This is a genomic window from Streptacidiphilus albus JL83 (assembly GCF_000744705.1).
Lineage (GTDB): Bacteria > Actinomycetota > Actinomycetes > Streptomycetales > Streptomycetaceae > Streptacidiphilus > Streptacidiphilus albus.
Map to the genome: position 1 here is coordinate 7,838,673 of NZ_JQML01000001.1, position 112,886 is coordinate 7,951,558.

General features: G+C 72.2%; 106 protein-coding genes and 1 pseudogene (1 of these 107 only partly in view). 60 read left to right on the forward strand and 47 right to left on the reverse strand.

Annotated elements, in window-relative coordinates; genetic code table 11:
• Positions 1–56 precede the first annotated feature (56 nt).
• The 6 genes from BS75_RS33985 to BS75_RS34010 all read left to right on the forward strand — a co-directional run bounded on the left by BS75_RS33985 (position 57) and on the right by BS75_RS34010 (position 6,745).
• On the forward strand, positions 57–1,724 hold the full coding sequence (locus BS75_RS33985; RefSeq protein WP_042440856.1) for an ABC transporter substrate-binding protein: 1,668 nt from the start codon (positions 57–59) through the stop codon (positions 1,722–1,724).
• Complete coding sequence (locus tag BS75_RS33990) at positions 1,721–2,680, forward strand: ABC transporter permease (protein WP_042440854.1); 960 nt, start codon at positions 1,721–1,723, stop codon at positions 2,678–2,680. The genes BS75_RS33985 and BS75_RS33990 overlap by 4 nt, the downstream gene beginning before the upstream one ends.
• Positions 2,677–3,531 (forward strand): ABC transporter permease, encoded by an 855-nt coding sequence (locus BS75_RS33995; protein WP_034090966.1) that lies wholly within the window; start codon positions 2,677–2,679, stop codon positions 3,529–3,531. Before BS75_RS33990 ends, BS75_RS33995 begins: the two co-directional genes overlap by 4 nt.
• A 56-nt stretch (positions 3,532–3,587) precedes the next feature.
• On the forward strand, positions 3,588–4,595 hold the full coding sequence (locus tag BS75_RS34000) for an ABC transporter ATP-binding protein (RefSeq protein ID WP_034090967.1): 1,008 nt from the start codon (positions 3,588–3,590) through the stop codon (positions 4,593–4,595).
• On the forward strand, positions 4,588–5,436 hold the full coding sequence (locus tag BS75_RS34005) for an ABC transporter ATP-binding protein (RefSeq protein ID WP_042440851.1): 849 nt from the start codon (positions 4,588–4,590) through the stop codon (positions 5,434–5,436). The genes BS75_RS34000 and BS75_RS34005 overlap by 8 nt, the downstream gene beginning before the upstream one ends.
• 121 nt (positions 5,437–5,557) lie before the next feature.
• A complete protein-coding gene (locus tag BS75_RS34010) occupies positions 5,558–6,745 on the forward strand; it encodes an agmatine deiminase family protein (protein WP_034094335.1) in 1,188 nt (395 codons plus the stop codon).
• A gap of 34 nt (positions 6,746–6,779) precedes the next feature.
• Here BS75_RS34010 and BS75_RS45150 read toward each other — a convergent pair whose 3' ends face one another.
• Complete coding sequence (locus tag BS75_RS45150; protein WP_152646352.1) at positions 6,780–7,442, reverse strand: TetR/AcrR family transcriptional regulator; 663 nt, start codon at positions 7,440–7,442, stop codon at positions 6,780–6,782.
• A 10-nt stretch (positions 7,443–7,452) separates the two neighbouring features.
• On the reverse strand, positions 7,453–8,637 hold the full coding sequence (locus tag BS75_RS34020; RefSeq protein ID WP_034090968.1) for a GDSL-type esterase/lipase family protein: 1,185 nt from the start codon (positions 8,635–8,637) through the stop codon (positions 7,453–7,455).
• Between the two features lie 186 nt (positions 8,638–8,823).
• Here BS75_RS34020 and BS75_RS34025 point away from each other — a divergent pair, with 186 nt between their 5' ends.
• Entirely contained in the window at positions 8,824–10,068 is a 1,245-nt protein-coding gene (locus tag BS75_RS34025) for an agmatine deiminase family protein (RefSeq protein WP_081982901.1), read from the forward strand.
• 40 nt (positions 10,069–10,108) lie between these two features.
• On the opposite strand, the gene BS75_RS34030 is transcribed toward BS75_RS34025, so the two are convergent.
• Positions 10,109–11,455 (reverse strand): hypothetical protein, encoded by a 1,347-nt coding sequence (locus BS75_RS34030; protein ID WP_052070056.1) that lies wholly within the window; start codon positions 11,453–11,455, stop codon positions 10,109–10,111.
• A 55-nt stretch (positions 11,456–11,510) separates the two neighbouring features.
• Complete coding sequence (locus BS75_RS34035) at positions 11,511–12,371, reverse strand: acyl-CoA thioesterase (RefSeq protein WP_034090969.1); 861 nt, start codon at positions 12,369–12,371, stop codon at positions 11,511–11,513.
• A gap of 346 nt (positions 12,372–12,717) precedes the next feature.
• Between BS75_RS34035 and BS75_RS34040 the strand changes: the two genes are divergently transcribed.
• Positions 12,718–14,769: a hypothetical protein gene (locus BS75_RS34040; RefSeq protein WP_156164321.1), complete on the forward strand. Its 2,052-nt coding sequence runs from the start codon at positions 12,718–12,720 to the stop codon at positions 14,767–14,769.
• 80 nt (positions 14,770–14,849) lie between these two features.
• Here the strand turns inward: BS75_RS34040 and BS75_RS34045 are convergent, their stop codons facing one another.
• The gene (locus BS75_RS34045) at positions 14,850–16,250 is read right to left on the reverse strand and encodes an ABC transporter substrate-binding protein (RefSeq protein ID WP_081982903.1); all 1,401 of its coding nucleotides are present in this window, start codon (positions 16,248–16,250) and stop codon (positions 14,850–14,852) included.
• Entirely contained in the window at positions 16,241–16,849 is a 609-nt protein-coding gene (locus BS75_RS34050) for a hypothetical protein (RefSeq protein WP_152646350.1), read from the reverse strand. Before BS75_RS34050 ends, BS75_RS34045 begins: the two co-directional genes overlap by 10 nt.
• Before the next feature lie 255 nt (positions 16,850–17,104).
• Between BS75_RS34050 and BS75_RS34055 the strand changes: the two genes are divergently transcribed.
• The 4 genes from BS75_RS34055 to BS75_RS34065 are packed head-to-tail and all read left to right on the forward strand — an operon-like array spanning position 17,105 to position 21,009.
• A complete protein-coding gene (locus BS75_RS34055) occupies positions 17,105–17,701 on the forward strand; it encodes a hypothetical protein (protein WP_042440847.1) in 597 nt (198 codons plus the stop codon).
• Entirely contained in the window at positions 17,698–19,638 is a 1,941-nt protein-coding gene (locus BS75_RS43625) for an ABC transporter permease subunit (protein WP_331281456.1), read from the forward strand. Before BS75_RS34055 ends, BS75_RS43625 begins: the two co-directional genes overlap by 4 nt.
• Positions 19,635–20,345 (forward strand): ABC transporter ATP-binding protein, encoded by a 711-nt coding sequence (locus BS75_RS52000; protein WP_331281457.1) that lies wholly within the window; start codon positions 19,635–19,637, stop codon positions 20,343–20,345. The genes BS75_RS43625 and BS75_RS52000 overlap by 4 nt, the downstream gene beginning before the upstream one ends.
• A complete protein-coding gene (locus BS75_RS34065; RefSeq protein WP_034090971.1) occupies positions 20,335–21,009 on the forward strand; it encodes an ATP-binding cassette domain-containing protein in 675 nt (224 codons plus the stop codon). The genes BS75_RS52000 and BS75_RS34065 overlap by 11 nt, the downstream gene beginning before the upstream one ends.
• 78 nt (positions 21,010–21,087) lie before the next feature.
• Here BS75_RS34065 and BS75_RS49630 read toward each other — a convergent pair whose 3' ends face one another.
• The gene (locus tag BS75_RS49630) at positions 21,088–21,225 is read right to left on the reverse strand and encodes a LysM peptidoglycan-binding domain-containing protein (RefSeq protein WP_197091987.1); all 138 of its coding nucleotides are present in this window, start codon (positions 21,223–21,225) and stop codon (positions 21,088–21,090) included.
• On the reverse strand, positions 21,212–21,880 hold the full coding sequence (locus BS75_RS51700; RefSeq protein WP_052070059.1) for a transglycosylase family protein: 669 nt from the start codon (positions 21,878–21,880) through the stop codon (positions 21,212–21,214). Before BS75_RS51700 ends, BS75_RS49630 begins: the two co-directional genes overlap by 14 nt.
• Before the next feature lie 591 nt (positions 21,881–22,471).
• Here BS75_RS51700 and BS75_RS34080 point away from each other — a divergent pair.
• Positions 22,472–23,293 carry a hypothetical protein gene (locus tag BS75_RS34080; protein ID WP_034090973.1) on the forward strand — a complete coding sequence of 274 codons (822 nt, stop codon included), beginning with the start codon at positions 22,472–22,474 and terminating at the stop codon, positions 23,291–23,293.
• Positions 23,294–23,378: 85 nt separating this feature from the next.
• Complete coding sequence (locus BS75_RS34085; protein WP_408022570.1) at positions 23,379–23,786, forward strand: hypothetical protein; 408 nt, start codon at positions 23,379–23,381, stop codon at positions 23,784–23,786.
• A 78-nt stretch (positions 23,787–23,864) separates the two neighbouring features.
• Here BS75_RS34085 and der read toward each other — a convergent pair whose 3' ends face one another.
• The 3 genes from der to BS75_RS34100 form a co-directional block, all read right to left on the reverse strand.
• Entirely contained in the window at positions 23,865–25,322 is a 1,458-nt protein-coding gene (der, locus tag BS75_RS34090; RefSeq protein WP_034090974.1) for a ribosome biogenesis GTPase Der, read from the reverse strand.
• Positions 25,323–25,415: 93 nt separating this feature from the next.
• Entirely contained in the window at positions 25,416–26,171 is a 756-nt protein-coding gene (gene cmk, locus BS75_RS34095) for a (d)CMP kinase (protein WP_231607974.1), read from the reverse strand.
• 60 nt (positions 26,172–26,231) lie between these two features.
• Positions 26,232–27,323: a prephenate dehydrogenase gene (locus BS75_RS34100; protein WP_034090975.1), complete on the reverse strand. Its 1,092-nt coding sequence runs from the start codon at positions 27,321–27,323 to the stop codon at positions 26,232–26,234.
• 316 nt (positions 27,324–27,639) lie between these two features.
• Here BS75_RS34100 and BS75_RS34105 point away from each other — a divergent pair, with 316 nt between their 5' ends.
• A complete protein-coding gene (locus BS75_RS34105) occupies positions 27,640–28,002 on the forward strand; it encodes a cupin domain-containing protein (protein WP_034094345.1) in 363 nt (120 codons plus the stop codon).
• Between the two features lie 36 nt (positions 28,003–28,038).
• Here BS75_RS34105 and BS75_RS34110 read toward each other — a convergent pair whose 3' ends face one another.
• From BS75_RS34110 to BS75_RS34130, 6 genes and pseudogenes are all read right to left on the reverse strand, one after another.
• Positions 28,039–29,589: an LCP family protein gene (locus BS75_RS34110; RefSeq protein ID WP_231607975.1), complete on the reverse strand. Its 1,551-nt coding sequence runs from the start codon at positions 29,587–29,589 to the stop codon at positions 28,039–28,041.
• 860 nt (positions 29,590–30,449) lie between these two features.
• A pseudogene (locus BS75_RS50960) lies at positions 30,450–30,707 on the reverse strand (type B 50S ribosomal protein L31); the annotation flags it as partial.
• Positions 30,708–30,736: 29 nt separating this feature from the next.
• Positions 30,737–31,222, reverse strand: a complete 486-nt coding sequence (locus tag BS75_RS34120) for a (4Fe-4S)-binding protein (RefSeq protein WP_063771621.1) — start codon at positions 31,220–31,222, stop codon at positions 30,737–30,739.
• Between the two features lie 24 nt (positions 31,223–31,246).
• Positions 31,247–31,618 (reverse strand): GNAT family N-acetyltransferase, encoded by a 372-nt coding sequence (locus tag BS75_RS34125; protein WP_081983432.1) that lies wholly within the window; start codon positions 31,616–31,618, stop codon positions 31,247–31,249.
• A 57-nt stretch (positions 31,619–31,675) separates the two neighbouring features.
• On the reverse strand, positions 31,676–31,822 hold the full coding sequence (locus BS75_RS50965; RefSeq protein ID WP_231607976.1) for an MFS transporter: 147 nt from the start codon (positions 31,820–31,822) through the stop codon (positions 31,676–31,678).
• A gap of 260 nt (positions 31,823–32,082) precedes the next feature.
• Positions 32,083–32,706, reverse strand: a complete 624-nt coding sequence (locus BS75_RS34130) for a VOC family protein (RefSeq protein WP_034090978.1) — start codon at positions 32,704–32,706, stop codon at positions 32,083–32,085.
• A 104-nt stretch (positions 32,707–32,810) separates the two neighbouring features.
• Here BS75_RS34130 and BS75_RS34135 point away from each other — a divergent pair, with 104 nt between their 5' ends.
• From BS75_RS34135 to BS75_RS34150, 4 genes are all read left to right on the forward strand, one after another.
• On the forward strand, positions 32,811–33,995 hold the full coding sequence (locus BS75_RS34135) for an alpha-hydroxy-acid oxidizing protein (RefSeq protein WP_034090979.1): 1,185 nt from the start codon (positions 32,811–32,813) through the stop codon (positions 33,993–33,995).
• A 44-nt stretch (positions 33,996–34,039) separates the two neighbouring features.
• Positions 34,040–35,434 (forward strand): MFS transporter, encoded by a 1,395-nt coding sequence (locus BS75_RS34140; protein WP_052070061.1) that lies wholly within the window; start codon positions 34,040–34,042, stop codon positions 35,432–35,434.
• 41 nt (positions 35,435–35,475) lie between these two features.
• Positions 35,476–36,660, forward strand: coding sequence for a glycosyltransferase family 39 protein (locus BS75_RS34145; RefSeq protein WP_034094349.1), 1,185 nt, complete (start codon positions 35,476–35,478; stop codon positions 36,658–36,660).
• 152 nt (positions 36,661–36,812) lie between these two features.
• Entirely contained in the window at positions 36,813–37,361 is a 549-nt protein-coding gene (locus BS75_RS34150) for a hypothetical protein (RefSeq protein ID WP_034090980.1), read from the forward strand.
• Here the strand turns inward: BS75_RS34150 and BS75_RS34155 are convergent.
• Positions 37,350–38,357: an EamA family transporter gene (locus BS75_RS34155; RefSeq protein WP_042440713.1), complete on the reverse strand. Its 1,008-nt coding sequence runs from the start codon at positions 38,355–38,357 to the stop codon at positions 37,350–37,352. The genes BS75_RS34150 and BS75_RS34155 overlap by 12 nt on opposite strands.
• A gap of 518 nt (positions 38,358–38,875) precedes the next feature.
• On the opposite strand from BS75_RS34155, the gene BS75_RS51705 reads away from it, so the two are divergent.
• A complete protein-coding gene (locus BS75_RS51705) occupies positions 38,876–42,322 on the forward strand; it encodes a glycoside hydrolase family 15 protein (protein WP_152646318.1) in 3,447 nt (1,148 codons plus the stop codon).
• Between the two features lie 69 nt (positions 42,323–42,391).
• Here BS75_RS51705 and BS75_RS45160 read toward each other — a convergent pair whose 3' ends face one another.
• Positions 42,392–42,868 carry a hypothetical protein gene (locus tag BS75_RS45160; protein ID WP_152646319.1) on the reverse strand — a complete coding sequence of 159 codons (477 nt, stop codon included), beginning with the start codon at positions 42,866–42,868 and terminating at the stop codon, positions 42,392–42,394.
• A 257-nt stretch (positions 42,869–43,125) separates the two neighbouring features.
• Between BS75_RS45160 and BS75_RS34175 the strand changes: the two genes are divergently transcribed.
• Positions 43,126–43,329, forward strand: coding sequence for a hypothetical protein (locus tag BS75_RS34175; RefSeq protein WP_034090981.1), 204 nt, complete (start codon positions 43,126–43,128; stop codon positions 43,327–43,329).
• Between the two features lie 74 nt (positions 43,330–43,403).
• On the opposite strand, the gene BS75_RS34180 is transcribed toward BS75_RS34175, so the two are convergent.
• From BS75_RS34180 to BS75_RS34190, 3 genes are all read right to left on the reverse strand, one after another.
• Positions 43,404–44,174 (reverse strand): MIP/aquaporin family protein, encoded by a 771-nt coding sequence (locus tag BS75_RS34180; RefSeq protein WP_042440714.1) that lies wholly within the window; start codon positions 44,172–44,174, stop codon positions 43,404–43,406.
• Between the two features lie 144 nt (positions 44,175–44,318).
• A complete protein-coding gene (locus tag BS75_RS34185) occupies positions 44,319–45,362 on the reverse strand; it encodes an NAD(P)-dependent alcohol dehydrogenase (RefSeq protein ID WP_034090982.1) in 1,044 nt (347 codons plus the stop codon).
• A gap of 100 nt (positions 45,363–45,462) precedes the next feature.
• A complete protein-coding gene (locus tag BS75_RS34190) occupies positions 45,463–45,819 on the reverse strand; it encodes an ArsR/SmtB family transcription factor (protein ID WP_034090983.1) in 357 nt (118 codons plus the stop codon).
• A gap of 59 nt (positions 45,820–45,878) precedes the next feature.
• Here BS75_RS34190 and BS75_RS34195 point away from each other — a divergent pair, with 59 nt between their 5' ends.
• From BS75_RS34195 to BS75_RS34235, 9 genes are all read left to right on the forward strand, one after another.
• Positions 45,879–47,003, forward strand: coding sequence for a cation diffusion facilitator family transporter (locus BS75_RS34195; RefSeq protein WP_042440715.1), 1,125 nt, complete (start codon positions 45,879–45,881; stop codon positions 47,001–47,003).
• Between the two features lie 161 nt (positions 47,004–47,164).
• On the forward strand, positions 47,165–47,944 hold the full coding sequence (locus BS75_RS34200; protein ID WP_034090984.1) for a ferritin-like domain-containing protein: 780 nt from the start codon (positions 47,165–47,167) through the stop codon (positions 47,942–47,944).
• Positions 47,941–48,756: a ferritin-like domain-containing protein gene (locus tag BS75_RS34205; protein WP_034090985.1), complete on the forward strand. Its 816-nt coding sequence runs from the start codon at positions 47,941–47,943 to the stop codon at positions 48,754–48,756. Before BS75_RS34200 ends, BS75_RS34205 begins: the two co-directional genes overlap by 4 nt.
• A 101-nt stretch (positions 48,757–48,857) precedes the next feature.
• Complete coding sequence (locus tag BS75_RS45680; protein ID WP_081982913.1) at positions 48,858–49,316, forward strand: cupredoxin domain-containing protein; 459 nt, start codon at positions 48,858–48,860, stop codon at positions 49,314–49,316.
• Positions 49,317–49,325: 9 nt separating this feature from the next.
• A complete protein-coding gene (locus BS75_RS34215) occupies positions 49,326–49,745 on the forward strand; it encodes a hypothetical protein (protein WP_034090986.1) in 420 nt (139 codons plus the stop codon).
• A gap of 197 nt (positions 49,746–49,942) precedes the next feature.
• Positions 49,943–51,274, forward strand: coding sequence for an enolase C-terminal domain-like protein (locus BS75_RS34220; protein ID WP_034090987.1), 1,332 nt, complete (start codon positions 49,943–49,945; stop codon positions 51,272–51,274).
• A gap of 20 nt (positions 51,275–51,294) precedes the next feature.
• The gene (locus BS75_RS34225) at positions 51,295–52,083 is read left to right on the forward strand and encodes an SDR family NAD(P)-dependent oxidoreductase (protein WP_034090988.1); all 789 of its coding nucleotides are present in this window, start codon (positions 51,295–51,297) and stop codon (positions 52,081–52,083) included.
• Between the two features lie 35 nt (positions 52,084–52,118).
• Positions 52,119–53,117, forward strand: a complete 999-nt coding sequence (locus BS75_RS34230) for an aldo/keto reductase (RefSeq protein ID WP_034090989.1) — start codon at positions 52,119–52,121, stop codon at positions 53,115–53,117.
• Complete coding sequence (locus BS75_RS34235) at positions 53,114–53,977, forward strand: amidohydrolase family protein (protein WP_034090990.1); 864 nt, start codon at positions 53,114–53,116, stop codon at positions 53,975–53,977. The genes BS75_RS34230 and BS75_RS34235 overlap by 4 nt, the downstream gene beginning before the upstream one ends.
• Before the next feature lie 714 nt (positions 53,978–54,691).
• Here BS75_RS34235 and BS75_RS34245 read toward each other — a convergent pair.
• Positions 54,692–55,909, reverse strand: coding sequence for an ABC transporter permease (locus BS75_RS34245; RefSeq protein ID WP_063771407.1), 1,218 nt, complete (start codon positions 55,907–55,909; stop codon positions 54,692–54,694).
• Positions 55,910–55,987: 78 nt separating this feature from the next.
• Here BS75_RS34245 and BS75_RS34250 point away from each other — a divergent pair, with 78 nt between their 5' ends.
• The 4 genes from BS75_RS34250 (at position 55,988) to BS75_RS50985 (ending at position 60,356) form a co-directional block, all read left to right on the forward strand.
• Positions 55,988–56,518, forward strand: coding sequence for a MarR family winged helix-turn-helix transcriptional regulator (locus BS75_RS34250; RefSeq protein ID WP_052070069.1), 531 nt, complete (start codon positions 55,988–55,990; stop codon positions 56,516–56,518).
• A gap of 140 nt (positions 56,519–56,658) precedes the next feature.
• Positions 56,659–58,479: a cholesterol oxidase substrate-binding domain-containing protein gene (locus BS75_RS34255; RefSeq protein ID WP_081982914.1), complete on the forward strand. Its 1,821-nt coding sequence runs from the start codon at positions 56,659–56,661 to the stop codon at positions 58,477–58,479.
• 183 nt (positions 58,480–58,662) lie between these two features.
• The gene (tmpA, locus tag BS75_RS34260) at positions 58,663–59,790 is read left to right on the forward strand and encodes a 2-trimethylaminoethylphosphonate dioxygenase (RefSeq protein WP_052070071.1); all 1,128 of its coding nucleotides are present in this window, start codon (positions 58,663–58,665) and stop codon (positions 59,788–59,790) included.
• The gene (locus BS75_RS50985; RefSeq protein ID WP_034090992.1) at positions 59,787–60,356 is read left to right on the forward strand and encodes a phosphonate degradation HD-domain oxygenase; all 570 of its coding nucleotides are present in this window, start codon (positions 59,787–59,789) and stop codon (positions 60,354–60,356) included. The genes tmpA and BS75_RS50985 overlap by 4 nt, the downstream gene beginning before the upstream one ends.
• A gap of 57 nt (positions 60,357–60,413) precedes the next feature.
• On the opposite strand, the gene BS75_RS34270 is transcribed toward BS75_RS50985, so the two are convergent.
• The 4 genes from BS75_RS34270 to BS75_RS34285 all read right to left on the reverse strand — a co-directional run bounded on the left by BS75_RS34270 (position 60,414) and on the right by BS75_RS34285 (position 65,923).
• Positions 60,414–61,673 (reverse strand): nucleotide sugar dehydrogenase, encoded by a 1,260-nt coding sequence (locus BS75_RS34270; protein ID WP_034090993.1) that lies wholly within the window; start codon positions 61,671–61,673, stop codon positions 60,414–60,416.
• Positions 61,674–61,740: 67 nt separating this feature from the next.
• Positions 61,741–63,150 (reverse strand): MFS transporter, encoded by a 1,410-nt coding sequence (locus tag BS75_RS34275; RefSeq protein ID WP_042437100.1) that lies wholly within the window; start codon positions 63,148–63,150, stop codon positions 61,741–61,743.
• Positions 63,143–64,798, reverse strand: a complete 1,656-nt coding sequence (locus BS75_RS34280) for an NAD-dependent epimerase/dehydratase family protein (protein WP_231607977.1) — start codon at positions 64,796–64,798, stop codon at positions 63,143–63,145. The genes BS75_RS34275 and BS75_RS34280 overlap by 8 nt, the downstream gene beginning before the upstream one ends.
• A gap of 357 nt (positions 64,799–65,155) precedes the next feature.
• Complete coding sequence (locus tag BS75_RS34285; RefSeq protein WP_081982916.1) at positions 65,156–65,923, reverse strand: phytanoyl-CoA dioxygenase family protein; 768 nt, start codon at positions 65,921–65,923, stop codon at positions 65,156–65,158.
• A 576-nt stretch (positions 65,924–66,499) separates the two neighbouring features.
• On the opposite strand from BS75_RS34285, the gene BS75_RS34290 reads away from it, so the two are divergent.
• Positions 66,500–67,060 carry a hypothetical protein gene (locus BS75_RS34290; RefSeq protein WP_231607978.1) on the forward strand — a complete coding sequence of 187 codons (561 nt, stop codon included), beginning with the start codon at positions 66,500–66,502 and terminating at the stop codon, positions 67,058–67,060.
• A 428-nt stretch (positions 67,061–67,488) separates the two neighbouring features.
• Here the strand turns inward: BS75_RS34290 and BS75_RS34295 are convergent, their stop codons facing one another.
• Complete coding sequence (locus BS75_RS34295) at positions 67,489–68,067, reverse strand: HD domain-containing protein (RefSeq protein WP_034090996.1); 579 nt, start codon at positions 68,065–68,067, stop codon at positions 67,489–67,491.
• Between the two features lie 22 nt (positions 68,068–68,089).
• Entirely contained in the window at positions 68,090–69,205 is a 1,116-nt protein-coding gene (locus BS75_RS34300; RefSeq protein ID WP_034090997.1) for a helix-turn-helix domain-containing protein, read from the reverse strand.
• Between the two features lie 1,408 nt (positions 69,206–70,613).
• Here BS75_RS34300 and BS75_RS34310 point away from each other — a divergent pair.
• The 3 genes from BS75_RS34310 to BS75_RS34320 all read left to right on the forward strand — a co-directional run bounded on the left by BS75_RS34310 (position 70,614) and on the right by BS75_RS34320 (position 73,322).
• Complete coding sequence (locus BS75_RS34310; protein ID WP_034090999.1) at positions 70,614–71,159, forward strand: hypothetical protein; 546 nt, start codon at positions 70,614–70,616, stop codon at positions 71,157–71,159.
• A 75-nt stretch (positions 71,160–71,234) separates the two neighbouring features.
• A complete protein-coding gene (locus BS75_RS34315; RefSeq protein ID WP_034091000.1) occupies positions 71,235–71,798 on the forward strand; it encodes a hypothetical protein in 564 nt (187 codons plus the stop codon).
• 303 nt (positions 71,799–72,101) lie between these two features.
• Entirely contained in the window at positions 72,102–73,322 is a 1,221-nt protein-coding gene (locus BS75_RS34320; protein ID WP_034091001.1) for an FAD-dependent oxidoreductase, read from the forward strand.
• A 29-nt stretch (positions 73,323–73,351) separates the two neighbouring features.
• On the opposite strand, the gene BS75_RS34325 is transcribed toward BS75_RS34320, so the two are convergent.
• Together BS75_RS34325 and BS75_RS34330 are read right to left on the reverse strand one after the other, a co-directional pair.
• Complete coding sequence (locus BS75_RS34325) at positions 73,352–74,113, reverse strand: GntR family transcriptional regulator (RefSeq protein ID WP_034091002.1); 762 nt, start codon at positions 74,111–74,113, stop codon at positions 73,352–73,354.
• Entirely contained in the window at positions 74,113–74,859 is a 747-nt protein-coding gene (locus BS75_RS34330) for an ArsR/SmtB family transcription factor (RefSeq protein WP_034091003.1), read from the reverse strand. The genes BS75_RS34325 and BS75_RS34330 overlap by 1 nt, the downstream gene beginning before the upstream one ends.
• Positions 74,860–75,042: 183 nt before the next feature.
• Between BS75_RS34330 and BS75_RS34335 the strand changes: the two genes are divergently transcribed.
• The 4 genes from BS75_RS34335 to BS75_RS47235 all read left to right on the forward strand — a co-directional run bounded on the left by BS75_RS34335 (position 75,043) and on the right by BS75_RS47235 (position 78,084).
• Positions 75,043–75,543, forward strand: a complete 501-nt coding sequence (locus BS75_RS34335; protein WP_034091004.1) for a hypothetical protein — start codon at positions 75,043–75,045, stop codon at positions 75,541–75,543.
• 245 nt (positions 75,544–75,788) lie between these two features.
• Positions 75,789–76,307: a hypothetical protein gene (locus tag BS75_RS34340; RefSeq protein ID WP_034091005.1), complete on the forward strand. Its 519-nt coding sequence runs from the start codon at positions 75,789–75,791 to the stop codon at positions 76,305–76,307.
• A gap of 102 nt (positions 76,308–76,409) precedes the next feature.
• A complete protein-coding gene (locus BS75_RS34345; protein WP_174515027.1) occupies positions 76,410–76,901 on the forward strand; it encodes a nucleotidyltransferase domain-containing protein in 492 nt (163 codons plus the stop codon).
• Positions 76,902–77,361: 460 nt separating this feature from the next.
• Positions 77,362–78,084, forward strand: a complete 723-nt coding sequence (locus BS75_RS47235) for a DUF4232 domain-containing protein (RefSeq protein WP_160312222.1) — start codon at positions 77,362–77,364, stop codon at positions 78,082–78,084.
• Between the two features lie 10 nt (positions 78,085–78,094).
• Here the strand turns inward: BS75_RS47235 and BS75_RS34355 are convergent, their stop codons facing one another.
• Entirely contained in the window at positions 78,095–78,799 is a 705-nt protein-coding gene (locus BS75_RS34355) for an N-acyl homoserine lactonase family protein (RefSeq protein WP_034091008.1), read from the reverse strand.
• Positions 78,800–78,953: 154 nt separating this feature from the next.
• Between BS75_RS34355 and BS75_RS34360 the strand changes: the two genes are divergently transcribed.
• On the forward strand, positions 78,954–79,880 hold the full coding sequence (locus tag BS75_RS34360; protein WP_034091009.1) for an NADP-dependent oxidoreductase: 927 nt from the start codon (positions 78,954–78,956) through the stop codon (positions 79,878–79,880).
• A gap of 50 nt (positions 79,881–79,930) precedes the next feature.
• Here BS75_RS34360 and BS75_RS34365 read toward each other — a convergent pair whose 3' ends face one another.
• Both BS75_RS34365 and eda read right to left on the reverse strand, forming a co-directional pair.
• Positions 79,931–80,899 carry a sugar kinase gene (locus BS75_RS34365; protein WP_034091010.1) on the reverse strand — a complete coding sequence of 323 codons (969 nt, stop codon included), beginning with the start codon at positions 80,897–80,899 and terminating at the stop codon, positions 79,931–79,933.
• Positions 80,896–81,531 carry a bifunctional 4-hydroxy-2-oxoglutarate aldolase/2-dehydro-3-deoxy-phosphogluconate aldolase gene (eda, locus tag BS75_RS52340; protein WP_231607979.1) on the reverse strand — a complete coding sequence of 212 codons (636 nt, stop codon included), beginning with the start codon at positions 81,529–81,531 and terminating at the stop codon, positions 80,896–80,898. Before eda ends, BS75_RS34365 begins: the two co-directional genes overlap by 4 nt.
• Before the next feature lie 355 nt (positions 81,532–81,886).
• Here eda and BS75_RS34375 point away from each other — a divergent pair, with 355 nt between their 5' ends.
• Positions 81,887–82,669, forward strand: a complete 783-nt coding sequence (locus BS75_RS34375) for a VOC family protein (protein WP_034091011.1) — start codon at positions 81,887–81,889, stop codon at positions 82,667–82,669.
• A gap of 92 nt (positions 82,670–82,761) precedes the next feature.
• Here BS75_RS34375 and BS75_RS34380 read toward each other — a convergent pair whose 3' ends face one another.
• The 3 genes from BS75_RS34380 to BS75_RS34390 all read right to left on the reverse strand — a co-directional run bounded on the left by BS75_RS34380 (position 82,762) and on the right by BS75_RS34390 (position 85,276).
• Positions 82,762–83,343 (reverse strand): hydrolase, encoded by a 582-nt coding sequence (locus tag BS75_RS34380; protein WP_034091012.1) that lies wholly within the window; start codon positions 83,341–83,343, stop codon positions 82,762–82,764.
• Positions 83,344–83,408: 65 nt separating this feature from the next.
• Positions 83,409–84,830 carry an MFS transporter gene (locus tag BS75_RS34385; RefSeq protein ID WP_034091013.1) on the reverse strand — a complete coding sequence of 474 codons (1,422 nt, stop codon included), beginning with the start codon at positions 84,828–84,830 and terminating at the stop codon, positions 83,409–83,411.
• A complete protein-coding gene (locus BS75_RS34390; RefSeq protein ID WP_034091014.1) occupies positions 84,827–85,276 on the reverse strand; it encodes a MarR family winged helix-turn-helix transcriptional regulator in 450 nt (149 codons plus the stop codon). Before BS75_RS34390 ends, BS75_RS34385 begins: the two co-directional genes overlap by 4 nt.
• A gap of 163 nt (positions 85,277–85,439) precedes the next feature.
• On the opposite strand from BS75_RS34390, the gene BS75_RS34395 reads away from it, so the two are divergent.
• A complete protein-coding gene (locus BS75_RS34395; RefSeq protein ID WP_152645641.1) occupies positions 85,440–85,787 on the forward strand; it encodes a hypothetical protein in 348 nt (115 codons plus the stop codon).
• A 126-nt stretch (positions 85,788–85,913) separates the two neighbouring features.
• Here BS75_RS34395 and BS75_RS34400 read toward each other — a convergent pair whose 3' ends face one another.
• On the reverse strand, positions 85,914–87,092 hold the full coding sequence (locus BS75_RS34400; protein WP_052070073.1) for a 5'-methylthioadenosine/S-adenosylhomocysteine nucleosidase family protein: 1,179 nt from the start codon (positions 87,090–87,092) through the stop codon (positions 85,914–85,916).
• A gap of 368 nt (positions 87,093–87,460) precedes the next feature.
• Between BS75_RS34400 and BS75_RS34405 the strand changes: the two genes are divergently transcribed.
• A complete protein-coding gene (locus BS75_RS34405) occupies positions 87,461–89,791 on the forward strand; it encodes a lysylphosphatidylglycerol synthase transmembrane domain-containing protein (protein WP_034091016.1) in 2,331 nt (776 codons plus the stop codon).
• Between the two features lie 16 nt (positions 89,792–89,807).
• Here BS75_RS34405 and BS75_RS34410 read toward each other — a convergent pair whose 3' ends face one another.
• Positions 89,808–90,320 carry a glycoside hydrolase family 16 protein gene (locus BS75_RS34410; protein ID WP_052070074.1) on the reverse strand — a complete coding sequence of 171 codons (513 nt, stop codon included), beginning with the start codon at positions 90,318–90,320 and terminating at the stop codon, positions 89,808–89,810.
• Between the two features lie 237 nt (positions 90,321–90,557).
• On the opposite strand from BS75_RS34410, the gene BS75_RS34415 reads away from it, so the two are divergent.
• Together BS75_RS34415 and BS75_RS34420 are read left to right on the forward strand one after the other, a co-directional pair.
• Entirely contained in the window at positions 90,558–90,746 is a 189-nt protein-coding gene (locus tag BS75_RS34415) for a hypothetical protein (protein ID WP_034091017.1), read from the forward strand.
• Between the two features lie 45 nt (positions 90,747–90,791).
• The gene (locus BS75_RS34420) at positions 90,792–91,010 is read left to right on the forward strand and encodes a hypothetical protein (protein WP_156164322.1); all 219 of its coding nucleotides are present in this window, start codon (positions 90,792–90,794) and stop codon (positions 91,008–91,010) included.
• 220 nt (positions 91,011–91,230) lie between these two features.
• Here the strand turns inward: BS75_RS34420 and htpX are convergent, their stop codons facing one another.
• Complete coding sequence (gene htpX, locus BS75_RS34425; protein ID WP_034094366.1) at positions 91,231–92,139, reverse strand: zinc metalloprotease HtpX; 909 nt, start codon at positions 92,137–92,139, stop codon at positions 91,231–91,233.
• A 211-nt stretch (positions 92,140–92,350) separates the two neighbouring features.
• On the opposite strand from htpX, the gene BS75_RS34430 reads away from it, so the two are divergent.
• The 6 genes from BS75_RS34430 to BS75_RS34455 all read left to right on the forward strand — a co-directional run bounded on the left by BS75_RS34430 (position 92,351) and on the right by BS75_RS34455 (position 98,822).
• Positions 92,351–93,592, forward strand: coding sequence for a sensor histidine kinase (locus BS75_RS34430; protein ID WP_034091019.1), 1,242 nt, complete (start codon positions 92,351–92,353; stop codon positions 93,590–93,592).
• On the forward strand, positions 93,589–94,086 hold the full coding sequence (locus BS75_RS34435; RefSeq protein ID WP_052070076.1) for a roadblock/LC7 domain-containing protein: 498 nt from the start codon (positions 93,589–93,591) through the stop codon (positions 94,084–94,086). The genes BS75_RS34430 and BS75_RS34435 overlap by 4 nt, the downstream gene beginning before the upstream one ends.
• Complete coding sequence (locus tag BS75_RS34440; RefSeq protein ID WP_034091020.1) at positions 94,086–94,508, forward strand: DUF742 domain-containing protein; 423 nt, start codon at positions 94,086–94,088, stop codon at positions 94,506–94,508. The genes BS75_RS34435 and BS75_RS34440 overlap by 1 nt, the downstream gene beginning before the upstream one ends.
• A 25-nt stretch (positions 94,509–94,533) precedes the next feature.
• Entirely contained in the window at positions 94,534–95,109 is a 576-nt protein-coding gene (locus BS75_RS34445; protein ID WP_034094368.1) for a GTP-binding protein, read from the forward strand.
• A 74-nt stretch (positions 95,110–95,183) separates the two neighbouring features.
• Positions 95,184–96,422 carry a styrene monooxygenase/indole monooxygenase family protein gene (locus BS75_RS34450; RefSeq protein WP_034091021.1) on the forward strand — a complete coding sequence of 413 codons (1,239 nt, stop codon included), beginning with the start codon at positions 95,184–95,186 and terminating at the stop codon, positions 96,420–96,422.
• A 99-nt stretch (positions 96,423–96,521) separates the two neighbouring features.
• Positions 96,522–98,822: a molybdopterin-dependent oxidoreductase gene (locus tag BS75_RS34455; RefSeq protein WP_231607980.1), complete on the forward strand. Its 2,301-nt coding sequence runs from the start codon at positions 96,522–96,524 to the stop codon at positions 98,820–98,822.
• Between the two features lie 7 nt (positions 98,823–98,829).
• Here BS75_RS34455 and BS75_RS34460 read toward each other — a convergent pair whose 3' ends face one another.
• The 6 genes from BS75_RS34460 to BS75_RS34485 all read right to left on the reverse strand — a co-directional run bounded on the left by BS75_RS34460 (position 98,830) and on the right by BS75_RS34485 (position 105,268).
• A complete protein-coding gene (locus BS75_RS34460; RefSeq protein ID WP_034091023.1) occupies positions 98,830–99,789 on the reverse strand; it encodes a cation diffusion facilitator family transporter in 960 nt (319 codons plus the stop codon).
• Positions 99,786–101,132, reverse strand: coding sequence for a dipeptidase (locus BS75_RS34465; protein WP_034091024.1), 1,347 nt, complete (start codon positions 101,130–101,132; stop codon positions 99,786–99,788). Before BS75_RS34465 ends, BS75_RS34460 begins: the two co-directional genes overlap by 4 nt.
• A 40-nt stretch (positions 101,133–101,172) precedes the next feature.
• Positions 101,173–101,610 (reverse strand): hypothetical protein, encoded by a 438-nt coding sequence (locus tag BS75_RS34470; RefSeq protein ID WP_034091025.1) that lies wholly within the window; start codon positions 101,608–101,610, stop codon positions 101,173–101,175.
• The gene (locus BS75_RS34475; RefSeq protein WP_042437103.1) at positions 101,607–103,106 is read right to left on the reverse strand and encodes an APC family permease; all 1,500 of its coding nucleotides are present in this window, start codon (positions 103,104–103,106) and stop codon (positions 101,607–101,609) included. The genes BS75_RS34470 and BS75_RS34475 overlap by 4 nt, the downstream gene beginning before the upstream one ends.
• A gap of 127 nt (positions 103,107–103,233) precedes the next feature.
• A complete protein-coding gene (locus BS75_RS34480) occupies positions 103,234–104,097 on the reverse strand; it encodes a phosphatase PAP2 family protein (RefSeq protein WP_052070077.1) in 864 nt (287 codons plus the stop codon).
• A 355-nt stretch (positions 104,098–104,452) separates the two neighbouring features.
• The gene (locus BS75_RS34485; protein ID WP_034091026.1) at positions 104,453–105,268 is read right to left on the reverse strand and encodes an SAM-dependent methyltransferase; all 816 of its coding nucleotides are present in this window, start codon (positions 105,266–105,268) and stop codon (positions 104,453–104,455) included.
• Positions 105,269–105,631: 363 nt separating this feature from the next.
• Between BS75_RS34485 and BS75_RS45690 the strand changes: the two genes are divergently transcribed.
• The 3 genes from BS75_RS45690 (at position 105,632) to BS75_RS34500 (ending at position 109,770) form a co-directional block, all read left to right on the forward strand.
• Complete coding sequence (locus tag BS75_RS45690; RefSeq protein ID WP_063771408.1) at positions 105,632–107,845, forward strand: alpha-galactosidase; 2,214 nt, start codon at positions 105,632–105,634, stop codon at positions 107,843–107,845.
• A 65-nt stretch (positions 107,846–107,910) separates the two neighbouring features.
• Positions 107,911–108,840, forward strand: a complete 930-nt coding sequence (locus BS75_RS34495) for an amidohydrolase family protein (RefSeq protein WP_042437104.1) — start codon at positions 107,911–107,913, stop codon at positions 108,838–108,840.
• 108 nt (positions 108,841–108,948) lie between these two features.
• Entirely contained in the window at positions 108,949–109,770 is an 822-nt protein-coding gene (locus BS75_RS34500; RefSeq protein WP_034091027.1) for an alpha/beta hydrolase, read from the forward strand.
• Here the strand turns inward: BS75_RS34500 and BS75_RS34505 are convergent.
• Positions 109,767–110,885, reverse strand: a complete 1,119-nt coding sequence (locus BS75_RS34505; RefSeq protein ID WP_231607981.1) for an XRE family transcriptional regulator — start codon at positions 110,883–110,885, stop codon at positions 109,767–109,769. The genes BS75_RS34500 and BS75_RS34505 overlap by 4 nt on opposite strands.
• A 487-nt stretch (positions 110,886–111,372) precedes the next feature.
• Between BS75_RS34505 and BS75_RS34510 the strand changes: the two genes are divergently transcribed.
• The 3 genes from BS75_RS34510 to BS75_RS34520 all read left to right on the forward strand — a co-directional run.
• Positions 111,373–111,861 (forward strand): hypothetical protein, encoded by a 489-nt coding sequence (locus BS75_RS34510; protein WP_408022604.1) that lies wholly within the window; start codon positions 111,373–111,375, stop codon positions 111,859–111,861.
• 87 nt (positions 111,862–111,948) lie between these two features.
• On the forward strand, positions 111,949–112,617 hold the full coding sequence (locus tag BS75_RS34515; protein ID WP_034091029.1) for a class I SAM-dependent methyltransferase: 669 nt from the start codon (positions 111,949–111,951) through the stop codon (positions 112,615–112,617).
• A gap of 150 nt (positions 112,618–112,767) precedes the next feature.
• Positions 112,768–112,886, forward strand: the 5' end (the start) of a protein-coding gene (locus BS75_RS34520) for a YciI family protein (RefSeq protein ID WP_034091030.1). It continues 241 nt past the right edge of the window; only the first 119 of its 360 coding nucleotides appear in the window; its start codon is at positions 112,768–112,770; its stop codon lies beyond the right edge, outside the window.

The following is a 112,886-nucleotide window of genomic DNA, read 5'->3' on the forward strand; positions in this document are numbered from 1 at the left end:
GCACCTCCGTCCCGTCCGTCGTCCGTCGTCCGTCGCGCGTGAGAGCGAGAGCACCGATGCCAAGAATCCTGCCCCGGCCCGTACCGGGGCACCGGTCCCATGGATCCCGTCGCCGTCTCGGCGCCGCCTGCGCGGCGGCGGCCGCTCTCGGGCTGGTGGCCGCCTGCGCCGGGCCGCCCGCCGGCACCGCCGCCGGGAACGCCGAGGCCTTCAAGCTGTCGGCGTCCACCCCCGTCCCCAAGGGCGACCTGGCCTCGTTCAGCTGGGCCATGTACGCGGAGCCGCTGACCCTGGACTACGCGATGGCCTTCGACTACCCGTCGAACACCATCCTGGCCAATGTCTGCGAGAGCCTGATGAAGTGGACGCCGCAGCTCAAGGAGGTGCCGGGGCTCGCCGAGAGCGAGGTCAACCCGAACCCGCTCACCTACGTCTACAACCTGCGCCCCGGCGTCCACTTCGACGACGGCAGCGTGATGACCTCCGCCGACGCGGTCTACAGCCTCGACCGGCAGCTGAACCCCAAGATCGGGGCGGCCTGGGCGGGCGTCTTCCAGAACGTCGCCTCGATCACCGCCACCGGTCCGCTCCAGGTCACGGTGAAGCTGAAGTCCCCGGACGGGCTGTTCCCGCAGTACATGGCCACCGCCGCCGGGGTGGTGGCGAGCGAGAAGGGGATCGAGGCGGCCGGCGCCAACTGGGGCAGCTCCGCCCTGGACTGCACCGGCCCCTACAAGCTGGGCGCCTGGAACAAGGGCCAGTCGATCGAGCTCGACCGCTTCGCCGACTACTGGGGGACCCCGGCCAAGTCCGCGAAGGTGGTCTTCGACTTCCTCACCGACCCCTCCGCGCGCACCAACGCGATGCTCACCGGCGCGGTCGACGGCGGCTACCTGATCCCGACCGAGAGCTACCAGCGGCTGCGCGACAGCGGTGTCGGCACCCTCTACTTCGGCGAGAGCCTGAGCACCGACAACGTCAACATCACCAATATGAAGGGCGTGCTCGGCGACCCCCGGGTGCGGCAGGCGCTGTCGCTGGCGCTGGACCGCGCCGGTTTCGTCAAGCAGGGCCTGGCCGGCAACGGCACCGTCACCGACGCCCTCACCGACCGGGCGGCCTGGGCGGGCGCCGACCCGGCCACGCTGAAGGCCGCCTTCGACGACCTGCCGTCGACCACGCCGGACCTGGCCAGGGCCAAGCAGCTGATCAAGGAGGCCGGCGCCACCGGCAAGACGGTCACCGTCGCCACCAGCCCGGTCGGCCAGGACGTCTCGCTGCTGGCCACCGCCGTCCAGGCGGCGGGCACCGAGATCGGCCTCAACGTCCAGGTGAAGACCATCGCCCCGGACGCCTTCTCGGCGCTGTTCACCGATCCCAACGCCCGGGTGGGGATCGACATGTTCCCCGAGACCTACTACCTGTCCATCACCGACCCGATGGACCTGCTGGTCAACTTCGAGACCGGCAACTACCAGAACTTCGCCGGCTACAGCAATCCCGGCTACGACAAGCTGGTCGAGCAGGCCACCGCGACCGAGAACGCGACCCAGCGGCTCGCCATCGAGGCCAAGCTCCAGCAGATCGCCTCCGAGCAGAACCTCTGGATCCCGGTCGCCAACTGGCCCGACGCGCTGTTCATGAACAAGCGGATCACCGGCGCGCCGACCACCATCGCCTACCTCTACTACCCGTGGGCCGCCGATGTCGGGGCCGCGAGATGACCTTCCTGCGCTTCGCCGCCCGAAGGCTGGCGGAGATGGCCGCGACCCTGCTGGCCGCCTCCTTCGTGATCTTCGGCGCGATGTACCTGGCCCCGGGCAACCCGGCGAGCTTCCTGCTCTCCGGCCACTCGGACAACGCCTCGGCGCTCCAGGCCATCGACGCCGAGTACCACCTCGACCAGCCGTTCTGGGAGCAGTACCTGCGCTGGCTCGGCCAGATCCTGCACGGCGACTTCGGCCGCTCCATCGACTACCGCACCCCGGTCTCCACCCTGCTCGCCGCCCGACTGCCGAGCACCCTGCTGCTGGTCGGCATGGCGCTGGTGCTGGTCGTGGTCATCGGCCTGGCGCTCGGCTGGATCAGCGCCGTGCGCGGCGGCCGCACCGACGCCACCGTCCTGGTCACCACCACCTTCGCGGTCGGCACCCCCTCCTTCGTCGCCGCCGTGCTGCTCCAGGGCCTGTTCGCGGTGAAGCTGGGCTGGTTCCCCAGCGGCGGCAGCGGCACCGGATTCGTGCAGATGGTCTGGCACCTCACCCTCCCCGCCATCGCCCTCGCGCTCTACCTGATCGGGATGCTGGCCCGGGTCACCCGCAGCGCCATGCTCGAAGCCCTCGGCCACGAGCACGTCACCGTGGCCCGCAGCCGGGGCGTCCCCGAACGGCAGGTGATCCGTCGTCATGTCTTCCGCAACTCGCTCGGCACCGTGCTCACCATGGGTGGGCTGATCATCTCCACCCTGCTGATCTGCACCGTCCTGGTCGAGACGGCGTTCAGCGTCAACGGCATCGGACAGCTGCTCGACCTGTCCACGACCACCAAGGACTTCCCCGTGGTGCAGGCCATCTCCCTGATCATCGTCGCCATCTTCATGAGCGTGAACCTGGTCGTCGACCTGCTCTACCCGCTGGTCGACCCCCGGGTCGCGCTCGGCGCACGGAGGGCGGACGGATGACCACCGCACTCCTGCACCGACCGGGCCTGGCCCGGATCCGGACCAGCCGCTCCTGGCTCTACCTGCTCTGCCTCGGCTTCGTGGGCGTGATCGTCCTGGTCGCGCTGCTCGCCCCGTGGCTCTCGCCGCACGACCCCAACGCGGTCGACCTGGGCAACGCCCTCGCCGGGCCGTCCGGCTCCCACCCGCTCGGCGTCGACGGCTCCGGCCGGGACACCCTCTCCCGGCTGATGACCGGGGCCAGGACCTCGCTGCTCGGCCCGCTGGGGGTGGTGGTCTTCTCCACCGTCGCCGGTGTGGCCGTGGGGTTGGCGGCAGGCTGGCGCGGCGGCTGGCTGGACTCGGTGCTCTCCCGGAGCACCGAGCTGGTCTTCGCCTTCCCCGGGCTGCTGCTGGCGATCCTGATCGTCTCCATCTACGGCGAGGGCCTGTTCGCGCCGGTGGTCGCCCTCGGCGTCGCCTACCTGCCCTATGTCAGTCGGCTCACGCGCTCGCTGGTGCTCGCCGAGCGCGAGCGCCCCTACATCGAGGCGTACCGGGTCCAGGGGCACTCCGCCCTGCAGATCTGCCTGCGCCACGTCCTGCCCAACATCGCACCGGTGGTGCTGGCCCAGTCCACGATCAACTTCGGCTACGCCCTGATCGACCTGGCCGGCCTCTCCTTCCTCGGCCTCGGGGTCCCCGCACTGACCCCCGACTGGGGGCGGATGGTCTTCGACGGGGAGACCGCGATCCAGAGCGGCTACCCGCTCTCCGCGATCCTGCCCTGCGTGGCGATCGTGCTCACGGTCGTCGCCTTCAACGTCGTCGGCGAACACTGGGCCGACCAGGTCGCCCGGAGGGACAGATGAACGAGGGACCGATGAGGGAGGGACAGATGAACGAGGGACCGATGAGGGAGGGACCGATGAGCGAGGGACCGATGAACCCCGTGCTGGACATCCGAGGGCTGCGGCTGCACCTGCCGAAGACCGCCCGCCCGGTCCTGGACGGCGTCGACCTCACCGTCGCCGAACGGGAGACGGTCGCCCTGGTGGGGGAGTCGGGCTCCGGCAAGACCCTCACCTCGCGCAGCGTGCTGCGGCTGCTGCCGCCCGGCGCCACCACCGAGGGCGTGGTCGACGTCCAGGGCGAGTCCGTCCTCACCATGGACCCGGCCGGGCTCCGGCGGCTGCGCACCCACACCGCCGCCATGGTCTTCCAGGACCCCAGGGCCGCGATCAACCCGCTGCGCCGGATCGGCGACTTCCTCACCGAGAGCCTGCGGCTCAACGCCGACCTACCGGCCGCCGACGCCGACCGGCGGGCCGGTGAACTGCTGGAGGCCGTCGGTCTCAGCGGCCGGGCGCTGCGGCAGTACCCGGGCCAGCTCTCCGGCGGCATGCTGCAGCGGGTGATGATCGCGGCGGCGCTGATGGGCGACCCGGTGCTGATCCTGGCCGACGAGCCCACCACCGCGCTGGACGTCACCACCCAGGCCGAGGTGGTCGCGCTCCTCGGCGACCTGCGCGAGCGCTTCGGGACCGGGCTGCTCTTCGTCACCCACGACCTGGGCCTGGCCGCCGCCATCAGCGACCGGGTGTACGTCATGTACGCCGGCCGGATCGCCGAGACCGGACCGGCCGAGGCGCTGTTCAACCGGCCGCGCCACCCCTACACCGCCGCGCTGCTGGCCTCGACCCCGCGGCTGGACGCGCCGCCCGGGCGGCTGGCCGCCATCGACGGCCGACCGCCCAGCCTGCAGGAGGAGCTGACGGGGTGTCCGTTCGCCCCGCGCTGCGCCTTCGCCACCCAGGTGTGCACCGAGGAGATGCCGCCCCCGCTGCCGGTGCGGGGCGAGCCGAACCGGCTCGTCGCCTGCCACCACAGCGACCGGCTCGCCGACCAGCTCGCAGGGAGAACCGTCCATGAGTGAACCAGCCGTGCAGGACGCGCTGTCCGCCGCCGAACCCGTCCTGGAGGTGACCGGGCTGCACCGGGCCTTCGGCAGCGTCCGGGCGGTCGACGACGTCTCGTTCACCCTGGCCAGGGGCGGTTCACTGGGCATCGTGGGCGAGTCGGGCTCCGGCAAGACCACCACCGCCCGGATCGTCGTCGGTCTGGAGCGGGCCGACTCCGGCCGGGTCCTGGTCTGCGGCCGGGACCGGGCCGGACACGGCGGCCGGGCCGGCCACGGCCGGGCCGAGCGGCTGCGCCGGGCCCGCGAGGTGCAGATGGTCTTCCAGGACCCCTTCCTCTCGCTGGACCCGCGCACCACCGTGGGCGGCGTGCTGCGGGAGACACTGCGGCTGCACTTCCCGGGGGACCGGGCCGGCCACGAGCGGCGCACCGGCGAGCTGCTGGACCAGGTCGGCCTGGGCAGCCGGGAGGCCGGCGCGCTGCCCCGGCAGCTCTCCGGCGGCCAGCGCCAGCGGGTCGCCATCGCCCGTGCGCTCGCGGTCGAGCCCGCCGTCCTGGTCCTGGACGAGGCGGTGGCCGCGCTCGACGTCTCGGTGCAGGCGCAGATCCTCAACCTGCTGGCCGACATCCGCGAGCAGACCGGCATCGGCTACCTGTTCATCACCCACGACCTGGGGGTGGTGCGCTGCGTCACCGACGACGTGATCGTGATGCGGAACGGCCGGATCGTCGAGGCCGGTCCCACCGTCGGCGTCCTCGCCGACCCGCAGCACCCCTATACCCGGCTGCTGCTGGACTCCGTCCCGCGCCCGGGCTGGGACCCCCGGCAGATCGCCGAGGCCCGCCGCGCGCTGTAGCGGCGCGGGGCGCTGCGGCCGTACCGCCGGACGGCGGCACGCGGCGCGCCGCCGCCGGGCCCGCTCGGCATAGTGGGAGGCGCACTGTGATCATCCCCAGCGCCGGATGCCGGAGGCCGCCGTGAGTCAGGACCACCCGTCCCGCCGTACCGTGCTGCGCTCCGGGACGGGCCTGGCCGCCGCCGTGCTGCTGGCCGGCTGCAGCTCCTCGTCCGACTCGACGGATCAGCCGACGGACCGGGCCGCAACCGCCCCGGCCTCGGCGAGCCCGGCGGCCGGGACCGGGTACGCGATGCCCGCCGAGTGGCTGCCGCACGAGCGGACCTTCATGGCCTGGCCGGCCCTGACCGAGGTCTGGGGCGACCAGCTCCCGGCCGTGCGGCAGGACATCGTCCATGTCGCCCAGGCCATCGCCCAGTACGAGCCGGTGGTGCTGATGGCGCGTCCGGACCAGAGCGACGACGCGCAGCAGCAGCTCGGCGACACGGTCGAGGTGATCCCGCTGCCGGTGGACGACCTGTGGGCCCGGGACACCGGGCCGACCTTCGTCACCGGCCCGCAGGGGCTGGCCGGGGTCGACTTCAACTTCAACGGCTGGGGCAATAAGCAGACCCATGCCAATGACAGCCTGGTCGCCCGGAACCTGCTGGCCAAGTACGGGATCCGCCGCTTCCCGGCGTCGATCGTGACCGAGGGCGGGGCGATCGAGGTCGACGGCCAGGGCACGCTGATGGCCACCGAGAGCTCGATGGTCAACCCCAACCGCAACCCCGGCAAGAGCCGCGACCAGATCGAGTCCGAGCTCAGGGCCAGGCTCGGGGTGACCAAGGTGATCTGGTTCCAGGGCGTCATCGGCCAGGACATCACCGACTGCCACATCGACGCCCTGGCCCGGTTCGTCGAGCCGGGAGTGGTCGCCCTGCACCGGCCAGGACCCGGCACGCCCCCGGACATCTGGTCCCGGGCGTCCGACCAGGCCCTGCAGGTCCTCTCCACGGCCACCGACGCGCACGGCCGGAGCCTGCGGGTGGTCGACCTGATCGAGCCCGACTTCGACAAGATCACCGGAACCGGCTCGGACTTCCTGGCGACCTACCTCAACTACTACGTCTGCAACGGGGCGGTGATCATGCCCGTCTTCGGCGACCAGTCGGCCGACGACGCGGCCGCCGGCACCCTGGGCGACCTGCACCCGGGCCGCGACATCGTGCGGGTCACCATCAACGCCATCGCGGCCGGCGGGGGCGGCATCCACTGCTCCACCCAGCAGCAGCCGCAGCTCGCGGGCGCGTCGGCCGCCCCCTCCTGAGGCCGGTCCGACGGCTGCTCAGGAAGGTGCCGGTTCAGGAGGCAGCCGGGTACTCGGCGCCCCGGGCGAGTCCGTGGATCAGCGCGCGGACCACCGAGGGGGTGTCGATCTCCGCGTTCAGCGAGCGGATCGCCGCCATCCCGTCCACCGCCGAGGCCGCCGCGTCGCCCAGCGGCTGCGGGTCGACGCCGTTGCCCAGCTCCTCGGCCAGCACCCGGAACAGGGCGACGAACGCGGCCCGCCAGCGCCGGTACTCGGCCTCCCAGCTCTCGCGCACCCGGGCGTCGTTCTGGGCGAACCAGTGCACCGAGGTGTAGAGCGGCGCCAGGTCGTCGCCCTCGGGCTCGCTGAAGAACTCGATCACCCGATCGGCCCGCTGCGCGAAGCTGCCGGGCAGCGCCACCGCCTCCTCCAGCGGGAGGATCCACTCCGGCCTGATGTCCTCGACCACGGCCAGGATCAGGTCGGTCCGGTCGGCGAAGTGGTAGTGGCACATCCCGTGAGTCACCCCGGCCCGCGCGGCGACATTGCGGGTGGTGAACGGGACCTCCTGGTCGGCCATCAGCAGCCGGGCCGCCGCGATCAGCCGGGCCCGGGTCTGCTCGCCCTTCGCCGAGGTACGCGGCTTCGCGGCGCGGACGGTGCCGTCCACGGCCGGGGGGTTGACGGGTCGAGCTTCCTTCGCCTGCGTAGCCACGGCCCCAACTCTAGTCAGCCGTCGGCCGGGCGCGCGCGAACGGGCCGCCGGGACCGAACGCCAGCCGGGCGAAGTTCTCGCCGATCCGGCGGTGCGCCGCAGGGTCGGGGTGGACCTCGTCGGGCAGCGGCAGTTCGCGGTAGTCCGCCTCGCCGTAGAGCTCGCGGCCGTCGAGGTGGTGCAGGTTCGGGTCCTCGGACGACCGCTGTTCGACGATCCGGGCGAGCTCGTCGCGGATGACGTTGAGCGTCAGCCGCCCGGCGGCGCGCTCGGCCGGGTCGCCGGTGGCCTTGAACCGCACGGTCCCGCCGTCGAAGTCGGGTGCGAGCGGGCCCGGGGTGTCCTCGTGCACCGGGCACAGGACGGCGGAGACCACCAGCAGCGGCGCGGTGGGATGTCCCTCGCGGATGGTGTCGAGGAAACCGTGGACGGCGGGGGAGAAGGCACGCAGCCGCATCGCGTCGGCGTTCACGGTATTGATGCCGATCTTGACGCTGATCAGGTCCGCCGGAGTGTCCCGCATGGCGCGGGCGGTGAACGGGTCGAGCAGTGCGCCGCCGCCGAAGCCCAGGTTGACCAGCTCCACCGCGCCCCGGGCAGCGGCCAGCGCGGGCCAGGTGCCGGTCGGGTGGGCGGCGTTCGAACCGTGGCTGATCGAGCTGCCGTGGTGCAGCCACACCGGGCGCCCGCTCGCCGGCGCCGGCTCGACCGGGGCGTCGGTGCGCAGTGCGACCAGCTCGGTGATCTCGGTGTGGGGGAGCCAGATCTCGACGTCCTTGTCACCGGTCGGCAGCCCGGTGAACCGGGCGGTACCGGGCGGCCCCTGGTGCAGTTCGACGGCGCCGGTGGCCAGGTCGACGGTGCGGAGCCGGCCGCCGTCCACCGTTGTCTGGGCGGTGAGCCGACCGTCGACCAGCAGGTCGTAGACGCCGTCCGCCGGGGTCGGCAGACCGAGGTAGGCCCGCTTGGTGGGCAGGGTGTCCAGTTCGACGGCGGTGGCCCTGGTGCGGAAGACCAGCCGCACGCCGGACGGCTGGGCCTCGGCCATGGCCAGCTGCTCGTCCGGGATCTGCCGCCGGGCCCGGGCCGGCAGCCGGTGCGGCAGCAGGCCGTGCGCGGTGCGCTCCAGGTCGAGGGCGCCGCGCAGGAGGTCCGCGGTGACGGGGGTGGTGATCCAGTCGTGCTCGGTGCTCATTGCCTCACCCGGTACTCGAAACATCGTCATCATGCTTTTCAGCTAAAGACATCATGTACTTGCCTAAGGGATTTAGGCAAATGGACTGTCATGCTCGGGCTGTGAAAACTATTGACCGAGCGCATGGTCAGTTATAACTTCGCGGAGCCGGGGGAGAACCCGCCGGCACGTGACGGGAGGCCAGAGATGACCGAAGAGCGACACCCTGACGAGACGTCGGCGGCGACAGGCGGCGAGGGCCGGGTCCGGCCCGTGGACCGGAGGCGGTTCCTGACGCTCGCCGGGCTGACCACCGCCGGGGCGGCCTGGGCGGTGAGCGGCGGGCTCCAGGCCGCGCAGGCCGCCGCGGTCGGCCGGCGCGCCGCGACGGGTGCGACGGGTGCGACGGGTGCGAGCGGCGCGAGCGCCGCCACTGCCGGGGGGTACGCGGTGCCGCTCGACAGCACGCCGCACACCCGGACCTGGATGGCCTGGCCCGACAGCAAGGCCATCTACGGCCGCAAGCTGGCCGGGATGCAGGCCGACATCGCCCTGATCGCCAACACCATCGCCGACTACGAGCCGGTCTACCTGCTCGCCAACGCGGCCAGCGTCACCACCGCCAAGCGGGCCTGCACCAACCCCAATGTCACCGTGATCGGGTCCATCCCGATCGACGACTGCTGGATGCGCGACTCGGGCCCGATCTTCCGCACCAACGGCTCCGGCGGCCTGAACGCGGTCGGCCTCAACTTCAACGGCTGGGGCAACAAGCAGACGCACGCCAACGACGCCCTGGTCGCCGGCCGGGTCGCCGCCTACGTCGGGGTGGGCTTCACCGCCGCCGGCTTCGTCAGCGAGGGCGGGGCGATCGAGACCGACGGCGCCGGCACCCTGATGGCCACCAAGAGCAGCATCATCAACTCCAACCGCAACCCGAACATGACCCAGGCCCAGATCGAGGCCGCGATGGAGGCGGCCTACGGCGCCTCCGAGGTGATCTGGTTCACCGGCATCGTCGGCCAGGACATCACCGACGACCACGTGGACGCGACCTCGCGCTTCCTCGCGCCGGGGGCCGGGCTGGTGCAGACGCCGAACCCGGCCGACCCGGCGGACATCTGGTCCAAGGACGAGCAGCAGCAGTACAACACCCTGTCCGCCGCCGACGACGCCGCCGGGGACCGGATCGAGGTCACCGCCCTGAAGTCGCCCGACTACAACCTGATCCGCGCCACCAGCGTGAACTTCGTCGACTCCTACGCCAACTACTACGTCTGCAACGGCGCCGTGATCTCCGCGCAGTTCGGCGACGCCACCGCCGACGCCAATGCCGCGGCGGTGCTCACCTCGCTCTTCCCGGACCGCGACATCATCCAGCTCAACATCGACAACCTGGGCAACCAGGGCGGCGGCATCCACTGCGTCACCCAGCCGCAGCCCATCGCGTAGCCGGTCCGCCCGCCCGTCGTGCCGGCCGCCCGACCCTCGGTCAAGGCTCCCGGAGCCGGACCGGGGGGACGGCGCCGACCGCTGCCCGCTCACCGGCCGCGCCCGGCTCTCCTGCCGGTGCGCCGCCGAGCCGGGCGGTGGCGGCGGCGCGGACCTCCGCGTCCTCCAGCGGGTCCTCCCGCAGCTCGGCCAGCCGTCGGCGGGTGGGCGGGACCAGCGGCACCTGCTGGACGGCGATCAGGCGGACGTCGCTCTCGCAGTCCCACAGCCCCTGCCAGAGCGTCCGTTCGCTGTCGCGGCGGTCGATGGCCAGCCAGGCCCGGAGCGCGTGGGCGCGTTCGTAGGAGTGCGGGGTCCAGCGCAGCAGCCCGCGCAGCGCCGGGAGCGCACAGCTCGCCGCGGCGCCCTGCCGGGCCAGGCCGTCGGCGAGGTGGGTGTAGCCGCACCAGGCGTCGGCGCGCTGCAACCGCCGCCAGCCGGCCATCAGCAGCGGGACGTCCTGCTCCGTGCCCCGGTCGGCGACGACCGAGAGGCCCAGACCCCGGAGCGGGGACCCGGGGTCGGCGGACCAGAGCCGGGCCTGCGGCAGGGCGAGCGCGCCCTGGGCGAAGATCGCCCGGCGCAGGCCGGTGAGCGGCCGGGGCGGCTTCCCGGTGGTCAGGGAGGGGGCGAGCTCCAGCAGTTCCGGCCGCGGCGGCCGGCGAGCGAGCTCGAACAGTGCCTCGCCCTTGGACGCGGGTGACAGGGCCGGGTCGGTCAGCGCAGCCAGCAGCCCGGGATCCTCGGTCTCCCGGTAGGGGCGCGGCCGAGGACGGGGGCCTGCCCACGGCGGGATGCCCTCCGGCTGCCAGCGCTGCCAGGGCTCCCGCCAGGCGAAGAGGTCCTCCCGCTCGGCCGCCGGTCGGGCCAGGCGTGCCAGGGCCGGGTCGCGCAGGCCGTCCCAGCGTTCGACCGGCCAGCCTGCGGCGAGCGCCTCGATCACGTAGGTCCAGCGCTCGCCCTCGCGCAGGTAGCGGAGCAGCTCCGCCTCGGCCCCGCCGTACCCGACCCGGGCCAGCCGGGTGAGGACGCCGACGGTGAGTTCGAAGGCGTGGTCGTCCTCCTCGGGGGCGACCCGGTCGGTGCTCCACAGCTGCGCCGTGATCGGCGCGGTGTCCAGGCCCAGGTCCCGGACCAGCCGGGCCAGGTAGGTCCCGCGCTCGTCGATCTGCCAGTCCCAGCGGTGGTCGCGGCGGATACAGGCGTACACCGCCTCGGCGGCCTGCTGCGGGTCCTTCAGCGCGCGCAGCGCCCCCACGCCGCGCCCGCGCTGGAGGGCGCCCTCCAGGGTGCGGGTGTCCGCGTAGAACCAGCGGTGGGCCGGGACGTCCTCGTCTTCGTTGCTCATCGGGCCCCACCCTGGGTCACGGCGGGCTCCCGGCCAAGCGGTTTTCCGCCGGGGCTCAGTCGGGGAGCCTGCGGAAGAGGCCCTCCTGCATCACCGAGACCACCAGCCGCCCCTGACGGTCGAACAGCTGGCCGCGCGCCAGGCCGCGTCCGCCGACGGCGACCGGCGACTCCTGCTGGTAGAGCAGCCACTCGTCGGCCCGGAACGGGCGGTGGAACCACATCGCGTGGTCCAGCGAGGCCATGTCGAAGTGGCGCTTGCCCCACAGCGGCTCGACCGGCACCCGGACCGCGTCGAGCAGGGTCATGTCGCTGGCGTAGGTGACCGCGCAGGCGTGGATCAGCGGGTCGTCGCCGAGCGTGCCGTTGGTCCGCAGCCACACCGCGACCCGGGGTTCGACGCCCGCCAGCTCCTCCTCGCGCCAGCGCAGCCGCTCCACGTAGCGGAGGTCGAACGGCTGGCGGCGGCTGATGAAGGGCGGGATCTCGCCGAGGACGGCGCCGACCTCGTCCAGCGCACTGGGGAGGTCCTCGGGACCGGGGACCGGGGGCGCAGGAATCTGGTGTTCGAAAGGTGTGGGTTCGGGAAGATGGAAATCGGCGGTGAGTGCGAAGATTGTCCGGCCCTGCTGGACACCCAGTACTCTGCGCGTCGTGAATGACCGGCCGTCCCTGATCCGGTCCACCTGGTAGACGATCGGAACCCCCGGAATCCCCGGCCGCAGGAAGTAGGCGTGCAGCGAATGCACCGGGCGGTGGGCGTCCACGGTGCGCCCCGCGGCGATCAGCGCCTGCCCCGCGACCTGCCCTCCGAAGACCCGCTGCAGCGACTCCTCCGGGCTGCGGCCACGGAAGATGTTGGTGTCGATCCGTTCCAGGTCCAGCAGGTCGACCAGGTTGTCCACGGGATTGCCCATAGCAATGACGCCTCTCGATTGTTCGCTCTCCCGTTCCATTCTTCACTCACGCGCCCCCTTCACGCCGGGCGGGGCGTTTACCGCGAGCCCCGTACCGTCCATCCGAGTGACAGCTCGCGGACACGTTCATGTCGGTATCGGCGCTGGTCAACCGGTTGAGAGCGAAGTATGAACATTTGGTGTTGCTCACGGTCCGGATCGCTCGACGTGTCAAAATGCGCCAGTGCCTCCAGTTTCTGCCGCCGATTCGGCCGACCCGACAATGACCGATACGGCGAATTCCGCAGCTGATGCTGCCCCAGGGGTGTCGGACTCCTCGGGGGCCGCCGGTTCCGCAGCCGTACCCGTGACTCCGGACGTGCCGGAGGAGCCGGTCGAGCCCGCCGGATCGTCCTCGGCCACGTCCTCGGCCACGGCTGCGGCTGCGGCCACGGCCACGCCGTTGGCCATGCCCAAGCCCTTGCTGACCCGCAACCGGATCCGGCTGCGCAAGGCCGTCCGGCTGATCGGCGCGGGCGAGACCACGCCGGGCAGCCTGCGCCGGCCGCCGGCCCAGATGAACCGGATGCTGACCGTGCTGGCCTGTTCCAGCATGCTGATCGGCGCCCAGGACATGTGGAACCGGACCGTCATCAACGAGCACGCCCACGCCATCGTGGTCATGCTCTACTTCGGCTCGATCGTCGTCCTCGGCGTCCTCGGCCTGTCGGTGCGCACCCGACGGGCGATGACCCTGGTCGACGGCGCGGTCCTGGCGGTCGCCGCGTTGGAGTGCGTCAACCGCTTCTACACCCTCACCGCGGCCACCCCGCCGACCACGGTCTCGTCCTCGCACGTCTACTACGGCACCGACGAGGGCTCGCTCGTCCACATGGCGGCCAGGACGCTGCTGCACGGCGGCAGGATCTACGGCACCCAGTGGCCGCAGATCTTCCAGATGTTCCACGTGGGCACCACCCCGCTGATGAACGGCGGCTCCGCCACCGGACTCGACTACCCGCCGCTGGGCGCCATCTTCACCGCCGTGCCGATGGGCCTCGGGCTGTCCCACCCCCCGGCCGGCATCGCCGCCACGGCGATGCTGCTGCTCGCCTCGCTGGTGATGTTCCTGCTGCTGCCGGTCGCCTGGCGGCCGGTCGCGGTGATCGTCTGCTACGGCTTCGGCTGGCTGCCCAACTACGCCGAGATGGGCTACCCGGGCTGCATGGAGCTGCCGTTCCTGCTGGTCACGGTGGCCTACTGGCAGCGGACCGGGCGCAACGGCAAGCTCGGCCGGTGGGGGGTCCTGCAGGCCGTCTGCCTGGGCATCGCCGCCTGCCTGCACCAGCTGACCTGGTTCCTCGCCCCGTTCCTGGTGATCGGCCTCTACCTGATCCGGCGCGGCGAGATGCCGGCCCGGGACGCCTCCCGGGTGGTCGGACGCTACGTCGCCATCGCCTTCGGCGTGGCCTTCGCGATCAACCTGCCGTTCATCCTCCAGGGACCGGTGCCCTGGCTGCGCGGCGTGCTCGCCCCGATACTGCAGAAGGCCATCCCCAGCGGCCAGGGGCTGGTGGGCATCTCGTACTACTTCCGCTCGGGCAGCGGCGACCTCAGCCTCTACAGCGACGCCGGACTGCTGGCCGGGGCGGCGATACTGGTGCTGCTGGTGGTCTTCCCCCGGCGGCTCGGACTGGCCGTCACCGTCATGCCCTGGCTGGTCTTCTACCTGTCGACCCGCTCGCAGGAGGACTACTTCGACCTGACCGTCCCGCTCTGGGTGATGGCGGCGGCGACCGTCAGCGCGGTCGACTTCGACCGGGCCTGGCACCCCCGTCCCGGCCTGCTGCGGACCCGGACGGCGCGGTTCCTGCTGGTGCCGATCGTGTTGGCGCCGGCCGTCCTCGCGCTGGTCGGCGCGGTGGCGACGCCGCCGCCGCTGCGGATGCAGATCACCTCGATGTCCGGCAACGCCGGTCCCGGTGCGCTGGCCATCAGCGACCTGCTGCAGCGGCTCACGGTCCGGGTGACCAACAGCAGCGGCAACACCCTCAGCCCGCACTTCGCCAGCAGTACCGGCTCCACCACCTCGGCCTACTGGCAGGTCCTCTCCGGGCCGGCCGAGCTCTCCCCGGGGGAGAGCGCGACCTACGTCCTGCTGGCGCCCGAGGGCGGCGTCGGCGCCCCGGGCATCTCCGACCGGATCCTGCTGCGCGCGGTCACCCCGGTGCCGATGACCATGAGCACCCAGCTGATCGGCTTCGGCCCGTCCCAGACCACGGTCACCGCGCTGCAGCAGGCGGAGGCGGCGGCCCAGGCGAAGGCCCAGGCGGACGCTGCGGCCCGGGCGAAGGCGCAGCGGCACAAGCACGGGCAGTCGAAGCCGCACACGGGCACCGCCCTCGCCGCACTGCGGTAGCGGACCGGCGGGGGAGCGGTGAGGGGGAGCGGCAGGGGGCGGGGACGGGCCGCAGACCGTCCCCGCCCCCTGCCGGGGTGTCAGGGCCGGAACGGCAGGGCCGGGACCTCGAAGCAGTCGGTGTCCATGTTCGGCACCTGGGTGACCCAGCCGCCCCTGACGCCGCCCGGAAAGGTCGCCGAGTCCTCCCAGCGGGCCACGTCCAGGCAGGCCCGCTGCTCGCCGGTGGGCGGCGGCTTCGCGGTGAAGTCGGTCGGGATCAGCAGCCCGTGGGCGTCATAGGGCTGGGGGCGCTCCATGAAGGCGTTCACGCAGGCCCGGTCCACCTGGCCGGCCCCGCAGGACAGGGCCGCGTCGGCGAACCACTGGGCCGCCGCCCAGCCCTCCAGCTCCCACTGCGACATCAGCGCGGCCCGCTCCGGGTAGTAGCGCTGCATCGCCGCCCGGAAGGCCGCCACCGCCGGGTACTGGACGTCCTCGTAGTTGCGGCTGTCCGAGGTCACCCACAGCACGTTGCGGCAGCCGGGGACGGCGGCGTAGTCCTGCCGGACCTGTTCGGACCAGTTCTGGTCGTTGGTCACCTTCGCCGCCACGGTCACCCCGTCGGCGGCCATGGCCTGGCACAGCGCGATGTTGCCGGGCGTGTCCAGGGCGTCCATCAGCAGCTGGGCGCCCTGGGACTTCATGTCGGCCGCGACCGCGGCGAAGTCCGGCAGCTCGAAGTCGACCGTCTGGCTCATCACCTGGTAGCCCTCGGCCTTCAGGCCCTGGACCAGCTCGGCCGCGTAGCGGGTGGAGTCCACCTGGTTGTACGAGACGACGGTGGCCCGGCGGAGCCCCAGCTTCTGCCGGAAGTACTGGTAGACCTCGGTGGTCTGGTACTCGGTGCCGTTCCAGCCGACCGAGCCGCCGTCGCGCGGCTCCGAGCTGCCGTAGATCTGGTAGAGGTACGGGTACTGGTCGTAGGCGGTGCTGATCGGCTCGCCGCCGATGTCGGGCACGTGCTGGGCGGCCACGTAGGGCGCGCCGGCGTAGTCCAGCTCGCTGCCGGCCACCAGCGCCACCACGTGGTCCTGGTCGACCAGCTGGTGGACGCAGGTCTGGTTCTCCCCGCCGTCACCGCTGTCGTCGCAGGTGATGACGTGCACCTGGTGGCCGTCCAGGCCGCCGGCGGCGTCCAGGGCGCGGAAGAACGCCTGCGCGCCGTAGAGCGGGCCGCTGAACTCGTTCACGCCCAGCGGGCTGGTCACGGAGGTGATGATGCCGACCGTGACCGGCGCGGCGGCGGGTGCGGCCGGGCCGGTCGTGGAGGCGCTGGAGCCGCCGGAGAAGTCCCGCTCCGGCAGCCTGCTGCCGCAGGCCGCCAGCGGCAGGGCGGCGGCCAGCACCAGCGCGAGCACGGCGACCGGCCCCGCCGCCGGCCCGCGGCGGGGACGGCGACGGCTGCCCGGCTCCGGGAGGCTGCGGCTGCTCAGGAGCATCCGGGGACTGCCGCGCCGCCGCTGTTCAGCTTGACCAGCCCGCACAGGGTCGCGTCGGCGACCTGCCAGACCCCCTTGACCAGCACGGACTTGCCCGCCGAGGCCGGCATCACGATGGATCCGCTCTCGCAGAGGTTGAAGGTGACGTTCGCGGTGGCGGCACCGGTGAAGTCGACCGCGGTCACGCTCACCGTGGCCTTGCTCGCCAGCGGGGTGCTGGCCAGGCTCTGCATCACCGGGACGAAGGCCGTGCCGTTCTGCAGCAGCCCGATCTTGGTGGTGGCGGGCGTGGCCGGGTCGAAGAACTGCTGGTAGGACGTGGACACGGCGGTGGCTGCGCCGAGGGTGTCGGCCGGACCGAGGCCGCTGATCGTCGCGCCGAAGGTGCTGGGACAGCCCGCAGCCACTGCCGTGGTCGCCGGCGCGCCCGACGGGGAGGGCGCCGCGCTGGTCGCGCTCGGCGTGGGGCTGCTGGACGACGGGCTGCTACTGCCGCCGCTGCTGCCGCAGGCCGCGAGCAGCAGCACCGCCGTGACCGCCCCCAGCCCCGCGCCGTGCCGTCGAAGGGTCGAACTCCGCGCTATGGAACCTCTGGCCATGAATCCCGCACCTGCCCTCTCGGAATCAAATCTGACTCACCGTCAGTTCTCACCACGCTAGCGGGTCAACTCCGCTGCGTAACCCGTCCGGTCGGCAATCGATGGCGGAACGTGACCCTCCGCCGGCTCCGGCGGAATCTCCGGCACCATTCGCGGCAGCACCATGGAGCCCGCGCGGCCCCTGTGCTTTGCTGGTGACGACCGCTGCGGCGGCCCGGTCGGCGAGGCCCCTCGGGGTCGGGGAGGCGGGGGACCATGGTGCGGTTACCGCAGGGCTCCGCCCGTCCGGCCGACCTGCTGCGGTCGCTGCGGCCCCGGCTCGGCTGGATCGCCCTGGTCCTCGGCATCGGCCTGCTCTTCCTCGGCTGGTACGGCGTCTCCGGCGAGCGCTACACCGCCCGGCAGCTTCCCTACCTGGCCTCGGCCACGGCGCCCGGCGCCGCCCTGCTGCTGGCCGGCACGGTGCTGCTGGCCCTGGGCCGCCGGACCGGCGGGCCCGACGCCGACCAGCAGCAGATACTCCGTCAACTGGAGATCCTGTACCGGCTGCTGACCGAGGAGGCGGCCCGCGAACCGCTCGCCGCGAAGGAGGGGTCGGGCCTCGGTACGACGGCTGCCCCGGCCCGGGGGCGGCTGCTGGTCGTGCCCGGTGGCGGCACCTACCACCGTCCCGACTGCCTGCTGGTCCAGGGCCGGGACGACCCGCAGCCGGTCGGCCGCACCGCCGTCGCCGCGCGCGGCCTCCGGCCCTGCCCGCTCTGCGACCCCGACCCGGTCGGCCCGGCCGACGCCGACCTCAAGCCCGATCCCGATCCTGATCCCGTCGGTGCGCCCGGGGCCGATCCGGGGTGAGCGCGCCCCTCGCCCTGGAGCTGGTGCCGGCCGGGGTCGCCGTCGGCTCCGCCGCCGCGCTGGCCGGCCTCGGGCTGGTCGTCTGCCACCGGGCGACCGGGGTGCTCAACGTCGCCCAGGGCGCCATCGCCATGGTCACCGCCTACCTGCTCCGGCAGACCGTCGTGGTCTGGCACTGGCCGCGCGCCCTCGCCGCCTGCTGCTGCCTGCTGCTGTTCGCGCCCGGCCTCGGCGTCCTGCTCGACGTCCTGGTCTTCCGCCGGCTGCAACGCCGCCGGGCCGGGCCTGGGGAGGGCCTGGTCGCCGGGATCGGCGTGTTCGTGCTGCTCACCGGCGGCGCGTACCTGCTCTGGGGGCCGGCCGCGCGGACCGACGCCCCCTCCCTGCTGCCGCAGCAGCGGCTCGCCACCGTGGCCGGGATCGACCTGCGCCTCGACACCGTGCTGGAGTTGGGCGCGGTGCTGCTGCTCGCCGCAGGCTGGGGCGCGGTCACCCGCTGGACCGCCTTCGGGACCAGCCTGCGCGCCGTCGTCGACGATCGCCGACTCGCCGAACTCGGCGGTCTGGACGCCGACATGGTCTCCTCGGTCGGCTGGGCCTTCAGCTCCTTCACCGCCGGGGCGGCCGGGGTGCTGCTCGCCCCGAGTCTCCAACTCGACCCCTACGGGCTGCCGTTGCTGGTCATGGAGACGATGGCGGTGGCGATCCTGGCCCGGCTGCGCAGCGTTCCGGTCGCCATCGCCGCCGCGCTGCTGCTCGGCGTGGCCCAGAGCGAACTGACGCAGTTCCACTTCCGGGGCGCGGCCCAGTCCCTGCTCCAGGCCGGGGACGCCGACCTGTTCGTGCTGGCGCTGCTGGCCGCCGTGCTGCTGCCCCGGCTGCTGCCCCCGGCCACCCGCGGCGGCTACGAGCCGGCTCTGGCCTCGGCCCGGCCCCCCGGTCGCGGGCCGCTCCCGGCCGGGCTGCTCGCCCCGCTCCTGCTGTTGCCGCTGGCCTTCCGTGCCGACGACCTGCGCGCGGCGCTCCAGGTCCCGGCGCTGGCCCTGGTGCTGCTCTCGATCGTGGTGGTCACCGGCTACGCCGGACAGATCTCGCTCGGCCAGGCCGGGTACGCCGGCCTGGGCGCGCTGGCCACCGGGCTGTTCGCGGGCGGCGGGATCCCCGGCCTGCCCCGGCTGCCGGTCGCGGCGGCACTGGCCGCCGCCGTCGCGGTGGCCGCCCTGCTCGGCCTGCTGGTCGGCCGCCCCACCGTCCACCGCCGGGGGCTGGCGCTGGCCCTGGCCACCCTGGCCGTCGGCACCGCGCTCAGCCGACTGGTCTTCCAACAGCCCTACGCGGCAAGCGGACTGCTGCTCGACCGGACCGGGCTGCTGGGCGACGACCGGGTCTTCTACGGCCTGGAGCTGCTGCTGCTCGGCGGCTCGCTGCTGCTGGTGCGGGCGCTGCACCGGGGGCGCACCGGACGGGCGTTGGGGGCGGTGCGCGACCACGAGCCCGCCGCCGCGGCCTCCGGCGTGGCCGTCGCCCGGGTCAAGCTGCTGGCCTTCACCGTCGGCGCGGCCCTCGCCGCCCTGGGCGGGGGACTGCTCGGGCTGGGCGTCCAGGCCTTCGACCCGGACAGCTTCGACCCGGTCTACGGCCTGGTCTGGTTCGCCGCCGTGGTGGTGGCGGGGGTCGACAGCGCCCTCGGCGCGGTGCTCGCCGCCGCCGTGCTCACCGCCCTGGACGCCGGCACGCTGCCCGGGGTGTCCACCGCCGTGGTCGGCGCGCTGGCGCTGCTCCAGGGCCGGCTGCCGCAGGCCCTGGGCGTCGAGCCGGAGCTGCCGCCGGAGCCGCGCCCGGCCCCGGCGGTCCGGCTCGGCCCGCTGGGCCGCCGGGTGGCCGGGCGGGTGGCGCGGGCCGCGCAGGCGGCGCGGGCCGAGGGCGGCGGGCCGTGAGCCGCCCGCCGGGGGACCGGCTGACCGCCCGGCGGATCGTCCGCCGCTTCGGCGGCGTCACCGCCGTGGACGAGGCCGACCTGGTCGTCCCGGCCGGGCGGATCACCGCGCTGACCGGCCCCAACGGAGCTGGCAAGAGCACCCTCTTCGACTGCCTCAGCGGCGCGCAGCGCCCCGACTCCGGCCGGATCCTGCTCTCCGGGCGCGACATCACCCGGCTGCCCGAGCACGACCGCGCGCGGCTCGGCCTGGCCCGCACCTTCCAGCAGATCGCCGTGTTCCCCCGGCTCACCGTCGGCGAGAACGTCCGGATCGGCGCCGAGCAGGCCGGACGCCGGGCGCCGGCCGAGGCGGCGCGGGCGACCGGGCGCACCCTCGCCCTGCTCGGCCTGGCCGGGCTGCGCGACCGGCCCGCCGCCGCCCTGCCCGGCGGCGTCCTGCGCCTGGTCGAGCTGGGCCGTGCCCTCGCCGCCGACCCCGGCGTGCTGCTGCTGGACGAACCCGCCGCCGGACTCGACCGGGCCGAGACCGAGCGGCTGGCCCTGCTGCTGCGGGCGCTGGCCGGGAACGGACTGGCGGTGCTGCTGGTCGAGCACGACCGCGAACTGGTCGACCGGATCGCCGACACCGTCTACACCATGGACCGGGGCCGGACCGGCGCGGTCCGGGCCACCGCCGTCGGCGGAGGGCGGTCCGGTGCCGCTTGAGATCAGCCTGGACCGGGCCCGGGCCCGCTACGGACCGCTGGAGGCCCTGCACGGCGTCGACCTGCGCATCCCCTCGGGCCGGCTGACGCTGCTGCTGGGCCGCAACGGCGCCGGGCGCAGCACCGCCCTCCAGGCGCTGGCCGGGACGGTCCCGCTGTCGTCCGGCCGGGTGCTCTGGCACGCCGGGGCGGGCGGTCCGCGCGACATCACCCGGCTGGAGACCTACCGCCGGGCCCGGTTGGGCATCTGCCTGGTCCCGTCCGAGCGGGCGGTCTTCCCCTCGCTCTCGGCGGCGGAGCACCTGTCGCTGCTGGGGCCGCGCGGCCGGGCGGCGGCGGAGGCGCTCTTTCCGGAACTGCTCCCGCTGCTGGACCGCCCGGCCGGCCGGCTCTCCGGCGGTGAGCAGCAACTGCTGGCGCTGGCACGGGCGTTGGCCGGGCCCTCGCGACTGCTGCTGCTGGACGAGCCGGGGCGCGGACTGGCCGGGCCGGTGCTGGACCGGGTCAGGACCGCGCTGGCGGCGGCGGTGGCGGCGGGCCGGACGGTGGTGCTGGCCGAGCAGACGCCGCCGCCCGCGCCGCTGCGCCCGGACCTGGTCTACCGGATCCACCGGGGCGCGGTGGCCTTCGCCGGCGAGCCCGGCACGGAACCGCCGGGGCCGTGACCGGCCCCGCGCACGACAGCGGCGCGGCCGCCCGGATGACCGGGTTGCCGCGCCGCAGTGTCAGTGATCGCCCCGGTGTCAGCCGAGGGTGATGACCTGGCCCGGGAAGATCAGGTCCGGGTTGCCGCCGATGACGGACGAGTTGTCCTGGTACAGGTGCTGCCAGGTGGTGCCGTGGGCGGCCGCGATGGCGCTCAGGGTGTCACCGGACTGCACGGTGTAGCTGCCGGAGGCGGTGGAGCCGGAGACCGGGGCGGAGCCGGTCACGGCCGGGCCGAGGCCGGGGCGCTGGGGGCGGGGTGCTGGGGGCGGCCACCGGGGCGCTGCTGGCGACCGGGGCCGCGTCCGAGCTGCTGTTGCTGCTGTAGCTGTTCGAGCTGTTGCTGCTGCTGTCGCTGCTGCTCGACGAGGAGGACGAGCTGGAGCTGCTGCCCGCGGTGCTCACCTGGGCGGCGGCGCCACCGGCGGTGAGGCCGGCCTGGGGGCCGCAGACCGGCCAGGCGCCGGGGCCCTGGGAGGCGAGGACGGCCTCGGCGACGGTGATCTGCTGGCCCTGGGTGGCCTGGTCCGCCGAGGAGGCGTACGCGGTGCCACCGAAGGCGGCCCAGGTGGACGGGGTGAACTGCAGGCCACCGTAGAAGCCGTTGCCGGTGTTGGCCGCCCAGTTGCCACTGCTCTCGCACTGCGCGACGGCGTCCCAGGTGGAGACCGAGGCGGCGGAGGCGGTGGTGGCGGTGACCAGACCGGCCACGGGGGCGGCGACGACCACACCGGCGATGACGGCCGCACGGATGCGGCTGTTGCGCTTGGCCTTGCCCTCAACGGCAGCGGCGGCGGTGATGGCAGCGTCGTTCTCACGGCGGAAGATCATGAAGTCCCTCTCGACAGCCCCGGCGGGACGTGCGGAAGACGTGCCGGGGCACGTGTCGATCCGCTCGGTCCCGTCTCGTAGGACGGCCGGATCGCGCAGGTGGCGCGGACCGGTCGTCCCGACACCCACCACGCGCCGCCGACCTGTCTGTGACGGCGGCGGGCAGGTGCTCCCGATGCGAACCAGGAGGAGACCTGCGGAGGTGGGCGAACCCGGGTGGTGCTCGTTGCACCGGATGCCGTTGAACGTAGGCAACCTGGGGTGAGCATTCAAATGAATCGGTTTAGCCCCAGCTCAGGCCGCCGTTACCGGTGGTATCGATCACGGATAACAGCCACATAAGGGACATTTACCGGCTATTGCCGATCTTTGAGGCCCCTCCGAGTGTCCTGTGCCACACGGATGTGCTGGTGAGCCCCGCCACACGGTCGACCGGGAGTCACCGGTGACGCACCGCAGGTAGCAAAGGATCAAGCCTTTCCCCGACTGGATCGAGCCCAACCGTGACCCGGACCACACCTGGTCCGTTTGTCATCACGGCTGAGGCAGTCCCGCCCCCGGCCCTCCGCTCCCGCAAACCAAGGAGTCTTCGTGCCGCGCTTGATCGACGTCAGCGACGAGGTACGTGCCGAGATCGGTGACGACGAGGCCGATCGGCTGCTCGCCGGGGCCACCGCTCCCGACCGCTACGACTGCACCTCCTGCCGCGCCCCCGGCGACGTCGGCCTCGACCCGACGGCGACCGTGCTGTTCGTCGGCGAGGAGACCGCCGTGCTGGCCTTCGCCCACTCCCGCTGCATCCCCTCGCAGGTGATCCCGGTCGCCGAGGAACAGCTGCTCGGCGCGGTGGCCAGCATCAACCAGCCCCGCGCCGAGTCCTACGAGCCGCTCGCCCCGGCCCCGGCCGCGGTGCCCGGCCAGGAGCCCGCCGCGGCGGTCCTCGGCGTCACCTGCGGCCTGGTGCTGTGCAAGTACGGGCCGCACGCCGGTGCGCCCCGGGCCGCGCTGGTGGTCGAGCCGACCGGACCGGTGGGCCGTCCCGGCAGCAGCTTCGGCCAGGACCACTTCGTCGAGCTGCTCCGCGAGCACGGCTTCGACCAGGTCGCCGACGTCGACCAGCCGCCGGCCGAGCTGCGCGGCTGGTCCGTGCTGATGGCGATGGGCCAGCTGCACGCGGTGCTCCAGCCGGCACAGGGCGGCGGAACCGTCGCCTGGTGGCAGGCGCACCAGCCGCTGCAGGTCACCGACGCCTGGCGGTCCGCCGCCAACCAGCAGGGCGAGGTGGTGATGTACGCGGCTCCGGCCGGCAGCATCGGCCGCCAGCCCCGGGAGGACCTGATGCGGCTGGCGATGGACAGCGCCGCGCAGCGCGGGCTGCTGCTCGGGGCGGTCCTCCCGCTCGCGGGCACCTGAGTCGACCTGGGAATTCGCCCCGGCCGGCCCCGGACCGAAGCGTCCGGGGCCGCATCCCGGCGGGCGGCCGGTCGTTGGCCATGGTGTGCAGACCTACAACTCCTTCCTCCCACCGCGCCGCCCCGTCGAGCAGGAGGTCCCGTACCCGCCGCCGGGTCCGGGCTCCCTCCCCGCGCTCTCGCAGCAGTCCGTGCCGCAGCCGCGGGTGCCCGGCGGACCGGGCCCCTGGGCGGCCGAGGCCGGGGAACCCTCCGCGACGCCGATCTTCGACGCGCTGTACTCCGAGTTCCGGCGGCTGTTCCGGGCCCTGCCCGGGGACCGCAGCGACGAGGAGGACCTCACCTTCACCGGCTTCGGCTACTACGGCAGCGCGACCGGCTACGCCCCCTGGGAGCAGCCCGCCCCGCAGGGCCACGGGTCGTTCTTCGGCGGCGGCTACGGCCGGAGCGGCCGGCACCGGGGCTACCTCTCGCTGCCACCCGGCCAGGGCTGACCGGGCCCCGGCCCCGGGAACGCCGACGGCCCCCGGACACCGTCAGGTCCGAGGGCCGAGCTTCCCGCTGCTTGCTGCCTACTTGCGTCCGCGCTTCTCGCGCACCCGGACGCTGATGGAGATCGGCGTGCCGACGAAGCCGAACTCCTCGCGCAGCCGGCGCTCGATGAAGCGCCGGTAGCCGGCCTCGATGAAGCCCGAGGCGAAGAGCACGAAGCGCGGGGGCTTCACCCCGGCCTGGGTGCCGAACAGGATGCGGGGCTGCTTGCCGCCGCGCACCGGGTGCGGGTGGGCGGCGACGAGCTCGCCGAGGAAGGCGTTCAGCCGCGCGGTCGGGATCCGGGTCTCCCAGCCCTCCAGCGCGGTCTCGATGGCCGGCACCAGCTTCTCCATGTGGCGGCCGGTGAGCGCGGAGACGTTGACCCGGGGCGCCCACTGCACCTGGACCAGGTCCTGCTCGATCTCCCGCTCCAGGTAGTAACGGCGCTCCTCGTCGAGCTGGTCCCACTTGTTGTAGGCCACGACGACGGCGCGGCCGGAGTCCACGGCCATGCTGATGATGCGGGTGTCCTGCTCGGCGAGCGTCTCGCTGGCGTCGATCAGGACGACCGCCACCTCCGCCTTCTCCAGCGCGGCGGAGGTGCGCAGCGAGGCGTAGAAGTCGGCGCCGGCGGTCTGGTGCACCCGGCGGCGGATGCCTGCGGTGTCGATGAACTTCCAGGTCTTGCCACCGAGCTCGATCAGCTCGTCGACCGGGTCGCGGGTGGTCCCGGCCAGCTCGTTGACGACGACCCGGTCCTCCTTGGCCACCTTGTTCAGCAGGCTGGACTTGCCGACGTTGGGACGGCCGATCAGCGCCACCCGGCGCGGGCCGCCCTCCGGGATGCCGCCGAAGACCTGCTCGGGCGCGGGCGGCAGCTTGTCCAGGATGGCGTCCAGCAGGTCGCCGGAGCCGCGGCCGTGCAGCGCGGAGACGCAGTAGGGCTCGCCGAGGCCGAGCGACCACAGCATCGCCGCGTCGGCCTCGCCGGACAGGCCGTCGACCTTGTTGGCGCAGAGCACGACCGGCTTGCCGGACTTGCGGATCAGCTTGACCAGCGCCTCGTCGGTGTCGGTCGAGCCGACGGTGGCGTCCACCACGAACAGCACCGCGTCGGAGTTCTGGATGCCCAGCTCGGCCTGGGCGGCGACCATGGCGTCGAGCCCGAAGACGTCGATCTCCCAGCCGCCGGTGTCGACCAGCTTGAAGCGGCGGCCGTTCCAGGTCGCCTCGTACTCGACCCGGTCGCGGGTGACCCCGGGACGGTCCTCGACGACCGCCTCGCGGCGGCCGATGATCCGGTTCACCAGGGTCGACTTGCCGACGTTGGGGCGTCCGACCACGGCGAGGACCGGCATCGGGCCCTCCAGGGCCAGACTGCCGATCTCCTCCGGGTCGAAGCCCTCCTCGGCCGCGAGCGCCATGAACTCGGCGTAGTCCGCCGCGTCCAGCGCGTCCTCGCCGCCGCTGTTGCCGACGATCTCCTCGTTGCTCATGTGCCCGTGCCAACTCTCGTTCGTGGTCGCCCCGGTGGGGCGCTCAAAGCTCAATGGGGTGGGTCTGCGTCCGCGCCCTGGGGCGCCGGGCGCTCAGGACCGCCGGGACCGGTCCACCGGGACGGCGACCCGACCGTGCACCAGCGCGATGATCCGGTCGACGACCTGCTCCGGCGTCATCTCGCCGGTGTCGACCTCGACCGCGTCGGCGGCCTTGGCCAGCGGCGAGGTCGCCCGCCCGGAGTCGGCGGCGTCGCGGCGCTCGATGTCGAGCAGGATCGCGGTGATCCCCGCCGCGTCGGTGACGCCCAGCTGGGCGGCCCGGCGGGTGGCCCGGATCTCCGCCGAGGCGGTCAGGTAGACCTTGAGGTCCGCCCGCGGGAAGACCACCGTGCCCAGGTCCCGGCCCTCGGCGACGATGCCGACCGGCGCGGCGGCGGCGGAGCCGCGCTGCAGCTCGACCATCCGGGTGCGGACCTCGGGGACGGCCGAGACGGCGCTGACGGCGGCGGTGACCTCGGGGCCCCGGATCGGGCCGGAGACGTCCACCCCGTCCACGGTTATCGTCGGTCCCGCCGCGTCGGTGCCGGAGCGCACCACCGGCTTGCCGGAGGCCACCGCCACCGCGTCGGCGTCCTCGACGTCCACGCCGTTCTCCAGCAGCCAGTAGGTCATCGCCCGGTACATCGCGCCGGTGTCCAGGAAGCTCAGGCCCAGCCGTGCCGCGATCTCCCGGGAGACGGTGGACTTGCCGGTGCCGGCCGGGCCGTCGAGGACGACGACCACGGGGCCGGCCGGCGCCAGGTCGTCGGCGATCGCCGGGGCGTCCGAGCGGTCGGCTGTTTCCACGGTGAACGTCCTTCTCTACGGCTTCTGCACGGCGCGGCGGACATGGGGTCTCCCCCAAGGTTACCGGTCCGAGCGCACCCGCCAGCCCCGGTCGGTCAGGGCGACGGCCAGCGAGGGCGCGGCCGAGGGCGCGACCATCAGCTGGACCAGGCCGGCCTGCTGGCCGGTGGAGTGCTCGATCAGCACGTCCTCGATGTTGACCCCGGCCCTTCCGGCCTCGGCGAACAGCCTGGCCAGCTCGCCCGGCTGGTCGCCGATGAGCACCGCGACCGTCTCGTAGCGGGTCGGCGGAGCCCCGTGCTTGCCGGGGATCCGGGCCCGGCCGGCGTTGCCGCGCCGCAGCACGTCCTCGACGGCGTGGGCGCCCTCGCCGCGCTTGGCCTCGTCGGCGGCCTCCAGCGAGCGCAGCCCGGCGACCGCGCCGCCGAGGTCGGCGGCCAGCTCCTCCAGCACGTCGGCGACCATCCCGGCGTTGGCGCTGAGGATCTCCACCCACATCGCCGGGTTGGAGGCGGCGATCCGGGTGGTGTCGCGGATGCCGGGACCGGCCAGCCGCACCGCGTTCTCCTCCGCCTGCTCCAGCCGGGCGGCGACCAGGCTGGCCAGCACCTGCGGAGTGTGCGAGACCAGGGCCACCGCGCGGTCGTGCGCCCCCGCCTCCATCACCACCGGCACCGCCCCGCAGAGGGCGACCAGCTCCAGCGCGGCGTTGAGGGTGTCGGTGTCGGTCTCCGGCATCGGGGTCAGCACCCAGGTCCGGCCCTCGAACAGGTCGGCCCGCGCGGCCAGCGGCCCGTTGCGCTCCGCCCCGGCCATCGGATGGCTGCCGATGTAGTGGACGGTGTCGCAGCCCAGCGCGGCGATGTCACGGCGCGGTCCGGCCTTGACGCTGGCCACGTCGGTGTACCAGCGGGCCAGGCCCTCCCGCTGGCAGTCGGCCAGGACGGAGGCGATCAGGGCCGGCGGGACGGCGATGATCGCCAGGTCGACCGGGGCGGCCGGCGCGTCCAGGGTGCCGGCCCCGAGCGAGGCGGCCGTCCTGGCGGCGTCCGGGTCCGCGTCCCGCAGATGGACCGTTATTCCGCGCGCGCTGAGCGCGAGCGCGGCGGAGGTACCGATCAGTCCGGTGCCGATGACGGCGGCTGTGCGCATGGCGGCTACGCCCTTCGAAGAGCCTGCGGGTCGGGGTGTGCGGGACCATGATTCCCTATCCGGGCGAACTCCCGGGGTGGTGGCGCGATCCGGCGGTCGCCCGCTGCGGCGGCCGATCGGGTCGGGGCGCAGGCCGACCCGATCAGCGCGGCGGTGCGGAGCCCCCCACGCGCCGCCACAGTAGCCAGCACGACCAGCATGCGGAATCGCCGGTCCATGAACTGAGACGCCCGGGGGCCGGGAGCACGGTCGTGTAGCGTCCCTGGGCGTGAGCGAGAACAGGGCCCCGCAGGGCAGCAGTGCAGAGCAGAACGCCGTGCAGGACCGGGTCTACGTCGGCAAGGCCGGTCCGGACGCCGCGCTGGACCGGGGCTGGCTGCTGGGCCACTTCAAGCCGGAGGGCGACGCCCGGCACAGCGAGGACGTCGAGATCAAGTGGGGCGTCCACCCGCCCGGCGACACCCGCGCCCAGTGGGTCAGCGGCGAGCAGCGGACCGCTCTGCTGGTCCTGATCAGCGGCCGGTTCCGGGTCGAACTCCCGGGCCGCAGCGTGCTGCTGGCCGAGCAGGGCGACTACGTCGTCTGGGGCCGCGGCGTCGACCACTCCTGGATTGCCGAGGAGGAGTCGGTGGTGCTCACCGTCCGCTGGCCCTCCGTCGCGGGCTACGCCGTCCCCTGAGGCGCGGGCCGACCGGGCCCGCGCCGACCGGAGCGGCTACGGGGCGGAGTCGGGGACGTTCGGGTAGAGGTTGTACATCTGCAGCGGGCTCTCCGGCGGACTCTCCCAGTCGGCGCCGCCGGCCAGCCCGAGCTTGTTCTCGGTCTGGTCGGGGCTCACCGTGGCGCAGGTGCCGTTGTTGTTGGCGTACTGGACGCCGGTGCTGGCCAGCGCCGAGGCGGTGTTGACCGGCGGGGCCGAGGGCGTCGAGTGCGGGAAGGCGTCGCCGCTGGTCCAGTCCGCCCCGATGACCAGCGACAGTCCGGCGGAGCCGCCCTGCTTCAGCTCGCCGGAGGGCAGGCCGAGGACCTTCGCCACGGCCTGCGCCTGGGCGGCCTGGCCCGGACCGTAGGTCAGCGAGCTGGTCGGGACGTCGGCGTGCGGATGGCCGGCCGTGCCGGAGCTGAAGCCGTCGCTGATCAGCTCGGCGGCGATGGTGTTCTGCCGGCCGTCGACCTCGGTGCCGTTGTAGACGTCGACGGCGATCGAGGAGAGGGACACCTGCGGGGCCGTGGCGGCCGCGGCGGTGGCCGTCGACGTGGCCCTGCCGGCGCCGCTGGCCGAACCGTTGGCGGCGGTCAGCGACTGGTCGCTCTTGATCGCGTCGAAGAGGTTCTGCGCAGCCGGGTCCACCACCACCGAGGACGAGTCGTCGGGATCCTGGTCGTTCTGCATGGTGGTGAAGGTGATCCGGTCGGTCGGCACCTTGTTCAGGTCGTCGGCCAGATTGATCAGCTTGAGGGGGCTGCCGAGGTCGGGACTGACCGTCAGCGCCTTGGTGGCCGCGTTGGCGATGCTGTACATCGCCCCGACATTGGTGACCGTGCCCGCGCTCTTCAGCTTGTTGGTCATGTCGGTGAAGAAGATGTGGGTCCCGGCGGTACGGCCCTGGTTGTCGCTGCCGTCGCCGAAGCCGTGCCGGGTGCGCAGGAACTCCAGTGCGGACACGCCCTTGAGCTGGTGGTAGCCCTTGGTCAGCTTCAGCCCGGAGTCGATGTCGTACATATTGCTGCTGACGCAGACATTGACGCCGCCCAGCGCGTTGGAGATGGCGACGACCCCGCCGAAGTCGACCACCGCGAAGTCGTCGATGGTGATCCCGGTCAGCTTGTGCACCGCCATCGCGGTGCAGCTGGGACCCCACTGGAGACTGTTCGTGATCTTGCGGTCGAGCCCCGACTCGCTCGCCCCGGTCTTGCTGTCGGTGCAGGCCGGGAGCTGCATCATGGTGTCGCGCGGGATGCTCATCACGGTGATGTTGCTGCGGTCCGCGGAGAGGTGGACGATCATCTCCACGTCCGCGTTGGCGCCGGCGCCGCCGTCGCCGCCGAGCTTGGCGTCCGCGGCGGTGCCCCGGGTGTCCGAGCCGATCAGCAGGACGTTGAGCGGGTACCGGCCGAAGGGGTCCGCCTTCTCCACGCCCACGGCCTTGGCCCGGTTGGCGCCGCTGTACAGCTGCGCGGTGTGGATGTTGCCGTTCAGCTGGAAGTACAGGTAGGTCGCCCCGCCCCCGGCCACCGCCACCACGCCGGCGGTGGCCGCGCCCACGATGGTCAGCACCTTCCGCCGGCGCCGCCGCCGCAGCAGCCGCTCCGCGCTGCGCGGGCCCTCCGCCTCCGGCAGGCGGGGCCGGCCCCGCGCCGTCCGCCGGAGCCGGCCTGCCCCGTCCCGCTGCCCGCCGCCCGCTCATCCGCTCACCTGCGCCCCGGGTATGGACGGCAGCCATTTTCGGTACGACGAACGACGAACGAGGCACAGCATGGGCGACACCCTCCAGGATGCGTCGGCCGCCCGGCCACCGGGCCGGGCGCATACGACCGCGCAACCTCAGCGGACGCGAGCCGATGGCCAAAGGTTGCACCGGGGAAGGACTTTGACTGTCCGTGGAGCAACGGGAACGCGCTGCTCACAGCGGTTGGGCCGGCTTGTCCGCTGATATCCCGGTAGATCGCCACGATTCGGCCGGGTCGGTCCGGGTCGGTCCGGGGCAGTGCGGGGACGGCTCAGCGCAGCAGGAAGCCCCGGATCCGGCGCAGCCCCCAGATCGTGGCCAGGCCGCCCGGGAACGTAGCAGCGGGGACAGATCGCAGCAATGAATCAACAGCCTTGCACAAAATGTTGACCTTGGTGGATTCCCCGGATGCCGGGGGCAGACGGTCCGGAACGACCGGAGGCCCGGTGACGTGGTGTCACCGGGCCTCCGCGGACGTCGTGTCGGATCAGGGCAGCTGCTTCTCCATGGCGGCCCGCCCCTCCTCCGCCAGCCGCCGACGGGCCCACTCCAGGCTGGCCGGGGTCAGGTCGCGTCCGCTCGCCAGCACCAGGTCCTCGGCCGAGACCTCCCCCTCGCTCCCGGTGTGCAGCAGCCGGTCCGGGGTGACCTCGTCCGGCGTGGGCCGGCGCACGGTCTCGCCGTCCGCGCTGCTCGCGCCGTAGCGGCGCTGGAACTTCGCGATCTCGCCCTGGGGGTCGACGGTGCGGGCCCGTCCGGTGTGGAACGGGTGGCTCTCGGCGGAGATCTCCACGTCCACCACCGGGTACGTGTTGCCGTCGTCCCACTCGATGGTCTGCTCGCTGGTCGCGGTGGACCGGGTGAGGAAGGCGTAGCCGGCCGAGCGGTCCCGGAAGACGACCGGGTGGTAGTCGGGATGGCTGTCCTGCTTCATGGCTGGCTCCTCGTCTCGTGCCTGCTGTCTCAAGCCTGCTCGCTGGTGCTGCCTTTGTCGTGCTCGGCGGAGTCGTGCCCGGGGGAGTCGTGCCCGGCGGGGTCGTGCTCGGCGCAGCGGCCGCTGTGGTCGCAGTAGGGCGGGTTCGCGGTCCGGTCGCAGCCGCAGAGCATCGCCCTGGTCGCGCTCTCCGGCCCGTCCGGGGTCTCGATCCGCAGGTCGCCGTGCAGGTGGAGCACGCCGTCCGGGCGCCGGGTGACCCGGGTCGGGACCGGTGGCCGCTCGTCCGGGCCGCCGTCGGTGCGGCGGTAGCGGAGGGCCCCGCTGGGGCAGCGCCGGATCACCTCGGCGACGGCGTCCGGCGGGGCCCCGTCCGGGTCGATCCATGGTCGGCGCTCCGTGTCGAACACCCCGGGCAGTCCGCGGACGCACTCGGCGGCGTGCAGGCACCGGCCGACCTCGTACTCGACGGTGATGCCCCGGCCCGGGTAGCTCCTGGTTCGTTGGTCTGCCATCACGGCCTCCGCTCCTCCGCCCGCTCAGTCCGTGACCTGGCTGCGGTTGGTGTGGAGCAGGTCCTGGTAGTCGGGATGGCGCGCGATCCACGCGGCGTAGAAGGGGCAGACGGCGAGCACCCGGTCCCCGTCGGCACGGGCCCGGTCGAGCGAGGTCCGCACCAGCGCCGAGCCGACGCCCCGGCCCTCGTAGCGCGGGTCGACCTCGGTGTGGACGAAGGCGATCAGCCCGGGGGAGCGGAGGTACTGGGCCAGACCGGCCAGCGCCTCCCCGTAGCGGGCCTGGTACTGGTGGGCGCCGGGGACGTCGGTGACGTCGGGGGGTGCTGCGGTCAACGGTTCCGGCTTTCGCTTCGTCGGGCGGCGGAGTCTGCTCCGCCTCGGTCGCTCCAGCATCTGCCGCACGGCGGCCCGGCGCTACCCCACGGGAACCGGGCGGGTGACGGCGGCCGGTCACGGCGGGGGCAGCAGGTGCCGGGCGGTGGGCTCCTGGTCGGCCAGCCTCCGCGCCCGCTCCAGCAGTTCGACGTCGTAGCCGGTCAACCGCCCGTCGTGCTGCCGCAGATGCTCGGACCAGGAGGCGACCTCGAAGACCTCCACCCAGAGCTCCGGGTCGGCCGAGTCCTGGTACAGCGCCCACCGGTACGCTCTCGGGGGCCAGGTCCAGCGCGAGGGCCGGCTCGGGCCAGGGCGCGACGATGCTGCGGTCCAGAGTGGCGCCCAGGGTCCGCAGCGGCGAGCGGTCGGCGAGTCCGCCATCGGTCGTCCCCCAGGGTGCCGCAGCCCGGTCGCACGGTCGTCCGTGCACCGGAGACGACAGTACGACGGATCGGCGGCTCCGGCCCTGCGAAACGGATCGCTCAGGGGGCCGGCGTCGGCTGCGCGGCCTCCCAGACGAACCCGTCCGGGTCGGTGAAGGGACCGGCGTCGCTGCCGAGCACCAGCCGGTGCGAACCGGTGCCGTCGATCGGGACGCCGGCGTCCTTGGCCAGCGCCTTGCGCCCGTAGAGCGCCAGCTTGACCGCGCTCGACGGGGTGGCGAACTCGACGTACTTGCGGCCGAAGCTCTTGCCGACGGCGAGGCCGCGGTCGACGTAGAACTGCTTGCTCGCGGCCACGTCCGCCGCTCCGATCAGCAGCACGATCTCGTCGAACGCCAGCGAGGCGGGGGCGGTGTCCTTCTTCTTCGACGTCGCGACCTTCCAGATCGCCCCGTCCGGGGCCCGGACCACGCCGCCGTAGCCCCAGAGGGACTTCGCGGCCGGCTTCAGGGCGGTGGCGCCGGCGTCGAGGGCGGCTCCGACCAGGCGGTCGACGTTGCCCGGCTGGGACACCGTGAGCGAGAGCGTGTAGCCGCGGAAGCCGGAGGTCGGCGCCTCCGAGGCCCGCAGGTGCACCCGGTCGCCCAGGCCGAGGGCGGCGTAGAAGTGGGCGGCGGCCGTGGGGTCGGCCACCTCAAGGGTGAGGGTTTCGATGGATGCCATGACGACGACGCTAGGTGCGGTCCGCTGACCGCGCTTCTCCGATCCTGACCGGTTCCGCCCGACCGGTCTTGCGGCGACCCGTCGGTTCGGACAGGCTCGTGCCCATGAGCGCTCAGTTCGGGGACTTCCAGAACGAGATCTACTTCAGTGCCCTGTTCGGCACGCTGCCCACGCTGCCGATGGCCTTCGCCGAACTGGAGCGAAGGGCCGAGTCCGCGCTGCCGCCCTCCGTGTGGTCCTACGTCGCGGGCGGCGCGGGGGACGAGTTCACCCAACGGGCCAATGTCCGGGCGTTCGCGCAGTGGGGGCTGGTGCCCCGGATGCTGGTCGGGGCCGCGCAGCGGGACCTGACCGTGGAGCTGTTCGGGCTGACCCTGCCCTCGCCGCTGTTCCTGTCCCCGATCGGGGTGATCGGGCTGTGCGCCCAGGACGGCCACGGCGATCTCGCCACGGCCAGGGCCGCCGCCCGGCTGGGCGTGCCGATGGTGGCGTCCACGCTCTCGGTCGACCCGCTGGAGGAGGTCGCCAAGGGGTTCGGCGACACCCCCGGCTTCTTCCAGCTCTACACCCCGACCGACCGCGAACTGGCCGAGAGCCTGGTCCGGCGTGCGGAGGCGGCAGGTTTCAAGGGCATCGTGGTCACCCTGGACACCTGGGTCACCGGCTGGCGTCCGCGCGACCTGTCCACCGGCAACTTCCCGCAGCTGCGCGGGCACTGCCTGGCCAACTACTTCACCGACCCGGTGTTCCGCTCGCGGCTGGCGAAGACCCCGGAGGAGGACCAGGGCGCGGCCGTGACGGCCTGGACCCGGATCTTCGGCAACCCGCTGACCTGGGCCGACCTGGACTGGCTGCGCTCGCTGACCAGCCTGCCGCTGATCCTCAAGGGGCTCTGCCACCCGGAGGACGTCCGCCGGGCCAGGGACGGCGGCATCGACGCCGTCTACTGCTCCAACCACGGCGGCCGGCAGGCCAACGGCGGGCTGCCCGCGCTCGACGCCCTGCCCGAGGTGGTGGCCGCCGCCGAGGGCCTGCCGGTGCTCTTCGACTCCGGCGTGCGCTCCGGCGCGGACGCCGCCAAGGCGCTGGCGCTCGGTGCCACCGCCGTCGGCGTCGGCCGCCCCTACGCCTACGGGCTGGCCCTCGGCGGCACTGACGGGCTCGTCCACGTGCTGCGCTCGCTGCTGGCCGAGCTCGACCTGATCATGGCGGTGGACGGCTACCCGACCCTGGCCGACCTCGTCCCGGACGCGCTGCGACGGCTGTCGCCGACGGTCGGCGAGAGCTAGCCGACCCTTCCCCCGAACGGGGGGCTGAGCGAGGAGCACGGGCGATGGGCGGTTCGGTGCCGGGCGAGGTCGCACTGGCGAGCGCGAAGGGGCGCTGGGTACTGGCCACCACCGTGCTCGGTTCGGCGATGGCGATGCTCGACGGCTCGGCCGTCAACATCGCCCTGCCCCGGATCGGGGAGGACCTGCACGCCCCGCTCTCCGCCCTGCAGTGGGCCGTCGACGCCTACCTGCTCACGCTCGCCGGGCTGATCCTGCTCGGCGGCGCGCTCGGCGACCGCTACGGGCGGCGCCGGGTGTTCCTGACCGGCGTGGTCTGGTTCGCCCTGGCCTCGGCGGCCTGCGGGCTCGCGCCCGACGTCGAGGTGCTGGTCGCGGCGCGGGCGCTGCAGGGGGTGGGCGGGGCGCTGCTCGCCCCGGGCTCACTGGCGCTGATCCAGGCGATCTTCCGGGAACAGGACCGCCCGGCGGCGGTCGGGCTGTGGTCCGGGCTCGGCGGCGTGGCCGGGGCGCTCGGCCCGCTGGCCGGGGGCTGGCTGGTCGGCGGCCCCGGCTGGCGCTGGGTCTTCCTGATCAATCTGCCGCTGGCGGCGGTCGTGCTGGCGATCGCCCTGCGCCAGGTGCCGGAGAACCGGGACGAGTCCGCCTCCGGCCGGTTCGACCTGGGCGGCGCGGGGCTGGCCGCGCTGGCGCTCGGCTCGCTGACCGCCGCGCTGACGGCGGCCCCGACCGCGCCGACGCTCGCGGCCTGGGCGGGCGCGGCGGCGGTCGCCGCCGGCGCGGCCTTCGTCCTGACGGAGCGCCGGTCCGCCCGGCCGATGCTGCCGCTGGACCTGTTCGCCTCCCGGCTGTTCACCGTGGTGAACGTGGCCACCGTGCTGATCTACGCGGCCCTGGGCGGCGTGCTCTTCTTCCTGGTGCTGGAACTCCAGGTGGCGGCCGGCTTCCCGCCGCTGGAGGCCGGCCTCAGCACCCTGCCGGTCACCCTGCTGATGCTGCTCTTCTCCCCGGCCGCGGCCCGGCTCGGCCAGCGGATCGGCCCCCGGCTGCCGCTGACGCTGGGCCCGCTGCTGGCCGGGGCCGGGATCCTGCTGATGCTGCGGATCGGTGCCGACGCCTCCTACGCCGCCGACGTCCTGCCGGCCGCGGTGGTGCTGGGCGCCGGGATGACGCTGCTGGTCGCGCCGCTGACCGCGACCGCGCTGGCCGCCGCCGAGGACCGGCGCGCGGGCATCGCCAGCGGCGTCAACAACGCGGCGGCGCGCACCGGCAGCCTGCTCGCGGTGGCGGCGCTGCCGGCCCTGGTCGGGTTGTCCGGCACCGAGTACCAGCGGGCCGCCGTGGTCGACGGGGCGTTCCGGGGCGCGATGGCGATCTGCGCCGGGCTGATGTTCGCGGCGGCGCTGCTGTCCTGGGTCGCGGTGCGGCCGAAAACCTGACCCGGCGACGGCGCGGCCCGGCCGTGGCCTACCGTTGGGCAGTGACCACAGTCGACACGGCCGCGCCGCGGACCACAGCCCCGGACCGCCCCGCCCCAGGGACCGCGCCGCTGATCCGGCGAATACTCCCGGCCGTGGCCGGCTACCTCGCCGTCCGGGCCGTGGGCCTGCTGCTGTTGCTGGCCTACGGACGCGGCCACCACCACTCGACCCTCGCCCGGCTGGCCGTCGCCTGGGACGGCGGCTGGTACGTCCGGATCGCGCAGACCGGCTACCGGGTCTCCAACGGCCTGATCGGGCAGCACGGCATCCCCTACTCGCCGCGCGCCTTCTTCCCGCTCTACCCCTGGCTCGCCCGGCTGCTCGGCCATCAACTGTCGGTCGGGGCCGGCACCGCACTGGTGGTCGTCTCCGGCGCGGCCGGGGTCGCCGCCGCCGCCGGGATCTACGCCTGCGCCGCGCACTGCTGCGGCCACCGGGTCGGAGTGGTCGCCGCCGTGCTCTGGGGCGTGCTGCCGCTCGCCGCGATCGAGAACCTGGCCTACTCCGAGGCCCTGTTCACCGCCTTCGCGGCCTGGGCGCTGTACGCGGTGCTGAGCGGACGCTGGCTCTGGGCCGGGACGCTGACCGTGCTCGCCGGGCTGACCCGGCCCACCGCGATGGCGCTCACCGGCGCCGTGGTCCTGGCCGCGCTGCTCGAACTGCGCCGGTGGCACCGCAGCGACCCGCTGCCCTGGCGACCGCTGGCCGGGGCGCTGCTGGCACCGCTGGGCTGGGTCGGCTACATGCTGTGGACGGACTGGGTCGTCGGCTCGCCCATGGGCTACTTCCACATCCAGGACGCCTGGGGCTCCAGCTTCGACGCCGGGATCTCGACCGTCGCCTGGTACGTCGGCCTGGTCTTCGTCCACCGCTCCTGGTCCGGGCTGGTGACCGGGCTGACGGCGATCGCCTACGTCTGGCTCTTCCGGGAGGCGCTGCGCCGCCGTCAGCCACCGGCCCTGCTGGCCTTCAGCGCCGGGCTGCTGGTGCTCGACCTCGGCAACTCCTCCGCCCACCCGCCGCTGGCCCGCTTCCTGCTGCCCGCCTTCGCCCTGCTCTTCCCGCTGGCGGAGCGGATCGCGGCGCTGCCGGTCCGGCGCCGGACCGCCCTGCTGACCTGCGCCACGCTGCTCTCGGGCGGCTACGGCGTCTTCGTGGTCTTCCTCGGCGCGGCCCCCTCGTAGCCCGCTGGTCCGAATCTGTTGCGTCAGGCACAGTTCTCCGTACGAACACTTGCGTGTCATGCGCATGATGTAACGTGCCGGGTGCTGTTCACCGCATTGCTCCCCTCCTGCACCAGCCCGTCAAACCCGCTGTCCGAGACAAAGGAGTGTCTGTGGTCGGGGACGGCATAGAACCGGGCGACATCGGCTTCAGTACCGGCAAGGGCCTGCTCGGCCGACTGATCACCGTCGGGACGGAGTCCGTGTACAGCCACACCTGGGTGTACCACTCGCGGAACGAGGACGGGTCGTGGAACACCGTCGAGGCCCAGCCGATCCTCAACCGGGCGGAGGACGGCGTCCGTTGGCGTGTACGAACTGAGCCGCCGTCAAAAACGCTGCGGCTGTGGCGGAACGAGGACGAACGGGAGCGGCTGCTGGCCGAGTCCGAGCGGCTGGCGGAGGCCGAGTTCCCGTACAACTGGTCCGAGGTCCTGCGGATGGCGCTGCACGTCTTCGGGATCACCGTCCAGCGCAGCGGCGATCCGGACGCCATGATCTGCTCGCAGCACGTCGCCCTGGCCCTGTTCGCGGCGCGGCAGGACATGGCCGACCGGTTCGGCATGGCGGCCTACGACGTCTGGCCCGGGCGGCTCGCCGAGACCGGCGAGCGCATCGCCCGGGACGACCGGGCCCGCGAACTGGTGGGCTCAGCGAGCTGACCCGCGTACGTCCTCGGCCTCCTCGACCGGCGGCACCCGCTCCGCGACCGGATCCGCCGCCCCCGCCTCTGCCGGCTCCGGCTGCCGCCGCCGTTCGGTGCTGACGACCACGCACACCCCCGCCACGACGATCCCGCCGCCGACCGCGATCGGCCAGCTCACCGGCTCGGCCAGGACCAGCCAGCCCAGCGCCACCGCCACCACCGGGTTGACGTAGGCGTAGGTGGAGACCAGCGAGAGCGGCGCGTTCTGCAGCAGCCAGGCGTAGGCGGAGAAGGCCACCACCGAGCCGAAGACCACCAGGTAGCCCAGGGCCAGCCAGGATTCGAGGCCGACCGAGGCCAGGTGCACCCGGTGCTGCTCGCCGCGTGCGAACCCCAGCAGCAGGTCCCCGATCCCGCCGGCCAGCATCTCGTAGGCGCTGGCGACGAACGGGTCGGCCGGCATCGGCAGCCGGGCCGAGGCGAAGGAGCCCAGCGACCAGAGCAGCGCGGCGGCCATCACCAGCAGCAGTCCGCCGAGCCGGACGCTGCCGGTGATCCCGGGCACGCTCAGCACGACCAGCCCGGCGAAGCCGATCAGCACGCCGAGGACTGTGGTCCGGCGCGGCCGGTCGCCGGAGACCGCGCGCAGCACCGCCACCCACAGCGGCACGGCGGCGACCAGCAGTGCGGTCAGCCCGGAGGGGACCTCCGTCTCCGCCAGCACCACCAGCCCGTTGCCGCCGACCAGCAGCAGCAGTCCGACCAGGGCGCAGGAGGCCAGCTGCCGCCGGGTGATCCGCAGCGACCGCGGTCCTCGGCGCAGCGCGAAGAAGGCGCCCAGCAGCAGTGTGGCGATCAGGAACCGGGTGGCGGCGGCGAGGAACGGCGGAGCGGTCCGGTCCATGATCCTGATGCCGAGGTAGGTCGAGCCCCACACCACGTAGACCAGCCCGAGGGCCGTCCAGGCCGTCGCACCGAACTGCCCGGCCCGGGCCGTGCTCCGCTCCGTCACTACCGACTCCGCTCCATGCTGCTGTACCCGTATTCGTTGCACCAGCCAACCGCACGGGGACTGCCGATGCCAGAGCAGATACCGACAACCTTGCCGGACCGGCCGACGGCTGCGGGAAGCGTTTACTTCAAGAAGTGAACGGATTGGTCGGCGTGGCGGCCGTGCCCTCGCGAATCCTTGCCCGGCCTGCGGGAGAGCGCGCTCCCGGGCGGCAACTCCCATCAATCCCAAGGCTGTTGCGCCCGGGAACGATGTCGTCCGGCCCTCCGGCGGCGCGGCTCCGGATGCGGCTCCCCGGGCCCTTCGCTTCACTCTGTGAATCGGATCAAGACATCTTCTCTTCACAGTGTTGAAGTATTGACTTGGTGGAAAGTTGAGAGCACGCTGACAAACCGTCAACAGGGTTCCGGAGCCGCTGTTGTCGCAAGGGGGGCACCGCCGCTGTCAGGACGGCGCGTGCTCCCCTGCGCTGCCCACACCCCACCCATGCAGGCGATGAAGGGCCGGTGCGTTTCTCCATGCACGACGAACGACACAGAGACAGCGGGATCAAGCGGTCAAGGGTCGGCGGGTGGTCAGGCACCCGTCGCGCACTGACAGCACTGGCGGCGGGCTTCGCCCTCGCCGTCGGCGGAACGGTCGCACTGGCCGCACCCGCCTTCGCCGCCACCGCGAGCGGCGGCCCCGGTTCCACGCCGTACTGGAACGAGGACGGCCAGGTCCAGGGCTTCGCGACCGCGCTCAACTCGGCCTCCAAGGTCTGGTACACCCTGGCCGACGGCGAACTGCAGAACGTCTACTACCCGGAGACCGACGAACCGGACACCTTCGGGCTCCAGTACTACGTCACCGACGGCTCCAGCTTCACCGACAGCGAGACCGCCAACACCGGCCACGCCATATCGCTGGCCGACCCCACCTCGCTGACCTGGACCCAGACCAACACCGCGACCAGCGGCAAGTACACCATCACCAAGACCTACGTGGCCGACCCGGCCCGCTCGGTGATCCTGGTCAAGACCACCTTCACCAACAACAGCAGCACCCCGCTCGACCTCTACGCGGACTACCAGCCCTATCTGGCCAACCAGGGCGACGCCAACACCGGCAGCACCGACGCCACTTCCGGCGACCTGGTCGCCGTCAACGGCTCGGTCGCCAGCGCCATGTCCTCCTCCACCGGCTTCGCCCAGGCCAGCACCGGCTACGTCGGCACGACCAGCAGCGGCGTCTCCCAACTGACCAGCGGCTACGGGCTCACCACCCAGTACGCCGGGGTGGCGAGCAGCGGGCACATCGACCAGACCGCGCAGATCCCGGTCGCCGCCTCCGGCTCCACCACCTTCACCCTGGCGCTGGCCTTCGACACCACCGAGGCCGCCGCCGTCACCGACGCCTCGGCCTCCCTGGCCACCGGCTTCGCCTCCGCCGAGAGCTCCTACGAGGCGGGCTGGCACACCTGGATGAGCAGCCTCGACGCCGCGCCGGCCTCGGTGGACACCGCCGCACTGCTCCGCCAGTACGACATCTCGCTGATGGAGGTGAAGGCGGACGAGGACAAGACCTACACCGGGGCGTTCGTGGCCTCGCCGAGCAACCCCTGGGGCGCGAGCGTCAGCGCGGCCAGTGCCGGAGCCCACGGCTACCACCTGGTGTGGACCCGTGACGAGTACGAGATGGCGACCTCGCTGATGTCGGCCGGGGACACCGCCGACGCCAAGGCGGCGCTGGCCTACCTGCTCCAGTACGAGGTCACCTCCAGCGGCTACGTCAAGCAGAACACCTGGCTCAACGGCAACGAGGAGTGGGGCGGGCAGCAGTTGGACGAGGTCGCCGACCCGATCGTCCTCGCCTACCAGCTCGGCGTGACCGACGCGACCACCTGGGCCACCCTCAAGACCGAGGCCAACTATCTGGTCAGCAACGGCCCGGTGACCGGGGAGGAGCGCTGGGAGGAGATCGGCGGCTACTCGCCCTCCACCATCGCCGCCGAGATCGCCGGCCTGGTCTGCGCCTCGGCCATCGCCACCGACAACGGCGACAGCACGGACGCGGCCACCTACCTCGCCACCGCCAAGACCTGGGCCGCCGACGTCGACGGCTGGACCTACACCACCACCGGCTCCTACGGGAACGGCGACTACTTCCTGCGGATCACCCAGGACGGCAACCCCAACTCGGGCGCGTCGATCTCCCTCGCCAACGGCGGCGGGAACCACGACGACCGCACCGTCACCGACGCCGGCTTCCTGGAACTGGTCCGGCTCGGCATCAAGTCCGCCACCGCCACCGACATCACCAACTCGCTGACGGCCGTGGACGACACCATCAAGGTGAGCACCCCCGAGGGCCCGATCTGGCACCGCTACAACTTCGACGGCTACGGCGAGACCTCGACCGGCGCCGACTACACCGGCTCGGGCGTCGGCAACCCCTGGCCGGTGCTCACCGGTGAGCGCGGCGAGTACGACGTGGCGCTCGGCGACAGCACCGACGCCCAGGCGATGCTGGCCACCATGCAGGGCGCGGCCGACGCCGGCGGTCAGATCTCCGAGCAGGTCTGGGGCAGCAGCACCGCCTCCTCCGCCAACGGCTGGACCCTCGGCGCCGCCGACAACTCCGGCACCCCGCTGATGTGGGCGATGGGGCAGTACGTCCGGCTCGCCAACGACATCTCCAACGGCAGCGACCTGGACACCCCGACCGTCGTCTGCACCACCTTCGGCACCTGCGCCGCGGCCAAGCCGTCCACCCCGACCGGGCTGAAGGTCACCGGCACCACCTCCAGCACCGCCTCGCTGTCCTGGAGCGCCTCGACCAACACGCCCACCGGGTACAAGGTCCTCCGCAACGGCACCCAGGTCGGCACCGCCACCGGCACCAGCTACACCGACACCGGGCTGACCGCCTCGACCGCCTACAGCTACACCGTCGAGGCCTACAACACGGCCGGCACCTCGGCCGCCTCCACCGCCGTCACCGCCACCACCGCCGCACCGGGGGTCGCGCCGAACGCGCCCACCGGGCTGACGGTCGGCCCGACGACCACCACCACCGTCCCGCTGAGCTGGACCGCGTCCACCACCAGCGGCAGCTACCCGGTGGCCGGCTACTACGTGCTGCGCAACGGCGCCCAGGTCGGCTCCACCACCGGCACCTCCTACACCGACACCGGCCTCAGCCCGGCCACGGCCTACCACTACTCGGTCGAGGCCTACGACACCGACGGCGACCTCTCGGCCGCGTCCACCGCCGTCACCGGCACCACCGCCGCCGGCTACACCGAGACGGTGGAGGTGACCGTGCCGGTGAACACGGCGGCGACCGGGGACGGGGTGTACCTGGACGGGAACTTCTCGGTCCTGGGCAACGGGGGTGCGGACTGGGCGGCGTCGGGGGTGGCGATGACCAAGGTCGACGACACCCACTACACGGCGACGGTCAGTGCCACCTCGGCGGCGGCGCTGTCCTACAAGTACGTGCTCGGCGCGAACTGGAGCTATGTCGAGAAATCGGCTTCCTGTGCCGATATCGGCAACCGGGCGCTGACGGTCAACGGCGGGACGGTGAACGACACGGTGCTGAACTGGGGCGGCCCGAACACCTGCGGCAACGCGGAGGCGGTCATCGATCTGACGGTGCCCTCGAACACCCCGGGCACCGACACCGTCTACCTCTCCGGCAACTTCTCCACCCTCGGCACCGGGATGTCCTCGGCCAACGACTGGGCCTCCGGGCTCTACCCGATGACCCGGACCGGCGCCGACACCTGGCAGGCCGTCGTGCCGGCCGTCCCCGGCTCCACCCTGTCCTACAAGTTCGACCTGAACGGGACCTGGACCAACGTCGAGGAGGGCAGCTCCTGCAGCACCGTCAGCAACCGGAGCTTCTACTTCAACGGGGCGGACAGCTCCTACCCGGCAGCTGACACCGTCGTCGACTGGGCCGGCCTGAACGGCTGCTGACGGTCCAGCAGTTCCGACCGGAGGACGGGGGTCGCAGCACAGCGCTGCGGCCCCCGTGCGCTGCCGTCCTCAGTTCCAGTAGGAGTGGTCGAGCCGGGAGGGCGCCGGTGGGGTGAACGGCTCCAGGGAGGCGCGGCGGAAGCGGCGGCGCACGGTCCGCAGGGCCGCCCAGGCCTCGCGCAGATGCGGGGCGAGCGTGCCGAGCAGGCTGCCCAGCAGCGCCGCTGCCAGCAGCAGGCCGAGCCGCAGGGCGTCGCCGCGCCCGTCCCAGCCGAGGACACCCCACCGGTCGGCGTCGAAGCCGTCGTAGAACAGCCAGCAGAGCAGTCCGACGACGGGGCTGGCCCACGGTCGCGCGGTCCAGCCGACGGCGAGGGCCGTTGCGGCGAGCATCAGCAGCGCCGGGCCGGAGCGGTGCGCGGCGCCGGTCGCGGCGAGCAGGATCGACAGCGGCGCGGCCACGGCGAACGCGGTCACCAGCAGCATGGAGGGCGGGAGTGTCGTCCGGGGGTGGTGCAGTCGGGGGCTGTGGAGTGCGGCATGCACGGAAGCCTCCTGGTCGGACGGGGGTCGGGACACCTTCTATGAGAAGTCGGGGCGGACGGCCCGGGGGCGGCTCTTGACGCTCTCCATACGCCACCGCAGCGGATCCATACGGGTTCTTGGCGTCAGCCTGGCGTGCGGCCTGCTGCCCTCATCAGGGTGAACGCGCGCGTGTACGCCCGGCCGACCCGTGCTCAGGCAGTACGTTTTCCTGGACATATTGGGCCATAGTCATCGGTCCACCGATGAAGGGAACACTTATGCGTATTCGCACCGTCCTGATCGGCTTTGCCATTGCGACCGTCGCGGTCGTCGGTACCGCGACCGGCGCCAGCGCGGACAGCGTCGGCGGCTTCGGCGCGAAGTACCACCACAGCGTCGGCGAGATCCACGCGGGCCAGGCCGGTCTCTCCTGGGACAGCACCAGTGCTTCCCTGGGCGGCGGCTTCGCGACCACCGGCTGACGTTCGCAGCTGACGGGCCGACGGCCCGGGGCGCTGTTCGCTCCCGGGCCGTCGGCCCGTGCTCGCCTGCTCGCTCAGGCCTCCTCGGCGCGCTCCGCGCGCACGCCCTCCCGGTCCCGGGCGTGCGGACGGTGCACCTCGCCGGTGAGTTCGGCGGGCTCGTCGGCCGGCTGCGGGTGGGTCAGCAGGTGCACCCCGGCCGCGATCGCGCCGCCGACCAGCGGGGCCACGATGAACAGCCACACCTGCGAGATCGCGCTGCCGCCGGCGAAGATCGCCGGCCCCAGGCTGCGCGCCGGGTTGACCGAGGTGCCCGTCAGCGGGATGCCCACCAGGTGGATCACTCCCAGGGTGAAGCCGATCGCCAGCCCGGCGAAGCCCTTGGCCGCGATCCGGTGGGTGACCGCCAGCACGACGAAGACCAGCACGAAGGTCAGCAGCACCTCCACCAGGAAGGCGCCGCCCAGGGAGATGCCCACCTGGGAGCGGGTGCCCCAGCCGTTGGTGCCGAGCTTGCCGTGGGTCTGAATTCCGGGGACGGTCTTGGCCATCCAGAACACCAGCGCCGCTCCGGCGATCGCGCCGAGGAACTGGGCCACCCAGTACGACACCGCCGTCTTCACGTCCATCCGGCGGGCCAGCAGGAAGCCCAGCGTCACCGCCGGGTTCACATGGCAGCCGGAGATGGGTCCGAAGCAGTAGACCAGGGCCAACAGAGTGAAGCCGAACGCCAAGGCGATGCCCGCGTCGCCGATGTGCGGCCCGGCCAGGACCGCTGCTCCGACGGCGAGCAGGACCAGCAGCAAGGTCCCGATAAACTCACTGACTATCGCACGCCTGTCCATCGTGCCCTCCTCCTGCCCCGCCCAGGGGTGGACGGGGGCATAAGAAAAGCGTGAGGTAATCCGTCGGCGCCCGCATCTCCGGATGATCAGGGCGTACCGGACGACCGGCCGGAGAGCGGGCGCAGCGGCGGCGCGCCGGGCGGATCAGATGGTCGACACGTCGATGACGAAGCGGTAGCGGACGTCGCTCGCCACCACCCGCTCGTAGGCCTCGTTGACCTGGTCGGCCGGAATGACCTCGATCTCCGCGCCCAGGCCGTGCTCGGCGCAGAAGTCCAGCATCTCCTGGGTCTCCCGGATGCCGCCGATCATCGAACCGGCCAGGCTGCGCCGGGCGCCGATCAGCGAGAAGACGCTGAGCGAGACCGGGTGCTCGGGCGCGCCGACGTTGACCAGGGTGCCGTCGACGGCGAGCAGCGACAGGTAGCGGTCCAGCTCCAGGTTGGCCGAGACGGTGTTGACGATCAGGTCGAAGTGCCCCTCCAGCGCCGTGAAGGTCTCCGGGTCGCTGGTGGCGTAGTAGTGGTCCGCGCCGAACCGCTCGGCGTCCTCCTGCTTCCGCAGGCTCTGGCTGAGCACGGTGACGTCGGCGCCCAGCGCTGCGGCGATCTTGACGCCCATGTGGCCGAGGCCGCCCATGCCGACGATCGCGACCTTGCGGCCGGGCCCGGCCTGCCAGCGCTTCAGCGGCGAGTAGAGGGTGACGCCCGCGCACAGCAGCGGCGCGGCGACGTCCAGGGCCAGGCCCTCGGGGATGCCCAGGACGTAGTTCTCGTCGACGACGACCTCGGTGCTGTAGCCGCCGTAGGTGGGCTCGCCGTCGGCGTCCAGCCCGTTGTAGGTGGGGGTCTGCCCGACCCGGCAGTACTGCTCGTCGCCGGCCAGACAGTTGGCGCAGGTGCGGCAGGAGTCGACGAAGCAGCCGACGCCGACGCGGTCGCCGACGGCGTAGCGGGTGACCCCGGGGCCGACCTCGGCGACGGTGCCGGCGATCTCGTGGCCCGGAACCATCGGGAAGATGGAGCCGCCCCACTCGTCGCGGGCCTGGTGGATGTCGGAGTGGCAGATGCCGGCGAACTCGATGCTGATCCGGACGTCGTGCTCGCGGACGTCGCGGCGGGGGATCGTGGTGCGTTCCAGCGGGGCCTTCGCGGAGGGGGCGGCGTAGGCGGGGACCGTGGTGGTCATCGTTGCTTCAGCTCCATGCGGGTCGGTGAGGGACGACGGGGCAGTACCGTCCGTCCAGAGAATCCAAGTCCTGGGGCGGTCGGATCATTCCGGCCGCCGCTCAGCCGTGCGGCGGCAGCCGGCCGAGCTGGTGGTCGGCGGCGCTCAGCGCCTCGTCGACCAGTCGGGCCAGGTGGCCGTGGCGCAACGAGTAGACCACCCGGCGGCCCTCCTTGCGGGTACTTACCAGACCGGCGAGCCGCAGCCGGGCCAGGTGCTGGCTGACCGAGGGGCGGGCCACGCCGGAGGTCTCGGTCAGCGTGGTCACATCGGCCTCGCCCTCGGCGAGCCGCAGCAGCAGGGCCAGCCGGGTGCGGTCCGCCAGCAGTCCCAGGATCTCGGCAGCCGCGGCCAACCGCTCGCTCTCATCAGGCACCTGCGCATCATACGCAGGTGATGGGTGCATGCGTGCAGACATACGCACATAATGGCAGAGTGGTCCGACCGACCCGAGGTCCGACCGGAAGGCGAGCCGCCGTGAACCAGCACCCGCACCACGACCCCGCGCACCACGACCACCCGCACCACGACCACGACGCCCACCACGGGCGCGACACCCACCACGGGCACGAGCACCACGACCACCCGCATCCGCACGGCCACGGCGGCTCCTGGGCGGAGCGGCGGCACCGGCTGGGGCACCTGCTGAAGCCGCACCGGCACGAGACCGCCGACATGGTCGACCCGGCGCTGGAGTCCTCGGCCGAGGGGCTGCGCACCCTGTGGATCTCGCTCGCCGGACTGGCCGTCACCGCCGCGCTGCAGGCGGTGGTGGTGCTGCTGTCCGGGTCGGTGTCACTGCTGGGCGACGCCGTGCACAACGTCGCTGACGCGCTGACCGCGCTGCCGCTGGGCATCGCCTTCCTGCTCGGCCGCCGGGCCGCGACCCGCCGCTTCACCTACGGCTTCGGCCGGGCCGAGGACCTGGCCGGGGTGGCCATCGTGCTGACCGTGGCGGCCTCGGCGGCGGTCTCCGCCTGGGTCGCGGTCGATCGGCTGCTGCACCCCCGGGCGGTCGGCTACCTGCCGGCGGTGGCCGCCGCCGCGCTGGTCGGCTTCGCCGGCAACGAGCTGGTGGCCCGCTACCGGATCCGCACCGGGCGGCGGATCGGTTCCGCCGCGCTGGTCGCTGACGGCGTCCACGCCAGGACCGACGGCTTCACCTCGCTGGCGGTGCTGGTGGGCGCGGGCGGCGCGGCCATCGGCTGGCGCTGGGCCGACCCGCTGGTGGGCCTGCTGATCACCCTCGCCATCCTCGGCGTGCTGGCGGGCACGGTCCGCGAGGTCTTCCGCCGACTGATGGACGCGGTGGACCCGGCCCTGGTCGACGCGGCCGAGTCGGCGCTGGTCGCGGTGGACGGGGTGGCCGGCGTCGGCCAGGTGCGGATGCGCTGGATCGGCCACCGGCTGCGGGCGGAGGTCGCCATCACGGTGGACGGCGAGCTGAACCTCCACGCGGCCCACGGCGTGGCCGTGGCGGCGGAGCAGGCCCTGCTGGAGGCGGTGCCCCGGCTGGTCGCCGCGCACGTCCACGCGGACCCGCTGCAGGGGCACGCGCCGCACCCGGTCCTCCCGCCGGTGCTGCAGCCGGTGGGCCGGTAGCGGCCCCGGTCGGGCGTACGTACGGCGCGCGTACGTCAACCCCACTCGGTCACGGCACCGGTTCGGATGGAAGAAGTGACCAATCCATCTCCGCAGCAGTTGCGAAGTAGGAACCAGAAGGCCCGATAGCCAAGGGCGTTCATCGACAGAGATGGGGCGTGATGGGCGAGGAGCACCTCGATACCCGGTTGCTCGCGGAGCTGACCGAGCAGTCGCAGGATCTGAACAGCGATGCGCTGCGGATCACCCGCGACGCGCTGACCGACTTCGGTCAGCAGGAACCGGCCCGGCGCTGGTGGCAGCGCGGCGGCACGGTGGCCGCGCTCGCCGGCGGTGCGGCGCTCTGGGGCGCGACCCGCGCCACGGCAGCGTCCAGCGACGACATCCAGGCGCTGCAGACCGCGGCGTCGCTGGAGAACCTGGCGGTGAGCGTCTACACGACCGCCGCCGGGCTGCCGTTCATCAAGGACGGCAACAAGACGGTCTCCGCGTTCATCGCCAAGACCACCAGCCAGCACCAGGCGCACGCCCAGGCGTTCAACGCCGCGGCCACCCAGGCCGGCGGCAAGGCGCAGATGGACCCCGACCCCAAGTACGCGGCGATCGTGAAGCAGATGCTGCCCTCGATCAAGACGCCGGCCGACGTGGTCAACCTGGCGCTCACCCTGGAGGACACCGCGGCGCAGACGTACACCGCGTACGTCTCCAAGGTGACCGACGTCCAGCTGCGGAAGCTCTTCGGCTCGGTGGCGCCGGTGGAGGCGCAGCACCGCTCCATCCTGCTCGCCGTGCAGGCGCTGCTCGCGGGCAACATGGCCGATCTGATCGCCATCCCGACCGACCCGGCGAAGCTGCCGGCCGCGGCGGGCAGCGTCGGGTTCCCCGACGCCTTCTACCCGACCAAGAACGCTTCCCCGATCAGTGAAGGGGCTGTGCAGTGAGTGCTGGTACCGGCGGCTGGGAGCTGCCGATCTCCGAGGGTGAACTGTCACGGCTGACCCGTGACCTGGACGAGGCGCACCGCGAGTACCTCCCGCTGATGCACGCCGCCGCCACCGATCTGGGCGAGGAGCTGCGCGACACCCGCTCCGCGCAGCCGGGTCTCGCCTCGCGGCGCCGGTTCCTGCTCGGCGCGGGCGGCGTCGCGGCGGCGCTGACCCTCGCGGCCTGCTCCAGCAGCGGGACCAAGAACGCGGTCGGCGTCGGCGCGAGCTCCTCGACGAGCCCGTCCGGCTCCTCCGGCTCGGTGTACACCGGCGACCTGCAGGTCGTCGCGCTGGCCACCGCGCTGGAGAACCAGGCCGTGGGCGCCTACACGGCCACCCTGACCGCCGCCAAGGCCGGCAAGCTCGGCACGGTGCCCCCGGCCGTGGGGACCTTCGCCACCACGGCGATGGCCCAGCATGCGGACCACGCCAAGGCGTGGAACGCTGTGCTCACCGGTGCCGGCAAGCCGGCCATCACCGGCGTGCCGCTGTCCAACCAGCCGGCCACGCTGAAGGCCCTGGGCGCGGCCAGCAACGTAGGCGATGTGGCCAAGCTCGCCCTGGAGCTGGAGAATCAGGCAGCGCAGACCTACCTCTTCGCCGCCTACAACGTCTCCAGCGCCGGCGGCATCGCCACCGCCGCCAGCATCGCACCGGTGGAGGCCATGCACGCGGCCATCCTCAACTTCGTCCTCGGCCAGTACCCGGTCCCGGACGATTTCCTGCCGGTCGACAAGGCCGCCAGCCCGACCCTGCTGACGGTCTGAGCCCACTGGCGGTCCAGTGCCGCCAGTGCGGTCGCACCGCACGGTCCACCCCCACGGACCGTGCGGTGCGCAGCCCCCAACAACAAGGTGAGGACGATTCCGTGTCCCGGTTCCAACGCCCGTTCGTCGCCCTGGCCGGCCTGCTGCTGGTCACCGTCGCGGCCTGCTCCAGCGGCAGTTCCTCCGGCAGTTCGTCCTCGTCCTCGCCCGCCGCCACGCCCGGCTCCGCCGTGCCAGGTGCCGGCGCGAGCAGCAGCATGGCCATGGCCACCTCGCCCGCCGCCCAGGGCTCCGCGACCGCGTCCGCGCAGGACGAGATCGTGATCGACAACTTCGCCTACAGCCCGGTCAGCCTGACCGTGAACCCGGGACAGGTGGTGACCGTGGCCAACCACGACTCGACCACCCACACCCTCACCGCGACCACCGGCAATGCCTTCAACACCGGTGACATCGCGCCCGGGGCGACCGCCACCTTCACCGCGCCCACCAAGCCGGGCAGCTACCCCTACATCTGCAGCATCCACCAGTTCATGCACGGAACGCTGATCGTGCGCTGAGGAGTCCCGATGGCCACCGTCGCCAGTGCCGCCCGTCTGATGCTCCGTTGCGCGGCCGCCGTCGGCCTGGCCGTCGACGCCGCCGTCCATGCCAAGCTGGCAGGCCAGTACGACGCCGTGGCCGCCAGCGTCAGCCAGGGCACCCTGTTCCGGATCGAGGCCGGCGCGGCCGCCCTGGCGGTGCTGCTGGTGCTGTTCTGGCACCGGCGCATCGGCGATCTCTTCTGCTGGCTGACCGCCGCCGCCGGCCTGGCCGCGCTCCTGGTCTACCGCTACTGGAACGTCGGAGCTTTCGGCCCGTTCCCCAATATGTACGAGCCGGTGTGGTTCACCGACAAGGTCTGGGCGCTGCTGGGCCAGATCCTGGCCGTCGTGGCGCTCACCCCGCTGCTGCTGTTCCCGGCCCGGCGTCGCCGGGTTGACAGCTGACCCCATCCGTCCAGTCGGCCCGGCCATACATCGGATGAAAGTCTTGATGGATGGCCGGATGATCCGTAGAGTCCTCCAGGGCGCGGGTATACATCCGATGTGTATGCCCGGGTAGCTGCCGCCATGTCTTTCCGTGGCCCCGGCAGCCGACGCCCGACGGTGTCCGGGCGAGCAGCCCCGCCACGAGAGGACCCAGCGTGCCCGTGACGGAAGCGCGCATCACCGGTTTCGACACGTTCGATGTTCGTTTTCCGACGTCGCGTGAGTTGGACGGTTCGGATGCGATGAATCCTGATCCGGATTATTCGGCGGCGTATGTGGTGCTGCGGACGGACGCGGGGGACGGGTTGGAGGGGTACGGGTTCGCGTTCACGATCGGGCGTGGGAACGATGTGCAGGTGGCGGCGGTGGAGGCGTTGCGATCGTTCGTGGTGGGGCGTTCGGTGGGGGAGTTGTGTGCGGATCCGGGGTCGTTGAGCCGTGACTTGGTGGGGGACAGTCAGTTGCGGTGGCTGGGGCCGGAGAAGGGGGTGATGCATATGGCGATCGGTGCGGTGGTGAATGCGGTGTGGGATCTGGCGTCGCGTCGGGCGGGGAAGCCGTTGTGGCGGTTTCTGGCGGATGCGGAGCCGGAGTGGTTGGTGTCGCAGGTGGATTTCCGTTATATCGGTGATGCGTTGAGTCCGGAGCAGGCGTTGGGGTTGTTGCGGGGGGTGCGGGCGGGTCGGGGGGTGCGTGAGGGGGTGTTGTTGGAGCGGGGGTATCCGGGGTATACGACGTCGCCGGGGTGGTTGGGGTACAGCGATGAGAAGTTGGCGCGGTTGGCGCGGGAGGCGGTGGCGGCGGGGTTCACGCAGATCAAGTTGAAGGTGGGGGCTGATCTGGCGGACGATGTGCGGCGGTTGGGGGTGGCGCGGGCGGCGGTGGGTCCGGGTGTGCGGGTGGCGGTGGATGCGAATCAGCGGTGGGGTGTGGCGGAGGCGGTGGGGTGGGTGGGGGCGTTGGCGCGGTTCGATCCGTACTGGGTGGAGGAGCCGACGAGTCCGGACGATGTGTTGGGGCATGCGGCGATTCGGGCGGGGGTGGCGCCGGTGCGGGTGGCGACGGGTGAGCATGTGCAGAATCGGATCGTGTTCAAGCAGTTGTTGCAGGCGGGGGCGGTGGATGTGCTGCAGTTGGATGCGGCGCGGGTGGGTGGGGTGAACGAGAATCTGGCGGTGTTGTTGTTGGCGGCGCGGTTCGGGGTGCCGGTGTGTCCGCATGCGGGGGGTGTGGGGTTGTGCGAGTTGGTGCAGCATCTGGCGATGTTTGATTTTCTGGCGGTGTCGGGGACGACGGAGGACCGGGTGGTGGAGTACGTGGACCATCTGCACGAGCACTTCACGGATCCGGTGGTGGTGGAGCGGGGTCATTACCGGGCGCCGTCGGCGCCGGGGTTCTCGGCCCGGATGCGGCCGGAGTCCGTCGCGCGTTACACCTACCCCGACGGCGAGTTCTGGGCCGCCGACCTCGCAGCCGACCACACCTGAATCCCTGAAGAGGAGAGCGCATGAACGAGCTCGACGGACTGCGCGCCATAGTCACCGGCGGCGCCTCCGGAATCGGCCTGGCCACGGCCCGGCTGCTGTCCGAACGCGGCGCCGAGGTCGCGGTGCTCGACCTCACCGCGCTGGACCCCGCTGGGCTCGAACCCGACGGAGCCGGCGGGGCCGGTAAGCCGCTGCACGGCTTCCTGGCCGACGTCTCCGACGACGCCTCGGTCCGCGCGGCCTTGGCCGAGGCCACCGCGCACCTCGGCGGGCTGGACATCCTGGTCAACAACGCCGGGATCGGCGCGGCCGGAACGGTCGAGGACAACCCGGACGAGCAGTGGCACCGGGTGCTGGACGTCAATGTGCTCGGCATGGTCCGCACCACCCGGGCGGCGCTGCCGCACCTGCGGGCGTCCGCGCACGCCGCGATCGTCAACACCTGCTCGATCGCCGCCACGGCCGGGCTGCCGCAGCGGGCCCTGTACTCCGCCAGCAAGGGCGCGGTACTGTCGCTCACCCTGGCCATGGCCGCCGACCACGTCCGCGAGGGCATCCGGGTCAACTGCGTCAACCCCGGCACCGCCGACACCCCCTGGGTCGGCCGACTGCTGGACGCCGCCGACGACCCCGAGGCCGAGCGGGCCGCGCTGAACGCCCGTCAGCCGATGGGACGCCTGGTCACCGCCGAGGAGGTCGCCGCCGCCGTCGCCTACCTGGCGAGCCCCGCCGCCGGTTCGGTCACCGGCACCGCGCTCGCCGTCGACGGCGGCATGGCCGGACTCCGGCTGCGTCCGGCCGGCAGCTGACCACCGTCCGACTCTCCGAGAAAGGTCCGACCTCCGTGCGACACGCCCCGCTGGGGAGCAGCAGGACCGAGGTGACCGAACTCGCCTTCGGCGCCGCCTGCATCGGCAACCTGTTCACCCCCGTCACCGAGGCGGACGCCCGTGCCGCCGTGGACGCCGCCTGGTCGGCCGGGGTCCGCTACTTCGACACCGCGCCGCACTACGGCCTCGGCCTGTCCGAGCAGCGGCTCGGCGCTGCGCTGCGCGACCGGCCCCGGGACTCCTACACCCTGTCGACCAAGGTCGGCCGGCTGCTGGAGCCGCAGCCCGGCGCCGTCGGCGACGACCTGGCCAACGGCTTCGCGGTGCCCGCGACCTGGCGCCGGGTCTGGGACTTCAGCGCCGACGGCGTCCGGCGCAGCATCGAGTCCAGCCTGGAGCGGCTGGGCCTGGACCGGATCGACATCGCCTATCTGCACGACCCCGACGACCACGGCCCGCAGGCGCTCGCCGAGGCGTACCCGGCCCTCGAACAACTGCGCGCGGAGGGGGTGCTGGGGGCCGTCGGGATCGGGATGAACCAGACCGGGCTGCCCACCCGCTTCATCCGGGAGACCGACATCGACGTGGTGCTGCTGGCCGGCCGCTACACCCTGCTGGACCAGGGCGGCCTGACCGAGCTGCTGCCCGAGGCCGCGCGGCGCGGGGTCTCGGTCGTCGTCGGCGGCGCCTTCAACTCCGGCCTGCTGGCCGACCCGAGGCCGGGCGCGACCTTCGACTACGCGGCCGCGCCGGACGCGCTGCTGCAGCGGGCGCTGCGGATCAAGGCGGTCTGCGAGCGTCACGGCGTGCCGCTGCGGGCGGCGGCGCTGCGCTTCCCGCTGGGGCACCCGGCGGTCGTCTCGGTCCTGGTCGGGCTGCGCTCCGCCGAGGAGGCCCAGGACGCCGCCGAGATGATCGGGCACCAGCTCCCGGACGCGCTCTGGGCGGAGCTGCGGGCCGAGGGCCTGCTGCCGGAGTCGGCCCCGGTCGCGGCCCCGGCGCATGCCGGATGAGCGCCGCCGGGTCTGTGCTGGTCGACGCGCACCACCACGTCTGGGACCTGACCGTCCGTGACCAGCCGTGGATCACCGGCCCCGAGCTGGCGCCGCTGCGCCGCAGCTTCGGCGTCGCCGAGCTGGAGGGCGAGGCGGCGGCGGCCGGGGTCCGCGCCTCGGTGCTGGTGCAGACCGTGACCCTGGCCGAGGAGACCCCGGAGTTCCTGGCCCTGGCCGAGGGCAGCGGCGTGATCGCCGCCGTCGTCGGCTGGACCGAGCTGACCGATCCGGCGGTGGCCGAGGTGCTGGCCGCGCTGGGCGAGGGTCCGGGCGGCGCCGCGCTGCGCGGTATCCGGCACCAGGTGCAGGACGAGCCGGACCCGCGCTGGCTGTGCCGGGCCGACGTGGCGCGCGGGCTGCGGGCGGTACGGGAGGCGGGGCTGGTCTACGACCTGGTGCTGCGACCGCACCAGCTCCCGGCAGCGGTCGAGGCCGCAGCGGCCGAGCCCGGGCTGACCTTCGTCCTGGACCACCTGGGCAAGCCACCGATCGCCTCGGGCGAGCTGGAGCCCTGGGCGGCCCGGGTCCGCGCGCTGGCGGCGCTGCCGAACACCGTCGCCAAGCTGTCGGGGCTGGTCACCGAGGCGGACTGGCAGCGCGGTTGGCAGCCGGAGCAGCTCCGGCCCTACGCCGACACCGTGCTGGAGGCCTTCGGTCCGGAGCGGTTGATGTTCGGCTCGGACTGGCCGGTGTGCACCCTCGCCGCCTCCTACGGCCACGTGCTCGACACCGCACGGACGCTGACGGACGGGTTGAGCGCGGACGAACAGGCGGCGGTTCTCGGCGGCACCGCCACCCAGGTGTACCGGCTGGGCTGACGAGTCGGGTGGCAAGTCGGGCTGACGGGTCGGGGTGACCCGAGCCGATGGAACCGGCGGGGGAGTCGGTGCGTCGGATCGACGCAGTGCGGGGCCGGGCGACGGCACCCGCTTCCGGCAGCACCTCACGGAGGAGCAGTCCATGCGCTTCGACCGACGACTCGTCACCGTCAGCGTCAGCTTGGCGGTCTGCGCCGCTCTCGGCACCGCCCTGACCGGCTGCGCCTCGGCGACCACAGCCCCGGCGACGCACTCCAGTCCCGCCACCGGCCCCGCCGCCGACGCTTCCACCGGCGCTTCCACCGGCGCCGGAAAGGTGACCTCGGTGCCGATGATCCCGGGGCTCCCGCCGGGGGACAAGCCCTGTCCGGTCGCGTCCCAGTGGCAGGGCGGAGGCGTGCCGACGACGATCGACGGCACCCCGGCCAACACCCCGCAGGCGGAGGAGCTGTCCCAAGCGGTCGGCCGACTGGGGCGCGGCGCCTTCGCGTCCGTCTACGGCAGCCAGATCACCGACTACCCGGTCGGCCGGGTGGCGGTCTGCCTGACCGACCCGACCCAGGGCCCGGCCCTGGTGGCGGCGGTGCGCAAGGCCGACCCGAAGGCCGACGTCTCCCGACTGGACGTCTACTGGTGCCGTTACTCGGAGCAGCGGCTGGACGCGGCCGTGGGCGGCATGGCCTCGGTGATGCCGGAGACCGACGGCTTCCCGATCTACATGCTCTCACCCGCGACCGACGGTTCCGGGATCGACGCCACCACCACCGCCAAGGGGGTCGCCTCCACGTCGCTGCGGGCCGCCCTGGAACTGGCCGCGCGCGGAATCCCGGTGACGCTGTCGCTGGGCTCGCCCGCCACCGCCGCGGTCGCCTCGGCGCCGATGATCCGGGCGTCGCGCCAGTAGAGCAGGCCGACCGAGACGGCGGTCCAGAGCGCCAGCACGCCGACGCCGACGGCCACGCCGTCGCCGTGGAAGTAGGCCAGTCCCTGGACGGCCCGGACGCCGACGCCGACCGGCAGGATCTCCGAGAGCGGCCGCAGCAGGGCGGGCAGGAAGGCCGGGGGCAGGATGCCGCCGCTGGTGGCGTTGCCGAGGATCAGCATCAGCACCGAGGAGACGCTGACCCCGGCCGGGCCAAGCAGCCGGACCAGCGCCATGGTGGTGCCGCCGACGGCCGCGGCCATCAGCCCGGTGAGCGCGGCGACGGCGAGGAACGGGCCCGGCAGCGCGCCGAAGACCTGCCCGGCGATGGCGGCGATGGCGAGCCCGCCGACGGTGCTGAAGGCGGCGAGGCTGGTCATCCGCCAGCGGAACTCCAGCCGGGGCGCCATCTGGTAGGTCATGGTGCCGAACAGGAACCCGGCCAGGACCAGGCCGAACGCGGAGTAGAAGATCGACAGCCCGCGGGTGTCGCCGCCGGAGGCCGGAACCAGGTCCTGGGCGGCCAGGCGGTGGCCGCCGGCCTGGGCGAGGGCGCCGAAGTCGCCTTCGAGCAGGGCGGTCACCGAGGGGCCGTTGGCGCTGCCGTAGAGCAGGGCGTCGGCGCTGCTGCCGCCGCTGCTGCTGCCGCTGCTTGCGCCGGCGGGGACGAGGGCGGCGTAGACGCTGCGGTGCTCGACCGCGCTCGCGGCGGCGGCCCGGTCCGGGTAGGCGGTGACGGAGAAGCCGCCGGGGGCGTGGGCGTCCAGGCCGGTGCGCAGCTGCTGCGCCTGCTGGGCGGTGCCGACGATGCCGACGGGCAGCCGGTGCGGCTTGGGCTCATGGAAGGCGGCGAGGTAGACGCTGACGAATATGGAGCCGATGACCAGCACGATCAGGGCGGGCAGCAGGGCGCCCCCGGCCCCGGTCGCACCGGTCCGGGGTGCGGGTGCGTCGACGACATGGGGGTGGTGCCCGGTCCGGGCATCATGGTCGGAGGCTACTGGGGACACGGCTGACCCTCCCGGGAAAGTATAAGGCTCCTTATAAAGGTAGCAGTAAAGTATCAGTCTCCTGATAAGAGTGGGGCCATGCCGGAGATCTTCGACCCGTCCACCCGGACCAGCTATCTCGCGTACCAGTTCGCCCAGAGCGTCGGGCTGCGGCTGGAGAAGGCCCTGCGGCCGACGGAGTTGAGCCTGGCCCAGCACAACGCGCTGGTGCAGGTGGCCCTGTCGGAGGGGATCTCCAGCGCCGAGATCGCCCGCCGCTCCGGGATGACCGCCCAGTCCATGGGTGCGGCGGTGACCAGCCTGGTCGAGCGCGGGCTGATCGTCCGGGGTCCGCACCCGACCAGCCGCCGCATCGTCAACCTCCATCCGACCGAGTCCGGACTGGCGCTGGCCGAGCGCTCGCAGGCCGCGATCGAGGTCTGCAATGCGGAGATCTTCGGGATCTTCTCCGAGGAGGACCAGGACCTGCTGACCGGGCTGCTGCGGCGGCTGGTGGCCGACTGCAACCCCGACGCCCTCCATCTCCGCCGCCGTCCCGCCGAGGACGGTCCGGCCGGGGACCGCCCCGCTGCACGACTCGGTCCCCAGGGCGACCGCGAGCAAATCTGACGCACCGTCATTGACTTCTCAAGGCCCCGGCTGGATTCTCACAGTCACCGTCTCCGCAGGTGACGGCCGGTCCGCCCCGGCCTCCGCACCCACCCCCGGACTCACGCCACGCCGCAACCACCATCACGCGGAGGGTAGTCATGGGATCGTCGCGCCATCCTGACCAGCACCAGCACGACCAGCGCCACCCCGAACCGGGCGCCCCCGAGGATCCCGCGGGGAGCCTCGCGGAGGTCGTCCGCACACCGCTGTCCCGTCGGACGCTCATCGGCGCGGCGGGGGCGGCGGCGGCACTCACCGCAGTGAGCTGGAGTCCGGCCTTCAGGGTCGCTCCGGCCGAGGCGGCGAGCGCGGCGCCGCCGGACTTCCCGGCCGGCCTCACCGTCTACCAGCAGGCCTGGTCGAACTGGTCCGGCGAGATCGTGGTCAGCCCGCTGTGGACCTGTTCGCCGTCCTCGCCCGACGACGTCGTCACGCTCGCCAACTGGGCCTACGCCCAGGGCTGGAAGATCCGCGCCCGGGGCAAGGGCCACGGCTGGTCGCCGCTGCTCGAACCGAACGGCGCCAGCGGGAACATCCTGATGGTCGACACCACCGAGAACCTCACCGCCGTCACCGTCCACTCCGGCAGCCCGGCCAGTGTCACCGCGCAGGCCGGGGTGACCATGCTCAACCTGCTCACCGACCTGGAGAACGCCGGCTACGGGCTCACCAACACCCCTGCTCCCGGCGACCTCACCCTCGGCGGGGTGCTCGCCATCGACGGCCACGGCAGCTCCGTTCCGGCCGCCGGTGAGACGCTGGCGGCCGGTCACACCTTCGGCTCGGTCAGCAACCTGGTCACCTCGCTCACCGCCGTGGTCTGGAGCGCCTCGGCCAACGCCTACGTGCTGCAGACCTTCTCGCGCAGCGACCCGGACATCGCCGCCTTCCTGGTGCACCTCGGCCGCGCCTTCATCACCTCGGCCACGCTGACCGTCGGCCCCAACGTCCGGATGCGGTGCCAGAGCACCTACACCACCAACGTCGCCACCCTGTTCGCGCCGCCTGCCTCGGCCGGGTCCAACTCCTATGCGGCGCTGGTCAACCAGACCGGCCGGGTGGAGACCATCTGGTTCCCGTTCACCACCGTGCCCTGGCTGAAGGTCTGGTCGGTCAGCCCGAACAAGCCCTTCTTCTCGGTGGAGGTCAACAGCCCCTTCAACTACAGCTTCGCCGACTCGGTCACCACCACCGAGTCCGGCTACATCGCCGACATCCTGAACGGCGACGTGGGGATCACGCCGACCTTCGAGAACCTGGAGATGAGCATCGTCGGCTCCGGGCTGATCGTCACCGGCACCTGGGACATCTGGGGCTGGGCCAAGAACACCCAGCTCTACGTGCTGCCCTCGACCCTCCAGGTCACCGCGAACGGCTACGCCATCCTCTGTGCGCGGGCCAACCTCCAGCGGGTGGTCAGCGAGTTCTACACCTACCTGAACAACGCCCTCAACGCCTATGCGGCCAACGGCCAGTACCCGATGAACGGGCCCTGGGAGGTCCGCGTCACCGGGCTGGACAACCCCGGCGACTGCGGGGTGGCCGGCGCGGTGCAGCCGCAGCTCAGCGCGCTGCGGCCGAGGCCCGACGAGCCGGCCTGGGACACGGCGGTGTGGATGGACGTGCTGACCGTCCCCGGGACGCCGCAGTCGCAGCAGTTCTACCGCGAGACCGAGCAGTGGGTGCTGTCCAACTACACCGGCAGCTACGCGGCGGTGCGCCCCGAGTGGTCCAAGGGCTGGGGATACTCCGGCACCGCCGGCTGGTCCGACCCGACGATCCTGGGCACCACCATCCCCAACGCCTACCGCGCGGGGCAGGCCGTCGGCGACAACTGGGACACGGCGCTGGCCACGCTGGACCGCTACGACCCGGCGCGGATCTACAGCAACACCTTCCTGGACGGGTTCCTGCCGTAGGCGCAGGGTGGGAGGGCGGACGGGGCAGGAGTTCGCCCGTCCGCTCCTGCCCGTTCCTCCAGTGTTCGTGTGTACGACACGGCGGCCCGGCAGCGTCACATCTCGGCGGTAAAGTTGGCTATACAACTTTCGCCGCCAGGTGGCCCGCTGCCCGACCCGCCGTCCCGAACCCTGGAGTGTCCCGTGACCCACCCCGCCTCGCTCCCGCCGCTGTGGCTGCGCGACAACTGCGGCTGCGCCGACTGCCGCGACCCGCGCAACGGACAGAAGCTGTTCCAGATCACCGACCTGCCCGAGGGCCTGGCCGTCGCCGCCGAGTCCGCCGTCGAGACCGACGGCGAACCGGGCTGGGAGGTGCTCTGGGAGCCCGACGGCCACCGCTCCCGCTACCCGCAGAGCTGGCTCGACGCCTCGGCGGACGCGGACGCGACGGTCGACCCCCGGACGGAGGACGCCAAGACCCTCTGGCAGGCCGCCGACCTCCGGTCCGGTCTCCGGTCCGACCTCCCGTCCGGTCTCCGGTCCGGCCTCCCGTCCGCCGAGTGGGACGAGTACCGGCTCGACCCCGCCGTCCGGCTGCGCGCCCTGGAGGCCGTCGCCGACCTCGGCTTCGCCCTCCTGCGCGGCGTCCCGGTCCGCGAGGGGCAGGTCACCGAGGTCGCCGAGACCTTCGGCCACGTCCGCGACACCAACTACGGCCGGATCTTCGAGGTCCGGGTCGAGGAGAACCCCAACAACCTCGCCTTCACCGGCGCGCTGATCACCCCGCACACCGACAACCCCTACCGCGACCCGGTTCCCACGCTGCAACTGCTGCACTGCCTGGTCAACAGCGCCGAGGGCGGCGACTCCGGCCTGGTCGACGGCTTCGCCGCCGCCGCGCTGCTGCGCGAGGAGGACCCGGCCGCCTTCGAGGTGCTCACCCGCACGCCGGTGCCCTTCCGCTTCGCCGACGCCGGCACCGAACTCAGCGCCCACCGCCCGCTGATCGGCACCGATCCGCACGGCCGGATCCGCGAGATCCGCTTCAACAACCGCTCCATCGGCACCCTCCGGCTGCCCGCCGAGCAGACCACCGCCTTCTACGACGCCTACCGGGCCTTCGCCCGACTGCTGCTGCGCCCCGGACTCCAGCTGGACTTCCGGCTCACCCCCGGGGACTGCCTGATCTTCGACAACACCCGGCTGCTGCACGCCAGGACCGCCTTCGCCAGCAGCGGCGGCCGCCACCTCCAGGGCTGCTACGCCGACCTGGACGGCCTGCTCAGCACCGTCTCCGTGCTCCGCCGCGCCCAGGCGGTGGCGGTATGACGAACACTCAGGCCATCGACGTGATCGAGGAGTTGTTCGCCGCCCAGGGCAGCTCCGAGTACTTCGGCGAGGCCGTCACCCAGGCCGAGCACATGCTCCAGGCCGGTGCCCTCGCCGAGGCGGCCGGCGCGCCCGCACCGCTGGTCGCGGCGGCTCTGCTGCACGACCTCGGCCACTTCCACGGCGAGGTCAGCGGCCACGACCTGATGGAGGGGACCGACAACCGGCACAGCCACACCGGCGCCGACTGGCTGGCCCAGTGGTTCGGCCCGGAGGTCACCGAGCCGGTCCGGCTGCACGTCGCCGCGAAGCGCTACCTGTGCGCGGTCGAGCCGGGCTACTTCGCCCTGCTCTCCCCGGCCTCCGTGCACACCCTCTCGGTGCAGGGCGGACCGATGACCGTGGCCGAGGCGGCCGAGTTCGCCGCCCACCCGCACGGCGAGGACGCCGTCCGCCTCCGCCGCTGGGACGAGGCCGCGAAGGACCCGGAAGGCCCGGTCCCCGCCTTCGCCCACTTCCGCCCGCTCCTCGCGTCGCTGCTCCGCCCCGGCGCGGGCGAGGCGTAGCCCGGGGACTGCCGGACCGGCGTTCCATGCCCCGGTCAGCCCCTCGGGAACGCCCTCCTACAGGCGGGTGATGTGCGGCTGCGGGCGGGTGGTGCCACGGGTGTCGAGGAGCAGTGGGGCGCGGTTCTCGATTTCGTCCATGTCGAATACTCGGTGCTGCTGAAGGAGGATCACCAGATCCGTCTGTTCCAGAGCGGCGGTCAGGTTCGCGGCCTCTGGCACGGGTTCACCATCGACTTTCCAGTCATGCACGTAGGGGTCGTGGTAGGAAACCTTGGCACCGAGGGTGCGAAGCCTCCTGGTGACGTCGCGAGCGGAGGTCTCCCGCTGGTCGGCGATGTCCGCCTTGTAGGTGACGCCGAGCAGCAGGACCCGGGCCCTGCTGAGGGTGGTGCCGCTACCGTCCAGGAGGTGTTGCGCCCGCTCGACCACGTAGCGGGGCATGCGGGTGTTGATCTCCTGGGCCAACTCGACCATGCGGAAGGGGTAGCCGAGGGTGCGGACCTTGTGTGCCAGGTAGTTGGGGTCGATCGGAATGCAGTGGCCGCCCACTCCGGGCCCTGGCCGGAAGGCCTGGTAGCCGAAGGGCTTGGTGGCGGCGCAGGAGATGGAGTCCCACAGGTCGATGCCGAGTTCGTGGGAGAAGATCGCCATCTCATTGACCAGTGCGATGTTGACGTGCCGGTAGGTGTTCTCGATGAGCTTGGCCATTTCGGCCTCGCGGGTACCGGCGGCCCGGACGACGTGGTCGACGATCTTTCCGTAGAAGGCCACGGCTGCTGCGGTGCAGGCCTCCGAGTACCCGCCGACGACCTTGGGGGTGTTGCGGATTCCGTAGACCGGGTTGCCCGGATCGACCCGTTCCGGCGAGAAGGCCAGGTGGAAGTCACTGCCTGCGCTGAGGCCCGACTTCTCCAGGATGGGCAGGACCACCTCTTCGGTGGTCCCGGGGTAGGTGGTGGATTCGAGTACGACGAGGGTTCCGGGCTGCAACTGGCGACTGATCATGGTGCATGCGCTCTCGACCATGGCCAGGTCCGGCCCGCCGTGAGCTGACAGGGGGGTGGGTACGCAGATGACGACGGTGTCCGCCTCGGCGATGACCTGCTCGTCGGTGGTTGCCGCGAAGCCCTGGGCTCGCAGGCCGGCGACCGTCGCGTCGTCGATGTCGTCCACGTGTGAGATGCCGTCGTTGAGGCGCGCGACGGTGGCGGCATCGCGATCCAGACCGGTGACGATCAGACCGGAACGGCTGGCTTCCACCGCCAGAGGCAGACCTACATAACCGAGGCCTATGACGACAAGATCACTGTGCACAGCGTTGCCTTTCGGAAGGTGGGCATGGATGGACGTCCGGGGATCGGAGAAGTCCGCCGGACAGGGCTCAGTTGCTACGGGCGCGAACGGCCAGGAGTGCGACCAGGAGGGTCGGTGCGAGCAGGATCGTGAAGGCGGTCGCGTAACCGCCGAGGGCGGAAGTGCCGGCTGCTCGGCATCCATTGAGGACAGCAGTGACGAGCGCCAGGACGACGACCTGTCCAAGGTTCATGTTGGTCTGCATGGCGCTGGTGGTGTGTCCCTGTCGGTTCCGGGCACTGTGGGACAGGGACAGTACGGTGATGCATGGGGTGAGCAGGCCCATCCCGATCGCCGACAGTGGCATGGCCACTGCGGCGGTGAGCGGCGGCAGGCCCGAGAGGCTTCCCACCACCGCGAAGGCGACGGAGGCCGTCATGATCAACGCTCCGACCCTGACCAGCTGGTGCCGAGCGACGTGCTGAAGCAGTTTCCCCTGGACCCAGGAGGCGCCCGCCCACAGCACCGCAGAGGCGGTGAACGCCACGCTGACGGCGACGGGGGAGACCCGCCGCTGGGTGATCAGCATCAGCGGCAGCAGGGCCTCGATCGAGAAGTACGTGCCGGAGGTCAGACCGCGTAGCAGGACCACCGTGGGCAGGCCCCGGACGCTGCGCCATGTCCCTTTCGGTAGAAGCCGCGGAGCGAAGGCTGCCAGTAGCACGACGCCCACGAGCATGAACAGCAGGTGGCGTACGTCCCACTCCGAGACCCCGTACTGGCTCAGCGCCGCGCCCAGGCTGAGCGTGGCCGCGAGCACCAGGGGCGGGCGGGCGGTCTGCTTCTCCGGGGGGACGGAGTCGGCCTGCGGCGTGTCGGGGCTGTCCGTCGGGGCTTCGCGCAGCACGAATACCAGGGAGACAGCAGGCAGTGCGGTCAGGACGGCCAGGCCGTAGAAGACCGCCCGCCAGGACCAGAATTCCGTGACAACGCCGGCCAGCGGTGGTCCGACCAGAGAAGGGATGATCCAACTCGCGCTCATCATTGCGAGCATCCTGGGCCGCAGGTACTCCGGGTACGACTGGCCGATCGCGGTGGTCACCGACACCGAGACCATCCCCGCTGCCAAGCCATCAGCGAAACGGCCCGCCGCCAGTTGCCAGATCGACACGCTGGATGCCGACACCAGCAGCGTCACCACCGACACGACCATGCCCAACGCCAACGGACGGCGGGCTCCGGCGCGGTCCGCCCAGTGCCCTCCCAGCACCCCGCCCAGGAGGCTGGCCGCCACGAAGCATCCCGCCACCAGCGAGAACAGGGACACTCCGTTCAGGTCACGTGCGGCGGTCGGCAGGGTCGGCACCACCGCCAGCGCGGTGAATCCCGTCAGGAACATCACCACGGTGAACGTGGCGGTGGCGGCGGCGTACTGCCGCGAGAAGATACCCGGCCCCATCGCGTTCGTCGGCCGGAGAGTCACCTGTTGCTCAGGCATCCGCGTTCGCCCGCTGTACGTCGGCGGCGCTGCCGAGAACACGGTCGTGAGTGTCGCAGGCAAGCCACTGTGCCTGCGCCCGAGCAGCGCTTCGTACTGATGCGGAAGGCTGCCAGCCGGTCTCGGCCGTGATCAGGTCGGTGGACATCAGGGGCGTGTGGGACGAGCAAGGGCCGGCCGGCCGTTCCCACGGAGTCCGCCGTGCCGTCTCCGCGGCGAGTTCAGCGAGTTCCGTCTCGCTGTACTGCGCCGATGCCACGTTGTAGGTCGAAGCCCGCACGGGTCCGGCCAGGACGGCGGCGAGCGCCTGAGCGACGTCGTGGTGAACGACGATCTGGTGCCGGCGCTCCTCGACCACGACCATGGACCGTCGTGTCCACGCCTGCAGCATCCAGGTGGCCAGCACACCGCGCAGTGGGGAGTGCGGCCCCACCTGCTCAGCCAGGCGCACGATCTGCAGCGGGATCCCGGTCTCACTGCTCCAGCGCCGGCAGGCCTGTTCGTCGTCCCACCAGCCTCGGGCCTGCGCGTCGTGCGGCGGCGTCGACGGAGTGTCCTCCGCGCACTCGCCGGCCTCCGTACCGCGATAGACGGCCGCCGAGCTCACGTGGATGAGACGCCGAGCCCCGATCTTCTCGGCGTCGCGGAGCATGTCGGGCAGCGGGTAGACCTCGCCGTGCGGATCACTGAGGTGGATCACGGCGGGGACGTTCTGCCCGGGTTCCGGGCCGAGCCGCTCGGCGTACACCGCGTCGCAACCCACGTCGGTCAGCAGGGCAGCCAGCTCCTCCCCATGCGCCGGACTGCCACCGGTGACGACGACTCCCGGGTGAGCGTCGGTGACAACGGACGGGTTCTCAGCTTGGCAACGGCGGGCCTCGCGGCCGGATTCGAAGGCCGTCACGGCCAGTTCCCGCACCTGGGGGATCATGGCCAGCAGTTCGGTACCGGTGTACTCCTCGCACAGTCCGCCGGGCCCGAGTGAGTCCATCACGGCCCTGAGCACATCAGGATCTGGATCCTGAAGCGTCAGGCCGGCGACGACCGCTCCGGTGGCGAAAGCCGTGAGCCACACCTCCCGGCGCACGGCTGGCGGCAGCCCGGCATCGCCGGCGTCGGCGAGTCCACCCTCACAGCGCTCGGACAGGCCGATGCGGTGCAGGTACCGGTCGGTATCGAGGTACTCCCAACGTGCGCCGTAGCGCACCGCGCATTTGGCCTCTCCGTACTGGTAGAACGGTACGACGGAGAACGAGGCGCACTCGTCCGTGGTCACCTCGACGGACTCGGCGGAGAAGAGAGTCGCCCGCCGCCACCCGTGCTTGCTGTTCCCGGCAAGGCTCGGCACGTCGTCGTGATCGACCGGGCTGGGGACAGCCAGTCTGACCGGTACTCCCAGCGCCTTGAGGTAGCGCTGGATGACGACGTCGTAGGGCCACCCGTTGCCGTGCTCCGCAGCGAACCGCGAGTAGCCTCGGGCCACCTCGGCCGGGAGCATCAGCGCGAGCGAAGGGACATGCTCGTCGATCGCGTACGCCCAGTGCTCCCCGAGCAGCGCCCCGAGGCGCACCACGCCGCTGTTCCTGCCCTCCCACCCTTCGTAGAACGCGACGGCCTCGCCTGGAACGATGGCGGCGGTCTCCTCCAAGTAGGCGAAGAATCCCTCTGCCAGGATGACGTCGTCCTGGAAGACGATGTGATGTGTTGCCGCGTCTCCGACGCAGTCCCATGACGGGTTCGCCGTGCGCAGCGCGGTAGGCGCCCCCGAGGGATCCGGGTCCAGGACGACTCGGATACGTCCCTTCGGGTCCTGCCTCGTGATCTTCTCGGCGGCAGCGGACCTCCTGGGATGGGTCATCACAGCGCCTGTCAGGGTGACTTCATTCACGGCTTGCCTTTCTGGCCGCTCGGCGTCGGGCCGGCAGGTCAGCCGGCCCGACGGAGGAAAAAGAGTGTCCGTGCGGTGGGCAGTGCTCGGGCACGAGCCGCCGCAGCCGGTGACGGATCAGCTTTCGGCCGCGCCCGAGTTGCGGACCTGACGCACGTTCTCGTTGAGGCCGTGGTCCGCACCCCGCTCCCGTTCGAGCTGGATCATCGCGGCGGGCCGGAAGTTGAGGATGTAAGCCCGTCGCGTGCCGCCCGTGGTGTTGCCGCGCGAGGAGTGCAGCGTGAACCCCGAGTGCGCCACCGCTTCCCCCGCCCGCAGGGGCACGGGCGTGGCGCCCGGCTCGTCCTCGGAGCAGTCGCATTCGATGTTCTTGCCATCGCTCGTGGGGCGGTGCGGGCGCAGCGGCTGCTGGTGGGAGCCCTGTACGTACCACATGCAGCCGTTGTCGACGTCCGCGTCATCCAGCGCCACCCAGATGGAGACAGCACGATGATCGGGCATGTCGACCCAGTAGGCCGCGTCCTGGTGCCACGGCGTGGCAGTATCCGCGAACGGTGCCTTGTGAATCATCATGTCGAAATCGAGTTCGGCATCGGCGCCGATGAGTTCACGGGCGACGGACAGCGCTTTCTGGTGCAGGGGAAGGTCGAGCAGCGGCGGATGAAGCGCCGACGGCCACATAATCTGGGTGATGTTCTCCCGAACACCCTCCTTGCGCGGTATATGGGAGCCGAGATCAGACCTCTTGTCGCCGGACTCGATCTCACCGCTCAGGAGGCGATCGTAGATCTCGCGGTAGGCCTCGAGGTCCACGGGAGGGATGACTTCCCCGACTGCAGCGAATCCTTCATCCGCGAACCTTCGTGCCGTATCGGAAATTTCCATCGTAGTCAACTCAACGGCTCCTTCGCTATCCATTCGAGCTCAGTGACGCAACGCAGACGAAACACTTGGTCTAGACCAGTAGGACGGTGTGGATCTTACGAACCTCCTCTTCGGGAAGTCAACCGGTTTAAAGCTCGAATGCATGTCCACATTTTGCCTTTCATGGCGATTTGACATGCTCGCTGATTCGTAAAATACAAGCTCAGAGGGGGTTTGTAGAAGGTCGCCGCGCTCGCCGGAAGGTGGATCGGCGTTGCCAAGGCGCCGCCGGGAAGGGCATGCTCTTCCCGGCGCCCCGCTGAATAGAGCTCCAATAGCGGTCCTTTAGGACATATCTGACTGCTTGGGACCCCAGTCCATCGGAGCCACCGTCACAGCAGCGCCGGCCCCATCGCTAACCGTGCGGTCGGCAAACCGGGCCGCAGCGCCTGATCACCGCAGCACTCGGGTGAACGCCCTATTCACGGCAAGTCGCCACCTCATCGGACACTTCAGTCGGATTGAACATTTTGGAGAACGGAAATGAACAATGCCCCTCGCGTACGGGCCGCTGTACGTCGAAACCCCTACGGTTACATGCTGAACGACGCCGAGCTCACTGATATCCTGTCGAAGCTCGGAACCCGTCGCGCCGAGAGCATCCTGCGGAACCACACTGCCGCACCGGGAAAAGCACCGCGCGGCCCCTATCCACGCCCTGCCATGGGATTCGTCATCCTCGACCCCACGGCCGACGTTCGGGTCGGCCACGCCGACGCAGTGCTGGGCGCTGTCACGGTCGGGGACCACGCCGGCCAGTTCCTCCCGAAGGCCGCAGCCAAAGCCGCCGCTCACCGGCGCCTGGGCCACAACAACGGAACATCCCTGCACACCGACCCGCACCTGCTGGGCACAGGCGCCTTCCGCTACGGCCATTCCGCCGAGGTCCGAGGCCTGATAGTGGCCGCCAGCTCCCAGACGACCGACCAGGACCTCTACGAAGCCTCACGGCTGGCGGCCGAACTCGTTGAGGAGATCGCAGCTCGCCACCGGGACTACGAGTGGAGCAGGGGCGAGACGGACTGGCTCTCCCCCGACGACCAGCCCATGGAGCTGCACAACCAAATGGTCAGCTGGTTCCCGGACGAAGGTGCTTGATGATCGGCGCAGCCACTCTGCGCCATATCTGCGGTGCGCTGCCGCTTGAGGACCGGCCCCCGAGGCAGGGGTCGCGGTGGAACTCCGGGAGGCTCCGTCGCGCACTGCGACCGCGCCGGATCAGCGGGCCGGTGGAACTCCGGCTCGCGGCCCTGGTCTTGACGGCCATTGCCTGCCGGACGCCGTCCGCCTCCGCCGGTGGGACGAGGCCGCGAAGGGCTCGGAGGGCCCGGTCCCCGCTTTCGCCCACTTCCGCCCACTGCTCGCCGCGCTGCTGCGCCCGAGCGCGGCGAGGCGTAGCACGGACCGATCTCCCGAGCCGCGCCCGACACGAACGTGAACGGGCGCGGCTCGGAGCGGCTCCATGTACCACGAGTACAAGGAGCCGCTCCGCGCTGCCGTGTGGTCCCGTCAAGCAGCAGCCACGGTCACCTCTCGCCCATCGCTGCCTTCAGCCAGTCCAGCGAACCCGTTGCGATCAGCTCGTCCGCCAGTTGCTTGGCCGTGTCGGTCACCAGCCGACCCCGGCTGTTGTCGATCCACCGCTGGACGTTCGCGTATCCCTGGGACTTGTACTCCAGTCCCTGGAGCAGGCACTCCAGCTTGTCCGCGTCACGGGCGCAGATCGCCTCGGCGGACTCGCGTGCCTCGTACTCCCCGACGATCGCCTGGACAGCCTTCGCCAGTGCCGACGGCATCCCGGAGACCTGATCTGCTGTCACCTGCTCGGGCGCGATCTCCTGGCCCATGTACTTCTTGCCGAGGTGGTTCACGTCCCCGGTCCGGGCCTCCTGCGAGTCGTGCCACACGGCCATCAGTGCGGCCCGAGCCGGATCCGCGCCCTCCAGTTGGGCGATCACCGAGGCGATCAGCGAGGTCCGCCACGAGTGCTCGGCTACGCTCTCCGGATCACGGACGCCGGCCATCCACCAACCGGTGCGCTTGGAGTGCTTCAACGTCCCTGCCTCGAACAGGAAGTTCGCCACTGCGCCCAGGTCATCAGTCACTGTTGATCCTCACCTTCGGCGCTCACACCCCGGCGAGGCGCAGCGCATAGCGGATACCGCTGAGATCCCGGTCGGCCTGAGAAGAGATCCCCGGACCATCCAACAGGAACTCGACGCGTCCACGCAGTACCTGCGTGTCGACACTGCCGTCGTGCAGCAGTTGGGGTCGCGCAGCCAGGAGCGCCCAGAGCGTGTGGACGTACAGATCCAGGTATCCGAACGTCGGATCGAGGCGGTCGGTCACATGGCGCAGCAGCCTGCCACCGTGCCATGAGGCAGGGCTGCAGGTTCCCATGAATGTGTCGTCGAGCTGGATGTCCGGGAGCTCGCCGACCCAGTATGCCCAGTAGTTGAGATTGGCGGTTTCGCCCGCGTCATCGTCCAGGAGTGTGTTGCGGACGAAGGCGGTGATCTGGTCACCGTCGCCGTGGCGTGCGCTGACGGAGGCCACGGAGCGGGCGTTCAACCACCTGTCGAGCCAGCCCTCTGGCTCGGCCTGGCGTTGCCGGTGGCCGAGCCAGTCGACGGTGTCGCTGCTGCTGTCGTATCCGGCCAGGTAGAGCGCCTGACGACGCAGCAGGAACTGGTCGGGTTCGCGAGCTGCCTCGGCGAGGGCGCGCATGCGGGCGTAGAAGCGGGTCCGATCCTCGTCGGAGAGTTCGGGAGCGGCGGGGACCGGCCCCCGTCGTGGCCTGGCAGCCGTGGGCAGTCTCGTAATGAGTTCGGGGGCCCGTCCGTGCAGCGGCCAGGTCAGAAGGTCGGCGAGGTCGCGTTGCAGGACCCAGGCTCCGAGTGGATGAGTGTCGAGGCGGGTTTCGTCGAGGGCACTGGCCAGCAGGACGTCGGCTTCGACGGCGCGGTCGAGGGCTGCCAGGAGTTGGGGGGAGGAGCCCAGGCGCAGCAGTTGGTGGCGTTGGACGAGTATCTGGCCGACAGGGATGGCAGCCAGGGCACGGCGCCCGGACTCCCAGCCGGCAATGGTGTCCGGCGACACGTTGAGCTTGACCGCCAGGCTCTCCTGAGTGAGGTCCAACTGTTCGCGTACGAGACGGAAGACGTACCCCGCGATCAGTCCGGATCGGTGTCGTGCCCCGCATCCCTGAACGCCAGTCAGGGTTTCCCGTGCGTCAGCTGCCATTCGAGGCTCCTTACGGATGCTCCGGTGCCCCGCAACCTGTACTGGGGGTCACTTCTGGCGGTGATTGAGAATTACTAACGTCGTACCCAATGAAACCAACCTGCAACTCAGCGTAGCGGAGGGTCGACTCGTGAATGCCTCAATCGACGCTGTTCCTGGTCCTTCGAGCGAAGACCTGGTGACGCGTGAGCAGTTGCACGGCGAGGCGTGCATCGTCTGCGGCGGGTCTCCGGCGCTGTTGATTCCGGCTGGCCACTTCTATACGCCGGGACGGGATCCGAACTCGCGCCAGGGCTGGGCTGTCGTCGCCTGCCGGGAGCATCTGGGCGTCCGCGCCTCGATCGCAGAGGGGGCTCGATGAGAATCCACCCCGATGATGCCGCAGCACTCGACCGGCTCACCTGGCAGACGGGGTGCTGCGACGTCGATCACCGTCCGGCGATCGTCTCCGTGACCCGGGGCGGTGACCTTTGTCGTGACTGCCTCGCCTACGCCCTTTACCTCGACCGGGGGTGTGATCGTCCCCTCCATCCCTTGCGGGAGGCCACGGCGGGGGAGTTGGAGTTCGTCACGGCCGAGGAGGCGCTGAGGCTGAGAGTGGCCGAGGCGAACGCCCGTAGCCGGGGAGAGCGGCCGTGAGCGCGGGGCATCCACGCAGGCGTGGCCGGTCCGGGGGCTGCTACGACGACACCCTGCCCACGATGCACGCGCTGTGCACGGGCACCTTCTCCCGCCGTGACAGTCCCAACGCCAGCCCGGAGCTGCGCGATTGCTCGTGCCCGTGCCATACCCCCGAGGGAGCCTGGATGAGAGCGGTGCCGACGGCTCGGATGCCGTGACGCGGCTGTCGCATCGGGGTGGGCTGCTGGGGCGGATCAGGGCAAGCGCCAGGTCTCACTGCTGGAGACCGCCCGCGGGAAGGCCAAGCGGAAGGCGACTGTGCGCATGGAGGCCACGCTGGCTGCGGGCGCCGGCCGCGCTCTGCCCGTCGGTGCGACGGTGAAGTGCCGGGAATTCGACGGCGATTCCCGGGAGGCGTGATCGAACCCGGTACGAAGGCCGAGACCGGCCGGCGTCCGTGCCTCTGGGTCGGTGGACGCCGCGGCCACCAGGTCACCATCGTGCCCGCTCCCGACACCGCTGCCTGGACTTCCGCCACAGGGTCGTCCAGGCGACTCCGCCGCCCCGTCGTCCACGCGCCTGCCGAACCTGGGACTTTCCGTGCGGAGCCGTTGGTTGGACAGTCCCCCCGTTCGGCGGGGTCGAGTACCCGAACTTCGGGGGTGTCGCGCACGGCATGCGACCGCGAGGATATGCATTTTATTCGCTACTGCATATCACTTGCAATAAGTTCGTAGGACTGTCCGGGACATGCCTGATGATCCTGCGACCCAGGATGGGGACACAGATGCGCAAGACTGTCGTCGGCGCGGCCACGGCCGCCCTTGTCCTCATACCGTTGGTCCAGAGTGCCTCGGCCGCCACTGCCCAGAGGGGTCCCGCCACCGCCGGTCGAGCCGCTGCGCCGGCGGGCGGGGCTCAGCCGCAGCAGTGCGGGAACATCTACAAGCCCAGGAACACCCGCTACATCAGCACCCAGAGCGAGACGGTCAGCGGCCCGGGCGGCTCGGTGTCCGGTTACGGGCCGGGGACGCTGACCCTGTCCCAGACCGTGGGTATCAGCAACACCTACTCCGCCACTCTTGGTGCCTCCGTGGGGGACATCAGCACCACGGTGGGCTTCAACGTGACGCAGAACTGGTCGACGACCGAGAGCGCCTCCTACACGATGACCGACAGCCGCCACTACGTCCTCTACGCGGACAAGGTGAGCCTGCTCTACTCCTACGAGGTCCACAAGATCGGCCGCTGCGACGGTCACGACTTCGGCAGCGTGGGGACCGGCTACGCCACGAAGTTCGACCACCTCGACTACAACCACCGCCAGGGCTGAAGCAGTTCTCGCCGTGCCCAGCCGCTGCTCGGGCACGGCGGGACCAGCCACTGCCCGGCCTCTCACGGAGCCCCCATGCTGAAGACCCTTCGCCTCACCGCCGCCGCCCTCGTCCTCCTGCCCGTCCTCGCCGCGACCGCGTGCAGCCACACTCCCGCGGCCGCGAGCGGCACCGCGCCCGATACGGCGCTTGCCTCGCTTTCCCCGATTCCGTTCCCCGCGCAGCTGAACCCCGCCGACCCGTACACACGACTGCCCACTGTGGCCACTGCCTCGGGGGCCGGTGTCACCATTGCCCTTCAAGTCGCAGGCGGTGCTTGCAACGTGGTCATCGGCACAGCCGGCTCGCAGACCCAGGTCGGGGCTCACGCCCCCGGAACCGGTCAACCTGCCCCCGCCCAGAAGACGGACCTGCCCCCGGCCGCCGCCCGGGCGATCGGTCCGGCCAACAGTGCTGCCACCACTACGGCCGACGGCCCCTTCACCCTCACCTGCGGCGACCGGGGCGCCGCACTGACCCTCCCCGCCAAGGACGTCGCCGCGCCTCCCGTAGGCACCGCCCGCATCAGGAACATCGGCAACGGCCTGGCCCTGATCGTCACCGGCTCCGCCACCACCATGGCAGCCGCACTCGCCTGAAGCTCGGCGGCCAGGGACGTCGGGCAGGTCCGCAGTCGCTGCGCGGCAGCCGGCCTCGGCGAGTTCGCCACCCTGGCCGCCCGGCGGAGGGTCCCCGGCACCGCCTTGACGGGGAACTACCTGCGACGGGGCCCGGCTGGGTTCGTGTTTCGAGGTCCGGGGAGGGTGTGCTACGGTCGGCGGCGATTGAACGGAACGCGAAAAATCGCTCTCGGATGGTGTTTCGGAGCGGCGCCGGTACGGCGTTCATTCCTCCAGGGGAATCCAGTGCTTCCTTCGTGACTACAACGAAGGCAGAGGACTGTGCCCAACCATCGCGTCATCATCGTGGGAGCCGGACTCGGCGGCCTGGCGCTCGCCCAGGGGCTGCGCACCCGGGGCTTCGACGTCGCCGTCTACGAGCGGGACCCGCACCAGGACGCCCGGCCCCAGGGGTACCGCATCCAGCTCGACCAGCCCGGTCTGGGCGGCCTGCGGCGCTGCCTGCCGGAGAGTCTCTTCCGGCTGTGCCTGGCCACCGCCGGCTCGCCGCCGGCCCGGGTCTCGGTCCGCAGCCGCCACCTCCACCCGCTGGCGGACCGCGCCGCCGGCGCGGCTCCGGGGACGGACGGGGCGGACCGGGACGTCCCGCGCCCGCACGCGTTCAACCGGCCCACCCTGCGCCGGATCCTGCTGTCCGGCCTCGGCGGCAGCGTGCACTACGGGGCCGAGCTGATCGGCTACGAGCAGGCGGCCGACTCCACGGTGACCGCGCGGTTCGCCGACGGCCGCACCGCGACCGGGGAGCTGCTGGTCGGCGCGGACGGGGTCGGCTCGGCGGTCCGCGCCCTGCTGCTGCCGAACGCCCAGGTCGAGGACGCCGGTCTGCGCCTGATCTACGGCCGGATCCCGCTGGACGGAGCCACCCTGGCCGAGATGCCCTCCTGGGTCTTCGACAGCATCTTCACCGTGGTGACCGGCGGCCCCGGCCACCCCCACCTGGGCCTGGGCCCGGTGCAGTTCGGCTGCCCGCCCGACGCCGCCGGAGCGGCGAGCAGCCCCCCGGTCGACCTGCCCGCCGCCGGGGACTACCTCGCCTGCATGGTCGGCGCCCCGGCCGACCACCCGGCCCTGCCGCCCTTCGCCGAACTGCGGCGACTCGACCGCAGCGCCCTGCGCGACCTCGCCCTCACCGTGCTGGGCGACGACTGGCACCCGGACGTCCACCGCCTGCTGAGCCGGTGGGAGACCGACTCGTTGTTCCCGCTGCGCATCTCCACCGCCGCTGCGGTCGAGCCCTGGGAAGCGGGCCCGGTGACCCTGATCGGCGACGCGGTCCACGCGATGAGCCCGGTGCTCGCGATGGGCGCCAACACCGCGATCCGGGACGCCGGTGAACTGGCCCTGGCGCTGGCCGCCGCCGCCGATTCCGGGGCGCCGCTGGTGGACGCGGTCCGCAGCTACCAGAACCTGATGGTCGACTACGCCGCCGCCGTCGTGGCGTCCTCCCGGCAGACCGGGAGGGAGCGCGTCGGACAGAAGTGAGCCCTCGCGGGTGCTGCGGAGCCTGCGGGTCAGGCCTCCGGGGCGGGGTGGTGGCGGTGGCGGGTGAGGGCGGTGGACGCCAGGGAGTTGTGGACCGTGAAGGCCACGGTGCCGGGCAGGTAGCGGTCCTCGGACCACTCCACCGGCGCTCCGGCCGGATCCGTGGTGCGCCGCCGTTCGCGCAGCAGCGCCGTCCCGGGCGGGACGTCCAGCAGCGTGGCGTCCTCCGTGTCCGCCAGCACCAGGTCCACGGTGTGGTCGGCGTCCGCGAGCAGGACGCCCTGCTGCTCCAGCTGCTCGCTGACCGAGACCGCGTCCGGCGGGATCGCCGCCACCAGGGCCCCGATCGGGTCCGGGTAGGCGGTCCGCTCCACCATCACCGGTCGGCCGCCGAGGGTCCGCACCCGCAGCACCCAGTGCACGAACGCGTCCTCGGCGAGCCGCAGTTGCGCGGTCTCCTCGGGCTCGGCCGGGCGGCGCTCCTGGCGGACCACCCGGCCGCCGGGCTCCTCGCCGACCGAGCGCGCCCAGCGGGTGAAGCTCATCAGCTCGGCGAAGCTCTGCAGCGGGGGGGACTCCAGCACCACCCGGCGGGCGCCGCGCCGGGAGGTGACCACGCCCTCGGCCCGGAGCAGCGTCATCGCCTGCCGGACGGTGCCCCGGGAGACGCCGTGCCGCAGCGCCAGCTCCTCCTCGCTGGGCAGCCGGCCACCGGCGCCGTACTCCCCGGACCGCGCGGCGGCGCGGACCTCGGCGGCGAGCAGCCGGTAGCGCGCTGTCTCGGCGGCCATCAGGTGTAGCGGAGGGAGCCGGGGGTGGTCAGCGACTCACCGGTCTCCAGCCAGGTCTTCAGCCCGGAGAGGATCATCGGCCAGCCGCCGTAGAGCTCGTCGTTGGCGCCCTCGCGCAGCTGGTCGTGGGTGAGCAGGAGCCGGCAGGAGTCGCCGACCGGCTCGATCTCCCAGGTGATGCGGGTGCTGCCCTCGCGCTTCACGTCCTCGCTCCAGAGCGCGACCATGGTCTGGACGAGTCGGCGCGGCGGGTCGGCCTCCAGGATCTCGCCCTCGCCGAGGGGCATGTCCCCGGCCTTCATCTCGTAGCGCGAGCCCGGCTTGAAGTCGGAGACCTGCCCGGCGCCGAAGTTGTAGCGGCTCCGGATGGCGGGATCGGTGATCGCCTCCCAGAGGCGTTCGGGAGTGGTCTTGATGTAGATCTCGTAGACCTTCTGCATGGTGTTCTCCAGATGGCTCTTCAGGCCGGTGAGGGTGGCGGCCCAGGGCTGCGCGTACTTGCTCACCCACCGTTCGTGGACGAGCTGGATGGGCACCGGGTTGAGGAAGTGGAGCTTCTCCCGGCCCTGGCGCCTGGTGACGACCAGGCCGGCCTCCTCCAGCACCTTGAGGTGCTTCATCACGGCGAAGCGTGAGGTGTCGAAGCGCGACTCCAGTGCGCTGAGCGTCTGTCCGTCCTCGCGGAAGAGCTCGTCCAGCAGGCTGCGCCGCGTCGGGTCGGCGAGTGCCTTGAAGACGGCGTCCATGGTTCGAGGTTAGGTGACCTTTTGGTCACATGTCAATCGTGGCGTGCGGGGTTAACAACCCTGCCCAAGGTTGGAACCACCAGTACCGGAGCTGCCGTCCACCCGAGTACTGGCGCGATCGCACCAGGGGCCGTGGGGGCGACCGAGTCCTCACCGCCGTTACAGGTGAAGGGAACCACTGCTTTGAAGCTCTCTCGTTCCACCACGATCCGGACCGCTGCGGCCACCGTCGTGGCGGGTCTGGCCGCCACCGCCGTCTTCGCCACCCCGGCGCTGGCGGCCGGCACCGCGCCGTCCGCCGTCCACGTCGCGACTGTCGCCAAGGCGGCCCCGGCCCCCGTCCGCAGCGGCAGCCCCGCCTCGACCGAGGACCGGGTCGCCGACTTCTACGGCGCGTACATCGACGCCCACTGGGGTGCGGGCAACGGCAACCTGGTCACCGCGCTGCGCTCGGCCTACCTGACCAAGGGATTCCAGAAGCAGCTCACGGCCTGGGAGAACAAGAACCACGCCGACGGCGTGCTCCGCGCCCAGAGCGACCCGAGCAGCTGGGCCGTCACCGCGTCCAACGCCGGCATGGGACACCTCTGGACCACGGTCGTCCTCACCTGGGCGCACGGCAAGCCCACCACGGTCACCGTCCAGAGCGACCTGGCGACCGGCCTGATCTCGGGCATCGAGTAGCTCTGCCTGCTGTGAGCTAGCACCACCCGCACCACCCGCACCACCCGCACCACCCGCACCACCAGCACCATCCGCGGGAACGCGGTGTGTCCGGGACCGCTGGAACCGGTCCCGGACACTCGCCCATTCTCGCTCCCTTCCGGCTCGGGTCCACCCCCGGTCCACCCCCGGCTCCACCTCCGCTCCACCCGGGTGTCCACCCGTCGGCCGATCCCGTCGCGGAGGGGCGACGGCAGGCTGGGGCCATGAGTACAACTGACTACCTCGTCAACGCCGTGCTGGTCCTGCTCGTCATCCGCCAGATCCGGGGCTCCAAGCTGGACTTGGTCAACCTGGTGCTGCCGCTGGTGATCGTGGCCGGGGTCGGCTTCCAGTACCTGCGGTCCATCCCCACCGCCGGCAACGACCTGGTGCTGATCACCGTCCTGGCCGGGGTCGGGCTGTTGCTCGGCGCCGGTGCCGCGCTCACCACCCGGCTGCGGCTCGGGACGGACGGGGTGCCCTTCGCCAAGGCCGGAGTGGTGGCCGCCGTGCTGTGGGTGCTGGGGATCGGCTTCCGGATGGGCTTCGCCTACGCGTCCGACCACGGCGCCGGGGCCTCGATCGCCCGGTTCAGCCTCCAGCACGACATCACCGGCAGCTCGGCCTGGGTCGCCGCGCTGGTGCTGATGGCGCTGACCGAGGTCATCGCCCGGATGGCGCTGCTGCGGCTCCGGGGCTACCGGCTCACCCACTCCGGCGCCCGCGCCGCCGTCGCCGCGTAGGGTGCCGCGTAGGGCGGGGCGCAGGGCTCGGCAGCGGGGCTCGGCAGTGGCCGCAAATTCGGTGGATCGGCCGCCTCGGCGGCGGCTAGCCTGCGCACCATGATGAGCCCGGATGACGCGTTGTCGGTGCTGTCGCTGCTGGGCGAGGCCGGTGCGGAGGTCTGGATCGCCGGCGGCTGGGGCGTCGACGCACTGCTCGGCCGGCAGACCCGCGAGCACCGCGACCTCGACCTGCTGCACCGTCAGGAACAGGAGCCGGCCGTGCTGGCCGCACTCGCGGCGGCCGGCTACGCCGAGACCCTGGACTGGCGTCCGGTGCGCTTCGTGCTGAGTGGCCCCGGCGGGCTCGACCTCGACCTGCACCCACTCGCCTTCGCGCCGGACGGTTCCGCGCTCCAGGCGTCCCCGGAGCCGGGGCAGCCGTTCGTCTACCCGGCCGCGTGCTTCACCACCGGGACGATCGACGGCGTCACCGTCCCCTGCATCTCGGCCGAGCAGCAGAACCACTTCCACCAGGGCTACCGGCCCGCCGAGCACGACCTCGCCGACATGGCCGCGCTGCGCGCCGCCTTCGACCTCGCCACCCACTTCTGAGCCCCGGGGCGACAGAGCGGGGTCATGCGTACCGGGAGCACCGAGTACGGGTGGATCCGCCGGACCCGGGACGGCTTCGAGCCGCCGGAAGGCTGGCACGCGGAGTTGCCGGCGGGCGAGATCGTGTTGCAGGCCGGCCGGTCGGCGCTGCACGACTTCGTCATCCGCAACCTGGTACGCCAGGTCGCGTCGCCCTACGAGGCGTGGGGCGAGCGGCACATCCGGATCTCGGAGAACTGCGCCCCGGGGCGGGCCGTCCGCACGAGGGGGTCGGTATCTGCGCGGCAGGTGCGAGTGGCTGATGCCAGATCAGGTGACGGAACATCATATTCCCGCGACCGTTGTGCAGTACGGCTTGTGACACGGGCCCTGCAACTGCCGCCCGGCGGGCTGCGTATCCCTATCTGGTGCACCTGTCCTTCGGTGCCGGTTGCCGTCGCACTCAGAGAAAGGGCCTGCCGTGCCCGTTGTCCGCACGTTGCTCCCCAGCGCCGTCCTGCTCGCTGTCGCCTGTGCCTCGCTGACCGGTTGCCAGGGCAGCGGCAGTGGCAGCGCCACTGCTGCCGCTGACACGCCAGGGCCCGGCCCGACCGCGTCGGCTACCGCGACCGCCGCGCCGTCGACCGCCGCGCCGTCGACCGCCGCGTCGACCGCGGCGCCGTCGACGACCGCCACCACCGCCAGGCCGGCTGCGGTCACGACCACCGCCGCCGTTCTCCGGTCGACCGGAACCGGCGCGGCAAGCACCATCGCGCCGTGCGGGAACGCGGATCTCCGTACCAGTTGGGGATCGGGAACCCAGAGCCAGCCGTTGCAGGCAGAGGCCGTGCTCTTCACCGACATCGGCCACCGCGCCTGCACCCTGCAGGGCTATCCGGGCGTGACGATCGCGAACGGGGGGACCCTGATCGACGCGACCCGGGTGCTGAACGGGTTCCGCGGCGACCTGCCACCTCTGACCAGCCCACCGCTGGTCACCCTCGTCCCGGGCGCCACCGCATCCGCGATGGTCGAGTGGCGCCTGTACGACGGCAGCGCCTGCTACCCCGCGGGCACCGGCGCGTTCGAGGCCACGGCGCCGAACACCACCGACACGATCGTCCTGAGCCAGGCCGTCGTGGGCCGACAGGGCATCTGCTCCAGCCTTGAGATCAATCCGGTGGTGCCCGGCACCGGCAGCTGACCCTTCCGCGCTACCGGTCGGCCGGTTCCCAGACCGAGCAGTCGTGGGCGAAGAGGACGCGGCGCGGGTCGAAGTCGCCGAGCCGGTCCAGCCACGGCCGGTAGCGGGGCAGGGGTGGTTCCAGACCGTCGAGTGCGGCGGTGCGGGCGAGTTGGTCGGAGCCGAACTCGGAGGCGAAGTCGTGCGCCTGGCCGGCCAGCAGCACCGTTCCGTCGCTCTGCCGGACCACCAGTGACTGGTGTCCTTCGGTGTGTCCCGGGGTCGGGATGATCCAGACACCGGGCCAGACCTCGGCCTCGCCGCTGAACTCCTGGTAGGTCGCGCCGGGGAAGTCGACCAGGGCGTCGACGGTGTGGCCGCCCCGGCGGGCCGTCGCCAACTCCGTTGCCTGCACCAGGATCGGCCGGTCGGGCAGCAGGGCGTTGCCGCCGCAGTGGTCGAAGTGGAGGTGGCAGTTGACGACCAGGTCGACATCGGTGAGGGTGGCGCCGGCCGAGGCGAGGGCGGCCTCCAGCGGCCGGCGTCGCGGCCGGTAGTGGGCCTCGGTCCCCGGGTCGACGGCGCCGATGCCGGTGTCGAAGAGGATCAGTCCCTCGTCGCGCCGCACCAGGTAGCCGAGCACGGGCTCCACCCGTGGCTGCGGGCCGCCGGTCTCCGAGGCCGGCCGGACGAAGTACCCCAGGTCCAGCCGCCGCACCGCCGTCTTCGTCGCCATCCGCCCATCCTGCTCCGCTGCCGCCGCCCCACAACGGGCTGTCCGCCGACAGCGGAGCCGGCCGGTGGGAGGAGCCGCCGACGCGCCGGACGGTGCCGGGCGTGGTCTGCTGGGCTCATCCCCGCAGTTGCACCCGTTCGAGCAGGAGCAGCGCATGAAAGCCGTCGTCTACCGCAACTACGGCGGTCCTGACGTCCTGGAGTACACCGACGTGCCGGACCCCAAGCTCGGCGCGGACGCGGTCCTGGTCAAGGTCAGGGCCTCGTCCGTGAACCCGGTCGACTGGAAGGTCCAGGCCGGGTACCTGGACCCGGTCCTGGACGCCTTCTTCCCGGTGATCCCCGGCTGGGACCTGGCCGGGGTGGTGGAGAAGGTCGGCGTCGGGGTGACCGAGTTCGCGCCCGGGGACGAGGTGATCGGCTACGTCCGGGAGGACGTGGTCCGCCGGGGGACGTTCGCCGAGTACGTCGCCGCCCCCGTCCGGACGCTCGGGCCCAAGCCGGCCAACCTGACCTTCGAGCAGGCCGGCGGGCTGCCGCTGGCCGGGCTCACCGGCTACCAGGCGCTCACCCGCCACCTGCGGCTGCGCCCGGAGGAGACGCTGCTGGTGCACGCCGCCGCCGGCGGGGTCGGCTCGATGGCGGTGCAGATCGGACGGGCGCTGGGCGCGCGGGTGATCGGCACCGCGAGCGCCCGCAACCACGACTACCTCCGCGCCCTGGGCGCGGAGCCGGTCGAGTACGGTCCTGGCCTGGCCGAGCGGGTCAGGGCGCTCGCGCCCGGGGGCGTGGACGCGGTGCTCGACCTGATCGGCGGCGAGGCGCTGGCGGAGTCGCCCGCGCTGCTCGCCCCGGGCGGACGGCTGGCCTCGGTCGCCGACGGCGCGGTGCTGGGCCTCGGCGGGAGCTACGTCTTCGTCCGCCCCGACTCCCTGGACCTCGCCGCGCTGGCCGGGCTTGCCGAGCAGGGCCAGCTCACGGTCGACGTCGCGGCGGTGTTCCCGCTGGAGCGGGCCGCCGACGCCCAGCGGCTCAACATGGACGGGCACACCCGGGGCAAGGTCATCGTGACCGTGCCCTAGCGCGGGCCCTGGGCGCTCGGCGGCCCAGCGGGCTCGGCGGCCCGGGGCGCTCAGCGGCTGACGTCCTCCTCGGTGAGGGTGAGGGCGTCGAGCTCGGCGCGGCGGGGGAGCCCCTCGCAGTCGCCGGGGACGGTGACCGCGAAGGCGCCGGCCGCGATCGCGGTGCGCAGCCGCTGCTCGGCCGTGCCGCCGAGCAGGTGCTCGGCGAGGTAGCCGGCCACGAAGGCATCGCCCGCGCCGACCGGGTCGACCACGGCGACCTTCAGCGCCGGGACCCGGTAGGGCACGCCGTCGACCAGCGCGGTGCAGCCGCGCGCGCCGTCCTTGAGCACCGCCTCGCGCGGGCCGAGGTCGGCCAGCGCCCGGACCAGTTCGGGGACCGGCAACGGCCGGCCCTCCGCGCAGCCCAGCACGAGTTCCGCCTCCTCCACGCCGGCGAAGACGATGTCGGCCTGCTCGACCAGGTCGCGCAGGACCGGTCCGGCCACCTCCTTCGGCCACAGCTTGGAGCGGTGGTTGACGTCGACCGAGACGGTCACCCCGGCCGCGCGGGCCAGCGCCACGGCATGCCGGACGGCCTCCCGCGCGGACTCGGACAGGGCGGTGGTGATGCCGGTGACGTGCAGCACCGCCGCCGACTCGATCCAGTCGGCGCGGATGTCGGCCGGGCTCAGCCGCGATCCGGCGCTGCCGGCCCGGTGGTAGTCGACGTGCAGGGCGGTGCCGAAGCGGCGGTGCTTGAGCATCAGGCCGGTGAAGCCCTGGTCGCGGATGGCCTCGGTGCGGACCTGTTCGGCGCGCAGCCGCCGCTCGATCAGGTCACCGGTGGCGTCCGAGCCGACCCGGCCGAGCCAGCTCGCGGGCGCGCCCAGCCGGGCGACGCCGATGGCGACATTGCTCTCGGCGCCGCCGATGCCGTAGGTGAAGTTGCGGGCGAAGTCGAGCGGTCCGGTCTCCACGGCGGAGACCAGGCCCATCGTCTCGCCGAGGGTGACCAGTCCGGTCCGGGGCGCGGTCATGACGCCACCGCCGCGACCTGCGCGGGGACGGACTCGGCGCGGCACTCGGCGACGGTCTGCACGGCGCGGGCCGACAGCCGGGTGATCTCGTCCCAGCGGTGCTCGCGGACCAGGTCGCGCGGGACCATCCAGCTGCCGCCGACGGCCAGTACGGCCGGGCAGCGCAGGTAGCTGCCGACGTTGGCCGGGCCGATGCCGCCGGTCGGGACGAAGCGCATCCCGTGGAAGGGCGCGGCCAGGGCCTGGAGTGCGGGGAGTCCGCCGGAGGTCTCGGCGGGGAAGAACTTCACCACCCCGAGACCGGCGCGGCGGGCCCGCTGGATCTCGGTCGCGGTGACCGTGCCCGGCAGCACCGGCACGCCGAGCTCCTGGCAGCGCTCGACCACGGCGTCGTCGAAGCCGGGGGAGACCACGAACGCGGCGCCGTCGGCCACGCTGCGGTCGACCTGCTCGGGGTCGAGCACCGTGCCCACGCCCAGCAGCAGTTCGCTCCGGCGGGCCATCGCGGCCACCGCGAGTTGCCCGGCGGGGGTCCGCAGGGTCACCTCGGCGCAGCACAGCCCGCCGGCGATCAGCGCGTCGGCGAGTGGCAGGGCGTCGTCCGGGTCGTCCAGGACGACCACCGGGACCACGCCGAACGCCTCGATCCGTGCGAGAAGGCCCGGCTCCGGTCCGCTCGGTGACGCTGCGTCAGTCGGCGTCGCGGCCGTCCGCCCCGGCGTCCGCGGTATGCCCTGGCCACTATCCACGACGGAACTCCCCTTAACCGTACTGGTCGAGACCATGCTCACCCTGGCAGACGGCCGTTCCGGACGGAAGCGCGGGGTCCGGATCGTGGACAGGGCCGGTGGCCGACCGTGGCTGACGGTGACCGGCTGTGACCGAACGGGGGCGAGCGGTTGCCGCCGGGTGGGGGGAGGGGGATTCTGGGGCCGCGGGACGCCGTCGCGCGCCCGTATCCGTGTCGACTGGAGAGGTGCGTACGCCATGCCCGAGCGCAGTTCGTATCCCGACGGGGCTCCCTGCTGGGCCGATCTCACCGCGCCCGACCTGGAGTCCTCCCGCAGCTTCTACGGTGCGGTGATGGGCTGGGACTTCCAGGACACCGGTGCCGACTACAACCACTACACGATGTGCCTGTGGCAGGGGCAGCCGGTCGCCGCGCTGATGCCGCCGCCGCCCGGGGCCGAGGGGCTGCCCCCGGTCTGGAACGTCTACCTGGCCACCGGCGACGCGGACGCGGCGGTGAAGACGATCGACCAGGCGGGCGGCAAGGTGGTGATGGGGCCGCACGAGGTCCCCGGGGCCGGGCGGCTGGTCTTCGCCTTCGACCCGGACGGCGCCTGCTTCGCGCTGTGGCAGGCCGGCGGGCACGCCGGGGCCAAGCTCTACGGCGAGCCCGGCGCGATGTGCTGGAACGAGCTGAACACCACCGACGGAGCCGGGGCCGACCGCTTCTACCGCGAGCTCTTCGGCTACCGGCAGGAGCAGATCGGCGACGGCGCCGACTTCGACTACACCACCTGGAAGCTGCCCTCGGACGAGAACCCGGTCTGCGGCCGCTACCGCGCGTCGGCTGAGGTGCTGCGCGGCGGCCCGCCGGCCTGGTCCACCTACTTCGCGGTCACGGACGTGGACGCCGCCGCCGAGGCGGTGGCCGCCAACGGCGGCACGGTTCTGCGCGGGCCCTTCGACTCGCCCTTCGGCCGGATGTGCCCGGTGCTGGACCCGTCCGGAGCGGCGTTCACCCTGGCCACCCTGCCCGGCTGACAACCTGCGGGGCCACTGGACACCGGGTGGGACGAGCGCAGGCATCCGCCCGCTCCTCCCACCCGGTCACTCACTGTCCCGGCGGCGGGGTCTCAGCCGCGGGTCTTGGCGAGCAGCTCGATGATCTCCGCCGTCGTGGCGCTCTCGCCGAGGCGGGGGAAGATCCGGGCGAGGCTGTTGTCGTGGGCCTCCTGGTTCATGTCGGCCATGGCGTCGGTCGCCAGGGTGACGTGGTAGCCGTGCTCGTGGGCGGCGCGGGCGGTGGACTCGACACCGATGCTGGTGGCGATGCCGCCCAGGACGATCTGGGTGATGCCGCGACGGCGGAGCTGGGTGTCCAGGTCCGTGCCGTGGAAGGCGCCCCAGTTGCGCTTGGTGACCCGGATGTCCTCCGGGTGGCCCTCCAGCTCGTCGACGATCAGGTCCCAGCCCTCGGGCAGGCCGCCGGACATGGTGGTCTCGGTACGGCCGGGGACGGCGTCGGAGAAGTCGGGGGCGAAGCTGACCCGGACCAGGACCACGGGCGCGCCGTGGGAGCGGAAGGCCTCGGCGAGCTCGACGCCGCGGGCGACGACCTCGGTGCCGGGGACGGGGACGGTCGGTGCGGCGGCGATGCCGCGCTGGAGGTCGATCAGGACGAGAGCGGTCTTGGGGTCGAGCGTGGTGGCGGTCATCTGAACGGTCGTGCCTTTCGGAAGGGGATCGATCGGGAGGGGGATTGGTCGGGAGGGGGATGGCATCAGGCCCCGGCGCGCCGGGCGGTGCGCCGGAGGGAGGGGTCGAGCAGGGTGATCGCCAGCAGCAGCCCGGTGCAGACCAGCATGGCCAGGGCCAGCAGATGCAGCCCGTGGGTGGTCGCCCGGTGCGGGAAGACGCCGGCGATGGCGGCGGAGGCGATCATCGCGCCGCCGTACTGGAAGGTCCGGAGCAGGCCGGAGGCCGTGCCCATCCGCTCGGCCGGGGCCTGGCGGTAGAGGGCGTTCTGGTTGGCCAGGCCGTTCAGGCCCTGCGGCAACCCGGAGAGCACGGCCACCACGATCAGCAGCCAGATCGGCGAGCCCGACCGGAGCAGCGTCAGCATGGCCGCGGCCACGGCCGCGACACTGCTGCCGACGACCAGCTTGCCGCGGATCTCCTTGCGCCGACCGGTGAGGGTGGCGACGCCGATGGCGGAGAGCGACAGCGGCAGCATGATCAGCCCGGAGCCGGACTCGCTCAGCCCGCGCCCCTGCTCCAGCCACTGGGTGAAGCCGTAGAGCATGGAGTAGGTGACGGTCGAGTAGAGGATCTGCCGGACGTAGGTGAGCAGCAGCGGCCGGTTGGCGCCGAGCATCCGCAGGTCGATGAACGGGTCGGCGGTCCGCAGCTCGCGCGCGGCCAGCGCGGCGGCGAGCAGGGCGGCGACCAGCAGCAGGTACCAGTGGGCGGCGGACGGGGCCATCAGGAACAGCAGCGCCGCGGTGACCGTGCCGGTGAACAGGACCATGCCGAGGACGTCCAGCGCCGTCGGCGGCCGGTCGGCCTGCCGGTCGCCGCCGGCGGGGGTGCGCGGGAGCCGCAGGTGGCCGAGGACCAGGCAGGCCAGCGAGAGCGGGATGTTGACCGCGAAGACCGTGCGCCAGCCACCGGCGCCGACCAGCAGCCCGCCGAGGGTGGGGCCGATCGCGGCGCTGGCCTGGGCGGCCACCGCCAGCGCGGTGAGGATGCCGCCGGGGGTGCTCCGTCCGGTGCGCGCGGCCTCGCTCCGGATCAGCGACATCGCGGCCGGGTAGGCGGCGCAGGTGCCGAGGCCGAGCAGGACCCGGGCCAGGACCAGCATGCCGATGGACGGGGCGAGGGTGCCGAGCAGCCCGGCCAGGCCGACCAGCGCGGTGCCGGCCAGGTAGACCGGACGGGAGCCGTGCCGGTCGACCAGCCGCCCGAAGGCGGGCTGGCCGACGGCGGTGGCCAGGTAGAGGGCGGAGACCAGCCACAGGGTGGTCGAGGGCGCGGCGCCGAAGGCTATGCCGATCGGGACCAGCGTCACCGCGATCATCGAGGAGTTGATCGGGTTGAGCAGTGTGCCGAGTACCAGCGGCGGGGTCAGCCGGCGGTCGAAGTCCTGACCGGACGCGGCGGGGGAGTCCTCGCGGCTGGTGCTGGCTGCGGTGGTCCGGCTCACGGTTCGATCAGCCGGTCGAGCAGGCCGAGCGCCTGCACCAGGAGCTGGAACTCGTCCTCGGTGTAGCGCTCCTGGAGGGCGCGGGCGAGCCACTCCTCGCGCAGCCGGCGGCTGCCCCGGATGATCTCGACGGCCTCCTCGGTCAGCGAGACCACCTGGCGGCGGCCGTCGTCCGGGTCGGGGCGGCGCTCGATCAGCTGCTGCTCCTCCAGGATCGCCAGGGTCGCGCCCATGGACTGCGGGCGGACCCGGTCGGCGGCGGCCAGCGCCCCGGGGGAGGCCGGGCCGTCGTTGTGGAGGCGGCTGAGCACGGACAGCTGGGTCGGCGTCAGGCCGTCGATCGGGTCGAGCTCCTTCAGCGTCCGCCGCAGCCGCCCGATCAGCACGCGCAGCTCCCCCGCCGCGCGGGCGGCGGGTTCGCGGATGTCTTTCGGGTTCTCGGCCATGCCCCCACTGTAATTTCATCAGCCTGAACTTACAAGTTTGGACTGACGGAATCTGCGGCCGGGCGGCGGTGGCTATGCTGCGGAGCGGATCGGCCGGGAGGTCGGCGGTGTGGGACGGGGGCTGGGAATGGCTGTGCGCAGGGGTGGTTGGCCCGTCGCGGCCATGGTGCTGCTGCTGGCGGCGGGGTGCCTGGTGGGCGACTCGCTCCCGATGTCGGCCGCGGAATGCGCGGCGGCACACCCGCCGATCGGCAGGGGTACGGGCCCGACGATGGTCGTTGAGGCGTTCACCGGTCCCATCCTCAGTCCGGCGCGCGAGAAGTTCGTCATGGAGCAGCTCGCCTGCGGGGCCAGCCCGGCCTCCTTGGGGATGCAGCCGAACGGGCCGACCCCGAGTCCGCGGCTCACGGGGATGGCCGGGTGGAACGCGGCCATCCAGCAGCAGGCGGCGTCCTCCGGGAAGAACGGCCAGCCGTTGCCGGTGACGGGCGCCGTCACCCCGTCGCCCTGAGCGGAGCCGGGCGACGGGGGTGGCGGCGCGGGCGGCGGCGGTCACCGGGGCTGCGCGGTCGGGGAGCTGCGCCGTTGCTCGGGGTGCAGCGCTGCTTGAGGTGCAGCGCTGCTTGAGGTGCAGCAGCTACTTGAGGTGCACCGCGCCGAAGGTGTACTCGGACTCCAGGGCGGCGAGGGCCGGGCCGGTGAGCGTGGTCGGGGCGCCGGTCGGGCCGGTGTAGCCGACCTTGGTGACCGGGGAGGTGGTGAAGTAGGCGTCGTTGGCGATCAGGTAGCCCGCCTTGCGGGCGTTGGCCAGCGGGGAGAGGTCCGCCATGGTGACCGGGGTGCGGCTGACGGCGGCCGGCAGGTGGGCGACCAGGTTGGCGACCACGGACGCCGCGTGCTGGGAGGCCTCCGTCGGGTCGTAGGCGTTCGGGTACCAGGGGGTGTCCGAGATGCCGCGCACCAGCGTCCACGGGACGCCGGCCTGGGCGTTGGCGTAGGCGAAGCCGGTGCCCTCGTTCTCCTCGGCGTCGGTCTGGTAGAGCATGTTCTGCGCCTCGACCACGTTCAGCGGCTCGGTCCAGACATCGGCGTCGCCGATGGTGCCGACCACGATCTTGTTGGCGACGGTGCCGGTGGCCTTCGTGTCGCCGGTGGCGTCCGCGAGGGTGGTGCGGCCCAGGGCGGTGTGCTCGCCGGTGGTGACCAGCTGTCGGCTGCCGGCGAAGGCGGCGACATAGACCCAGGACTTGTCCGTGGACTCGGTGTAGTGGGCGGCGTCGGCCGGGGTCGGGTACTTGTCGCCGTAGCCGCTGACGACCGCGCCGGCGATGTCGGAGCCGCCGGTGTTGTGGATCTCGATCCCGGTGTAGGCGGTCTGGTCGCCACCGGCCTGGTAGTGGATGTCGGACTTGTCCACCACGTACCCGGCCAGGGTCACGTCGCCGACGTTGATCGCGGCGTTCTGGGCGCCGGCGGTGCCGGAGAAGAGGGTGGCGCGGGGGTGGAAGGTGGTGTCCAGCAGCCAGGTGGCCAGCTCGGCGCTCTCGTCCTTCTCGCCGCTCGCCACGTCGACCACCGGGCGGCCGGCGATGGTGCCCTGGTAGTAGCGGTAGCCCGCGATGTCGACATGTCCACTGACGTGCATCTCGGCCAGGACGGCGGCCTGCTCCTCGCCGTCCGCGCTGACGATGCCGACCGGTGCGAGGTGCGGGTCCGCCTGGGCGGTCGCGGCCGTGCCCACGCCGGCCGCGGCCGCTCCGGCCACCAGGGCGGCGGTCGCTGTCAGTACGGCTATCCGGCTCTTGCGGATGCGCATCAGGTCTCCTCGAAAATCGCTGCGGGTCGAACGCACAAGTTCGGAACGCTAGCGGAACGAGTTGACCGTGGATGTGTCAGGCACATGTCTGGCGTGCCAACGGCCGTTCGGCGTGCCCGAATTGCGGCGTTTCGACCGTCGGGCGGATATCCCGGGACGGGTCACCGGAAATCCTTTCGGGGTGCTGGGCGGGCCGAGGAAGGAGAAAGGTAAGAACAGAGAAAGGGACGTAAAAATGGCGGACGATCTGTCAGTCGCGCCAATTCCGGTGCGCGTTGCGGAGCGACCCGGCTGCCGCCGGGCCCGTTCGCCGCTCCGGTCTCCGATAGCGTGGGCGCGGACAATTCGGTTCCGGCGCACCGTGCCGGGTGAAACGGCAGGGGGCAGTCGTCGAACCCGGAGAGCTCCTGCTGTCGCCCCGGGCCCGTCGGCCCGAGGCCCTGATCCGCTGTCTGCTCGGACTGGTCCTGGTCGGCGCGGTGCTGTTCCTCGCCGACAACGCCCGCTCCACCGCCGGCGGGCTCAACGCCGACGCCGAGCACCAGGCCGAGCGGCTGCCGAGGCTGCTGCTGGAGATCGCCGGTTCCTTCACCACCCTCGCGGTGCTGCTGCTGCCGGTCGCCTTCGGACTGCTGCTGGTGCTCCAGGGCGACCGCCGCCGGGCCGCCGACGGCGTCCTCGCCGCCGTCCCCGCCTACGGCCTGGCGCTCGCCGTCGCGCCCACCCACCCGGTCCTCGGCTACACCGCGCCGGTGGTGGCCTACCTGGTCACCGCCGGGGTCGCCGAACGGCTGCGCTGGCTGGCCGTGCTGACCGGGCTGCTGATCCTCGGCGGGCTGACCGCGCTGGCCGACCACCGCTCCGACGTCCTGTCGCTACTGCTGGCGCCGCTGATCGGCTGGACCGTCGCCAACGGCACCGCCTACGCCCTCGGTTCGCCCAATGCACGGCTGACCACCGGGACGCTCTGCGCCGCGCTGCGGCAGACCGGCCTGCTGCCGGTCGAGGTGGTCCGCACACCCGGCATCCCGGCCCACGAACCGCACCGCTACCTGGTCCGGCAGCAGGGCGACCGGCCCGACCTGGACGTGATGCTGCTCGACCGGGAGGCCTCCTCCTCCGGCTTCTTCCGCCGCGCCTGGCGGCACCTGCGGCTGCGCACCGCGCCGCAGCGGCGCAGCCTGCTGTCACCGCGCGGCGCGCTGCAGCAGGAGGCCCTGCTCTGCTACGCCGCGCAGGCGGCCGGGGTGCGCACCCGGCGGCTGATCGTCACCGCCGACCTCGGCCCGGACGCCGCGATCGCCGTCTACGAGCCGCTCGGCGGCCGGACCCTGGACCTGCTCGCCGACGAGGAGCTGACGGACGAGCTGCTCACCGACGTCTGGCAGCAGTTGGCCCTGCTGCACACCCGGCGGATCGCCCACCGCGCGCTGGTCCCGGCCGCCGTGCTGGTCGTCCCCGACGCCGAGGGACGGCCCCGGGTCCACCTGGTCGACCTGGAGGACGGCGACATCGCGGCCGGGGACCTGACCCTCCGGATCGACCTCGCCCAGCTGCTCACCACCACCGCGCTCCGGGTCGGACCGGAGCGGGCCGTCGCCGCCGCCTTCGCCGTGCTCGGCCCGGACCGGGTCGGCTCGGCGGTCGCGCTGCTCCAGCCGCTGGCACTGAACCGGGCGACCCGGGCCGACCGGGAGCAACTGGCGGCGATCCGGGGCGAGATCCTGCGGACCCGGCCCGAGTCGCCGGTCGAACCGGTCCGGCTGGAGCGGCTGCGCCCCCGGGTCTGGGTCAGCGCGCTCGGCGGCGCGGTCGCCGGGTACTACCTGCTGCTCCAGCTCTCCAGCCGCAGCGGCGATCCGTTCACGGTGCTGGCGGCGGCGCAGGGCGGCTGGATCGCGCTGGCCGCGCTCGCCTCGGTGCTCGGGTTCGTCGCGGCGGCGATGAGCTTCGTCGGCTTCGTGCCGGAGTCGCTGAGCTCCGCCCGGGTGCTGCTGGTCCAGCTCGCCGGGGCGTTCGTCAACGTGGTGACGCCCAGCGGGGTGGGCGGGATGGCGATCGGCGCCCGGTTCCTGCAGAAGGCCGGCATCGCGCCGCGCAAGGCCATCGCCAGCGTCGGCGCGGCGCAGGTGGTCGGCCTGGTGCTGCACCTGCTGCTGATCATGGTCTTCGGCTACCTGGCCAGCGTCCACTACGGGACCTCGTTGTCGATCTCCCCGGCGCTGATCACCGGGCTGCTGGTGGCTGCGGTGCTGGCGCTGATCGCGGCCGGGGTGCCACCGCTGCGGCGGCTGGCGGCGGCCCGGCTCCAGCCCTTGTTCTCGGACGTGGTGCCGAGGCTGCTGGACATGCTCCAGCACCCGGGCCGACTGGCCGTCGGAGTGGTCGGCCAGTTGCTGATCTCGCTGGTCTCGGCGGCCTGCCTGGACTGCTGCCTGCGGGCGTTCGGGCTGCACCCCGGCTTCGCCGCGGTCGCGGTGGCCAACCTGGTCGGCGGCGCGCTCGGCTCGGCGGTGCCCACGCCGGGCGGCGTCGGACCGGTGGAGGCGCTGCTCAGCGGCGCGCTGGTGCAGACCACCGGGATCTCCTACGCGGAGGCGTTCACCTCGGTGTTGCTGTTCCGGGTGCTGACCTTCTGGCTGCCGCTGCTGCCGGGCTGGCTCTCCTTCCTCTGGCTCCAGCGGCGCGAGGCGCTGTGACCCCGCCACCGAGCCGTCAGCTCTGCTGCCAGACCCGGACGTAGTCGACCAGCATGGTGTCCGCCGTGTTCTGCCCGCCGGCCCCGCCCACCGCGTTGTTCAGGATCAGGTACTGCGGGGCGCTGTTGCCGTCGGTGGTGAGGGTGCCGACCTGGTGGCCGTCGTAGTAGTAGGTGACCTGGTCGCCCTCCCAGGTGGCGCCGAAGACGTGCCAGCCGGGACCGGTGCCGGCGCAGCCGCCGGGGCCGCCGGAGGGGTCGTGGTAGTGGAAGCAGGTCGTTCCGGACAGGCCCTCCATGATGTCCATCTCGCCGTCCTGGGGCCAGCTCTGGCCGTCGACCCACCAGGCCGGCCAGTTCGCGACCTGGCCGTCGGCGGAGGCGGGCAGATAGACCCGGGCCTCGAAGGCGCCGTGCGAGAAGGAGTGCAGGCCCTCGGTGGTGACCATGCCGGAGGCGTAGGGGCGGATCTGCCCGCCGCACTCCTCGGGCTTGGGGGCGGCGGTCAGGTGCAGGTAGCCGCCGCCCACGCTGACCTCGGAGGGGTCGTAGCACTCCTGCTCGGTCGGCCCGACCGGCTGGGTGATGCCCGAACCCTGCCAGCCGGTGCTCCAGTTGGCGGTGTCGAGGCTGTTGCCGTTGAACTCGTCGTCGAAGACCGAGGTCCAGCTGCCGGGGATGCCGTCGGGCGCGGGGACCGCCCCGGTGACGTCGTCGGCCCGGGCGGCGGGGCGGCCGGGGCGGCCGGTGCGGCCGGTGCGGTCGGGGTGGTCGGGGTGGTCGGGGTGGTCGGGGCGGCCGGTGCGGCGGCGGTCGGTGCGGCGGCGCTGCGGACCGGGCCCGGCCGGGTGATCCGGCCGCTGCGCGGTGGCGCGGCGGGCACCGTCACCAGCAACCGCTCACCTGGGCGGATGAAGTCGGGGTCGGAGCCGATGGTGGTGCGGTTCTCCGCGTAGACGGCCGGCCAACCTCCGCTGACCCCTAAGTGCCTGGCGATCTCGGTGAGGTTCTCGCCGGGCCGGACGACGTGGACGACCTCGGTGGGCCGGGCGCCCGCGGCCGGGGTGGAGGAGGGCTTCGCGGTGGAGACCGGGCCGCCGGAGCGGGAGGCGGCCTGGACCGGGACGCCGTGGAGCAGCGGCAGCGCCGCGGTGGCCCCGGTGAAGGCGAGCGTCAGGGCGGTGCGTGAGGCCGTTGTTCGTTCCGCCGGACGCCGGTGACGGGCGTGGTGCGACATCTGAACTCCTTCGCAAGTGGCCTGCGTGGCCCTCCACGATGCCGCAGGGCGTGTCTAGATCGTGATGTTTCGTGCCAACTGGGAGTCCGGCGTTCGATTGTGAACCGGGCGTAGAGGCCGGTGCCGGAGCGGGCCGCGAAAGCGGGCCCGCTCCGGCGGTCGAACGGCAGGATCACCCGTTCGGCAGGGGCCGGTGCCGGCGGTCAGCCGCTGCGGCCCAGGTCGACCGCGATCCTGGCCAGGGCCTCCAGCCGGCGCTCCAGCGTCGGGTGGGTGGACAGCAGGTTGGCCAGGCTGCGCTCCCTGGTCAGCGCGGGGGCGAAGAAGAAGGCGTTCAGGTTCTGCGCCGTGCGCAGGTCCTTGCCCGGGATCAGCGCGATGTCCCCGCTGACCTTGGTCAGCGCCGAGGCCAGGGCCGAGGGCTTGCCGGTGAGCAGCGCCGCCGAGCGGTCGGCGGCCAGCTCCCGGTACCGGGACAGGGCCCGGATCAGCAGGAAGCTGACGGTGTAGACGGCGACGGAGACGCCCATCACCGCGACCATCACCAGCGCGGTGTTCTGGTTGGCCCGCCGGCCGCGCCCGCCCAGCAGGCCCGCGTAGAGGGTGAAGCGGACCAGCAGCCCGGCCAGGACGCCGAGGAAGGAGGCGAGGGTTATCACCGCGACGTCCCGGTGCGCCACGTGCGAGAGCTCGTGCGCCAGCACGCCCTCCAACTCGTCCTCGTCCAGCCGGTCGAGCAGGCCGGTGGTCACGCAGAGCACCGCGTGGTCGGGGCTGCGACCGGTGGCGAAGGCGTTCGGCAGCGGTGTCCTGGCCACCGCGATCCGAGGCTTCGGCATGTCGGCGAGGGTGCACAGCCGGTCCACCGCGCCGTGCAGGTGCGGCTGCTGCTCCGGTGTCACCTCGACGGCCCGCATCGCGAAGAGGGCGATCCGGTCCGAGAACCAGAACTGGGCCAGCAGCAGCGCGACGACGACCAGCACCACCAGTGCCGTGTTCTTCAGCAGGACGATCAGCGCGGCGATGAACGCCACGTACAGCAGCCCGAGCAGGAAGAGGACGGTCAGCATGCGTACCGTCAGCTGCCGGTCGGGCGAGAAGCGTGAATGCATGGCCATCGACTCCGCCCCGGGGGAACCAGTCGGCGGCTCCGCCGACAGTAGGGCGATTCCCCGAGTGACAGTCCGTCATGCCTGACCGGGGGAGACAGGATCGCGTATCGGAGTGTGACCCGACTGGAAAGCGGAATGCCGCGTGTGATGTGATGGGAGTGAAGGATGATTCCATTGAGTTGACCGCTTGCTGTGCAGACTGCGGGGTCCTGTGTACATATCCATCGCCATTGCCGCTGCGGCCTTGGCGGTCGCACTGGTGCTCGGCGTGCAACTCGCCCGGGCGCGCAAGGCGACCGAACGCCACCGGGAGCAGGCGCGGCAGGCGGAGCTGGCGCAGACCCAGATGGAGCGGGCTCATCTGCAGCTGCAGAACCGGGCGGTGCAACTCGCCGCCGAGCGCGACGAGCTGAACACCGCCGCACGGAACCGCGAGGCGGAGAGCGGCGAGGCCCTGGCCAACCTGGCACTGCGCACCCTCGGCCTGGTGGAGCGCCAACTCGGTCTGCTCGAAGGCATGGAAAGCGGCGAGCCGGACTCGGCCCGGCTGGAGCAGCTCTACCGGCTCGACCACCTCGCGACCCGGATGCGCCGCAACGGCGAGAACATGCTGCTGCTCGGCGGCCACGCCCACCAGCGCCCGGCCGCGGCCGTCCAGCACCAGTCGCCGACCTCGCTGCTGGACGTGCTCCGCGCCGCGCTGTCCGAGATCGAGCGCTACGAGCGGGTCCACCTCACCCCGGTGCCGCAGCTCTGGATCCGGCCCGACGTCGCCGAGGACCTGAGTCACCTCTTCGCCGAACTGCTGGAGAACGGCACCGCCTTCTCGCCGCCGACCGAGCCGGTCACGGTCACCGCCTGGCAGCTCCAGGGCGGCGAACTGATGGTCACCCTGGTCGACCGCGGCATCGGCCTGCCCGACGAGCTGCTGCACCAGCTCAACGCCCGGCTCGCGGCGCCCGCCGACATCCCGGCCGCGCCCGACGCCACCACCGTCCGCAGCATGGGGCTCCAGGTGGTGACCGTCCTCGCCCGTCGGCACGGGCTGCGGGTGCAGCTGCGGCACAGCGCCACCGCCGACGGGACCACCGCCCTGGTCGCCGTCCCCGCCTCGGTGTTCACCGCCGCCCCGGCCCCGGAGCCCGTCGCCGCGGCCGCTGCCGTGGCCTGGCAGGAGCAGGTCTCGGCAGCGACCGCCCAGCACACCCGTCCGCTCGCCGCCGTCCCCGGACCGCGCCGGACCGCCGAGGCCGTCGGCCCCGACGGGCTGCCGAAGCGGGTGCCGGGGGAGAGCGGCCAGCGCGTCCGCAGCCACGAGGGCGGCGAGCCCGGCCGAGCCGGCGCCCCGGCCTCCGCAGGCGCCGCGGCCGAGGAACTGCGCCGCCGGCTCGGCGGCTTCCAGCACGGGGTACGGGCCGCCGCGCCGCAACGCGCCGGAGAGGACGAGCGATGACCATCGGCACGGACGGGACCTACCGGGGCCCCAGCGGCCCGCCCGGCAGCGCGGTCGACCCCGGAGCGGCCCACGACGCGGCGCCGATGCAGCGGCTGCGCTGGCTGCTCAGCGACGTCCTGGTGACCACCCACGGGATGCGCTCGCTGGCCCTGGTGTCCACCGACGGCCTGCCGCTGGTGGCGGCCGACGAGCACTCTCCGGCCGAGGAACTGGCCACCCTGGCGGCCGGACTGACGGCCCTCTCGGGCGGCATGTCGCAGCTGCTGGGCTTCGGCGGACTGCGGCGCACCGTGGTCACCCTGGAGGACGGGACGCTGCTGCTGATGTCCGTCGACGCGACCACCTGCCTGGCCGCCTACACCACCGCCGACTGCGACCTGAGCGTCGTCGGCTACCAGTTGGCCAGGCTGGTGGAGCGGGCCGGGCACGTGCTGACCACGCAACTACGCCGCGAACTCCGGGGCGTGCCCGGACAGGAGATGACCCGGTGATGCCGCAGACACCCGCAGGACAGCACTCGTTGCCCGGGCAGCCGCGCCGACCCGCCCGGGTCCGCCCCTACGCCCTCACCGGCGGCCGCACCCGCTTCGGCCAGGTGCTGCTGGTGGAGACGCTGATCTCGGCGGTCTACCAGCCGCACGGCCCGGTCCTGCCCGCCCTGCCCGAGCTGGAGCAGATCTGCGACCTGTGCCAGGGGCAGATGCGCTCCATCGCCGAGGTGTCGGCGCTGCTGCGGCTGCCGCTCGGCGTGGTCCGGGTGTGGGTGAGCGACCTGGTGGACGCCGGACGCATCCGCGTCCACGGCGCGTCCGTCTCGGTGCGTTCCGGCGGGGGATCGTCCATCGCCGCTCCCGTCCGCCCCAACCGCATGGTGCTGGAGCGCATCCTCGGAGGCCTCCGTGACCTCGCCTGACCCCACCGCGTCCGCCCCCGGCGGGATCCCGCTGACCGAGCTGCCGATCACCTCGGCGAAGATCGTCATCGCCGGCGGCTTCGGCGTCGGCAAGTCCACCCTGGTCGGCGCGGTCTCCGAGATCACGCCGCTGAAGACCGAGGCGGTGATGACCGAGGCCGCCAGCGGCAGCGACTACCTGATGGACGGCAGCACCAAGACCACCACCACGGTGGCGATGGACTTCGGCCGCGTCCACCTCGCCGCCGACCTGGTGCTGTACCTCTTCGGCGCACCGGGCCAGCGCCGCTTCTGGTTCATGTGGGACGACCTGGCCCGGGGCGCGGTCGGCGCGATCGTGCTGACCGACACCCGCCGGCTCGCCGACAGCTTCCCGGCGATCGACTACTTCGAGAGCAGCGGGCTGCCCTTCGTCGTCGCCGTCAACCTCTTCGACGGCGCCCCCACCTACGGGGACCAGGAGATCCGGGACGCGATGAGCCTGTCGCCGAACGTGCCGCTGCTGTGGTGCGACGCCCGCTCCCGGGTCTCGGCCGCGCAGACCCTCGCGGCCCTGGTGGAGCACACCCTCTCCATGGACGCCCTGTCCGACCGGGACTGACCCCCCGTCGGCGCCGGTCCTCCCCCCCAGCGCTGCGCCGACGCCCCCCAAAGCACCCTCATTAGGAGCCTCCCATGGCGAAGATCCTCATCGTCGGCGCCGGCCAGGCCGGGCTGCAGCTCGCGCTCGGCCTGCAGGGCGACGGCCACGACGTCACCGTCATGACCGACCGCACCCCGGACGAGATCCGGGCCGGCCGCGTGCTGTCCACCCAGTGCATGTTCAACACCGCGCTGAGCCACGAGCGCGACCTCGGCCTCAACCTCTGGGACGCCCAGGCGCCCCTGGTCCAGGGGCTCGGCGTCTCCGTCAGCGGTCCCGAGTCGGCCCGGGTCATCGACTGGGTCGGCCGCCTCGACGGCCCGGCGCAGTCCGTCGACCAGCGCGTGAAGATGCCGGCCTGGCTGGAGCTGTTCGCCGAGCGCGGCGGCAAGGTCGTCGTCAACGGCGTCACCGTCTCCGACCTCGACCTGCTGGTGCGCGGCTACGACCTGACCCTGGTCGCGGCCGGCAAGGGCGAGCTGGTCTCGATGTTCGCCCGGGACGAGGAGCGCTCCGTCTTCACCTCGCCGCAGCGCGCGCTCTCGGTCTCCTACGTCCACGGCCTCGCGCCGCGCCCCGAGCACGACTTCGCGGCCGTCCGCTGCAACCTGGTCCCCGGCGTCGGCGAGCTGTTCGTCATCCCCGCGCTCACCCTCTCCGGCCCCTGCGACATCCTCTTCTGGGAGGGCATACCCGGCGGCCCGCTCGACGTCTTCGAGCCCGCCGTCGCCCCGGAGGAGCAGCTCAAGCGGACCCTCGAACTGATGCGGACGTACACCCCCTGGGAGTACGAGCGCGCCGCCGGCGGCGTCGAGCTGACCGACGAGCGGGCCACCCTGGCCGGCCGCTACACCCCCGTCGTCCGCCGCGCGGTGGGCGAACTGCCCAGCGGCGGCGTGGTGCTGGGCGTGGCGGACGTCGTCGTCGCCAACGACCCGATCACCGGCCAGGGCTCCAACAGCGCGTCCAAGTGCGCCACCAGCTACCTGGAGTCCATCCGCGCCCACGGCGACCAGCCGTTCGACCGGGCCTTCATGGAGGCGACCTTCGAGTCGTACTGGAGCTCCACCGCGAGCGACGTCACCGCGTGGACCAACGCCATGCTGATGCCGCCGCCGGAGCACGTGCTCAACCTGATCGGCGCGGCCGGACAGATCCCGCCGGTCGCCGCCCGCTTCGCCAACGGCTTCGACAACCCCTCGGACTTCCCGAACTGGTTCTTCACCCCGGAGGCCGCCGACGCCTACCTGGCCTCGCTCGCCCAGGGCTGACCCGCTCCGCCGACGCCAGGGCGCCGCTCCCCGCACCGGGGGCGGCGCCCTTGGCGTTTCCCCTGTCGCCGAGGGCGGCGGACGGATACGCTCGCGGGCATGAGCAACATACCGGCTGGTATGCCCGAGTCCGCCGTCAGCCACCGGACCTGCCCGCTCTGCGAGGCGACCTGTGGGCTGACCGTCACCGTGCGCGGCGACGGCCGCGGCCCCGGCGGGGTCACCGTGCGCGGGGACCGGGAGGACCCGTTCAGCCGGGGCTACCTCTGCCCCAAGGGCGTCGCCCTCGGCGAGCTCCACGCCGACCCGGACCGGCTGCGGACACCGCTGGTCCGGCGCGGCGACCGATGGACCGCCGTCGGCTGGGACGAGGCCTTCGCCGAGGCCGGGCGGCTGCTCCGACCGCTGCTGCGGGAGCACGGGCGCGACAGCGTCGGCGTCTACCTCGGCAACCCGGTGGTGCACAACCACGCGCTGTCGCTGTACAGCCGGGTGCTGATCCAGGCGCTGGGCACCGACTACCGGTTCAGCGCCAGCACCGTCGACCAGATGCCCAAGCAGGTCGCCTCGGGACTGATGTACGGCACGGACCTGTCGATCGCCATTCCCGACCTCGACCGCACCCAGTACCTGCTGATCCTCGGCGCCAACCCGATGGTCTCCAACGGCAGCCTGCTCACCGCCCCCGACCTGCCCGGACGGCTGCGGGCGCTGCGGGCCAGGGGCGGACGGCTGGTCGTGGTCGACCCGCGCCGGACCCGGACCGCCGAGATCGCCGACGAGCACCTGGCGATCCGCCCCGGCACCGACGCGCTGCTGCTCGCCGGGATCGCCCGCACCCTGCTGGCCGAGGGCCTGGCCGACCCCGGGTCGGCCGGTCCGCACCTCAACGGACTGGACCGACTCGCCGACGCGCTGCGGCCGTTCACCCCGGAGGCGGTCGCCACCGCCACCCGGGTCCCGGCCGCGACCGTCGCCCGGCTGGCGCGGGAGCTGGCCGCCGCCCCCAGCGCCGCCGTCTACGGCCGGATCGGGACCACCACCACCGCCTTCGGCACCGCCGCCAGCTGGCTGGTGGACGTGGTCAACACCCTCACCGGCAACCTGGACCGCCCCGGCGGCGTGCTCTGGCCGGAGCCGGCCGCCGGATCGCCGACCACCACCGGCGAGCCCGGACACGGACGCGGGGTCAGGATCCCCGGCTCGCGCCGCACCCGGGTCCGGCAACTGCCCAGCGTCTTCGGCGAGTTCCCGGTCGGGGCGCTGGCCGAGGAGATCGACTCGCCGGCCGCCGACGGCACCCGGCTGCGCGGCCTGGTCACCGTGGCCGGCAACCCCGCGCTGTCCACCCCCAACAGCGCCCGGCTCGGCGCGGCCCTCGGCTCACTGGACGCCATGGTCAGCGTCGACGCCTACCTCAACGAGACCACCCGGCACGCACACGTGGTGCTGCCGGCCGCCTCCCCGCTCGCCCGCAGCCACTACGACCTGGTCTTCGCCTCCTTCGCGATCCGCAACACCGCCAAGTACTCCCTGCCCAGCCTGCCGCTCGGCCCGGACGACCTGGACGAGGCCGAGGTGCTGCTGCGGCTCGCCTGCGCGGTCGGCCCGGAGGGCGTCACCCCCGACCAGCTGGACGAGCTCACCGCCGCCGCGACCGCCCGGCGGATCGCCGCCGACCCCTCCTCCCCGGCGTACGGCCGCGACCCGGCCGAGCTGCTCGCCGCCGTCGCCCACCGGCCGCGCCAGGAACGGCTGCTGGACCTGATGCTGCGCGGCGGGCCCTACGGCGACGGCTTCGGGGCCAAGCCCGAGGGGTTGAGCCTGGCCGTCCTCGAAGCCGCCCCGCACGGCCTCGACCTCGGCCCGCTGCGCCCCCGGCTGCCCGGCGTGCTGCGCACCCCCAGCGGCAAGGTCGAGCTGGCGCCCCCGCAACTGCTGGACGAGGCGCGGCTGTTGGCCGAGCACCTGGCCGAGCTGACGGCCGCGCCCGGCGGCGGGCTGCTGCTGGTCGGCCGCCGTCAGCTGCGCTCCAACAACTCCTGGATGCACAACGTCCCGCTGCTGGCCGGCGGCAGCAACCGCTGCACCCTCCAGCTCCACCCCGAGGACGCCGCCCGGCTGGGCGTCGCCGACGGCACGGCGGTGGCGGTGCGCTCCCGGACCGGGGAGCTGGAGGCCGAGGCCGAGGTGACCGACACGGTGATGCCGGGCGTGGTCAGCCTGCCGCACGGCTGGGGCCACGACGACCCGGCGACCCGCTCGGCGCTGGCCGCCCGCAGCCCCGGCGTCAACAGCAACCGGCTGACCGACGAGCTGCCGCTGGACCGGCTGTCGGGGACGGCGGTCCTGAACGGCATCCCGGTGGAGGTGCGCCCGGTGGAGGCGCGCCCGGTCTGATCCCGGGTCAGCGCCCGCCGGGGGTGGCCGCCGGGTCGGGCCCGGCGGCGGCCCGGGCCTCGTCGTAGACGTCGGGCTCCAGATAGATCACCCGGGCGCTGGGCTCGGCCGCCCTGACCCGGGCCTCGGCCGCGTTGATGGTCGCGGCCACGCCCGCCGCCGTGGCCTCGGCCGGCACCGCGATCTTCGCGGCCACCAGCAGTTCCTCAGGACCCAGGTGCAGGGTGCGCATATGGATGATCCGGGTCACCGAACCGCCGTCCACCAGCGCCGCGCGGATCCGCTCCAGCGCGTCCGCCCCGGCCGACTCGCCCAGCAGCAGCGACTTGGTCTCGACCGCCAGCACCACGGCGATGCAGACCAGCAGCACCCCGATGCCGAGCGTGCCCACGCCGTCCCAGACGCCGTGGCCGGTCAGCACCGCCAGGCCCACCCCGATCAGCGCCAGCACCAGGCCGATCAGCGCGCCGAAGTCCTCCAGCAGCACCACCGGCAGCTCCGGCGCCTTCGCGGTCCGGACGAACTGCACCCAGGACCGGTCGCCCTTGGCCGGCCGCGACTCGTGGACCGCGGTGCGGAACGAGAACCCCTCGGCGACCACCGCGAACACCAGCACCCCCACCGGCCAGTACCAGTGGTCCACCGGATGCGGGGTGCGGATCTTCTCGTAGCCCTCGTACAGCGCGAACACCCCACCCAGGGTGAACAGCACGATCGACACCAGGAAGCCGTAGATGTAGCGCTCGCGGCCGTAGCCGAACGGGTGCTCGCCGTCGGCGGCCCGGCGCGCCCGCCGCCCGCCGACCAGCAGCAGCACCTGGTTGCCCGAGTCGGCGAGCGAGTGGACGCCCTCGGCGAGCATCGAGGAGGAGCCGCTGAAGGCGAAGGCGACGAACTTCGCCACCGCGATGGCGAGGTTCGCCCCCAGCGCCGCGACGATCGCCCGGCTGCCCCCGGAGGTGCTCATCCGCGCCCGAACCTGCTCAAGAACAGCGCCTCGACATGCGCCATGTGCTCGATCTCGGCCGGGTCCACGCTCTCGTTGGGCGCGTGGATCAGGCAGCGCGGCTCCTCCACGCCCATCAGCACGATCTCCGCCTCCGGGAACGTCCTGGCCAGCACATTGCAGAGCGGGATCGAGCCGCCCTGCCCCTGCCGGGACATCGGCCGGCCGTAGACCTCGCGCATCGCCGCGTCCAGCGTCGCGTACGCCGGTCCCGAGGTGTCCGCCCGGAACGGCGCGCCCGCCTGCTCCGGCTCCACCTCCACCAGCACGCCCCAGGGCGCCGCCGCCCGAAGGTGCGCCGCCAGCGCCCGCTGCGCCGCCCCGACGTCGATCCCCGGCGGCACCCGCAGGCTGACCCGGGCCCGGACGCTCGCCGGGATCGCCGCGGCGGAGCCCACCACCGGCGCGCAGTCGATGCCGAGCACCGTCACCGCGGGACGGGCCCACAGCCGGTCGGCGACCGTGCCCGAGCCGATCAGCTCGACCCCGTCCAGCACGCCCGCGTCGGTCCGGAACTGCTTCTCGTCGTAGTCGACCCCGTCCCAGGCACCGCCGCAGTCCAGGCCGTCGATCCGGGTTCCGCCGTCCGGGTCGCGCAGCGAGTCCAGCATCCGGATCAGCGCCGCCAGGGCGTCCGGGGCCGCGCCGCCGAACATCCCCGAGTGCATGTCGCCCTTCAGCGCCGACACGCTCACCACCAGGTTGGTCACCCCGCGCAGGCTGGTGGTGGCGGTCGGCACGCCGACGGCGGCGTTGCCGGTGTCGCAGACCAGCAGCACGTCCGCGCGCAGCTCGTCCGCGTGCGGCGGGACGAACTCCTCCATCCCGCCGGTGCCCTGCTCCTCGGAGCCCTCGGCGGCCAGCACGATGCCGACGGCGAGGTCGTCGCCGAGCGCCCGCAGGGCGGTCAGGTGCATCACCACATTGCCCTTGCAGTCGGCCGCCCCGCGCCCGTACCAGCGGCCGTCCCGCTCGGTCAGCTCGAACGGCGGCGAGGTCCAGGCCGCGTCGTCCAGCGGCGGCTGGACGTCGTAGTGGCAGTAGAGCATGACGGTCGGAGCCCCGGGCGGCGGCGGCCGGTGGCCGATCACCGCGAGGCTGCCGTCCGGGGTCGGCTCCAGCCGGACGTCCGGGAGGCCGGCCTCGGTGAACGCCGCCACCAGCCACTCGGCCGCCTCCCGGCAGCGCTCCGGCGGGTACTGGCGCGGGTCGGCGACCGAGGGGATCGCGACCAGCTCGGCCAGGTCGGCCTTGGCCCGGGGCATCAGCCCGGCGATACGGGACTTCAGGTCGTCGCCACTCATGCGGCTGCTCCACTTCCTCGCGCGTCTTCGGTGGTCGGGGTCACTCGTGGGCGGTGTCGTCCAGGTTCAGGTCGTGCAGCTTCTTGCGGAACTCCGGGACCTGGTCCGGACAGTAGACCTCCAGCACCAGCAGCTCGGCGTCGACCACGTCCTTGTCGGCGAGGACCGCGCGCTGACCGGGACCGGTCGCCCCGTTCGACATGGACTCCTTCCACTGGGCCTGGTTCAGCGCCCCGGAGGGGTCGTGGCAGACCGCGCCGCCGTCGGTGCCCAGGGTCCGGGCGATCTCGCCCTGGTCGGGCGTGGGGAAGCCGGCGTCCCGGAGCTTGGTGGAGAGCTGCTGGGCCTTCTTGTTGGCGGCGGAGGAGGACTTGACCCCGCTGAAGACGAGCAGGCCGCCGACCAGCATGCCGACCAGCACCACGATCGCGCCCACGTAGATCCAGCGGTGCCGGGAGGCCATCAGGCTGCGCTTCATGCGGCGGCCTCCCCACCGGTGCGGGCCGTCGGACCCTCGTCCGGGTCCGGGTTCTGCCAGCCCGGCTTGCGCAGCTTGAGGAAGAGCCCCGGGATGATCAGGCCGAGCAGCACCAGCCCGCCGCCGACGATCGCGATGTAGCGCCAGGTGCTGCCGCCGCCGAACTGGGAGGAGGGGACGAAGCCGATCACCATCGCGGCGAGCGAGGCCACCAGCCCGACGGCGGCGATCAGCACCAGCGCGGGCGCGCGGTAGCCGCGCGGGTGGTCCGGCTGGGTGCGCCGGAGCCGGATGGCGGCGGCGAACATCAGCAGGTAGACGATGAGGTAGACCTGGGTGGTGATCACCGAGAAGATCCAGTAGGCGCTGGAGACGTCCGGGATGAAGGCGTAGGCCAGGGCGATCACCGTGGTCACGACGCCCTGGGAGACCAGGATGTTCTGCTGGATGCCGTTCTTGTTGAGCTTCTGCAGGAACGGCGGCAGGTAGCCCTCCTGCCGGGAGATCAGCAGCAGCCCCTTGGACGGGCCGGCCAGCCAGGTGAGCATCCCGCCGAGCGAGGCGGCGATCAGCGCGACCGCGATCACCGGGGTGAGCCAGCCGACGTGGAAGTACTGGAAGAAGGAGTCGAAGGCCTGCATCACCCCGGCGGTCAGGCTGAGCTGGGCGGAGGGGACGACCCAGCTGATCGCCAGGGCCGGCAGCACGAAGATCAGCAGCACCATGCTCGACGCCAGGAACATCGACCGGGGGAACTCCCGGCCCGGATTCTTCAGCGAGGAGACGTGGACGGCGTTCATCTCCATGCCGGAGTAGCTGAGGAAGTTGTTGACGATCAGCACCAGGCTGGCCAGCCCGGCCCAGGGCGGCAGGATGTTGCCGGTGGTCATCGGCGCGGCCGAGGGGTTGCCCTGGCCGAGGAAGACCAGGCCGAGCACGACCAGCAGGACACCGGGGATCAGGGTGCCGATGATCAGCCCCATGGAGGACAGCCCGGCGACGGCGCCGGTGCCGCGCGCGGAGACCCAGACGCCGGTCCAGTACAGCACCATGATCACGATGGCGGTGTAGAGGCCGTTGCTGGCCAGCTTGGGGTTGACCACGTAGGCGATGGTGCTCGCGACGTAGGCCAGCAGGCTGGGGTAGTAGAAGATGGTCATGGCGAACTGGCACCAGACGGCGAGGAAGCCGAGCGGCTTGGAGAGCCCCTCGGAGACCCAGCGGTAGACCCCGCCCTCCCAGCCCGAGGCCAGCTCGGCCGAGACCAGCGCCGTCGGCAGCAGGAACACGATCGCCGGAAGCACGTAGAGGAAGACGCAGGCCAGCCCGTAGACGGCCATGGTGGGTGCGGCCCGCAGACTGGCCACCGAGCTGGTGGTCATCAGGGCCAGGGTGACCCAGCTCATTCTCGGGGCGGCCGCCGCGGCGGTCCGGGCCGGCGGCGGGGCTGCATCCAGTTCGCTGTCCCGTTCGGCGGGGACGTCCATGGCACTCACGCGTCGAAGCCCTCCTCGGCCGTGCCCGAGCGGGCCCGGTCAGTCCAGCTTCACTGGAGGTGACCGGGCGCGCACGTTGAGGAGTCGTGCTGCGGGCCTGTCGTCCGCTGCGGGCGTGCCGCCGGGGCTACGCGCGGGCGCGCCGCCGGAACAGGGCTCGGAGTCCGCGCCGGACCAGCAGTCCGACCCGGTCGCTCAGCTTCAGCAGCGGCTTGGTGACGGCGAGGCTGAACAGCGAGACCGCCGCCCCGAAGACGCAGTCGAGCAGGTAGTGGTTGGCGGTGCCCATCACCACGAAGGCGATGATCACCGGGTAGCACAGCGCGGCCCAGCGGACCGCCCGGTGGCGGGCGTACATGAAGACCAGCAGCCCGCACCAGAGCGACCAGCCCACATGGAGGCTGGGCATGGCCGCGTACTCGTTGGTCATGTCGGCGAGGCCGCGCGGGGTGCCGCCGCCGCCTCCGCCGCCCCACCAGCCGACCGAGGCGTGCTCGACCAGCAGGTCGACGAAGCCGTAGGAGGAGCCGAGCAGCCGGGGCGGTGCGGTCGGGAAGGTGACGAAGCCGATCACCCCGAGCACCGTGGTCAGCCCGAGCCAGGTGCGGGCGTGCCGGTAGTGGTCCCGGTGGTAGCGCCAGACCCAGAACAGCACCACGACGGTGATGATGTAGTGCAGCGTCGCGTAGATGAAGTCGGCGGGGACGCCGATCCAGGCATGGGCGGCGAAGAAGTGGTTCAGGCTCAGCTCGGGGCTGAGATGCAGCTGCCGTTCGAGCTTGAGGATGCTGTCGCCGTGCTGCAGCGCCTGCGTCCGCTTGCCGTTGACCAGCAGTCGGCTGCCGTCGTAGGCGGCATAGACCACCAGCAGGACCTCCCAGCCCCACTTGCGGTTCCACCACCGGCGCTTCTGGTTCGGCGCGGTCGGCTCCGCCGCCCCGTCGGTCGGGTTCGCCGCCGTACGGGTTCGGTACACGTGATCGGTCTTCATGGGCTCTCGTGGTTCAAGGGGGCGGACGGGCGGGCGCGGAGCTTCGTGTGCAGGGGAAGCTTCCGGCACGACACGGCCTCCAGGGCGGGGGATGGCATGCCCCGGCGGCTGCGGCGGGGTCCGCCGCCCGGTGGTTCGAGGGGCAACTGGGGGAGCAGGTTCGGGCGGGCGCTCATCGGTCGGGCACCCTCGACCGTCCCGGGACGCGGATGTGTTCCGGGGGCCGGGTGAAGTCTGCACTCACCTTCTCATTGGTTGCCACATGCATATCTTCCGCCTGGCCTTCAGCCGACTCACAGCCGGGTCCCTCTGCAGCCCTCTTCGTGACCTTTCGGTGTCCTGCACGGGGCTCCGGTCAGGCCTTGCGGCCGACCCCGGCCCAGACCGCGCGGGTGGTGGTGTCCGCGCCCTCGTCGGGCCGCCACTGGGGGGCGGACACCACGCCGGGCTCGACCAGCTCGGTCCCGGCGAAGAAGCGGGTGACCTGCTCCTGGGTCCGGTAGGTGATCTTGTTCGGCATCAGCTTGTCCATGACGTGGCCGGCCCGGGCCATCGCGGCGCCGTTGATGTCGAGGGCGGGCTGGGAGAGCGCGAGGAAGCTGCCGGAGGGCAGGGCGTCCAGCACCTGGGCGGCGAGCCCGGCCGGGTCGTCCTCGTCCGGGATGCAGTGCATCAGGCCGATCATCATCACCGCGATCGGCTGCTCGAAGTCCAGCGTGTCCCGGGCCTCCAGCAGGATCTTGGCGGGCTCGCGGACGTCCGCGTGGATGTAGGTGGTGGCCCCGGCCGGGTGGCTGGTCAGCAGGGCGCGCGCGTGGACCAGCACGATCGGGTCGTTGTCGGTGTAGACGATGCGCGACTCGGGGGCTATTCGCTGGGCGACCTCGTGGGTGTTGTTCGCCGACGGCAGGCCGGTGCCCAGGTCCAGGAACTGCCGGATGCCGCACTCGGCGGTCAGGAAGCGCACCGCCCGGCCGAGGAAGGCGCGGTTGGCCCGGACGTTCAGGGTCGCCGTGTTCCCGGTGGCCAGGACCTGTTCCGCGACCTCGCGGTCGGCCGCGTAGTTGTCCTTGCCGCCGAGCCAGTAGTCGTACACCCGGGCGATATGGGGTACGCCGGTGTCGAGGGTCTCGCGCGTGGACGGCTCCGGAGTCGTCGGGTCCTGCGTCATGGTGGTCCACCCTCTTCTGCCGTGCGTTCCCCGGACGCCTCGCACTTCCGTACGAGGCAGGGAACAGCCTAAGCGCCCGGCGGCCGATGTGGGAAAGACTGCTGACGATCTCTCACTCTCCCCTTGCGTCGAGCAGGTTGACCGGGGCATCGCGAGTCCGCCCGCCGGTCCCGATGGTCGCAGCGGGTGACCGCGTCGGAACTGATTGGGCGTCAGGTTACTGGGGCGGCTGTGCACCGGCTATTGACATGGATCTGGCGATGGCCTCTTATATGTTTTGGAAAGTTTGATTCTGTCTGATGTTGGCCCCTGTTGTCGTACGTCCACCCCCTTCACCGCCCCTGCCACCCCGGGAGTCGCAGCATGTCCACCCGCCTTCGGCGCTTATCCCGTTCGATCGCCATCGGCGCAGCGCTATCGCTCGTCGCCCTGGCCCTGGTGCTCGCGCCGGGCACCTCGCAGGCCCAGGCCGAGGCCAACGGGGTGTCACTCACTCCGCCCATGGGCTGGAGCAGTTGGAGCTTCATTCGGAAGAATCCGACAGAATCGAACATCGAGGCCCAGGCGCTGGCGATGTCCACCAGCGGACTCGTCGCCCACGGCTACACCTATGTCAACATCGACGACTTCTGGTACCTGAACCCCGCCACCACCGTGGACTCCTACGGACGCTGGGTGACCGACCCGAGCCGCTTCCCGGACGGCATGGCCGCCGTCGCCGGCTATGTCCACAAGCTCGGCGAGCAGTTCGGGATGTACCTGACCCCCGGCATCCCGGTCGCGGCCTACAAGCAGAACACGCCGATCCAGGGCACCTCGTTCCACGCCGACGACATCGTCTCGGACACCAGCAGCTACGAGACCAACTACAACTTCGGCAGCGGGTCGATGTACTACATCGACTACGACAAGAACCCGGCCGCCGCCCAGGCCTACCTGAACTCCTGGGCCGACCAGCTGGCCTCCTGGGGCGTGGACTACCTGAAGATCGACGGCGTCGGGGACAGCGACGTCGCCGACATCGAGCACTGGTCGCAGGCGCTGCAGCAGGCCGGTCGGCCGATCCACCTGGAGCTCTCCAACAACCTGGACGTCAACAACGCCGCCACCTGGCAGCAGTACTCCAACGGCTGGCGGATCGACGGCGACGTGGAGTGCTACTGCAGCATCGGCTCCTACCCGCTGACCGACTGGACCAATGTCGCCGACCGCTTCGGCGACGCGCCGCAGTGGGTGAACGACGCGGGCCCCGGGGGCTGGAACGACCTGGACTCGCTGGAGCTCGGCAACGGCAGCAACGACGGCCTGACCGTTGACGAGCGGCAGACCCAGATGACCCTGTGGGCCATCGAGGGCGCGCCACTGCTGCTGGGCACCGACCTCACCAACATGGACAGCACCGACCTGGCCCTGCTCACCAACAGCGCGGTGATCGCCGTCGACCAGGCCGGGCACCCGGCCCACCCGGTGGACCGACTGACCCAGCAGCAGGTCTGGACCGCGGCCAACGGCGACGGCAGCTACACCGTCGCGCTGTTCAATCTCACCGGCTCCGCCGCACCGGTGACCGCCCGCTGGACCGACGTCGGCTTCAGCGGCACCGCCGACGTGCACGACGTCTGGAGCAACACCGACCTGGGCGACTCCACCACCTCGTTCACCGCGACCGTCCCCGCTCACGGCAGTCGGCTGCTGCGGGTCACGCCCACCGGCACCCCGCAGTACACCGCGCTGCACTACAACCTGGTCAACGTGGCCACCGGGCAGGAACTGGCCGTCAGCGGCGGTTCGACCTCCAGCGGCGCCGGGATCGTCCAGGAGCCGGCGGACAACGCCGCCGACCAGCGGTGGCAGCTGGTGCCGACCGGCTCCGGCTACTACAAGGTCGACAACGTCGGCAGCGGGCTGCTGGTGAACCTCCCCGGCGCGACCACCGCCCCGGGCACCCAGCTGATCCAGTACCCGGATGACAACAGCTCCAACTCGCAGTGGAAGTTCACCCCCACCGGCAGCGGCTCGTACAACGTCTCGGTGCGCTCGGACGGCCAGGTCATGGACCTGGCGAGCACCGCCTCCGGCTCCGCCGTGGTGCAGAACCCGGCGGCCGGAAGCAGCAGCCAGCAGTGGAAGCTGGTGCCGATCCCGGTGCCCGGCGCGCAGTACAAGCTGGTCAACGGCGCCAGCGGCGGCCGGATGGACGTCGACGACGACTCCACCGCCGACAGCGCCCCGATCCTGGAGTGGACCGACAACGGGGCCGCCGACCAGCTCTGGACCTTCACCGCGCAGAGCGGCGGCGCCTACACCATCACCGACGTCAACAGCGGCAAGCTGCTCAACATCCCCGGCCCGACCACGGCCGAGGGCACGCAGCTGATCCAGTACCACGACGACGGCAACAGCAACTCCCGCTGGACGCTGGTGGACGCCGGGCCGAACCTGGTCCAGTTCAAGAGCGTGTACGACGGCGACCTGATCGACCTCGACAACAGCTCGCTCTACGACGGCGGCAGCGTGCTCCAGTGGCCGTCCGACGGCGGCGCCAACCAGAGCTGGAGCCTGGTCCCGCCGTCCTGACCGGGGAGGCTGTCGGTGCCGTGCCGCCCCTGGCAAGATCGTCGCAACAGCGACGGAGGTGGCCCATGGCAGCGGACGGCAGCACCACGCAGGCGGCGGGGGAGCCGGGGGAGGCCGAGTCGGTGCGCGCGTTCTGGCGCGGGCTCGGCCTCCCCGGCCTGGTCGACGTGCACACCCACTTCATGCCGGACCGGGTGCTGGCCAAGGTCTGGGCCTACTTCGACGGGGTGGGGCCGCTGGTCGGCCGGCCCTGGCCGATCACCTACCGGACCGAGGAGGACCAGCGGCTGGCCACCCTGCGCTCCTTCGGCGTCCGCGCCTTCACCGCCATGCTCTACCCGCACAAGCCGGAGATGGCGGCCTGGCTGAACTCCTGGGCCGCCGACTTCGCCGCCCGCACCCCCGACTGCCTGCACACCGCGACCTTCTACCCCGAGCCGGAGGCGGCCGACTACGTCCGCCGGGCGGTCGAGGGCGGGGCCCGGGTCTTCAAGGCGCACCTCCAGGTCGGCGGCTACGACCCCAACGACGAACTGCTCGACCCGGTCTGGGGGCTGCTGGCGGAGGCCGGCGTCCCGGTGGTCGCCCACTGCGGCTCGGGACCGGCCCCGGGCAAGCACACCGGACCCGGCCCCATCGGCCGGGTGCTGGACCGCCATCCCCGGCTGCGGCTGGTCGTCGCCCACCTGGGGATGCCCGAGTACGCCGACTTCCTCGACCTGGCCGAGCGCCACCCGGAGGTCCGGCTCGACACCACCATGGCCTTCACCGACTTCAGCGAGGCCACGGCCCCGTTCCCGCCGTCCCAGCTGCCCCGGCTGGCCGCCCTCGGCGACCGGATCCTGCTCGGCACCGACTTCCCCAACATCCCCTACCCCTACCTCCACGCGCTGGAGGCACTGGCCCGGCTCGACCTCGGCGACGACTGGCTCCGCGCGGTCTGCCACGACAACACCGCCCGGCTGTTCGGCCTGCCGGAGGCAGCGCCCCGCTGATGAGCGCGCCTGCGACGCGGGCGCGGTGCAGCCCTTTGCGGCGAGCGGGAGTTGACGCCGTCGCGGCCAGCGGCGTCAACGGTCGCGGTGGCGGGTACGGTCCGGTGCATGACTGACTACGAGGTGGATTTCCGCTCCCTGGACGGCACCGCTCTGCGCGGCACGGTCACGCCCTCCTCCGCTCCTGCGGCAGCGTTGGCGGTGCTCGCCCACGGGGCCGGTGTCACCCGAGAGGAAGGCGGCTTCTTCGCCCGACTGGCCGTGGGGCTCGCCGCTGCCGGGGTGACGTGTCTGCGTTTCGATCTGCGGGCACACGGGGCAAGCGGGGGCCGTCTGTCGGACGTGACGATCGCCGGGGTGGCCAACGACATTCGCGCAGCGTCCGATCACCTCACGCGGATCAGCGACCGGCCCGGTTCGGTGCACGTCATCTCTGCCTCGTTCTCGGGTGGCGCCGCCGCGATGCACACCGCACGACGCCCCGGCGACGTGGACAGGCTGGTGCTGCTGAACCCGCGCATGGACTACAGGAACAGGTTCATCACGGAGGAAGCCGGTTGGTCCGGGGACTACCTGTCACGGGAGCGTGCCACCAAGCTGGATGAGCGCGGATTCGCGGTCCGTGCGCCGTTCGAGGTCGGCCGGGGGCTCCTCAACGAGGTCTTCCAGCTGCCCGAGCCGGAGGATGTCTGCGCGGCAGTCCAACGACCGGTGCTGATCGTCCACGGTACCAAGGACACCTTCGTGGACGTGGAGCTCTCCCGCCGGTACGCACCCCTGTTCGGTGCGGGAGCCGAGCTGTACGAACTCGAAGGCGCGCAGCACGGCTTCGCCGTCCACGAGGACCCGCAGTACGCGCACCCGCAGTCGCAGGTGTGGCAGCGTGAGGTGATCGCCAAGGTGGCCGACTTCCTCACCACCACTGTCTAACCGGCGGACAGAAGCAGAAGCCGTTCGTGGAGTTCCCGAACCGCCGGCCGTTCGCGGTACGGGAACAGGGCCTGCGCGGAACGGTACAGCTCTCCTATCGCTTGCCCGGACCGGGCAGCGGAGGCGACGTCCAGGACGCTCAAGGCGACCGTGGCGGCTTCGTCCGGCTCGCCGGCTTCCGCGAGCGCCCCGGCCAGGAACGCGCTGTAGTGGGCGTAGTCGCGCGGGGCGAACGCCTCCGGGGTGACGTAGTCCTGGAGCGCCATGACAGCCTCAGTGGGGCGTCCGGCCTCCCGCAGGCAGATTCCGGACTGCGCCATGAGCCGTTCCCGGGTGTAGCCGTCGCCGAGCGGTCCCGTGCAGGCCGTTGGGGCTACCGGTTCGGTGGCCCGGTCGAGTGCTGCGTGCGCTTGATCGAGGACTCGTTCGATCTCGTCGGTGCCGGCACCGGTCATCGCCATGCCCCGCGCTTCCTGCTGGAGAGCTTCGGCATGCGGCCGGGGCGGGAGCGTCCACGGCCCGCTGATGGCGGCCCTGGCCAGGTCGAGCATCCGCGCGGGATCACTGCGGCCCAGGGCCTGCGCCTGCCGCATCAGGACATAGGCGTGCATGGCGCCGTCCCCGGTGAACGTGGCCCACTCCTTTGCCTGCCCATGCCAGTAGACGATTGCCTGTTCGGGTGAGCCCGCGTCGCGGTGCAGCCATCCGGTGAACTCCGCCGCCCGGGAGCCCAGGGTGAGGAGCTGCCGACGGACATCTGGCTTGGCGTCGCGAGCGGTGGTGTTGATGGCGGTCAGGATGCCCAGCGCTGCGGGCAGCGCCCGGTGAGCCCCCATCAGTACGTCAGTGCGGGCGGTTTCGTTCAAGGTGTCCCGCAGGTGCCCAACAAGCTCGTGATCGGCGTAGCGGCGGGCGTCGCGGGCGGCGGCGATGAGATGGTCCAGCGCTGCGAGATCGAGCAGCGGCGCGGCAGCGGCAGCCAGGGCGCTGCCCATGAAGGCACGGCGGAGCACGTCGTCCTCCAGGGAGGGCTTGAGGCCGGGAGAGGTCGCCCTGCGCCCGGCGGCGCTGACGGGCGGAACGAACCCAAGTTGTTCCAGCGGGACGCCGAACATCTTCGGCAGCACCAGGCGCGCGTCCCGGTTCGGCCACGCTGTCCTCCCCGACTCCCAGCGTCTGACCTGACGGACCGAGATCCGAGCCTGGGACCGCAGGCTGGTCGCCGTGGCCTCGTAGGCCATGACGAAGTCCTCCTGTGTACGCCAGCCCCGTTCGATGCGCGCAGCGACGAGCCGCCAGTTTCCGTGTGGTCCTTCGAGTTCAGTCATGGGCACCCCCGCAGACCACCACCGTAGAACACCGGCACCGGCCGGTGCCGAGGACAGGACCGCCCCAGCCGAAGTGTCCGGTGAAGTGTCCTCAGGTCCGACCTCGACCCCGGCTCTGTCCGGTCGTTGACTGAAAGTCAGCAGCCGTGCCACCCCTGGATGCCAAATCCAATGAGGAGCGCAAGCTCCCGCGCCATCGCTCTGGTGGCGGCGGGCAACCCGCACCACTTCGTTCAACCGAACCGAGAGGAGCACCACCACCGTGACCATCGTCATGGACACCCCCGCTGCCACCCGCATGCGGGACCCGCAGGAACTGCTGAACGCCGTGCAGCCCCACCTCCAGTACCTGAGCATCAACGTCCTGGACTCCGGCATGACCATCTGGGACCGCGAGGTGGCCTTGCTGCTGCGCGACGAGGTCATGGTCCGCGACCTGGCCGAGCGCATCCTGGGCAACGCCGTGATGTACATGATCGCGTCGATGGAGCACGCTGAGGTTCACCTCGGCGTCGGCAAGATCGTGGACATCGGCGTGCACCAGGTCATCCTCGACACCCCCGTCTACTTCGCCCTGTGCGACCTGTACAACGGCGGCGCCTACAAGCACCACGCGCCGTTCATCCAGCGGCGCGACGACGGCACCGTCACCAGCACCGCCGAGTTCCTGCGCTCGATCGGGTTCGACCCGGACGAGGAGCTGTGGGCCCGCGACGGCGCCGAGTGCTCCCCGTGTGACAGCAAGGTCCCCGACAGCCACTGAGTGGTTGCCGGATCGTTCTAGGGTGGGGCCTCCGCCGGTTCGCCACGGCGGGGCCTCTCCCGTACCGCCCGAGTGAGGAAGACGCCCATGCCCACCGCTCCCCACAACCTCGACCACGAACGGCAGCTCTGGGACACCTACGCCGAGTCGGCGTTCAAGGACGACGACTTGCAGCCAGTGTTCCGCTGGACCCAGTACCGTGACCACCTCACTGCACCCGGCCCGGAGTTGCTGGGTGACCCCGGAACGGTCCTGGAGATCGGCTGCGGTACCGGCCGCGCCCTGGCTCACCTCGCCCGACAGGGAGTCAAGGGCACGGGCGTCGACCTGTCCCCCGTGATGGTGGACCGCACCACCGAACGGTGGGGATCGCTCGGCGCGGAGTTCATCCATGCGGAGGTTCTGGAGTACCTGAGCGGTACGGGACAGCAGTTCGATGCCGTGTATTCGATCTTCGGGGCGGTCTGGTTCACCGACCCGGAGCTCCTGTTTCCCCTGGTGGCCGCTCACCTGAGCCCGGGCGGCGTCTTCGCGTTCTCCCAGCCCCCCGCAATCCCCGGCGCATACGGTCCGCAGGGCATGTACAAGGGCGGCTTCGCCGGACCGGCCATGTACACCTACCGTTACAGCTACGAACCGGCCGACTGGGCGCGGTTCCTCAGCGAGGCCGGGTTCGTCCATGTGGACGTGGACGTGATCGACGCGCCTACCCCTGGGCATATCGGCACGCTGATCGGCCGCGCCGTACGTCCCTGACCACGGATGCTTCGGGATCACGTGCCTCTCGGTGGCAGGCGGCGAAGGTTCTCTGAAGAATTTCTCGGGAGGTGTCGAAACGGGGGTCTCCCGTTCGACATACGGGTGAGCAGCGGGGAAGGGCCCCGCGCTCCCGACCGAGGAGTCACCATGCCGCGCTTTCTCTCCATGATCCGGATCGACGAGCAGAACGCCCCGAACCCGGCGGAGTTCACCCCGGAGTTCCAGCGGCGGATGGGCGCGCTGCTGGAGGAGATCACCAAGGCCGG

What these genes read in the sequence shown, in the direction of transcription:
- BS75_RS33985 (WP_042440856.1), top strand. Translation starts at nt 57, where the DNA reads ATGCCAAGAATCCTGCCCCGGCCCGTACCGGGGCACCGGTCCCATGGA.
- BS75_RS33990 (WP_042440854.1), top strand. Translation starts at nt 1,721, where the DNA reads ATGACCTTCCTGCGCTTCGCCGCCCGAAGGCTGGCGGAGATGGCCGCG.
- BS75_RS33995 (WP_034090966.1), top strand. Translation starts at nt 2,677, where the DNA reads ATGACCACCGCACTCCTGCACCGACCGGGCCTGGCCCGGATCCGGACC.
- BS75_RS34000 (WP_034090967.1), top strand. Translation starts at nt 3,588, where the DNA reads ATGAGCGAGGGACCGATGAACCCCGTGCTGGACATCCGAGGGCTGCGG.
- BS75_RS34005 (WP_042440851.1), top strand. Translation starts at nt 4,588, where the DNA reads ATGAGTGAACCAGCCGTGCAGGACGCGCTGTCCGCCGCCGAACCCGTC.
- BS75_RS34020 (WP_034090968.1), bottom strand. Translation starts at nt 8,637, where the DNA reads ATGAGCACCGAGCACGACTGGATCACCACCCCCGTCACCGCGGACCTC.
- BS75_RS34025 (WP_081982901.1), top strand. Translation starts at nt 8,824, where the DNA reads ATGACCGAAGAGCGACACCCTGACGAGACGTCGGCGGCGACAGGCGGC.
- BS75_RS34030 (WP_052070056.1), bottom strand. Translation starts at nt 11,455, where the DNA reads ATGAGCAACGAAGACGAGGACGTCCCGGCCCACCGCTGGTTCTACGCG.
- BS75_RS34035 (WP_034090969.1), bottom strand. Translation starts at nt 12,371, where the DNA reads ATGGGCAATCCCGTGGACAACCTGGTCGACCTGCTGGACCTGGAACGG.
- BS75_RS34045 (WP_081982903.1), bottom strand. Translation starts at nt 16,250, where the DNA reads ATGCTCCTGAGCAGCCGCAGCCTCCCGGAGCCGGGCAGCCGTCGCCGT.
- BS75_RS34050 (WP_152646350.1), bottom strand. Translation starts at nt 16,849, where the DNA reads ATGGCCAGAGGTTCCATAGCGCGGAGTTCGACCCTTCGACGGCACGGC.
- BS75_RS34055 (WP_042440847.1), top strand. Translation starts at nt 17,105, where the DNA reads ATGGTGCGGTTACCGCAGGGCTCCGCCCGTCCGGCCGACCTGCTGCGG.
- BS75_RS51700 (WP_052070059.1), bottom strand. Translation starts at nt 21,880, where the DNA reads ATGATCTTCCGCCGTGAGAACGACGCTGCCATCACCGCCGCCGCTGCC.
- der (WP_034090974.1), bottom strand. Translation starts at nt 25,322, where the DNA reads ATGAGCAACGAGGAGATCGTCGGCAACAGCGGCGGCGAGGACGCGCTG.
- BS75_RS34100 (WP_034090975.1), bottom strand. Translation starts at nt 27,323, where the DNA reads ATGCGCACAGCCGCCGTCATCGGCACCGGACTGATCGGTACCTCCGCC.
- BS75_RS34120 (WP_063771621.1), bottom strand. Translation starts at nt 31,222, where the DNA reads ATGGCAGACCAACGAACCAGGAGCTACCCGGGCCGGGGCATCACCGTC.
- BS75_RS34125 (WP_081983432.1), bottom strand. Translation starts at nt 31,618, where the DNA reads ATGCTGGAGCGACCGAGGCGGAGCAGACTCCGCCGCCCGACGAAGCGA.
- BS75_RS34130 (WP_034090978.1), bottom strand. Translation starts at nt 32,706, where the DNA reads ATGGCATCCATCGAAACCCTCACCCTTGAGGTGGCCGACCCCACGGCC.
- BS75_RS34135 (WP_034090979.1), top strand. Translation starts at nt 32,811, where the DNA reads ATGAGCGCTCAGTTCGGGGACTTCCAGAACGAGATCTACTTCAGTGCC.
- BS75_RS34140 (WP_052070061.1), top strand. Translation starts at nt 34,040, where the DNA reads ATGGGCGGTTCGGTGCCGGGCGAGGTCGCACTGGCGAGCGCGAAGGGG.
- BS75_RS51705 (WP_152646318.1), top strand. Translation starts at nt 38,876, where the DNA reads ATGCACGACGAACGACACAGAGACAGCGGGATCAAGCGGTCAAGGGTC.
- BS75_RS34175 (WP_034090981.1), top strand. Translation starts at nt 43,126, where the DNA reads ATGCGTATTCGCACCGTCCTGATCGGCTTTGCCATTGCGACCGTCGCG.
- BS75_RS34180 (WP_042440714.1), bottom strand. Translation starts at nt 44,174, where the DNA reads ATGGACAGGCGTGCGATAGTCAGTGAGTTTATCGGGACCTTGCTGCTG.
- BS75_RS34185 (WP_034090982.1), bottom strand. Translation starts at nt 45,362, where the DNA reads ATGACCACCACGGTCCCCGCCTACGCCGCCCCCTCCGCGAAGGCCCCG.
- BS75_RS34190 (WP_034090983.1), bottom strand. Translation starts at nt 45,819, where the DNA reads ATGTCTGCACGCATGCACCCATCACCTGCGTATGATGCGCAGGTGCCT.
- BS75_RS34200 (WP_034090984.1), top strand. Translation starts at nt 47,165, where the DNA reads ATGGGCGAGGAGCACCTCGATACCCGGTTGCTCGCGGAGCTGACCGAG.
- BS75_RS34215 (WP_034090986.1), top strand. Translation starts at nt 49,326, where the DNA reads ATGGCCACCGTCGCCAGTGCCGCCCGTCTGATGCTCCGTTGCGCGGCC.
- BS75_RS34225 (WP_034090988.1), top strand. Translation starts at nt 51,295, where the DNA reads ATGAACGAGCTCGACGGACTGCGCGCCATAGTCACCGGCGGCGCCTCC.
- BS75_RS34235 (WP_034090990.1), top strand. Translation starts at nt 53,114, where the DNA reads ATGAGCGCCGCCGGGTCTGTGCTGGTCGACGCGCACCACCACGTCTGG.
- BS75_RS34250 (WP_052070069.1), top strand. Translation starts at nt 55,988, where the DNA reads ATGCCGGAGATCTTCGACCCGTCCACCCGGACCAGCTATCTCGCGTAC.
- BS75_RS34255 (WP_081982914.1), top strand. Translation starts at nt 56,659, where the DNA reads ATGGGATCGTCGCGCCATCCTGACCAGCACCAGCACGACCAGCGCCAC.
- BS75_RS50985 (WP_034090992.1), top strand. Translation starts at nt 59,787, where the DNA reads ATGACGAACACTCAGGCCATCGACGTGATCGAGGAGTTGTTCGCCGCC.
- BS75_RS34275 (WP_042437100.1), bottom strand. Translation starts at nt 63,150, where the DNA reads ATGCCTGAGCAACAGGTGACTCTCCGGCCGACGAACGCGATGGGGCCG.
- BS75_RS34285 (WP_081982916.1), bottom strand. Translation starts at nt 65,923, where the DNA reads ATGGAAATTTCCGATACGGCACGAAGGTTCGCGGATGAAGGATTCGCT.
- BS75_RS34290 (WP_231607978.1), top strand. Translation starts at nt 66,500, where the DNA reads ATGCTGAACGACGCCGAGCTCACTGATATCCTGTCGAAGCTCGGAACC.
- BS75_RS34300 (WP_034090997.1), bottom strand. Translation starts at nt 69,205, where the DNA reads ATGGCAGCTGACGCACGGGAAACCCTGACTGGCGTTCAGGGATGCGGG.
- BS75_RS34310 (WP_034090999.1), top strand. Translation starts at nt 70,614, where the DNA reads ATGCGCAAGACTGTCGTCGGCGCGGCCACGGCCGCCCTTGTCCTCATA.
- BS75_RS34315 (WP_034091000.1), top strand. Translation starts at nt 71,235, where the DNA reads ATGCTGAAGACCCTTCGCCTCACCGCCGCCGCCCTCGTCCTCCTGCCC.
- BS75_RS34325 (WP_034091002.1), bottom strand. Translation starts at nt 74,113, where the DNA reads ATGGCCGCCGAGACAGCGCGCTACCGGCTGCTCGCCGCCGAGGTCCGC.
- BS75_RS34330 (WP_034091003.1), bottom strand. Translation starts at nt 74,859, where the DNA reads ATGGACGCCGTCTTCAAGGCACTCGCCGACCCGACGCGGCGCAGCCTG.
- BS75_RS34340 (WP_034091005.1), top strand. Translation starts at nt 75,789, where the DNA reads ATGAGTACAACTGACTACCTCGTCAACGCCGTGCTGGTCCTGCTCGTC.
- BS75_RS34345 (WP_174515027.1), top strand. Translation starts at nt 76,410, where the DNA reads ATGAGCCCGGATGACGCGTTGTCGGTGCTGTCGCTGCTGGGCGAGGCC.
- BS75_RS34355 (WP_034091008.1), bottom strand. Translation starts at nt 78,799, where the DNA reads ATGGCGACGAAGACGGCGGTGCGGCGGCTGGACCTGGGGTACTTCGTC.
- BS75_RS34360 (WP_034091009.1), top strand. Translation starts at nt 78,954, where the DNA reads ATGAAAGCCGTCGTCTACCGCAACTACGGCGGTCCTGACGTCCTGGAG.
- BS75_RS34365 (WP_034091010.1), bottom strand. Translation starts at nt 80,899, where the DNA reads ATGACCGCGCCCCGGACCGGACTGGTCACCCTCGGCGAGACGATGGGC.
- BS75_RS34375 (WP_034091011.1), top strand. Translation starts at nt 81,887, where the DNA reads ATGCCCGAGCGCAGTTCGTATCCCGACGGGGCTCCCTGCTGGGCCGAT.
- BS75_RS34380 (WP_034091012.1), bottom strand. Translation starts at nt 83,343, where the DNA reads ATGACCGCCACCACGCTCGACCCCAAGACCGCTCTCGTCCTGATCGAC.
- BS75_RS34390 (WP_034091014.1), bottom strand. Translation starts at nt 85,276, where the DNA reads ATGGCCGAGAACCCGAAAGACATCCGCGAACCCGCCGCCCGCGCGGCG.
- BS75_RS34395 (WP_152645641.1), top strand. Translation starts at nt 85,440, where the DNA reads ATGGTGCTGCTGCTGGCGGCGGGGTGCCTGGTGGGCGACTCGCTCCCG.
- BS75_RS34400 (WP_052070073.1), bottom strand. Translation starts at nt 87,092, where the DNA reads ATGCGCATCCGCAAGAGCCGGATAGCCGTACTGACAGCGACCGCCGCC.
- htpX (WP_034094366.1), bottom strand. Translation starts at nt 92,139, where the DNA reads ATGCATTCACGCTTCTCGCCCGACCGGCAGCTGACGGTACGCATGCTG.
- BS75_RS34435 (WP_052070076.1), top strand. Translation starts at nt 93,589, where the DNA reads ATGACCATCGGCACGGACGGGACCTACCGGGGCCCCAGCGGCCCGCCC.
- BS75_RS34440 (WP_034091020.1), top strand. Translation starts at nt 94,086, where the DNA reads ATGCCGCAGACACCCGCAGGACAGCACTCGTTGCCCGGGCAGCCGCGC.
- BS75_RS34450 (WP_034091021.1), top strand. Translation starts at nt 95,184, where the DNA reads ATGGCGAAGATCCTCATCGTCGGCGCCGGCCAGGCCGGGCTGCAGCTC.
- BS75_RS34455 (WP_231607980.1), top strand. Translation starts at nt 96,522, where the DNA reads ATGAGCAACATACCGGCTGGTATGCCCGAGTCCGCCGTCAGCCACCGG.
- BS75_RS34460 (WP_034091023.1), bottom strand. Translation starts at nt 99,789, where the DNA reads ATGAGCACCTCCGGGGGCAGCCGGGCGATCGTCGCGGCGCTGGGGGCG.
- BS75_RS34465 (WP_034091024.1), bottom strand. Translation starts at nt 101,132, where the DNA reads ATGAGTGGCGACGACCTGAAGTCCCGTATCGCCGGGCTGATGCCCCGG.
- BS75_RS34470 (WP_034091025.1), bottom strand. Translation starts at nt 101,610, where the DNA reads ATGAAGCGCAGCCTGATGGCCTCCCGGCACCGCTGGATCTACGTGGGC.
- BS75_RS34480 (WP_052070077.1), bottom strand. Translation starts at nt 104,097, where the DNA reads ATGAAGACCGATCACGTGTACCGAACCCGTACGGCGGCGAACCCGACC.
- BS75_RS34485 (WP_034091026.1), bottom strand. Translation starts at nt 105,268, where the DNA reads ATGACGCAGGACCCGACGACTCCGGAGCCGTCCACGCGCGAGACCCTC.
- BS75_RS45690 (WP_063771408.1), top strand. Translation starts at nt 105,632, where the DNA reads ATGTCCACCCGCCTTCGGCGCTTATCCCGTTCGATCGCCATCGGCGCA.
- BS75_RS34495 (WP_042437104.1), top strand. Translation starts at nt 107,911, where the DNA reads ATGGCAGCGGACGGCAGCACCACGCAGGCGGCGGGGGAGCCGGGGGAG.
- BS75_RS34500 (WP_034091027.1), top strand. Translation starts at nt 108,949, where the DNA reads ATGACTGACTACGAGGTGGATTTCCGCTCCCTGGACGGCACCGCTCTG.
- BS75_RS34505 (WP_231607981.1), bottom strand. Translation starts at nt 110,885, where the DNA reads ATGTTCGGCGTCCCGCTGGAACAACTTGGGTTCGTTCCGCCCGTCAGC.
- BS75_RS34510 (WP_408022604.1), top strand. Translation starts at nt 111,373, where the DNA reads ATGGACACCCCCGCTGCCACCCGCATGCGGGACCCGCAGGAACTGCTG.
- BS75_RS34515 (WP_034091029.1), top strand. Translation starts at nt 111,949, where the DNA reads ATGCCCACCGCTCCCCACAACCTCGACCACGAACGGCAGCTCTGGGAC.